This window comes from Haloplanus rubicundus (assembly GCF_003342675.1).
In the GTDB taxonomy this organism is placed as follows: Archaea; Halobacteriota; Halobacteria; order Halobacteriales; family Haloferacaceae; genus Haloplanus; species Haloplanus rubicundus.
Window position 1 is genome coordinate 57,672 of record NZ_CP031147.1, and the last position, 115,343, is coordinate 173,014.

Annotated in this window: 88 protein-coding genes and 8 pseudogenes (2 of these 96 cut by a window edge); 44 read left to right on the forward strand and 52 right to left on the reverse strand. The window is 56.3% G+C overall.

Annotated features, from left to right (window positions below; translation table 11 throughout):
- From DU484_RS00220 to DU484_RS00230, 3 genes are all read left to right on the forward strand, one after another.
- On the forward strand, positions 1–643 hold the 3' portion of the coding sequence (locus DU484_RS00220) for a universal stress protein (protein ID WP_114604725.1). The gene continues 215 nt to the left of window position 1, outside the view; the window shows 643 of its 858 coding nt (coding positions 216–858); the start codon falls outside the window, past its left edge; the stop codon is at positions 641–643.
- A 278-nt stretch (positions 644–921) separates the two neighbouring features.
- The gene (locus DU484_RS00225) at positions 922–2,250 is read left to right on the forward strand and encodes a TIGR00341 family protein (protein WP_157969435.1); all 1,329 of its coding nucleotides are present in this window, start codon (positions 922–924) and stop codon (positions 2,248–2,250) included.
- Between the two features lie 18 nt (positions 2,251–2,268).
- Positions 2,269–3,483: a cation:proton antiporter gene (locus DU484_RS00230; RefSeq protein ID WP_114604727.1), complete on the forward strand. Its 1,215-nt coding sequence runs from the start codon at positions 2,269–2,271 to the stop codon at positions 3,481–3,483.
- A 378-nt stretch (positions 3,484–3,861) separates the two neighbouring features.
- On the opposite strand, the gene DU484_RS20180 is transcribed toward DU484_RS00230, so the two are convergent.
- From DU484_RS20180 to DU484_RS00255, 5 genes are all read right to left on the reverse strand, one after another.
- The gene (locus tag DU484_RS20180; RefSeq protein WP_262342762.1) at positions 3,862–3,999 is read right to left on the reverse strand and encodes a hypothetical protein; all 138 of its coding nucleotides are present in this window, start codon (positions 3,997–3,999) and stop codon (positions 3,862–3,864) included.
- A gap of 196 nt (positions 4,000–4,195) precedes the next feature.
- Positions 4,196–4,615: a universal stress protein gene (locus DU484_RS00240; protein WP_114604728.1), complete on the reverse strand. Its 420-nt coding sequence runs from the start codon at positions 4,613–4,615 to the stop codon at positions 4,196–4,198.
- Between the two features lie 75 nt (positions 4,616–4,690).
- The gene (locus DU484_RS00245; RefSeq protein WP_114604729.1) at positions 4,691–5,557 is read right to left on the reverse strand and encodes a universal stress protein; all 867 of its coding nucleotides are present in this window, start codon (positions 5,555–5,557) and stop codon (positions 4,691–4,693) included.
- A 202-nt stretch (positions 5,558–5,759) separates the two neighbouring features.
- Positions 5,760–8,396 (reverse strand): calcium-translocating P-type ATPase, PMCA-type, encoded by a 2,637-nt coding sequence (locus DU484_RS00250; protein ID WP_114604730.1) that lies wholly within the window; start codon positions 8,394–8,396, stop codon positions 5,760–5,762.
- 424 nt (positions 8,397–8,820) lie between these two features.
- Positions 8,821–9,837: an AI-2E family transporter gene (locus tag DU484_RS00255; protein ID WP_187347681.1), complete on the reverse strand. Its 1,017-nt coding sequence runs from the start codon at positions 9,835–9,837 to the stop codon at positions 8,821–8,823.
- Between the two features lie 155 nt (positions 9,838–9,992).
- On the opposite strand from DU484_RS00255, the gene DU484_RS00260 reads away from it, so the two are divergent.
- The gene (locus DU484_RS00260; protein ID WP_114604732.1) at positions 9,993–10,283 is read left to right on the forward strand and encodes an amphi-Trp domain-containing protein; all 291 of its coding nucleotides are present in this window, start codon (positions 9,993–9,995) and stop codon (positions 10,281–10,283) included.
- 205 nt (positions 10,284–10,488) lie between these two features.
- Here the strand turns inward: DU484_RS00260 and DU484_RS00265 are convergent, their stop codons facing one another.
- The 9 genes and pseudogenes from DU484_RS00265 to DU484_RS00300 all read right to left on the reverse strand — a co-directional run bounded on the left by DU484_RS00265 (position 10,489) and on the right by DU484_RS00300 (position 17,464).
- Complete coding sequence (locus DU484_RS00265; RefSeq protein ID WP_114604733.1) at positions 10,489–10,758, reverse strand: hypothetical protein; 270 nt, start codon at positions 10,756–10,758, stop codon at positions 10,489–10,491.
- Between the two features lie 147 nt (positions 10,759–10,905).
- Positions 10,906–11,334, reverse strand: coding sequence for a universal stress protein (locus DU484_RS00270; RefSeq protein WP_114604734.1), 429 nt, complete (start codon positions 11,332–11,334; stop codon positions 10,906–10,908).
- A 118-nt stretch (positions 11,335–11,452) separates the two neighbouring features.
- Complete coding sequence (locus DU484_RS00275; protein WP_187347682.1) at positions 11,453–12,538, reverse strand: sodium:phosphate symporter; 1,086 nt, start codon at positions 12,536–12,538, stop codon at positions 11,453–11,455.
- Positions 12,539–13,015: 477 nt separating this feature from the next.
- Positions 13,016–14,227, reverse strand: a complete 1,212-nt coding sequence (locus DU484_RS00280; protein WP_157969436.1) for an APC family permease — start codon at positions 14,225–14,227, stop codon at positions 13,016–13,018.
- A gap of 75 nt (positions 14,228–14,302) precedes the next feature.
- Positions 14,303–14,506, reverse strand: coding sequence for a CBS domain-containing protein (locus DU484_RS20575; RefSeq protein WP_316043087.1), 204 nt, complete (start codon positions 14,504–14,506; stop codon positions 14,303–14,305).
- Between the two features lie 414 nt (positions 14,507–14,920).
- Positions 14,921–15,085 carry a hypothetical protein gene (locus DU484_RS19820; RefSeq protein ID WP_187347683.1) on the reverse strand — a complete coding sequence of 55 codons (165 nt, stop codon included), beginning with the start codon at positions 15,083–15,085 and terminating at the stop codon, positions 14,921–14,923.
- 93 nt (positions 15,086–15,178) lie between these two features.
- Positions 15,179–15,625, reverse strand: coding sequence for a universal stress protein (locus tag DU484_RS00290; RefSeq protein WP_114604736.1), 447 nt, complete (start codon positions 15,623–15,625; stop codon positions 15,179–15,181).
- A 107-nt stretch (positions 15,626–15,732) separates the two neighbouring features.
- Positions 15,733–16,483: pseudogene (locus tag DU484_RS00295) on the reverse strand (transposase).
- 156 nt (positions 16,484–16,639) lie between these two features.
- On the reverse strand, positions 16,640–17,464 hold the full coding sequence (locus DU484_RS00300; RefSeq protein WP_114604737.1) for a YihY/virulence factor BrkB family protein: 825 nt from the start codon (positions 17,462–17,464) through the stop codon (positions 16,640–16,642).
- A gap of 91 nt (positions 17,465–17,555) precedes the next feature.
- Between DU484_RS00300 and DU484_RS20185 the strand changes: the two are divergent.
- Positions 17,556–17,672: pseudogene (locus DU484_RS20185) on the forward strand (IS5/IS1182 family transposase); the annotation flags it as partial.
- A gap of 55 nt (positions 17,673–17,727) precedes the next feature.
- Here the strand turns inward: DU484_RS20185 and DU484_RS00310 are convergent.
- The 3 genes and pseudogenes from DU484_RS00310 to DU484_RS00320 form a co-directional block, all read right to left on the reverse strand.
- The gene (locus tag DU484_RS00310; RefSeq protein ID WP_114604738.1) at positions 17,728–18,096 is read right to left on the reverse strand and encodes a UPF0175 family protein; all 369 of its coding nucleotides are present in this window, start codon (positions 18,094–18,096) and stop codon (positions 17,728–17,730) included.
- Positions 18,097–18,249: 153 nt separating this feature from the next.
- Positions 18,250–18,600 (reverse strand): annotated as a pseudogene (locus DU484_RS00315) (type II toxin-antitoxin system PemK/MazF family toxin).
- A complete protein-coding gene (locus DU484_RS00320) occupies positions 18,600–18,968 on the reverse strand; it encodes a MarR family transcriptional regulator (protein WP_114604838.1) in 369 nt (122 codons plus the stop codon). The pseudogene DU484_RS00315 and the gene DU484_RS00320 overlap by 1 nt, the downstream one beginning before the upstream one ends.
- 237 nt (positions 18,969–19,205) lie before the next feature.
- Between DU484_RS00320 and DU484_RS20190 the strand changes: the two genes are divergently transcribed.
- Entirely contained in the window at positions 19,206–19,697 is a 492-nt protein-coding gene (locus tag DU484_RS20190) for a hypothetical protein (protein WP_394338741.1), read from the forward strand.
- Between the two features lie 57 nt (positions 19,698–19,754).
- Here DU484_RS20190 and DU484_RS19255 read toward each other — a convergent pair whose 3' ends face one another.
- Together DU484_RS19255 and DU484_RS00335 are read right to left on the reverse strand one after the other, a co-directional pair.
- Positions 19,755–20,162: a hypothetical protein gene (locus DU484_RS19255; RefSeq protein ID WP_157969440.1), complete on the reverse strand. Its 408-nt coding sequence runs from the start codon at positions 20,160–20,162 to the stop codon at positions 19,755–19,757.
- Positions 20,159–20,998, reverse strand: coding sequence for a ParA family protein (locus tag DU484_RS00335; RefSeq protein ID WP_114604740.1), 840 nt, complete (start codon positions 20,996–20,998; stop codon positions 20,159–20,161). Before DU484_RS00335 ends, DU484_RS19255 begins: the two co-directional genes overlap by 4 nt.
- A 486-nt stretch (positions 20,999–21,484) precedes the next feature.
- Between DU484_RS00335 and DU484_RS00340 the strand changes: the two genes are divergently transcribed.
- The 5 genes from DU484_RS00340 (at position 21,485) to DU484_RS00360 (ending at position 27,651) form a co-directional block, all read left to right on the forward strand.
- A complete protein-coding gene (locus tag DU484_RS00340) occupies positions 21,485–21,892 on the forward strand; it encodes a hypothetical protein (protein ID WP_114604741.1) in 408 nt (135 codons plus the stop codon).
- Between the two features lie 305 nt (positions 21,893–22,197).
- Positions 22,198–23,373: a hypothetical protein gene (locus DU484_RS00345; protein ID WP_114604742.1), complete on the forward strand. Its 1,176-nt coding sequence runs from the start codon at positions 22,198–22,200 to the stop codon at positions 23,371–23,373.
- Between the two features lie 346 nt (positions 23,374–23,719).
- Positions 23,720–25,147 (forward strand): hypothetical protein, encoded by a 1,428-nt coding sequence (locus tag DU484_RS00350; protein WP_157969441.1) that lies wholly within the window; start codon positions 23,720–23,722, stop codon positions 25,145–25,147.
- The gene (locus DU484_RS00355) at positions 25,140–26,897 is read left to right on the forward strand and encodes an AAA family ATPase (protein ID WP_187347684.1); all 1,758 of its coding nucleotides are present in this window, start codon (positions 25,140–25,142) and stop codon (positions 26,895–26,897) included. Before DU484_RS00350 ends, DU484_RS00355 begins: the two co-directional genes overlap by 8 nt.
- Before the next feature lie 94 nt (positions 26,898–26,991).
- Positions 26,992–27,651, forward strand: a complete 660-nt coding sequence (locus DU484_RS00360; RefSeq protein ID WP_114604745.1) for a metallophosphoesterase family protein — start codon at positions 26,992–26,994, stop codon at positions 27,649–27,651.
- A 927-nt stretch (positions 27,652–28,578) separates the two neighbouring features.
- Here DU484_RS00360 and DU484_RS00365 read toward each other — a convergent pair.
- The 3 genes from DU484_RS00365 to DU484_RS00370 form a co-directional block, all read right to left on the reverse strand.
- Positions 28,579–29,346 carry a hypothetical protein gene (locus DU484_RS00365; RefSeq protein ID WP_157969442.1) on the reverse strand — a complete coding sequence of 256 codons (768 nt, stop codon included), beginning with the start codon at positions 29,344–29,346 and terminating at the stop codon, positions 28,579–28,581.
- A gap of 127 nt (positions 29,347–29,473) precedes the next feature.
- Complete coding sequence (locus DU484_RS19260) at positions 29,474–30,169, reverse strand: hypothetical protein (protein ID WP_157969443.1); 696 nt, start codon at positions 30,167–30,169, stop codon at positions 29,474–29,476.
- Entirely contained in the window at positions 30,166–30,783 is a 618-nt protein-coding gene (locus DU484_RS00370; RefSeq protein WP_114604747.1) for a hypothetical protein, read from the reverse strand. The genes DU484_RS19260 and DU484_RS00370 overlap by 4 nt, the downstream gene beginning before the upstream one ends.
- A gap of 337 nt (positions 30,784–31,120) precedes the next feature.
- Between DU484_RS00370 and DU484_RS00375 the strand changes: the two genes are divergently transcribed.
- From DU484_RS00375 to DU484_RS00390, 4 genes are all read left to right on the forward strand, one after another.
- The gene (locus tag DU484_RS00375) at positions 31,121–31,573 is read left to right on the forward strand and encodes a hypothetical protein (RefSeq protein ID WP_114604748.1); all 453 of its coding nucleotides are present in this window, start codon (positions 31,121–31,123) and stop codon (positions 31,571–31,573) included.
- A 187-nt stretch (positions 31,574–31,760) separates the two neighbouring features.
- A complete protein-coding gene (locus DU484_RS00380; RefSeq protein WP_114604749.1) occupies positions 31,761–32,204 on the forward strand; it encodes a hypothetical protein in 444 nt (147 codons plus the stop codon).
- 565 nt (positions 32,205–32,769) lie between these two features.
- Complete coding sequence (locus tag DU484_RS00385; protein WP_114604750.1) at positions 32,770–35,109, forward strand: McrB family protein; 2,340 nt, start codon at positions 32,770–32,772, stop codon at positions 35,107–35,109.
- Positions 35,106–36,308, forward strand: coding sequence for an McrC family protein (locus tag DU484_RS00390; protein WP_114604751.1), 1,203 nt, complete (start codon positions 35,106–35,108; stop codon positions 36,306–36,308). The genes DU484_RS00385 and DU484_RS00390 overlap by 4 nt, the downstream gene beginning before the upstream one ends.
- A 352-nt stretch (positions 36,309–36,660) precedes the next feature.
- On the opposite strand, the gene DU484_RS00395 is transcribed toward DU484_RS00390, so the two are convergent.
- Positions 36,661–39,564, reverse strand: a complete 2,904-nt coding sequence (locus DU484_RS00395; protein WP_114604752.1) for a helicase-related protein — start codon at positions 39,562–39,564, stop codon at positions 36,661–36,663.
- A 3-nt stretch (positions 39,565–39,567) separates the two neighbouring features.
- Positions 39,568–43,785, reverse strand: coding sequence for a BREX-5 system adenine-specific DNA-methyltransferase PglX (pglX, locus tag DU484_RS00400; protein ID WP_114604753.1), 4,218 nt, complete (start codon positions 43,783–43,785; stop codon positions 39,568–39,570).
- Between the two features lie 124 nt (positions 43,786–43,909).
- Between pglX and DU484_RS00405 the strand changes: the two genes are divergently transcribed.
- From DU484_RS00405 to pglZ, 5 genes are read left to right on the forward strand one after another with little or no spacing between them, the layout of a single operon-like run.
- A complete protein-coding gene (locus tag DU484_RS00405) occupies positions 43,910–44,743 on the forward strand; it encodes a BrxA family protein (protein ID WP_114604754.1) in 834 nt (277 codons plus the stop codon).
- Positions 44,740–48,492, forward strand: a complete 3,753-nt coding sequence (locus DU484_RS00410) for a hypothetical protein (protein ID WP_114604755.1) — start codon at positions 44,740–44,742, stop codon at positions 48,490–48,492. The genes DU484_RS00405 and DU484_RS00410 overlap by 4 nt, the downstream gene beginning before the upstream one ends.
- Positions 48,489–49,127, forward strand: a complete 639-nt coding sequence (locus DU484_RS00415; RefSeq protein ID WP_114604756.1) for a BREX protein BrxB domain-containing protein — start codon at positions 48,489–48,491, stop codon at positions 49,125–49,127. Before DU484_RS00410 ends, DU484_RS00415 begins: the two co-directional genes overlap by 4 nt.
- Positions 49,120–52,791, forward strand: a complete 3,672-nt coding sequence (locus DU484_RS00420; protein WP_114604757.1) for a hypothetical protein — start codon at positions 49,120–49,122, stop codon at positions 52,789–52,791. The genes DU484_RS00415 and DU484_RS00420 overlap by 8 nt, the downstream gene beginning before the upstream one ends.
- Complete coding sequence (gene pglZ, locus DU484_RS00425; RefSeq protein WP_114604758.1) at positions 52,788–54,896, forward strand: BREX-5 system phosphatase PglZ; 2,109 nt, start codon at positions 52,788–52,790, stop codon at positions 54,894–54,896. Before DU484_RS00420 ends, pglZ begins: the two co-directional genes overlap by 4 nt.
- A 31-nt stretch (positions 54,897–54,927) precedes the next feature.
- On the opposite strand, the gene DU484_RS00430 is transcribed toward pglZ, so the two are convergent.
- Together DU484_RS00430 and DU484_RS20195 are read right to left on the reverse strand one after the other, a co-directional pair.
- Positions 54,928–55,923, reverse strand: coding sequence for a site-specific DNA-methyltransferase (locus DU484_RS00430; RefSeq protein WP_316043088.1), 996 nt, complete (start codon positions 55,921–55,923; stop codon positions 54,928–54,930).
- Positions 55,806–56,138: a hypothetical protein gene (locus DU484_RS20195; RefSeq protein WP_157969444.1), complete on the reverse strand. Its 333-nt coding sequence runs from the start codon at positions 56,136–56,138 to the stop codon at positions 55,806–55,808. The genes DU484_RS00430 and DU484_RS20195 overlap by 118 nt, the downstream gene beginning before the upstream one ends.
- Before the next feature lie 188 nt (positions 56,139–56,326).
- On the opposite strand from DU484_RS20195, the gene DU484_RS00440 reads away from it, so the two are divergent.
- Both DU484_RS00440 and DU484_RS00445 read left to right on the forward strand, forming a co-directional pair.
- The gene (locus tag DU484_RS00440; RefSeq protein ID WP_114604761.1) at positions 56,327–57,853 is read left to right on the forward strand and encodes a restriction endonuclease; all 1,527 of its coding nucleotides are present in this window, start codon (positions 56,327–56,329) and stop codon (positions 57,851–57,853) included.
- Positions 57,854–57,944: 91 nt separating this feature from the next.
- Positions 57,945–59,021 carry a DNA-methyltransferase gene (locus DU484_RS00445; protein WP_114604762.1) on the forward strand — a complete coding sequence of 359 codons (1,077 nt, stop codon included), beginning with the start codon at positions 57,945–57,947 and terminating at the stop codon, positions 59,019–59,021.
- A 6-nt stretch (positions 59,022–59,027) separates the two neighbouring features.
- Here DU484_RS00445 and DU484_RS00450 read toward each other — a convergent pair whose 3' ends face one another.
- On the reverse strand, positions 59,028–60,236 hold the full coding sequence (locus tag DU484_RS00450) for a DNA-methyltransferase (protein ID WP_114604763.1): 1,209 nt from the start codon (positions 60,234–60,236) through the stop codon (positions 59,028–59,030).
- Positions 60,237–61,130: 894 nt separating this feature from the next.
- Positions 61,131–62,054 carry a metallophosphoesterase family protein gene (locus DU484_RS00455; RefSeq protein ID WP_114604764.1) on the reverse strand — a complete coding sequence of 308 codons (924 nt, stop codon included), beginning with the start codon at positions 62,052–62,054 and terminating at the stop codon, positions 61,131–61,133.
- 114 nt (positions 62,055–62,168) lie between these two features.
- Here DU484_RS00455 and DU484_RS00460 point away from each other — a divergent pair, with 114 nt between their 5' ends.
- From DU484_RS00460 to DU484_RS00470, 3 genes are read left to right on the forward strand one after another with little or no spacing between them, the layout of a single operon-like run.
- Entirely contained in the window at positions 62,169–64,292 is a 2,124-nt protein-coding gene (locus DU484_RS00460) for a PD-(D/E)XK nuclease family protein (protein ID WP_114604765.1), read from the forward strand.
- Positions 64,270–65,211, forward strand: coding sequence for a PD-(D/E)XK nuclease family protein (locus DU484_RS00465; protein ID WP_157969445.1), 942 nt, complete (start codon positions 64,270–64,272; stop codon positions 65,209–65,211). The genes DU484_RS00460 and DU484_RS00465 overlap by 23 nt, the downstream gene beginning before the upstream one ends.
- The gene (locus DU484_RS00470; protein ID WP_114604767.1) at positions 65,208–68,723 is read left to right on the forward strand and encodes an ATP-dependent helicase; all 3,516 of its coding nucleotides are present in this window, start codon (positions 65,208–65,210) and stop codon (positions 68,721–68,723) included. The genes DU484_RS00465 and DU484_RS00470 overlap by 4 nt, the downstream gene beginning before the upstream one ends.
- A 180-nt stretch (positions 68,724–68,903) precedes the next feature.
- On the opposite strand, the gene DU484_RS00475 is transcribed toward DU484_RS00470, so the two are convergent.
- Positions 68,904–69,317 carry a hypothetical protein gene (locus DU484_RS00475; RefSeq protein ID WP_114604768.1) on the reverse strand — a complete coding sequence of 138 codons (414 nt, stop codon included), beginning with the start codon at positions 69,315–69,317 and terminating at the stop codon, positions 68,904–68,906.
- 277 nt (positions 69,318–69,594) lie between these two features.
- Here DU484_RS00475 and DU484_RS19265 point away from each other — a divergent pair, with 277 nt between their 5' ends.
- Together DU484_RS19265 and DU484_RS00480 are read left to right on the forward strand one after the other, a co-directional pair.
- Positions 69,595–69,939, forward strand: coding sequence for a hypothetical protein (locus DU484_RS19265; RefSeq protein WP_157969446.1), 345 nt, complete (start codon positions 69,595–69,597; stop codon positions 69,937–69,939).
- A 75-nt stretch (positions 69,940–70,014) separates the two neighbouring features.
- Positions 70,015–72,270: a DEAD/DEAH box helicase gene (locus DU484_RS00480; protein ID WP_114604769.1), complete on the forward strand. Its 2,256-nt coding sequence runs from the start codon at positions 70,015–70,017 to the stop codon at positions 72,268–72,270.
- Between the two features lie 181 nt (positions 72,271–72,451).
- Here DU484_RS00480 and DU484_RS00485 read toward each other — a convergent pair whose 3' ends face one another.
- From DU484_RS00485 to DU484_RS00525, 9 genes are all read right to left on the reverse strand, one after another.
- The gene (locus tag DU484_RS00485; RefSeq protein ID WP_114604770.1) at positions 72,452–74,395 is read right to left on the reverse strand and encodes a hypothetical protein; all 1,944 of its coding nucleotides are present in this window, start codon (positions 74,393–74,395) and stop codon (positions 72,452–72,454) included.
- 1 nt (position 74,396) lies between these two features.
- Positions 74,397–77,828 carry a DEAD/DEAH box helicase family protein gene (locus DU484_RS00490; protein ID WP_114604771.1) on the reverse strand — a complete coding sequence of 1,144 codons (3,432 nt, stop codon included), beginning with the start codon at positions 77,826–77,828 and terminating at the stop codon, positions 74,397–74,399.
- Entirely contained in the window at positions 77,825–80,065 is a 2,241-nt protein-coding gene (locus DU484_RS00495) for a DrmE family protein (protein ID WP_114604772.1), read from the reverse strand. Before DU484_RS00495 ends, DU484_RS00490 begins: the two co-directional genes overlap by 4 nt.
- Before the next feature lie 585 nt (positions 80,066–80,650).
- Positions 80,651–81,694, reverse strand: a complete 1,044-nt coding sequence (locus DU484_RS00500) for a hypothetical protein (RefSeq protein ID WP_114604773.1) — start codon at positions 81,692–81,694, stop codon at positions 80,651–80,653.
- Positions 81,694–82,167: a hypothetical protein gene (locus DU484_RS00505; protein ID WP_262342752.1), complete on the reverse strand. Its 474-nt coding sequence runs from the start codon at positions 82,165–82,167 to the stop codon at positions 81,694–81,696. The genes DU484_RS00500 and DU484_RS00505 overlap by 1 nt, the downstream gene beginning before the upstream one ends.
- A 3-nt stretch (positions 82,168–82,170) precedes the next feature.
- Positions 82,171–82,557 (reverse strand): ADP-ribosylglycohydrolase family protein, encoded by a 387-nt coding sequence (locus tag DU484_RS20580; RefSeq protein ID WP_316043082.1) that lies wholly within the window; start codon positions 82,555–82,557, stop codon positions 82,171–82,173.
- Positions 82,550–82,876: a DUF7344 domain-containing protein gene (locus DU484_RS00515; RefSeq protein ID WP_262342753.1), complete on the reverse strand. Its 327-nt coding sequence runs from the start codon at positions 82,874–82,876 to the stop codon at positions 82,550–82,552. Before DU484_RS00515 ends, DU484_RS20580 begins: the two co-directional genes overlap by 8 nt.
- On the reverse strand, positions 82,869–84,662 hold the full coding sequence (locus DU484_RS00520) for a HEAT repeat domain-containing protein (RefSeq protein ID WP_114604775.1): 1,794 nt from the start codon (positions 84,660–84,662) through the stop codon (positions 82,869–82,871). Before DU484_RS00520 ends, DU484_RS00515 begins: the two co-directional genes overlap by 8 nt.
- Entirely contained in the window at positions 84,662–86,755 is a 2,094-nt protein-coding gene (locus tag DU484_RS00525; RefSeq protein WP_262342754.1) for a vWA domain-containing protein, read from the reverse strand. Before DU484_RS00525 ends, DU484_RS00520 begins: the two co-directional genes overlap by 1 nt.
- 338 nt (positions 86,756–87,093) lie before the next feature.
- Between DU484_RS00525 and DU484_RS00530 the strand changes: the two genes are divergently transcribed.
- A complete protein-coding gene (locus DU484_RS00530) occupies positions 87,094–88,659 on the forward strand; it encodes an ATP-binding protein (protein WP_114604776.1) in 1,566 nt (521 codons plus the stop codon).
- Here the strand turns inward: DU484_RS00530 and DU484_RS00535 are convergent.
- Positions 88,595–89,041, reverse strand: a complete 447-nt coding sequence (locus tag DU484_RS00535; RefSeq protein WP_114604777.1) for a zinc ribbon domain-containing protein — start codon at positions 89,039–89,041, stop codon at positions 88,595–88,597. The genes DU484_RS00530 and DU484_RS00535 overlap by 65 nt on opposite strands.
- On the opposite strand from DU484_RS00535, the gene DU484_RS20640 reads away from it, so the two are divergent.
- The 5 genes and pseudogenes from DU484_RS20640 (at position 88,997) to DU484_RS19825 (ending at position 93,771) form a co-directional block, all read left to right on the forward strand.
- Entirely contained in the window at positions 88,997–89,305 is a 309-nt protein-coding gene (locus DU484_RS20640) for a hypothetical protein (RefSeq protein WP_394338742.1), read from the forward strand. The two genes, DU484_RS00535 and DU484_RS20640, sit on opposite strands and share 45 nt — an antisense overlap.
- Positions 89,306–89,762: 457 nt before the next feature.
- Positions 89,763–91,109, forward strand: coding sequence for a DUF5797 family protein (locus DU484_RS19270; protein ID WP_157969448.1), 1,347 nt, complete (start codon positions 89,763–89,765; stop codon positions 91,107–91,109).
- 209 nt (positions 91,110–91,318) lie between these two features.
- A pseudogene (locus DU484_RS00550) lies at positions 91,319–92,138 on the forward strand (IS5 family transposase).
- A gap of 496 nt (positions 92,139–92,634) precedes the next feature.
- Positions 92,635–93,108, forward strand: coding sequence for a hypothetical protein (locus tag DU484_RS19275; protein WP_157969449.1), 474 nt, complete (start codon positions 92,635–92,637; stop codon positions 93,106–93,108).
- Positions 93,109–93,633: 525 nt separating this feature from the next.
- Entirely contained in the window at positions 93,634–93,771 is a 138-nt protein-coding gene (locus DU484_RS19825; RefSeq protein WP_187347677.1) for a hypothetical protein, read from the forward strand.
- A 228-nt stretch (positions 93,772–93,999) separates the two neighbouring features.
- Here DU484_RS19825 and DU484_RS00560 read toward each other — a convergent pair whose 3' ends face one another.
- Entirely contained in the window at positions 94,000–94,833 is an 834-nt protein-coding gene (locus DU484_RS00560; RefSeq protein WP_114604780.1) for a CBS domain-containing protein, read from the reverse strand.
- A 111-nt stretch (positions 94,834–94,944) separates the two neighbouring features.
- Between DU484_RS00560 and DU484_RS00565 the strand changes: the two genes are divergently transcribed.
- The 3 genes and pseudogenes from DU484_RS00565 to DU484_RS00575 all read left to right on the forward strand — a co-directional run bounded on the left by DU484_RS00565 (position 94,945) and on the right by DU484_RS00575 (position 96,572).
- Complete coding sequence (locus DU484_RS00565; RefSeq protein WP_114604781.1) at positions 94,945–95,301, forward strand: hypothetical protein; 357 nt, start codon at positions 94,945–94,947, stop codon at positions 95,299–95,301.
- A 50-nt stretch (positions 95,302–95,351) separates the two neighbouring features.
- Positions 95,352–95,621 (forward strand): hypothetical protein, encoded by a 270-nt coding sequence (locus tag DU484_RS00570; RefSeq protein WP_114604782.1) that lies wholly within the window; start codon positions 95,352–95,354, stop codon positions 95,619–95,621.
- A 43-nt stretch (positions 95,622–95,664) separates the two neighbouring features.
- A pseudogene (locus tag DU484_RS00575) lies at positions 95,665–96,572 on the forward strand (ADP-ribosylglycohydrolase family protein).
- 39 nt (positions 96,573–96,611) lie between these two features.
- Here the strand turns inward: DU484_RS00575 and DU484_RS00580 are convergent.
- From DU484_RS00580 to DU484_RS00605, 5 genes are all read right to left on the reverse strand, one after another.
- Complete coding sequence (locus tag DU484_RS00580; RefSeq protein ID WP_114604783.1) at positions 96,612–97,370, reverse strand: hypothetical protein; 759 nt, start codon at positions 97,368–97,370, stop codon at positions 96,612–96,614.
- Positions 97,371–97,410: 40 nt separating this feature from the next.
- Positions 97,411–98,454: an HNH endonuclease gene (locus tag DU484_RS00585; RefSeq protein ID WP_114604784.1), complete on the reverse strand. Its 1,044-nt coding sequence runs from the start codon at positions 98,452–98,454 to the stop codon at positions 97,411–97,413.
- A gap of 50 nt (positions 98,455–98,504) precedes the next feature.
- On the reverse strand, positions 98,505–98,774 hold the full coding sequence (locus tag DU484_RS00590; RefSeq protein WP_114604785.1) for a hypothetical protein: 270 nt from the start codon (positions 98,772–98,774) through the stop codon (positions 98,505–98,507).
- 539 nt (positions 98,775–99,313) lie between these two features.
- The gene (locus DU484_RS00600) at positions 99,314–99,751 is read right to left on the reverse strand and encodes a hypothetical protein (RefSeq protein WP_114604786.1); all 438 of its coding nucleotides are present in this window, start codon (positions 99,749–99,751) and stop codon (positions 99,314–99,316) included.
- Entirely contained in the window at positions 99,744–100,313 is a 570-nt protein-coding gene (locus DU484_RS00605; RefSeq protein ID WP_114604787.1) for a DUF7342 family protein, read from the reverse strand. The genes DU484_RS00600 and DU484_RS00605 overlap by 8 nt, the downstream gene beginning before the upstream one ends.
- A 383-nt stretch (positions 100,314–100,696) precedes the next feature.
- Here DU484_RS00605 and DU484_RS00610 point away from each other — a divergent pair.
- Together DU484_RS00610 and DU484_RS00615 are read left to right on the forward strand one after the other, a co-directional pair.
- A pseudogene (locus tag DU484_RS00610) lies at positions 100,697–102,607 on the forward strand (type B DNA-directed DNA polymerase); the annotation flags it as partial.
- Positions 102,608–103,539: 932 nt separating this feature from the next.
- Entirely contained in the window at positions 103,540–104,994 is a 1,455-nt protein-coding gene (locus DU484_RS00615; protein WP_114604788.1) for an orc1/cdc6 family replication initiation protein, read from the forward strand.
- A gap of 408 nt (positions 104,995–105,402) precedes the next feature.
- Here DU484_RS00615 and DU484_RS00620 read toward each other — a convergent pair whose 3' ends face one another.
- Both DU484_RS00620 and DU484_RS20200 read right to left on the reverse strand, forming a co-directional pair.
- Complete coding sequence (locus tag DU484_RS00620) at positions 105,403–105,792, reverse strand: hypothetical protein (RefSeq protein WP_114604789.1); 390 nt, start codon at positions 105,790–105,792, stop codon at positions 105,403–105,405.
- Positions 105,793–106,594: 802 nt separating this feature from the next.
- Positions 106,595–106,675, reverse strand: a pseudogene (locus tag DU484_RS20200) (amphi-Trp domain-containing protein); the annotation flags it as partial.
- A gap of 345 nt (positions 106,676–107,020) precedes the next feature.
- On the opposite strand from DU484_RS20200, the gene DU484_RS00630 reads away from it, so the two are divergent.
- Positions 107,021–107,677, forward strand: a complete 657-nt coding sequence (locus tag DU484_RS00630; protein ID WP_114604790.1) for a metallophosphoesterase family protein — start codon at positions 107,021–107,023, stop codon at positions 107,675–107,677.
- Positions 107,678–107,887: 210 nt separating this feature from the next.
- Here DU484_RS00630 and DU484_RS00635 read toward each other — a convergent pair whose 3' ends face one another.
- The 5 genes from DU484_RS00635 to DU484_RS00655 form a co-directional block, all read right to left on the reverse strand.
- A complete protein-coding gene (locus DU484_RS00635) occupies positions 107,888–108,244 on the reverse strand; it encodes a hypothetical protein (RefSeq protein ID WP_157969450.1) in 357 nt (118 codons plus the stop codon).
- A gap of 99 nt (positions 108,245–108,343) precedes the next feature.
- Entirely contained in the window at positions 108,344–109,990 is a 1,647-nt protein-coding gene (locus tag DU484_RS00640) for a hypothetical protein (protein WP_114604792.1), read from the reverse strand.
- Complete coding sequence (locus tag DU484_RS00645) at positions 109,987–110,757, reverse strand: hypothetical protein (protein WP_114604793.1); 771 nt, start codon at positions 110,755–110,757, stop codon at positions 109,987–109,989. The genes DU484_RS00640 and DU484_RS00645 overlap by 4 nt, the downstream gene beginning before the upstream one ends.
- Complete coding sequence (locus DU484_RS00650; protein WP_157969451.1) at positions 110,754–111,449, reverse strand: hypothetical protein; 696 nt, start codon at positions 111,447–111,449, stop codon at positions 110,754–110,756. The genes DU484_RS00645 and DU484_RS00650 overlap by 4 nt, the downstream gene beginning before the upstream one ends.
- Complete coding sequence (locus DU484_RS00655; protein ID WP_157969452.1) at positions 111,446–111,958, reverse strand: hypothetical protein; 513 nt, start codon at positions 111,956–111,958, stop codon at positions 111,446–111,448. Before DU484_RS00655 ends, DU484_RS00650 begins: the two co-directional genes overlap by 4 nt.
- A gap of 397 nt (positions 111,959–112,355) precedes the next feature.
- Here DU484_RS00655 and DU484_RS00660 point away from each other — a divergent pair, with 397 nt between their 5' ends.
- The 5 genes and pseudogenes from DU484_RS00660 to DU484_RS00680 form a co-directional block, all read left to right on the forward strand.
- Positions 112,356–112,808, forward strand: coding sequence for a hypothetical protein (locus tag DU484_RS00660; RefSeq protein ID WP_114604796.1), 453 nt, complete (start codon positions 112,356–112,358; stop codon positions 112,806–112,808).
- 59 nt (positions 112,809–112,867) lie between these two features.
- Positions 112,868–113,425, forward strand: coding sequence for a PEP-utilizing enzyme (locus DU484_RS00665; protein WP_114604797.1), 558 nt, complete (start codon positions 112,868–112,870; stop codon positions 113,423–113,425).
- Positions 113,418–114,152, forward strand: coding sequence for a hypothetical protein (locus DU484_RS00670; RefSeq protein ID WP_114604798.1), 735 nt, complete (start codon positions 113,418–113,420; stop codon positions 114,150–114,152). Before DU484_RS00665 ends, DU484_RS00670 begins: the two co-directional genes overlap by 8 nt.
- A gap of 240 nt (positions 114,153–114,392) precedes the next feature.
- A pseudogene (locus DU484_RS20645) lies at positions 114,393–114,482 on the forward strand (transcriptional regulator); the annotation flags it as partial.
- Between the two features lie 91 nt (positions 114,483–114,573).
- Positions 114,574–115,343, forward strand: the 5' portion of a protein-coding gene (locus DU484_RS00680) for a restriction endonuclease (RefSeq protein WP_114604799.1). The gene runs 595 nt beyond the window's last position; the window shows 770 of its 1,365 coding nt (coding positions 1–770); its start codon is at positions 114,574–114,576; its stop codon lies beyond the right edge, outside the window.

Consider the following 115,343-nt stretch of genomic DNA (forward strand, 5'->3'; position numbering starts at 1 on the left):
TAGTGTCGAGGCTACGAGGAGGATCATTGAAAAGGAGAAGTCGATTCATCAAGAGATTCTCACCTACACAGCCGAACACAGTATCGACTGTATCGTGATGGGAATCCGGGGCAGGAGTGAACTCAGCCTCAGCCAGGCTGTCCTCGGGAGCGTCGCAGAACTAACCCTACGCGAGTCTCCCGTACCAGTCATGACTGTCCACGAGGAGACGGTTATCGATCCAGATATCGGTTCGGTACTCGTCCCAACTGATGGGAGCGAGTGTGCACATACTGCCGTTGACCATGCGGAGGAACTGGCGAGATCCGTCGACGCGAAACTGTATATCATCTACGTCGTTGAGATAGGACAGGTACTCAACGGCGATAGAGTCCGGAGACTACGAGAAGCGCTTGAAGAAATCGGTGAGAAGGCGCTAGATCTCGCCCTCGAGAAGGTCCAATCGTCGACGTACTTACCGACTGAAACCTCGCTATTGACTGGCCCGCCCTATCTTGAAATTGTCAAATATGCGGAGGAGCACGATGTCGATTGTATCGTAATGGGGACTCACGGTCGAAAGGGAATACGTCGGTTCCTCCTGGGTAGTGTTACCGAACGTGTAGTTCGCCGTGCTGATGTACCTGTCATCTCGGTGAAATAGGTTTGTCAACAAAACTTCTACCAATGCCACAAGCACCTGAACGCCCGTACTAAAGCCACGCACCAAATTGCGATGCTAGCAGTCGTAACGGTAGCCAGTATCAGTTGTAACGGTGCGCTGACGCGTACGAAATCAGTGAACTTGTGCCCGCCTGGGCCGTAGACTATGCGGTCAAAGACAAAGTAATTGTAGCGGCGTTGTGATGGTTCGCCTATACTGGAATGCGTCTTGTTCGAATTCTCGTTCGATACGAGGACCAATACAAACTTACGTCGGTCTTGGAGGAGAAGAACGTAGACTTCGTGTTAACCCCCGCCGAGAGCCCTCAAAACTACTGTGTCGTCGAATTTCCCCTGCCCGTCGGCGCTGTCGAAGATATTCTTAACGAGGTGCGGGACCAGGGGATTGACGTCGGAAAATATACCGTTGTTACATCTCTCGAGACAGCAACGACGCAGAACTTGGCCGAACTGGAAGAAGAGTACGTTGAGGATTCATCGGATATCAAGCGGATTTCCCATGCGGAATTGCGTGTCGAAGCCCAAGAGCATAAACCCCACATCCGGACGTTCATCATCCTCTCCGCGTTGAGTGCGATGGTCGCTGCTGCCGGTCTCCTTCTCAACTCTGCTGTTGTCATCACTGGCGCGATGGTCCTCGCACCATTCCTTAGTACGATTGTATCAGGGAGTGTTGGACTCACTATCGACGACCGGTCGCTCATCGTCGATAGTATGACCCATCAACCGATGGGGCTCGGAACAGCAATCGTCGGCGCGGGAGTTGCAGGCTTTCTTTTCAGGATATTGAATATCATACCCGCCAATCTGTATCTTCGCTCAATCGATCAGATCCACAATTTCAGCACCCCGAACGCGTTGATCGTGACGATCGCGGTTATTGCCGGGGTGGCAGTTGCGCTCACGGTCGCAGCCGACATCTCCTCCGCCTTTGCCGGGATAGCCGTTGCGGCGGCCATCGTTCCGTCAGCGGCTACAATCGGGCTCGGCCTAGTTTGGCAATCTCCATCTGTCGCATTTGGGGCGCTGGTACTCCTCCTCATCAACGTCGCGACTATCAACGTCGTCTCGTTCCTCACGTTTTTCGCTCTCGGATATCGATCTGAAGTCCTCCGATATATTCAACCAGGATTGACGTTATCCCTCCGGACAACCGGGACTGTTGTAGTCATTCTCATCACGATTCTAGTCCTCGGATTTACGACGATTACAACGTACCAGTACGTTGCGTTCGATCAGACCGTCAATCACGAGGTCGAAGAAGCCCTCGATCGGCCCACGTATACAGAATTGAGTCTCGTCGAAATCCGGACGGAAAACCAGTTAGGTTTGTTTAATCAGGAGCCACGGGTCACGATTGTCGTTGCCAGTAACTCCAACCATCGGTATCCAGCGTTACCGTCCGTGCTACAACAGGAAATCGAATCGAACCTAGAGCAGAGTGTGCAGATCCGTGTCCAGATAATCAATTACCGGACCCCGGGAGTAGTGACGAACTCTTCGACACAAGCGAATTCGATAGATCAGCAGGTCATCTTAGGCAGGAATATCATATTGCCTACTGCTGAAACCAAAGCGACTCCCTGATAGCACTGCGTCGCTACTATGGCTGAATTCACCTTCCATTTCGTACTCATTCTGGCTGTCGTTTACGGGACCAGCTATAGCCTTCGGTTCCTCGAAAGCTACGGGATTCCAGTCGTCGCAATCGAAATTCTGGCTGGAATCCTCTTTGGGTCAATTCTCGGCATCGTTGGGCCAGCATCACCGGGGTTCGACTTCCTCGTTACGCTTGCAGCGTTTGGTCTCTTACTGATTATGTTCCAGGCGGGCTTCGAACTCGATCCAGGTCTCATCAAACGCGAACCGTGGCGGGTAGGGTTAGTGAGCGTTCTCACGTTCTTTGTCCCGTTCCTGTCAGGGGTGGGTCTCGCTCTCTACCTCGGGTTCACGCCCTTTGCAGCGTACCTCGTCGGTGTCGTCATCTCGACTACCTCTCTCGGACTTGTCCATCCGCTACTGTCCGATCTCGATATTCTCCAGTACGAGCAAGGGCAACTGATACTCTCCATCACAGGTCTGAACGATATTTTCTCTATCATTGCCCTTGCATACGGGATTGCTCTGACCGGTGGGAATCCCATCTTTGCTGGATTAGCTGTCACCGGGGCTCTACTGCTGTTTTTCGTAGTCATCCCGTTGTTTTTCTTGGATTGGCTCAAAGACGTCGCGCCAACGAGGCTCGCTGAAGATCCGGTAACGACCAGTATTCTGATCACGGTCGCGCTTGCACTTATCACCGAACGTCTGGGTATTCATGCAGTTCTCGGTGGCTTCTTTGCGGGACTGTTGCTTGATGAAATCACGATCGATGGTCCAGAGATAGAGGCCCCAATGCGACCAGTCGTGACGCTCGCCGCCTCCGCATTTTTCTTCTATGTTGGAATGAATTTCGACGTCAGCGCGCTCTATTCTGCAGGTCTCACCCTCATCCTCCTCGTCGTCGTGATCGGCATCGGTTCGAAGTTCGTGAGTGGACTGGTTGGGGGATATGCGATGAATATCGGGGGTAAGACGACCATGCTTCTCGCATCCTTGATGCCTGGTCGGTTGAGTATTAGTGTGGCTGCCGCTGAGATCGGGAGAAGTCGAGGGATAATTTCCGCAGAGCTATACAACGCGTTCATTATCCTCTCGACGCTCTCTGTGTTTATCTCAACTGGAGCATTTCAGTACTTCATCCGATACTATCCCCCCGATAAGAGTGAAGAAGAGATGTCTGACGAAGCCAAAGAGCAAATTTCTTCGGAGGGCGAGTAATTCTCACGTCGTCTTCGGAATGGTAACCTAATGGTGAGACAGTACTGAGATATCGCTATCGACGGAACGTCATCCAAACCCTTCAAACTGGGTGTGCTCAGGTGGGATGCCGAGTTGTTCGGCCGCCTTGACGAGGCAGGATACCGTTGCGTTGAGACCACACGCATGGACTTCGAGTGTCGCGACGGGTCAAGACGGGTATCGATCGGATAGCGAGGAGGTTCGCTCCGATAGCGCTCGAATTCTGGGGGAGAGACTGATCATCGATCGTGCCGTCTTCGAGGTATTTTGCGAGTCTGTACTGGATGTAGAAAGTCCATCGACCGCGGGTCCCCGCAGTCCGAACAGTCACAGTTCGGCCCGTGGTCGTGTTCGACGTTACTCATCGGCGACTTCCGGCTTTCGGGCGATAATAGTCGCGGAGACGAGGAACTCGCTCACGTGGTAGTCGTCATCCCAGTCACGGATGTCGACATGGGAGGCGTCAGCATCGAGTTCGAGCGTCGAACAGCCCATCGTGGCGCTCTGGGTGATTACGCCGACAATCTCAGTCGTGGGAGCCTACCTCCTGTTTTCACTCCTCGTCTAAGAGAGCGCCCCAACCGCTGAGACCGAGCTGGATCGAGGTGATCCAGATAGTAGTCGTACTGATCGGTCCCACACCGGTAACCGTGCCCGAGCCCGTCTTTCCGGCGATCTTCGTGAAAGCCACTCACCGAACAACAATTACAGGAACGGGCGAGTTGCGGAACACTTTCTGGGCGACGTTCCCGACGACCAGTCGATCGACCAACGAGCCGCCGTGAGTTCCGATGACGACCGCATCGAAGTCGTCGGCTCTGTTCAAAATCGCCCGAGCCGGGTGGCCCAGTTGAACCTCGGTCGTGATCTCGACATCGTACTCGGCGGCGAGGTTCCGGGCGCCATTGAATACGTCCTCCGCACGCTCTTCGGCAGCCTCTTCGAGATCTTCCTCGAGAGCGAGTGACGTGGCTGTTCCCCCCCACGGTGACGGTTCGCCCACGACGTGCATGACAGTAATCTCCGCGTCGGGGTGGTTCTCGAGGGCGTACTCAAGCGCTCGCTGGGCCATTTCCGAGTCGTCCATCGGAACGAGAATTCGTGAGAGCATGAGATAGCTACGGACGCGGAGTGATTAAAACGGTGGGGCGCTCGCTCGAATATGCACTCGGCCGCAGTGAACGTGTTAGGTCTCGCGAGCGACGGTAATGGCGGGGACGGGCGCAGTTCGCACGGTTTGTTCGGCGACGCTCCCGAGGAGAATCCGATCAATGCCGCTGCGACCCGTCGTCCCCATGACGATAGCGTGGATCTCGTTTGGCTGGATGCTATCGAGGATGATATCCGCAGGTGATCCCCGTTCGACGTGTCCGATAGCGTCAAGCCCGCGAGCAGTGGCGTCAGCCACGATGTCATCAACTGCTGCAGTGGCTGCCTCTTCGAGTTCATCTCCCGACATCGCAGAACGAACGTCGAGGCGGAGTGACGACTCCTCTACGACCGACAGGGCATGGACAGTCGCGTCGAGCGACTCCGCCAGCGCAAGCCCCTGCTGGGCGGCGTACGTTGCCCCGGCACTCCCGTCCGTGGGAATGAGAATATTCTCGTAGGGGAACACCAACTGCTCGTCGGGTTGCATCCGTGCCGTAAGGACCGGCACGGACGATAGGCGGACGACCTTCTCACTCACACTTCCACGGAGATATCGCGATAGCCCCTCCCGACCGTGGGTGGACATCACGACCAGATCGTGATCGTATCGCTTCGCGTACTCGACGATCGTCGGGGCTGGAGACCCTTGAACGACATCAGTCTCATACTCCGCACCGAGTGTGGCCAGCGTTTCCCCGGCGTCGGCGACGATATCCTCGCCCTCTTGAACGAGTGCGTCAACCACCGTGTTTTCGACGACGGTGACGCTATCACGGGTGGTGTCAGCCACGAAGAGAACGTGGATAGTAGCGTCCATCTGGCGTGCGATTTCGCTCGTATGATGGAGGATATCAGAACTTTCTTCGCTCCCATCGACCGGGAGAAGGATATTCTTGTACATACCTGATACGACGTGCCCCGGGGAATAGTTTCTATGGTGATCCATTGAGACTGCTACCGGTGTTGCCACTCGACAAAGCAGTGGTCACCCAGACTGAGCGGCCTACTATCCAATTTCCGTCTCCTTCTTCGCACCCGAATGGGACTTGCCGGTTTCGTCGTCGCCCTGCTCAACGTTGTCCTTCCCGGTGACTTCGGGTATCTCAGTCAGCCGTCGTCCTCTGATTCGCGTCGCCTCGGCCGGGGTCGAATCGCCTGACGAACGCCGCGACTGCGAGGTAGAGCGGCAGACAGATGGCGACGACGCCGGCGAGCACGCCCCAATCCACCAGCGAGAGCGGGACCGTCTCGAAGTACTGGTTGAGCGGCGTGTAGATAACCGCCAGTTGCAGGGCGAGTGACGTCCCGACCGCCAGCCCGAGCCAGCGGTTCGAGAACGTGGGCGTCTCTCGCAGCCAGCGGATGACGTAGAGTTTCACGAATTCGAGCAGGACGAACCCGGTGAACACCATGGTCATCACGTACGGCGTGACACTCGCCGCGCCCGCGAGCGTGAAAAACATCAGGCCGAGCATCACGGCTGTCGTCACGGCACCAGTACCCCCCATCACGCCGAGCATTTCCCTGTCGATGATGCCCTGGTCTGGATCGCGTGGTGGCCTGTCGAGGATGTCCTCACTTGTGGGGTCGGTTCCCAGCGCTAGCGCCGGGAGGCCGTCGGTCAGCAGGTTGATCCACAGAAGCTGGACGGCCGGCAAGACGAGGTAGCCAAAGAGGGAGGCCAGAAAGACGATGGCCACCTCCGCGACGTTGGCTGACAGCAGGTAGGCGACGAACTTCCAGATGTTATCGAAGATAGCCCGTCCGCGTTCGACCGCCCGCTCGATGGTGGCGTAGTTGTCGTCGAGCAGGATGACGTCGCTGGCCTGTTTCGCGACATCGGTCCCGCGGATCCCCATCGCGATGCCCACGTCCGCGTTCTTGAGTGCAGGTGCGTCGTTGACGCCGTCGCCGGTCATCGCGACGATGTGGCCTCTGGCCTGAAGTGCCCGCAGGATGCGTACCTTGTGTTCCGGGGAGGTCCGCGCGAAAACGTCGACAGTCTCGACCACGTTGGTGAGTTCGTCGTCGCTCATCGACTCGACCTCCCGACCCTCCATGACCTCGCTGCCCATGCCGAGCGACTCGGCGATTGCCGCCGCAGTGCGGACGTTGTCGCCAGTGATCATCTTCACATTGATGCCAGCTCGCCGGGTTGCGGCGATGGCGTCCGCGACCTCCTCGCGGGCCGGGTCGATCATCCCGACCAGCCCGAGAAACGTCAGGTCGTCACCGTTCATCGCGTCGGCATCCTCGGCTTCCGCGATTGCGAGCACGCGGAGCGCGTCGTCGGCGAAGGCCGTCGTCTGCTTGCTGATGCGGCCTGCGAGTTCGTCGGTGAGTTCGACTATGCCGTCTTCGGTGCGCACCCGTGAGGACTTCTCGAGGACGACCTGCGGTGCACCCTTGACGTACGCCCCCTCGTCGTGGACGGTCCCCATCCACTTGCGTTCCGAGGAGAACGGAACCTCGTCGGTTCGGGGACAGTCCGCACGGAGTTGGTCGACATCGAACCCGTATTCGGTGGCCGCGGCGACGAGTGCCTGCTCGGTCGGGTCACCGGAGTCGACCGTCGCGTCGTTGCAGAGCGCGCCCGCACGGAGGAGGGTCGCGACCCGGGCCGGCGGTGACTCGCCCACGTCGTCGATATCGATGACGTTGTCGGGCAGCCACAGGCGACTGACCGTCATCTGCCCTCTGGTGAGCGTACCGGTCTTGTCCGTACAGATGGTGTCGACAGAGCCGAGGGCTTCGACCGCCGGGAGTCGGCGGACGAGCGCGTTCTCGTCTGCCATCCGTCGCACGCCGAGCGCGAGCGTCAGGGTCACCACAGCGGGCAGCCCTTCGGGCACTGCGGCGACTGCCAGTGACACGGCCGTCAGTCCCGTCTGAACCAGTGGCGTGTCTCGCAGGAGCAAGAGGGGGATGACGAGGGCGGCCAACCCCACCACACCAATCCCGAGATTCCGCCCGACTGTGTTCAGTTCCGCCTGTAGTGGCGTGTCGGTCTCCTCGGTCGCCGCGAGTTCGCTGGCGATCGTCCCCATCTCCGTGTCGTCACCGGTCGCTGTCACGACTACCACACCGCGGCCTCGCGTGACGTTTGTCCCCTTGTACACCATGCTCTCGCGTTCGGCCAGCGGCGTGTCCGTGTCGACCGGGTCGGGTGATTTCGAGACGGGCATGCTCTCACCAGTCAGGGACGCCTCGTCGACCTCCAGACTCGTCGCCTCGAGGGTTCGGGCGTCGGCAGGAACGACGTCACCGGCCTCGATCTCGACGACGTCGCCGGGAACGATCTCGGTGGCCTCGATCTCCATCACCTCGCCATCCCGACGAACGGTTGCGGTCGGCGCGGTGAGTTCCCTGAGCGATTCGAGGCTCTGCTCGGCCCGGTAGTCTTGGACGAAGCCGAACACGCCGTTGGCGACGACGATGACGACGATGAGGACGGCGTCTACGGTGTGGCCCGCCCACACCGAGAGGATGGCTGCTCCGATTAGCACCCAGATGAGCGCGCTGTCGAACTGTGCGAGGAATATCCGGAGCGTGGACCGCCCCGCACTGCGCGTGAATTCGTTTGGTCCGAACTCCTCGCGTCTGCGGGCTGCCTCGTCGCTTGCCAGTCCTGCCGGATCGCTCTCGTGGGCGTCGAGGACACGGTCGATCGACTGGCTGTGGACCGGGCCGGTCCCTGGTTCGTGGTCATCGGCCACGGTGGCTGACTGCGGATCGGTCATGAGTCGTTGACCCGTCGACTCGGCTCCGGACGGGCCCTCCGATCGGTCGGGGGGCCGGTTCGTCGCTGTTGATCCACCCACCCCCTCACGTTATAGTCAGACGAGACTAGCGTCGACTGGCACATAGAGCAGGGTTGTAGGAGCATAGGGAAAAACCGGGCTGGTAGTTCTTGCCCGGACGAGAGGGACGAGTCAGATGGGGACGATGATCACAGTACGTGTGACGGCAGCCAGGCCGAGTACCGTCGTGCAGCTTCCTCAACTGTCGAGTTCTCGGACGACAGTAACCGGATCTGATGCACGCTGGACGACCGCTTGGGCGACGTTCCCGAGCAGTCGAGATGGCTACTGACGGCCGCCTCTCTGTTCGCGACTCTGTCAGAAATCTCGGAGATATATTGTTCGACTGATTAGGAACCGTCGGTCAGCCGATGTCTCTCTCGTCGAGCCGGGACCAGTTTTCCAAGCCGACTCGGAGAGCGGCTTTGAGTGCCCCGAGGACGACGGGACCGAAGAACAGTCCCATAATCCCGAATGCGTACGCCCCGCCGAGGATACCGAGGAGGATGACGGCAGGATTGAGCTTCGCGTACCTGTCGACGGCGAATGGACGGAGATAGTCGTCGGTGAGCCCAACTACGATGACGCTGTAGACGAATAATCCGACGGCGAGTAGCGGTTCGTTCGTGAGATACAGGTAGACCACCGCCCCACCCCAGACGGGGATCGCACCGACGATCGGAACCATCGCGAGAACGATCATAACGGCCGTCCAGAACACCGCATTGGGAACGCCAGTAACGACGAGCCCGGCTCCAGCGACGACCCCCTGGACGATGGCGACGAAGACGTGTCCGAAGAGAACGCCCCACATCACGTCGTTAATCTCGGTGTAGAGCGCGCGCTGGCTGTCCATTGGGAGGGGGACCGTTCGGTGGAGCCAGTTAACCAAGTCGTCGCGGTCTTTGAGAAGGTAGTAGACGAGAAAGAGTGCTAACGCGATCCCGATGAGGTGGAAGGTGATCGTCCCGAACGCTTGGGTCGACCGTTCGAATACGATCGTCCCGATTTCCCGCCCTGAGCTGACGAGTTCGCCTGTGATATCGACCTCTTGTCCGGTGAGTTCCTCGAGCCGGGATTCGATCACCTCGATCTGCACTGGGTCAGTGTCGAAGTTCTGGAGGATCCGGTCGGCACTATCCACGACAGTCGCGAGGACGACTACGAACGGTGCGACGAATCCGGCAACTGCCAGGACCACGAGCGAGAGGGCGGCTACCATCGGCGATACGTACGCTTCGAGACGGATCTGCAGTGGATAGAGCACGTAGGCGAGGAGGACGGCACCGAGAACGTACTGGAGAAACGGCTGGATCAGCATGGTCGATAGAACGAGGAGGGTGGCGACGAGGGCGAGGAGAAACCCCTTGCTGAGGTTCACAACTGTGAGTTCGTCAAGCGATGACAAAAAGATTCGAGATCATCACAGCTGTAGACCACTTTGACTGCCATCGACTGTCAGGGATATCCGGACCCGGGCCGAAGCCAGTCGGCCACAGCCCCACTTATCCGTCTGTGTGTCCAACCAGATACCGTATGCCTGAAGAAGTCCTCTTTCAGTCAGAGGGATCCCAAAGTCGATCGGAGATCGCGTCGTATCTTCGTCGAGTCGCAAACAAACTCGATGCCGGTGACGATATCACCCTGACCGCTGGCGAACAGTCAGTGACAATGACACCCCCTGCCCAACCGACGTTCGAGGTGAAAGCCGAGCGCGAGGGACCGACCGATAGTCCTGGTGAGCTGAGTATCGAGTTCGAGATCGAGTGGGCTGAAGATGGAGAAGACGGGAACGCCGAAAGCGGTGGCGAGTTAGAAATCGAGTGAAGGCGGTCCTCTATAGCGAATCAGTACTTTGTGGAGGCACCCGGCGAGATTAGAGATGTCCTGTCTTGTATGTAGCATTGTCCTGTTTCCGATTCCGAGGTAGCATCTCCGCTTGGTGGTATTTCTGTGCGATCTCAACCCGGCAGAAATGTTCTGACTGGATCTCCCAGTCGGCTTCAACAACCACGACTGACGAAGCACCCGATCACGACTCGATCTCTCTGATAATTTCGTCGGCTTGTTCACGGGCTTTTTCTTCACCCACGTGCTTCTTGATCAACACGGACTGGACAACCCACTCATCGGCGTCTTTCCGCTTTCCCATCCGCACCTCACTCCCCTCCGAGACTGAATCAGAGGTACGGTCAGCCCAGTCTGGAGTCCGAATTTGATCGAACTGGTCAGGGTCCCGATACCGAACGTGGATGTACTCGTCCTCTGTTGTAATCGACTTGGCCTCTGGAATTCGTGCCATGGCTGTTCGTAGGACAAGGAAATGCAAAAATCAGCGGGTCAATTCGAAACTGAAGGGTTATGAGAAGTACTCGGCAGCTATCCAGATCGAGAGCGTTTTCCTCTGTGGTTCACCGTTTCAGGGCGAATCTGGAGGCACAGTTTGCGGTCACCTGACGACAGTCACAGGCACTGATGCACGCTTCATCACCGTTTCAGCGACCGAACCCATGAGCATTCGAGCAATACCCGAGCGTCCGTGGCTTCCGATGACGATCACGTCGATGCCGTGTGTGTCCGCGTACTCGAGGATCTCGTCTGCGGACTTGCCAATCTCGCTTTCCGTCTTAACTACCCGGTCGTGCTCGTCTGCCTTCGCCTCGGCCTCGGCGAGCAGTTCTGCCGATCGTTCCTGGGCCCGTTTCCGGAGCGTTTCGTCCCCGACCAGTGCTTTCGCGGTGTAGCTCTCTTCGATGTAGTCGATAACGTGGAGGACAGTGATCGACGCATCCGAGTACACGTCGAGCGCGTGCGCCAGCGCCTTCTCCGAGAGCGGGGTCCCATCGTACGCAACGAGCACCTCGTCGACGGAGGCCATACTCAAGAGATGCGTGTCAAAGCTACATATAGGCGCGGGAGCACACGAGTCTGGAGAAAGGGGCGCCACCTGTATTGGCAGATCTCTCTCGATAGAACAGACTGTCCCGGCCGCAGAACTAGATCGGAAGCAGGAGCAGAAGTATCGGGAGGACAACCAAGGAGATGAGAAACCCAGTCAGGTACCGACGGTTGGTAACGAGTCGGTTTTGGATTGTCTCGATAGCTAGGAAGTACGTCGAGAATCGAACCAGTGTTCCGACCGTTATGATCGTTCCGACGGCCACGAGTGAGAGCACGATAGCCACGCCCTGTGGGGATTCCAGCAGTACGGCGATCGCAACCGTGTCGAAGAAGGTGCCGATATTCGCCCCCAGAACGTAGGGAACGATCTCCTGCCGTTTGATGTAGTTACGATTGTAGAGGGGGACGACCACCCCCAGCGAGAACGCAACGCTGGTCGTCACACCGGTAATGAGGACACCGAGTCCGAACGAGGTCCACTTGTGCTGAAATCGACGAAAGAACCGCTTTCGGAGCCATTCGGTGTCGATCCGTTTGAGCACCCGGTCGAAGAGCGTGAGGCTGCCGAACAGCACGAGAACGGCCACCACGAGTGCCAGACCCACGCCGACGGTATCGACAACGGCTCCCGTCACCGGATTGAATACCTCCAGTGGATCAAACGAGAGTTCGATCCGGTCACTGACGCCCCCGAATCCCGTCTGGAGTCTCGGCAACAGGAGATACCCGAAGACGGTCGCCGGCACATAAATCGAGTGGGACAGGAGGAACGTCAGTATCCCCAACTCAGTCGCCTCGCTGAACGAATAGCGCCGCTTCTGGAAGTAGTCCAGAGCCCCTATCAGGAGTACGATAGCCGCGCCCCCGAGGCGTGAGCCAGCGAGCATCAGGAACAACTGTGAGGCCGTGAGGATCCCGGTCTTGAACAGCGAGACGGACAGGGCCGCTACTACTGATCCGTTGGTGAGCACGTACGTGGCGAGCCAGCTTGCACCCAGAGCTTGGCCACCCCCGGCGACGTATCGCCTGAAGAACCGTTCGAGCGGAGCGGCCGCGGCCGCTGTGGACGCACCAAGCAACTGAACCGCGAACAGGAACAGGAGCAAAGAGACGAAAGCGCCAACGACTAACGGGCCGGATTCACGCCCTCGTGTCAGTATCTCGTCGACGTTCGAATCCACAGTATTCTATCTCGACAGCCTCATCGCAGGCGCACAAAGGTTACGCCGTGAGAGGGAGATTTCCCGTCATGAAGGGGTATTCGATCCTGTTATACAGCTCCAGATTCGGCTCAGAACAGCTACCACCCTTCGATATTGGAGGGAGGTACCACCGGACGGGAGACCATTTATCCGGTACGGGTGAGTTGTAGCACCCATGGCTCGGCTCGTCTTTGTGACGGTCCCAGCAGGGAAGCGGGACGCTGTTCTCGACGTTTTGGACGGCGAAGGAATCAAGGCGACTCTGTAGCAGCTATTGCCCAGTACTGGACCGCGTCTACTGTTGAAGATGCGTTTATGGTCGCGGGGTAATCTACCCCTGTGACTCGGCCGATTCGCGGGTTGATGGGGAGCGCGTCATGCATTCGTGACCATCAAGCACTACTGTACTTCCCGTAGACGGGGTCTCCGGAGAGGCCGTTTGAATCAAGAGTCACGTTACCACGTGAGTACGTAGAACGCGATCAGCCCGAGAGACGAAAGAAGCCCTGCAACCGCCGTGATCGACAGTTGGCCGACGTTAAGCGGCGTTCGAAACCCCCGTTCCAGATCTGGCCGTGAATACCGGAGTTTCAGCAACGCGGCATTCACCAGCACGAAGACGATCAATAGCATGAGGTTGGCCAATCCTGCCACGAGTCCGATATCGCCGAGGAAAATGAATGGAATCGTGAGGAGTCCGATTACCACCACTGCATAGTGGGGTGTTTGACGGGACGAGTGCACGCGAGAGAACATCTCCGGGAACACGTGGTACTCCGATTTCGACACGCCGTAGAACAGACGCGAGGTCGAGATCTGGAGGATGAGTACAGTGTTTGTCGTCGAGAAGAGAGCGATTGCGCCGAGCACTGTTGACCCGAGTGGTCCCCAGCCGACCCGGGCAACCTCTGCCAGCGGCGACGCCGAACGGCCCAAGACGCGCCAGTCAACCAGCGCGACCGCCGATAACCCAACGAGTACGTACAGGAGTGTCGTGATACCGATAGAGAAGATAATCGCACGTGGGATCGTCACAGTCGCATCCTCGGTCTCTTCGGACAGGTTTACGATCGATCCGAAGCCGAGATAGGCGAAGAAAATCAGAAACCCCGCGTGGATGACGCCGAATGCGCCGTTCGGAGCGTGGAGGATCTCGGCGTTCCCCCATGAACCACTCGCAATCCAGATGATTATCACCAGTCCGGCGACCTCGATCCCGGTGAAGAGGACGTTTATTTTGGTGGAGAGGTCGATGCCCCAGAAGTTGATACCAGTCATAACGACGACGAGGAGAATGGCGATTGGGATCGATGGAACATCAACGAAGGCAGAGAGATAGCCCGAGAAGGCCAATGCCACCGCTGCGGACGAGATGACGCCCATGAACAGGCGGCCGAGCGCTGTCATGTCTGAAATGAGTTTGCGGTCGAACGCCTCGTGAACGTAGATATAATCACCTTCCGCTTTCGGGAACAGCGAGGCGAGCTCGGCATAGCTCAGTCCCGTTAATGACGCGATCAGGGCGGCCAGCAGAAACGAAATCACGATCGAGCCGCCGGTCACGCCAGTTGCCTCGCCGAGAATCGCGTAAATGCCAGCCCCGAGAATCAGGCCAACGCCGTAGACGACGGCTTCGAGGAGTCCGAGTTCGCGACGTAATTCTGACATCATCCACCCTATCTCGTAGTTGACATAAAAATACGATGTTCGAGCACGACATAGATTTGTAGCCCCGTCTTCGGTTCAAGGCTGAATGTAGTATGCGGGCCGTTGCGCTCGGATGACCGACGCCGGCTGCTGGTTTTCGTCGGCGAGTAGTCCGGTCAGGTCGTCGGCGGTGATTATCCCGACAAGTTCGTCGCTTTCGTCGCAGACGGGTAGGCGACGTACGCCATTCTCGCTCATCACCTGTGCCGCCTCGTAAAAGCCAACCTCGGGACCAAGCACACAGGTCCATCGACATGCGTCGTCGGCAGTCTGGTCGGTTGAAGAAGTCTCTTCGGCGAGTACGCGTGTCGTCAGGTAGCGATCCGTGACGACCCAGTCGGATATTGTCGTTCGTGACGACAACGCTCCCCACGTTTTCGTCTCGTATTTGTTGGGCAAGTTCTGGAATCGAGGTTTCTGGGTAGCACGGACGAGGTCTTTCGGGCAAGATCTTCGATTGGCACTGCTGTTGCCTCCGTGTAATTCCTCGACGAGTGATCACACACCGGGAGAAAACTTCCTAATCGTCTGGAATCTCCCGGACACCGTCGATAAGACGAGTTGTCAGTTGCTGGATTCGGGATTCTACTGGGAGATTCTTCCGATCAAGTAGTCGGGGGATCTCTGAAAATCCCCCGCCCATTAAGCGATCGATTACTCCTCACTACGGAGGGATTCGATCCGCTGTTCGAGGTCGTCAATCGCATCCTCAACGCTCTCGCGCGCCTGGTCGCTCAGTTCCTCGGCCTCGTTCACTGCCTCGTCAAAACTGTCACGTACTCGCTGGACAGCAGTATCGATGTCGTCGGATTCGCTCATGCCTGTCGTTTCTACTCTCGTTGACCGGTTAGACGTGACGACTGTTCCTAAGCACTGAGAATGATCGTCAATTTTCATTTTTCCTCTATCTGATTACGAAGAATCATCAGCGGATTCAGCGGGCATACGAACCGTCAATACCGGAGCATCGGAGAGCCGGACGACCTTTTCCGTGACGCTACCGAGGAGATATCGATCCAGACCCGTGCGGCCATGCGTCCCCATCACGACGAGATCGATGTCGTGTTCGTCGACGTAATCGAGAATGGCTTGGTGGGGCGCTCCCTGTGCCACCACACCTTCGATCGTGTCCACACCAGCTGCCTCTGCTTGCTGGATCACCTCATCAATCGCGTTCTCACCCGCCTCTTCGAGAGCGTCAAACGTTCCGGGAATCGAGGCATCAGTACCGACGGTCGTGTCGACGACATAGATCGTATGGAGTGCGGCGTCATAGGTAGTTGCAAGATCAATTGCGTGCTCAACTGCGCCACGCGTCCCGTCACTTCCATCCGTCGGGACCAATATCTGGTCATACATACTGAAGCTTCGGTGCTGGAGGGACAAAGAAGGAACCATTGAGATGAGAGATTGGGAAGTCCTCAGCCATCTTTCAGGTATCGTATTGAATAGCTTCTGAGTCATGGTTAAAGCGTCTCACTGAGTGTTTCTATGTTAGCAATGGTGAACATGAGAACAATCTCACGGAACTGTCGGTCCCAGCCAAGTGCTCACACGGCAGCGCCGAGCGTGCGCTTTGTTGTCGAGTACGATGTTTCGGCCATCCAGCGCTGAGAGTAGCCTTTTGCTCAGATGAGCGTGGTGTGTCCCACGGTGAGTGGCTTCGATGCACGTTGTAGGATGATGGATCGACACCGAGTGCGTAGAACTCGAACTTGGTTGCTAGTTGTGGAACGTTTTGTCAGCTACCATGGACTGTAGGTTGTCCGCCGGAACGCGGACGACCTGCGGTCCTCTCTTCGTACCGTGTTTCTACTGTGCTGAGATGTGAACGTCAAGAACAGCGAGAGCCTCTACATCGGTTAGTGTCGTCACTTTCAGTGTCTGGACACTGCTTCCCGATCGTTGGCGGGAATAGCATGAGACTGAGCGGCAGCACAGACCCGTGCAGCAACGCCCGCTACATCCACATCTTGAATCGGTCGAACGACTTGTAGACCTACTGTATTCGGGGAAATGGTACCGATCGAGGCCGAGTACATCACGAATCACGGCATGTACTCCAGCCGATTCACCGTCTCTCGGTGGCGATGGTCCTCTTCAAACGAAACAGTACAGGACGACGTGGATCCAGCGGACGAACCCGCCGCTGGCGGACTCGCCTGCGTGCTTTTCCAACGCTCGCTCTTGTGTAGAACATTGTTGGTAGAGAGCCATCTAGCGATTTTACTGTAGTCAGACTCCGTAACATGACGCTCCAGAACGGGAGAAAAGTCAGCCGAACGAGGGAGTCTATCGATCCGACGCAAACTACAGGAGCGGCACCAACAGTCTACTTCACAAGAGCGCGCATAAAACTGATCAGTCCGACGTTTACGGGACTCTGTCCGATGAAGTGTTGGAACTGATCGCTGAGGTCGGTGAACGGACAGACGCCACGACGGCGTTGACAACCGCTCCGACGAGCAGAAGGAAACTGCCGAGATACAACCATAAGAGCAGGAGCAGAATCGCCCCAAGGAGGCTTGCAGTATCGAGTCGGCCGACAAACACGACATACGTCTCGAAAACCGCCTGAAGGATGGCCCACCCGACCGCGGCGACGAACACTCCGGGAACTGTCTCCCCTATCGATATGTCTGTATTCGGGAACCGCCAGTACATCGGAAAGAACGCGATTAGCAACCCTGCAAAAAGCAGGAGCGGCGTTACGACACCGATATACGGAACGTTCAGTGCCACAAATATCGTCGTGGCGAGCGTCATGGCGAACAGCGCACCGATGAGGGAAATTAACGCGACAGCTCCGTCCAGAATCTGACTAATCAACGTGGTCTCTTGTTGGGTACCATAGATTTCCGAAAACGCCATATCGAGTCCGCGAAACACACGGAACGATCCCCACAGCAGGGTGATCATGCCAACAATAGAGGTGCCGGCGGTCGGATTTAACTGAAATGCCGCCGAGACGATCGGCGCCACATTCGGAGCAAGTGCCGCATCAAGGGTGGTAGTGAGCCGAGCAGCGAACTGCTCTTTCCCGACCACCGAGAGGACGAAAAGAGTGAGAACCAGTAACGGAACGAGCGAAATGAACGCTTGGTAGGCGATACTACCAGCCATGAACGTCACGTTCTCTTCACGTATCCGCCGCCAGACAACTCGAACAAACATGATAGATTCTCGAAAACGGTCCATTACGGCCAGTTACGGTCTGGAAATCGTTAGGAATTTGGATCGCGTTGGACCACGGTACCGCCAACGAGCATATGCGAAACCGTTTTTGTTCATGATCAAGCGCATGCTCGGCACTGCCGTGCGTGTACGGATCTGGTGGCTGGAGTTCCGTGAAATGATCCTCAAGGCCACCGTCCACAACCTCTGCCGGAGCGTCCGGGACCGGTGAAATCCAGCGTCGTATACCGAAACTACAGAGCCGCCCGTTGGAATTTCGTCAGTCGTCATTGCGAGCGCGACGCCTCGTCACCAGCAGACTCGACATCAAAATCGAATTCCGTCGCCGCCTCCGCCTCGTAATCCGCATCTTCCTCATCTGCGACCCCGAGCTGGAGTTCGACACCGTGCTCACGGAGGATATCACGCATCGTCCAACGGTCGGCATCAGCGAGTCTCGCAGCATCACCGAGCGTGATCCGCTCGCGTTCGTAGAGGGCGACCGCAGCTGCAATGGACTCGTTTTCGTGTTCCTCGAAGTATTCACGCACGAACTCCCGCAACGCATCGCTCTTGCCCCCGAACACACAAGCCTCGACAGCATCCTCGATGAGGAGGTCAAGGTCGTCTGGATACGATCCAGTGATTCGTGCCATCGTTCTATGGCCGACTACGCCTCCATACTATTCATGAACTACGCCAGAATACCATATGCATTGAGAAGACGAGTCTCAACTATTGCGGATTCTGAGAGTTGAGACTTTGTTCAGAAGAAGATGTAACGCGCAGAGACGTGAGTGCTCGAAAGGCTACCGGAATTCTTTGACGAAAGCAGTAGTCGCGTTATCGACGATATCATCCGCCAGACGACCCTGCCAGAAATCGATGTCCTCGTGGCCGATCGATTGCACACCCCATGGAACGATCCGGCTCTAGTCTGGCGTACCGCCACGAAGCCAACTTTCCTCGGGAATGTCGATGAGTCCATCCATCCATGATTTCGACGTCAGCGTGAGCGCGATATACTGCTCGCCGTGGAACGGACGACCTTCGTGGTTCGAGAGAATGAGCCAAGGCCGAGCGTCCTCGTCACCTTTGAACGGATCATCGCCGTAGACGACATCGCCACGTTCGAAAATCGGTGTCTCTTCGTTGGTCACTATTCATCCTCAACACTCGGATGTGACTCGCTGGGCGCGTGTTCGCGCCAAGACTCCTTGTCTTCGGTGCCGAGTTGCTTGTTGAACAGAGCAGTCGCCCGTTCGTAGCCGCTGTATCCTTCGAGTCGCTCGGTGTCGTCGGTGATCGCCCAGTACGTTGCCTTGTGTTCGACGAGATCACGATCCTTCAATCGCGAGAGAGCAGTGCTGACCGCGCCCTCGTCAATGCCAATCTGAGAGGCGATTTCGCGGGCCTTGAACGCCCGATTCTCATTGGCGACGAGAAATCCAAGGACTTGATCAGGCACGGAGAGCTCTTCAAGTTCCTCCTCGCTCGTGTTCTCGAACGTGTCTCGGTCGATAGACATCGTTGAATGGAGGTACGTCATCCGCTGTAAAGAGAGTTAAGAGTGAAAGCGACGAAAATACCGAAATCACTGTGGACCACGGAGCGAGTTGCGGACCGTATGCATTGAGACGATTAGTCTCAACTTCAGGCGCACAAAATCAGAGTTCGAAGGGAGAGAGTCAATCACACGGAACCGTGCTGGGATGCGACAGATCGAACCACCCCCCAATTTAAAAATCCGGACGCAGAGAACCCCGTGAGCATGAAGTTTTGCGACGAATGTGGTGCCCTCCTGCCAGCTAACGAGGCCAGTGGCGAGTGTGATCAGTGTGGAGCATCGTTCGAGCGGGCGAACAGGGAATTAGAAAAACCGGAAGAGAACACAGAGCAGTCACCGAACACAGAACTCGAACAGTTGCCTACGACGGGGTCTGGTAGTGTGAAGAAAGCCGACGCGATGGAATGGCTCGAGGATCTCGATCGCCCATCTGCAAGCGAACTCAGACGAGCGACGATCGAAAAACCGAGTGACTTCACGGGAAGTACGTTCCCCACCGATATCTCGACGATTCGTCTCACGGGTCATGCAGAATTTATTGAAACAGTCGCCGGACTCTTCAGTTGGATCGTGGAGATGGAAGACTACAGTCGGCGTGTGGAAATCAATCTGAAGGAAACTGAGGATAAGGAGACGGGAGAGCAGACCGGAAACTACGCACTCTATTTGAGTGTTGCCGAGAGAGGGTAAGAGGTCGCTTTACAAGGCCGAGTTAGGGCTTGACGCCCAGCGTCCGAAGAGGATGCATCACCGATTTTTCATCCCATAACCCCATCGCTGTAGCACGGCCTCGGGCGTCGTTCCTTCACCCCCGGCTACCAACATCGCCTCGACGACATCGGTCTTGTAGATATTCTCGTCGAAGCGCTCCTCAATACGATCGATGGTCTCCTCGATCAGTTCTTCAGTCTCAGACTGTAGGAAGACCGGTTGCTGATTCCGCCCCTGTTTCACCGAATCGCGTCTGTATTTGTAAGGGAGAGACTGAGTTTGTGCCTGACCGCTTGGACCAGTGAGAGACGACGAACTCGATCCCGAATCCGATTGCGTTTCCTCTGACACCACGTCGTCCTGGTCGGTATCTGCGTCCGGGGGCGTATCTTCTGCCTCCGAACTATCCTCAGCGAATGGATCGTCGCCAGCGCCGGATTTCATGCCGGAGCCTCCACGGTCTTCCGCAGGTGATCGGCGAGTTGTTCGATCCGTTCGAGGGTCTCTAGTTCGTAATCACGCTTCCGGGATCGATGTTCTTCGATGTATTTGAACGCCGAACACTGCTGTCGCCAGCAGCCCTCGAATAGTGATCCGCGTTCATTCAGCACAACCGGAATGTCGTACTCCCGTTTCTTGATGTCGTCGAGCATATCCTGCTGGTCGTTCGTTCCCTTGAAGCGGTTAGGGACGATTGCGAGAACACCGACGCTGATATTGAGGTTCTCTTCGAGACCGGGGACGAGATCCTCAAGTCCGTCGACGGATTTCCGGCCCTTCCCTGATGGTTCGAACGGCACGAGGAGCGAGCGCGTGGCGTGGATGGCGTTGTATAATTTGACATCGGCCGTCGCCGGCGGATCGACGATGAGGGTGTCGTATTTCTCGTGGATGTCGTTCTCTCGGAGAACGCGCAATAACTGGACGTTCCGATTCCAGTTCTCACCGAAGTCGTTCGCCTCCTCTTCTCGTCGACTCAAATGCCGGTCGAGCTGTTCAAGGCTATTGTGTGCCGGAATGACATCGACGCCTTCGCTGGTTTCAATGAGATCTTCGAACGGGCCTCGCTCGCGTTCGACCATGTGTCGAACGAGGGAATCGGCCTGCGCGTCGCTCCGGCGTTCGCCCACATCAAGGAGGTACGAAACTGACGCTTCTTGGGGATCCAAGTCGACGACCAGTACGTCTCGACCCGCGCGTGCGTCCACGACAGCAAGGTTCGCCGCGAGTGTGGACTTACCGACGCCGCCCGCTTCCGAGTACGTCGTATAGGCCAGCATGGCTCTACAACGACAGGGAGTATCCATAAAACTAAGTCAGACGGTATAGCTGGATAGTATAGCTATACTTTCTAGCTATCCAATCTAGCTGAAATTGATAGCCATCCTAATGAGCTGAATAGATTGGATGATCGAATTAGCTATACAGTCTAATGGGCAAATCCAGCGAGCTATTCTAACGAGACGAACTATTCGCAACATAGTGAAGGCGCAAGAATCTGATTCAGAGAGTACTGCAATCCATCAGTTCTGAGGGGGACTTCCGCTCATAGGGGCTCAAGTTTGGAGTCAATCGGCGCAGGAGAGCTGAAGGAAATGTAACACGGGTGATCCAGCTTAGGAAGTCACTGGGCGTGCCGAGAACACCACGCCGGCAGAGACCACGTGGATAAATCTCATGTCACTATATCTTTTTTAGAGCCGCAAGAGAATGGTTTTCGAGTTAGTACGAATACTCAACTGTGATGCCATCCTACGAGACAGTTGATGGATTCGTTCCATCGGGAAGGGGACGAACCAGTGAACGTCTTCGAGGTCGATGAGATGTATCTGTTCAAACACTATTTCGACGGTGAAGACGTGTTCGACCGATTGAAATCCTACTACAACAACCAACAATACCGGTTCGAAGTCCCACGAAACGACTTCGGGACGGTCCGATCCTTTCTATCCAATTATGGCTACGGTCTCACTGTCGTCGACGCCACAGAGGAATTCGCAGTTGTCGTAAAAAAGTACACGAGCCACCCGGAGAACATTTTCAAGGAATCGGTCATTCGGCGGAACGTGAACGGGTATAACTGCTTTCTTATGAAGGATCAGGACGCGGTCGAACAAGCAGTGAGCGAGGGAGCAATACCACTGACCAAGACGAAGTTCGAGAATCCGTTCTGAATCATCGGAAGAGTGGACCAGTAGCCTGGACTAATCGACCACGATGACCGGCTTATCAACATCGATATTCCAAACCGAGTATTGATGAACCGTAATATGGTGTTTCAAACGCATGGGTGAAACGGCTAGTATAGACGATATTGTGATGAGTGCCGTGGGGAACTCGATCACACCGTCTCGACTGCAACAACGAACGAATCCAAGTGTAGTTCGGCGATTATTGGGTACTGAAGCGGTATCGGAACCTCTTGCGGTGTGCAAGTCGACCACCGCGATCTTGTATCGACACGGCTGTCACGAGGCTCATGACTACTGAACATCCGATTGAGGACGCGTTCTCGTCCGGGAATATCAAAGAGACAATTAAAGAGGTTCAACGACGAATCTGGGAAGATGAGGCCGGTGAGGCAACCGATCGGATCGGTCAACACATATCGGACCGATTCTGGGGAACCATCACCGGCGATGAAGATCCCAGTGAGGGAAGCGTCTCCTACAACTCACTCGCACCTGGAGCAAAAGCACAGATCGGCTACGTCGAGGGGGAAGAGGACGGGGAAGAACTCCCGTGGTGGTTGGAACAATTTGAGTGGACGTTCGATGCCACTGGTGGTGGCCAGATCACGGGTCCGGCTGACGACCTCGACAGACTGGAGTCGTTCGATCCGAGCACAACCAACGTAAGCAAACCCCAGTTCAGCGGTGGCTCCAATCGACACGATCTCTTCGCACTGGTTGAGGGGCTCGTGACGGTTCGGGATAAACTGGTTGAGCATACCGACATCGACGACCCGAGCGAACTGATTACGGGCGATCAGAAGGTCGGCATCCCGGAGCAAACGTTCGACGACCTTGAGAGTGAACACGACAGAATCGAGACTACGGGGGAGTTCTCTACATGGCTTGAAGGACTCGTGAGCTTGTGCCCTCCGTTTGGCGAAACGACTACAGCACTCCTCCGGTACAACGTTGGCCTCCCCACTCATGCGGTGGAGGATCTGGGGATCGATACCGAGATACTCGATCGCGTCGGTCTTGTTGACGACGATCACGTGTACAGCAACGCATACCGCGACGCGCTTACCGATATCATGCGGTTCCAGGGGATTTTCGATCGGACAATCGATATCGGAACGACTGATACGCCGATGGGTAGTGGACTCGAAGCGGCGTACATTCACGTGTGGGCACAGGGCGCCGAGCGCCTGAGCGATGAGGAGCAGGATACCATCCGGAGATGTAGCGAAGACTACGGTAGTTCGATGACTGACGATGATCGATATAAACGCTCCGCGCACTGTCTGGAGCTCCCCATCTGGTATGAATCCCCGGAGGATTACTATCCAACGTTCGATACGCAGGGCAGAATTTATAAATCATATTTGAGAAAATTCCATGAGACACAACCCGACAGAGCCGAAGCGATAGTTGCAGCACTCGAATCAAACTACGGACTTCTTGATCCCGAAGACGATGAGTAGAGAACAGGATCGAGGGCGTCTTGCAGACGTTGAGGAAGATTTGGAGCCCCCCCGTCAAACTGGTAGTTCCTCCTCGAATACGGGAAACGGCGATTCTTCCGATGAAGATAAAGAGCGAGAAGACGACGAAACTGAAGATGAAGGCCCAGAGCCGGAGGTACAAACCGAGACGGAGACTACCGAGCCTCCGAAGCCCGATTGGGGCCTCACCCCCCTCCCAGATACGGCGTTTCAGTTCCAGACGGGTTCCGTAGCGATAACGCAAACGGACGGACACGAGATCGATACTCAACGGCCTTCGGGGCACCTTGCAGGTGTCGAACACACGGCCGTCAGGACGACTGCTGTGTCGCTTCAACAGAACCATACGGGGACGGTCTCCGACACCGTCCGTCCGTTAAACAGCATTCAAAACGAACGCCTTGACCGATTTCGGACCGAGACGGTCGAGTTGACCCGCATGCCGACGGAGCTTTCACGAACGGTTCGTGCGGGGGAAGGAGAACTCGTGATAGAGGACCCCTTCTACTCGTGGGGGGGTGCTACTCCATACGATAGCGGTCGGCCATCGGTGATCCTTCATATCGCCCCCGAGAACCGTCGCGGCGACTCACTTGCCTTTCTCGAACGCCGACTCCGAGACGAGTACACACAACGTCAGGGTGGCGAACCTCTGGCAAAACGCGTTCGAATGGTTGCGGGGAAACCGAAGATACCGGACATCTCCGGTGCCGTTGCGACGTTCGATCTCACCGGGGACGAGTGGGAACTCGAATTCAGGGCGGATTCGGTTCGTGTCGAGCGGGATGGCAAGGACGCCCTCGAGTACGTGGAAGCGATTGTCGAGACAGGGTTCGCCGGCGATTTGGGGTATCTCGTCGTCAATATCCCAAGCGATTGGGCCGACCCCATCCGTGGTGATGTCTTCGAACGCATCCACGAGCGAATCGCCCCAACTCCCGGCACGGATGCGTCTTCTACGATTGGGTCCGAAAACGCGACGACCGATCTCCCTCTCGTGACTCGATGCCACCCCGACGAGAACATCCAACTCCCGGCCGATGCATCGGTCTACTGGTTCGGACAGCGAATGGATCTCGACGACGAGTCAGTCTGGCCGGACACCATCGAAGGATGGGAAGATCGCTTCGACCGTTCTCTCCGCAACCTCGACTGGCTTCCGACCGTTCTGACCGAAGAACACGAGGGCAACGAGAGCACCGAACACTATCTCATCAAAGGCGCTACCGCCGGGTTACTCGTGCGAGCGGCCCACGACGATGCCGAGTCGGAGACTCTTGAGGAGTACGTCTTCGAGACTGTTTTACGAAACGATGAACTCGAGACGGAGAGTGGTGAAGACCCCTGTGTCGACGTTCATGCATCGTTTGACGATGCACTCGATTCATGCATCCCGTGGCCCGACGAAGTTGATGACTCAGCTGACCTAGTCATCGAAGTGGAGACTGGCCGGGGTGAGGGGAGCACGCAGTTCCGAAAATTCTGGCATACAATCGACCGACTTGCCGATGACGAGTACGCCGACGACTTCGTATGTGTGGTCGTCCCTCCCCGCTTGCTCGCTAAAACGAAAAAACAGGCGGAGTACCTCTGTAAATTGGTGAAGTTGTGGAATCGGCGAGTCGACCTCACCGAGTCGGATATCGAGGGCCCGTATGCTCGTCTCGCAGTCCCCGTGTTCGATGAGAGCGGTTCGTGTCAGTCACTTCGGGAAGCCGAGGCGTTCGTTGAGGAGGTGTACGATCGTGAATGAGGGGTCGACGCTGAACGAGTGGCTAACCGAGGTTGGTGGAGAGTTCTCGAAGCTCGACGTACGGATTGAGCTCCGTGATGAGAACGGCAACCGTCGACTCCACGATCTCTTGAATCGCATGGATGGAACAAATACGTACGAGGATAAAGACCCGGTACTGCGGTTCTCCCTCGGCGACCCTGACCACGAAGTCCGGTATCGCTACAGCACGAAGCCGTCGGAGGTTGTCGGTGAGCGAGTCCGGCGGTACGATCGATACGTATTCGACGTAGTGTCGATCCGCGGCGAGAAGGCACTCAGAGGCCTTTCGTTCGAACTCGAATTCGAGGAGGCTACCAACGAGCCTACACTACCGTCTGGCGACCCGTCGACGGTCGGAGTATCGCTCTCGACGGTATGCAACTACGACAAGACGAGGGAATTCCGGGTTGCGGGGCTCGACAGCGAGCGCAACGCGGTAATGGCATTTCTTGATGACGACGGCGACCGATGGGGACTCTCGTCGGAACATGGGATGTTACTCGAGGGACCACCGGGTACCGGGAAGACGGAAGTCGTCATGGAGGTCTGCCGCGAGCTGTTTGGCTCCGTGCCGGTCAAGATATCCGGACCAGAGATTCTGAGTCGATGGGTTGGAGAGTCCGAGCGTATCCTTCGAGAGAGGTTCGAGACTGCGCGGGATGACCCTTCGAACGTGCTCTACATCGATGAGATTGATTCGATAGCGCGTTCCCGGGGGAAATCAACACAGGAATACAGCGCACAGATTGTGGCCCAGTTGTTGGTTCTACTCGATGGAATCGACACAAAACGCGACGAAGACCCGGTCAAGGTGGTGGCGTCGACGAATATGGCGGGGGTGGTTGATGAGGCTCTCCGCCGTCCCGGTCGACTTGGACGGACCCAATCTTTCGACACTCTTGACGAAACGGACGCGACCGCAGTGCTTCACCACTACCTCGATGAAATTCGACGCCACGCCGGGCAGGGAGGTGCCGGGGAACTCTCTGAACCACTCCGGAAATTCGTAGAGACAGGTATCTCCAAGGAACTCTCCGGTGAGGGCCGGCGAGAGGAACTCCCCTCGCTTCTCTCGGGAAAGACGGGAGCAGACATCGAACAGATCGTCCAGCAGGCGACTCGGATTGCCGACGAGAAGAGCCGATCGGTCAGTGAAGCCGACGAATCAGGGACTGTTCGTCTCGGTGTCGAAGATCTCTACCAGGCAGCGACCGATTCAGTCCCGTCAAGTCGGATGGTGGATCCTGCAACACACACGACTGAAGGTGAAATTCCGACATTCGCTCCTACGGCGCCTGTGGTCCGTATTGATCCCGAAGAAGGGAAGGAGAAAGTGAGAGCTGCGTTCGCCCGGTTTCTCGATACGTATGATCATGAACGGGGTGAATTCAGGGAATTCGTCCTCACCGAGGATGACGCACTGAGCGATCCGGCGGTCCTTCGGACCCGGCTCTGGGAGCAGTTCACCCCGGATGACCGATATCCAGTTTGTGTCTATATCCACGAGTTTCTGAAAATCGACAGAGCGGCGGCTCGCTCTCAGGTCGCGGAGACTGTGGTCGAAACGGTTTGTGACCGCCTCGTCGCACCACCTCCTCTCAACAATGACGCCGAACCAGTACTCTTCGGCTATAGAGCGAACTCCAATACCGAACTCCCAAGACTTGACCGCATCGCCGTCGATCCCCGAGGGTCTGAACGGCGAAGCAACGACGCGGTAGACAAGTAGCACACTTCTGCTTCCCAGGCTACTGGATCAAATCGACCCGACCGTCTCCAATGCGTACCCCTCTCATATATACTGCAGACACGATTGAAACTGCATGACCGACTCAGTACCAACCACTGTCGGTCTGATTGCTGATGTTCATGCGAATCTCCCGGCACTCGATGGGGTCCTGAATGACATGCCGGATCTCGATGCGCTCGTTCACGCGGGTGATATCATTGGCTATGGTCCGTGGCCCAACGCATGTGTCGAAAGACTCCGGAAACACGACGCCGTCAGCGTCCGTGGGAACCACGATCAGACGGTTATCGAGGGGCGCGCGTATGAATCGAGCGATCGATACGCACAAGACAACCTCACCGATGAAAACCTCTCGTGGATCGAAGCGTGTCCTGACAAGCGGGCACTCTTTGAGGACCGAGTCGTTGTCGTCCATGGCCACCCGGACGATCGGTTTCGATACACTGAAGCCTCCAATTTCTCGGCGGATCTTCTGGGCGAGGAAGACGTCCTTGTCCTCGGACATACACATCAACAGGCGAAAGCGGAATACGACAACGGTATCGTCGTTAATCCTGGAAGCATCGGACAACCCCGAGATGGCGACGAAAGGGCTGCATACGCCGTTCTCGACTTGACGGCTCGAACGGTCGAATTACGACGCGTCCCCTACGATATCGACAGACTCGTGGAAAAAATCGAGGAGAGTAGCATCTCCGCTTACCATACGGAGCGATACCGCCACGCAGAGTGAAACAAATTGGCCGATTACCCGGGTGACCGTAACCAGCCAGATAGGGTTCTATTCGTAAGATAGTCAGGATGTTGAGCCCGGCAAACACACTTTAACCAACAAATGGAGCAAACGAACTGATTGTTGGTTAAGAATGGCTTAGATCATCGCAACGGGGCGATCCCAACGAGCAAGCCTGCAAATTACGTACCACCCTGAATGGAATCAGTAAGAATGGACATCTAACGAGTACACGAGGACTGTATCTGTGGAAACGTTTCCGGTGAATTCGCGTTCAGCGTGGAGAGAATGAACTCGTTGTGTCGTAATGCCGATCCGGCCACTGAACTCCCGTTCGACGTATTCCGTTCCCCTCAGTGCGTTCGTGATCTCTTCCCAGGTCGAGGCAAGAATCCTGTAGGCTACTGTCGTTTCATTCCGATAGAGCTCCGCGCATTCGGAACGCCCACATCTTTGATATTCACGAATTTCGCAGCGAACCCAGTCCATGTGCTGATCGATAGTTGTCAACGCACGATGGATGTCCATCGGTGTATCTTCCCGCGGTTCATACGCATCCATGATCAGTTCGTGGTCGAATGGGTGAGGCCAGTCAGTCCGCCACATATCGACCATGGATTCACCCATGCCGGTCCGAACTGATACTCTTCGATCCGGTTCCAATCATCTAACGACGTAGCTTGTGGTCATGGGCAACGTATTCGGCCAGCACGATTCGGCCCGGTGCTTCCTGAGAACGTACCTCGTTTTCATCAACGTCGAACCATTCCGCTCCGAGTTCGTCGTACGACATTCGTTTGTCTGACCGCGCGCGTTTCAATTCGATTTCCTCCACTCTGGAGCACGGCCACTCCTAGCGGGATAGACAGGTCGCTACATCGCTCGCATCTGACAGGGGGTCGTCCGGATCTTGTGGGAATGTCGGCATCATTCTCCACTCCCTCCCCTGCGTGGTCTCTCCTCGTCCGACCGCTGTCGGGTGTGAGTTTCGTCATCCAGTGCTTCCTCGAGGAGATACGCGAGGACAGTTTCGGTTCGTCGAGTGGTCTCGCCGCGTTCGGCGACTGGCGTGTCGCTGTGCTCTATAGCGACGAATCCACGCGGAGTTAGTTGGAGTGCTGACACACGCTCGCCAAGCAATTCTTCGGTATCCGCCTCGGCGAAGTATTCAGCCTGCTCTTCGGGGAGGTCATCCCCTCGAAAATAGTCCCAATATCTCACCAAAGAGCGGCGATGCCCGTTTACCCTCGAGACAGAGTTGTCCCCGTCGGTTAGACTCAGAATGACCTCGTGGGCCACACCGTTCGCATGATCGTCGATCATGGCTTTGCCCAAGGTGCGGCGTCGGTCATCGTCGGCGAGTAACTCCCACTTATCGCCACGTTCGATGGCCACGGGGCTCCCCGTTTCCACGAGTAGCTGCGACTCGCGTGGGTGGGCCTCGGGAAGAGCGAACACACGACTGGTCGTTTCGAAGAGAACGAGACCGTACTCACCGATCGACCCGACCGTTCGCTGGCGGGGTCTATGGTGCGTCCGTTCGTCTCCGTCGGGTAGGCTAGTGGAGAGACCCGGACTAGCATCCGTCGGTCTCAGAAAAGGATCAGTGGTCACCTTATCGGGGTCGAACTCCCCGAGCGAGGAGGCCGAGAGCAGCGTGCTCCCCACTACGCCAAGATAGTCGCGTCGGTTCATCCGCTGAGCTTCCCCCTTGCCCCACCGTCGGCCCGAGGCGACAGTGTCCACCCACCAGATAGTCGGGCACGAGGGCCGCTGATCCTCGTGAACGCTTCTGCCATCGCAGTCAGTCCGGTTCGCTGGCTCATCGATCAGTCCTCCGCAAGACATCTGTCCTCGCCCGATCAAGGAGTGTCCGGGGACTCCACGGCCCCTGTCGAGAGCCGAAAACGACCGTAAAGATCGCCCGCCGGTCGGTCGTATCCAGTACCCAGTGTTCACCACACTGTGTCGATGAGCTGGGGTAGAGCCACTCGATGTCAGCTGTTGCGGGCGCGTCAAAATGGATTGCAGCATGTCGATGAGCGTCCGCCTCATCATACCCACTCAGGTCGACTTGCGTCCATTCGACACCTGCCCGGCAGTAGAGTCGATCCATGTACTCGTCGAACATCTCAGATATCAGTGTACGAACGGCCGACGCGTCACTCGGATCATGTAGATCTACACTGGCGGTATTCACGACGTATCTTGGGCCGACATCATCCGTGATTTCGGCGAAACCACGAACCGAGAACTGATGCGCCGCGAACCGGCCGTCGCGGTTTATCAGTCTGCTGGCGAATGGGGTAGGTCGATTCGTCTCGATCGGCGTGAACGAATCCGGCAAGGCCGTTTCTGTGACGAGTGGCTTCTCCGTAGATGCGGTATCCTCTCCAGTTTCGGGAAGAGCCAGTGGGGCCGGAGCGACCGCTATCGACTGGAGATACGTTCGCCTCGATACCTTGGACAGACGAGTCTGCTGTTCGTCATCCTCTGAATGGGGGATGTCGTCAGTCATCGGTTGAGGTGGTCCACGTTCACGATCGCTGTTTGTGGAAACCGTTCCAGAGAGGTACCTGTGCGGCCGTCTTGGACTTGATCGGGTGTGGCGTCGATCCCGAGGCTCTCGGCGGCGGTCGCCATTTGCTCGGCATCCGCCTCCGATCGGAACAAGAGTCGATCGAACAGCGCCAAGTTCTCAGGTGTCATCCCTTCTCTGTCAAAACGACCGAGACAGTATTCGACTGTTGGGAATGGGCCACGGCGAATGTCGATATCGACCGAGACATCTTCCCCGTAATCCAGTGTCGCATTTCGGATCGCTTCTGAGAGTCGCCATTCTAAGTGGTCGTCGTTGTAGAGCATCCCAAGGACGAACAGAGCCAGTGCATCCTGAGTCGCAACGCGAATCTCTGCGGGGTCTTGATCGTCCGGTCCAGTGAATACCGACTCGATATCCGATTCTCGGAGAGTCGGGTAGAGTACTCGGATGTCTTCGAGTGTGGCTTCGAGCCGGTCGCGTACACGCTCTCGGACATCATTTCGCGTGGTCCGTGAGGTTTCGCTATCCTGCAACTGCTCGCGCTCGGTGTATGTCAGTAACCCCTCCGGCGTGGACGTATGATCTGTCATTCACCGACTCCCGTCCACGCCTCTGCGGATACTGAATGGTCGGGGTTCCGTATCGGTCGACAGCCTTGATGATAAGAACGTCGACGAGGAAGTTCGTGATGACGGTCGTTGGACACCTTTCTTTCACTCATGAGTGAACGAGCTGGGTGCAACGGTTGGTCAAAGACAACTTCGGTTTGACCCCCAGTAAAGAGGCCAACAGCCTTCCGAAGAGGTGATATCCATCCGATGAATTTGAAGTACTTTTGGATAATCATATGTACTTGTGTGCATTACTGAATGACAATAAACCTTGTGTACGGGAGTATTTTTATGCCCAGGGTGTGTTGAGAGAGGTATGCCACGGCCATCTATCGATGAAAGTCTCGCAGAGGAAATCAGGCGGATTCATCGGGAGACACAGGAAGAATCCGCTGGAAGCTTTCAGGAAGCTCTGGACACCGTCGTCCAGTTGGCTCTGAAACAGGCGAAGTTAGAAGGGCGACCGACCAAGGATTCCCAGGGATGGTATCCGGGCAAATACGCTGGAAAGGTGGTTGGAAAACTCGTCGATGCAGCTGGCGCTGAGCAGTCGTCATCGGGCATGTCGATCGGTTCGGGGCATGATGCCGATTCGAGCATTCTTCCCAGTCGATCACCGGAGGATACCGCGATTTTCAAAGCACGACTGGAGGAGGAACGGATGATCGCATTCCCAGAAGCGGAAGCGGCTGTCCTTGGACTTGAGAAAGGCGATATTCTCCAGATTTACGCGTATGGAATTGACAACGAAATCGACGAGGATCGATAATCGAAGGGACAGTCACTCGCGGGCTGTCCCATCGTATGTAGTAAATTCTACTACTCAATCTTCGAATTGTCGGGGATTTCCAAAGACACCTCTAGCTCCATCAAGAAACTGCTGTCCGTGTAGTCGAAATGACCGACAGTGAGTGGGGAGACAAGGTACTCGCCGAATTCAGTTTTTATGCATTTCCATGATCGAGATGATGGGAACCGTCTTCAGATTAGTCGTGACGAGGGAGATCAGTCACGACCGGGCCAACAGCAGTATCCTTATCGACGGATCCATCACTTTCGTCATAGTCCGGATCCCTCTCCCGTTGCTCACGGTAAGGTTCATCGCCGTGGGCAAGCCCGACCACCTCGCCGATGAACATGAACCCGTCACCGGGACCGAACTCTGGAGCCTGGGCATCGTAGTCGTTGCGGAGCCACGCCATGTGCGTGTCGACATAGACATAGACTCGCCATCCCGGCGGACCATATTTCTCGATAGTGCGCCCTTCTCAAGTCCCGGTACCGACGAACGGACCCGTGTAATCGAGTTCATCGTCAACGATAGAGATACTATCAGCCTCTGCTGGCGCTTTCGAGAATACCGTTTCATTCTCGATCCGAATAGAGACCGTCGTTATTGATCCGACTGAATCGGCCGACAGACGCTCGATCACACTTCAGTAATGCGTTTCATGAATCAAAAAATTGTCGAGCATAAGGATACATCCGCCCACACCACCCCCTCTGCAGACCGTCGTGGCCACTGACGTGGTAACCCATTCGTCGTCCTGTACGTCTCGAAGTGGGAGAGCGAACCCCACGGGTCGAACAATTCAATGACTACGCGACCTTGGTGACCGCCTGCGATTGCCGTTCGGGTTTCCTAACGGCGTCTGACAATTAAACGTCTCCTGAAGCCGTCCCCCGCTCTCCGACACCAACATCGTCGAACAGATCCTGCCACTCATCTTCTCAGTACTCAATCAGATCAAAGTACGTTCGATAGCCAGTCAGCGTGAGCACCTCGAATACGACCCTCAATAAAGGTCTCACACATTAAACTACAAGCTGAAAGTTCTCTTCCCACCGAATTAAACGACAGCATGAGAGCAACCACACTCTGAAGATTGGGGTGTCTGCTGTTGTGAGTTGAGCGTTCCCTCACCGGGACAAGGTTATTTTGTCCGTTCTGTCAATACCGGAGGTATGGTTAATCTGGTTTCAGTAGGGGAATTCGATCTCGACGAAGGGGCCCTCCAAGCGGCTGTCGATACGTACCTCGATTTCAAATCGACTGATGAGGACCAGAGAAATTGGAACCGAGAGGTTCTGAATAGCGGCCATTCGTGGCTCAATCAACGGGACCTGACTGCGGACACGGTATCGGAATATATGTCGGAACTGAGAGAAGCAACGGGAGATGATCACCCAATTCTGTCCGAGGAAGACTTCGACGACCTGGAGGCGAAGGTAGCTGACGACGCTGGAAATTTCGTCAAGAACCTGGTAGCGCTATTCGAAGATGAGAGTTCACTCGAAGATCGCATTGAGCGATTCAGGACGAATCAGGATATAGATCTCACGGTCATTAGTGCTCTCTTGACGACTTCCGACCCCGACCGATATGTACTGTACGACGAGGAAGGCTTTGAGACGCTTATTCGTTACTTCACTGGGTTGCACAGTCCCGATCTCGGCGATCTCTCTGTCGGGAAAAGATACGAGCTCTATCGGGACTACTGTTCAACAATCCAGACGGACGTTTTGAGCGAGAAACTCGCTGACGCCACGCTGCAAGACGCTCAAGAGTTCGTAGGTACTGTAACGCACTCAGCAGAATGTAGATACAACTTCATTCTCAGATACCTCTTCAGACACACTAGCCGGTTAGAGGAATTCGAGGATCAAACCTCTGTGTTCCTCGACGAAATTCGCACGCTACCACAGGCATTTCTCAGAGAACAGCTTGAGGCGTACGAAGGACGCCAGAAAATAGCCAAAATCCGGTACGATGTGCTCGATGCCATCCTTGACGGCGCATCCGTAGATATCGACGAAATCGCCGCACGAGAGAATGCAAACCACGAGAAGAACATCATGAACTCGTGGGACGACTACAAGATCCTCGCTCAGATTTACTACAACTATGCCAAAGACCGTGTAGAGGCGTATATCGAGGATTTGCTCGATTATCTACGAAACGAGATAGACGCTGACCAACTGTCTACTCACTACGTCACCTACCAGGGCGCAACCAACATCCCGAGTACTCGCTCGTGGGCTGTTCTGTATCCGAGCGTTCTCGGAGATCACAAATCGGCATATCAACTGTACATCTATTTCTATCCCAACGAGATTGAATACGGGATCGATAACGGAAGCGACGTCCCTCGAAAGGAATACGATGACGAGTCGTTCGAGTCTGAAGACGAAATATCGATCCAGAACGTGGTCGAAGCGTACAGAGAACGGTTGGACACGTTCTGGAGGTGGAACGAAGAACTGATCGAAGAACCGGACTCCGCAGAGTACGACGAGTTACCGTGGTTCGAGACCGTCGAAAAACATCTCCAGCGCAAGAAACAGATCGTTTTCCACGGTCCGCCAGGAACCGGGAAGACCTATGGAGCACTCAACTTCGCCAAGTGGTGGATAGACAGGGGACTGGACGAGGAAGACCACTTCGACGACGCTGTCGAGGACCGCCTTCGGATGGTAACGTTCCATCCGACGTTTTCGTATGAAGACTTCATCGAGGGGATAACGGCGAAGACCCGTGACGGCGACCTCGTATACGAACCCAAGGCTGGCGTGTTCAAGGAGATGGCTGAGGACGCCGTCGAGGCCTACGAAGACGCCGACTCGAAAGCAGATGCCCCCAGATACATCCTTATCATCGACGAAGTGAACCGGGGAAACATCCCAAAGATCTTCGGTGAGACGATCACCCTCATCGAGAACGACAAGCGGCTCGGTGAGCCGAATGAGATGAGAGACGAGCTGCCACATTCAGAGGATCGGCTCGTAGTGCCCCCGAATCTCTACATCATCGGGACGATGAACACGGCCGATCGGTCAATCGCACTCGTCGATGCCGCGATACGTCGGCGATTCCGATTTCGACACTTCCCGCCGAACTACGAAGTTCTCTACGACCAACTTGGCTTCGATGGCGAGCAGGACGTCAAAACCAAGGCTTCAGTCGAAGAGGGAGAGGACCTCGGTGCCCTCTCCATTCTCGCACTCAGTGCTATCAACGAACGTATTCGGGACAGTGGGAACCTCGGGAAAGGCAAACAGGTCGGTCACTCCTATCTCATCGGTGGGACCACGGACGAGCGTCTCGTAGAGTCCTGGAAGAACGAGATACTCCCTCTGCTCGATGAGTACTACTTCGGAGACATGGAGCGGCTCAAAGAGCACATATTCGATGGAGGGGGTGAGAGCCTATTCAACTGGAAGGAACAGCGGATCGCCGATTTCGATTCCGACGCTCTCCGTGCCGCGCTTTCCGAACTCGTTGGCGAGGATGGTGAAGTGGAGTGACAACTGCTGACCTGATAGAACTGTCCGAGTACGACGAATCAGACCCAATCGACCTGTCCGATGACGATATCGAGATGATCGAATCACAGGTCGATGGATTGCGAGTGGAGTACAGACGAGGCAAACAGGTCGTACTGCACACGGATCATCGAGTCGGAGTCGTTGCCCTCCCCGATGGACCCACTATTGAGATACAACCGAAAATCGGGGAGCCAAACCTAGTCACACTGCTACGATACGCAAACGGGACAGAACCAACCTATCTCTCACACGAAACGGAACTCGAAAGCGGGACGAATTTTGTGGACACGGTAGCAGCCCTGTTTCTCGAAGAACTGGAAGCAGTTCTGTCTCAGGGCCTTAGGAGAGAGTACGTCGATGTAGAAGGAACAGAAGAGTATCTCCGGGGCAGATTGAACGTCCAGAGACAGCTCGCAGGAGGTCCCGGTAAGACGGATTTCGAGTGCGATTACGACGAATTCACCTACGATACCACGCTAAACCAGACGATTCTCTGCGTTGCGAACACGCTGTCGTCGCTGGTAGATAGCTCCGAGATCGCTGGCGAACTACGCGAATACGAATCGCGGCTCAGACGACGAGTGACGCTCCGAGAAGTTTCGATCGAGGAAGCCGAACGGATCGAACTGACTCGCCTTACTGATTACTATGAGAAGGTTCTGGCCTTGTCTCGCCTCGTGCTGAAACACATCTACATCGAAGACATCGTCGCCGGTGAGGGTGCATCGTACTCCCTGTTGATCGGAATGAACGACGTGTTCGAAAAGGTAGTCGAGAGAACAGCACGAGAAACCGTGGACGAACGAGATGGCTGGAGCGTGGAAGGACAGGCTCGAACCGACAATCTACTCAGAGGAAATCCGTCGATTCGTATGCGACCTGACTTCGTAGTCAAACGCCACGGTGAGCCAGTACTGGTCGGGGACGCCAAGTGGAAGACCAAAGTCAAGAATAACGACGTCTATCAGGTCGTAGCGTACCAGACAGCCTATGATGCGCCAGGTGTGCTGGTCTATCCAGACAACGATGGTGCTGTCGAGAATGACTACTCCGTGAAGAACGGGTATAGTTTAGCGATGTTGGAGCTACCGACAGGGGTGAATACTGCAGACGTTGGTAAATTTGGTCGAAAAAACGTTGAGCGATTTTTCGATTTTCTTTCTGGGACTGTAGGTTGACAACACGGAGGAAGGGAATCATGAGCTCTCGAACCGGATCCCTCTCAGTATTTCTTTATTTTCAGCTTTGTTCTGCGGTTTGTGGTAGAACATTCTCTGCATAATGCTTAATCGTCCGTTCAGAAGTGTAGCTATCATTATGGGATTTTGGCGAAGATTCGGCACACTCAGTTTTCACAGGGTACTAGTTAACCAACTACTGTCTCGCTAGAATTGGTTAATAATGTGGGTGTCTCCTATGTATCCCCCACTGGTTGTGGTACGTCTGCAGCCCGGGCTATTCCACATCCGAGACTCGAATGGAGCTATAACGTGAATATCGTGCTAACCCAGATTAGAACACCCTCAGACATCACTGAATCGGCAGCGCCAGACAGTACCCCTCTACCTCCGGTGCAAGTGAGATTACTTGCCGGCGGCGTTCGAGCTCAGCCTTCCGTTCATCCACCCGCTCATCCAACCGGTCCAATCGACGTCGCTGTCCTCGGATCGAAATCTCCATATCTTCTCCAGCGGCAGCCTGCTGCTGGTACTCCGAAATAAAAGCCTGAATCCGCTCACGCTCTGCCTCGGCATACGCTTCCAAATTCGCCCGTTCCTGCTCAACCTCAGTGGCTCGGTCGGCGGAAATGTCGCTCTGGACTGTCCCCAAGACGTTCGCGACGTACTCCTCGGCAGCGGCTTCGAGCTCGTCGCGATTGACCAGCAGCTCCCGAACGGCTCCCGAATCGGGGCTAGCTCGAATCGTCTCAGCCTCAAGTACCTGCTCGCCGACCGGCCGCCGCGGACTCTTTGTCTCCAGATCGACGAAGACCGGAACCAACTCCTCCTGAATCATCTCGCCAGTTCCGTCCTCGAAGCCGACCCTGTAGACGAACGTAATCCCGGGGTTCTCAATGAATGGCAAGAGCTTCAACCCGACAACTCCATCGTCACCGGCCAACAACTGCTCGCGCAGCCCCAACACGAGCGAATCGTCAGGGGAGAGATACTCGATTCCCTGATGATCCATCGCGAACTCTCGGGAGAAGGTTACGGGCCCACGCTGGGTTTCGGCACCAGTCTCTGAGAGCGACGCTGGCAAGAAGACATCATACAGCTGGTTGCCACGCTTCTCAAGGCGTCCACCGAAAGCTTCCAATCCCCGATCGACAAAGGCCCGGATATCGGCTTCCGTCCCAAACACGTCGGCCGATTCATCGATTACGGCCTCAATTCGCTCCCGACTCTCAGCGTCGAACGTGCTTGGGTCGATCAGACTGCGGTCGTACCACTCAAGCAGGGTTTGCTCACGCTCCTCCATGAGCTCCTCTAACTCCGCCGCGGTCGCTTCGGGGGGCTCCTCGCTCTGGACCGACCGCATAATCAGGTCGTCGATGTTGATATCGTCAAGCATCCCCAGCACGTCCGCGGTCGACCCAACTTGGGAGCGAATATTTTCGACCTTTTCCTGCAACAACTCGAAAATCTCGCCCTCCCGTGTCCCCTCGAACTGGAAGTTCCAGACCTTGACTTCCTTGTCCTGTCCATAGCGGTGAATCCGACCGATCCGCTGTTCAAGGCGGTTGGGGTTCCAGGGGAGTTCGTAGTTCACCATGATGTGGCAGCTGTGCTGGAGGTCGATCCCCTCACTGGCTGCATCAGTCGCAAACAAAAGCCGAGGCTCGCCGTGGTTGAACTGATCCTCGATCTGCTGTCGGTCGTCCTTATCGACGTCGCCGTGGATCACCAGAATCTCCTCCGCCCAGGGCTGGTCCGATACTTCCTCCAACAGATAATCGAGCGTATCCCGGTATTCTGTGAACAGTAACAGCTTCTCGTTGGGGCTTTCTTCCAACAGCTGCTGGATGTAGCGCTTGACCTGCTGAGCTTTCGTGTCGACCGGAATCGATTCAGCCTGATTCACCAGGTCCTGGAGCATCTGGATTTCTGTCTGCAGGGCGTCATCGCCGTTGACCACCGTCAGGGTCTCCAGTTCCTGCTCGGCGGCCTCCCGATCGTTCTCCTCTAAGTCCTCGCCGTCGAGATACGCTTCGGCATCCTCGGATAGCTCCCGATTGGCGCCGCCCTCCTCCAACAACCCCTGCAGTCGTCGACGCAGCGTCTCCCGAATCGCACCCACGCTGGAGACCAGGCGCTTCTGCATCAGCGCCATCGCAAAGCCCACAGCGGGCTCGTTGAGCTGCTCCGAGCGGTTGTACACCTCCTGCACATAGGTCGTCACACCCTCGTACAGTTGCTCCTCAGCGGGCGTCATCGACACCGTCATCGTCCGGACCTCTCGGTTGGGGAAGATCCGCTCGCCGTTGTCGTCGTAGATGGTCTGTTTCCCCCGCCGAATCATCATCTGCTCGACGGTCTCCCGACTCAACTCTTGGTCCTCTGCGACAAGCAATGGGTCGAGATAGCTGATCAGCGACCGGAACCCTTGTCCCTTCCCGTCATGGGGCGTTGCACTCAACAGCAACAGCGATTCGGAATTATGTGCCACTCGTTCGGCCATCTGTGAGGTAACTGAGGGGCTGTCCCCACGCTGGGCGGCCTTGTGGGCTTCATCAATGACGACGGCGTCCCAGAACGCCTCCTCTAAGGCGGGCTGGAACTCGTCCTGCCGGAGGAAGGCCATGCTCGTGATCAGCTGGACGCCGTCCTGGTCCCAGATGTTGGCCGCGTCGCCCAGCCGTCGCCGCTCGCCCTCGACCCACGCTCGGTCGGCGACGGTCAGATCGATGTCGAAAAACCGGTCCATGTCCCGGACCCACTTCTTCTGGAGGTGGGCCGGAACGACGAACAGCACGCTGTCGGCACGATTCCGTGCTTGCAGCTCTTTCAAGATGAGCCCTGCCTCAATGGTCTTGCCCAGCCCGACGTCATCAGCGATGAGCGCCCGCTGTCGAAGCGACTCCATGACCTGGTTCACACACGCCAGTTGGTAGGGCTCCAGTCGCACCAGCGAGTTCGAAATCGAGAGCAGTTGGCCCTGTTCGTGGGCGATGGTCAGATTGAGTGCCTCCATCCGGAGGTCAAATCGCTCGGCGTCGACGGCCTCATGGGCCGGGTGGAACTGCTCAAAGTTCTCCGGGAGGTCGTCCAGTTGGCTCCCAATCGGCTTGATCTCGACGTCTGCGACGGAGATCGTCTTCGCGCCGACACCCTCGATGTAGGCCCGGAGATACTCGATATCGCCGACGCTGTCGGTGCGAATGACTTCCGCCGGTTGGTCGTTGATCCGAACGCGGTCTCCTGGCTCGTACATCAGTTAGAGGACATCGTCCTCGACAGTACGCGGGACGATATTTTGTTCGGCAAGCGGCGTGATGTTGATGGCGACGCCGTGTTTGTGGTTGGGTCTGTAGCCGGCAGTCGTGATCTCTGAGAGGGCCCGGTCGGACCACTCATCGGAGATCTCGCTGGAGAGAGCGCCACAGGAGTGAGCGATGTTCTCCCCGAGACCGATGTACTCATCCACGTCGTTCGCCAGTTGAGAGATCAGCCGTTGTTCCTCAGAGACGCCCTTCTCATCGAGACTGGTCTGATCAACGTCCTCCAGCTTGTCGAAGTAGTACGTCATGTAGAGAATCCCGTTGCTCGCGAAGTGCGAGCTACCGAGTAGGTCATCAGCGAAGTAGTTGAACAGGTCATACAGATGGGCTTCGACAGGCTCACTTGTATCTCCAGCGTAAGCCTCGAAGGCCGTTTCGAGGTCCGCCAGCGCGTCAAGCCACTCCTCGCGGTGCTCGTTGACCTTCTCGTAGAAGTTCCCTGTGAACAACTCGGCGAGATCGACGTCCTCCATCTCGGTGAGCTCGTCGACGATGGCGAGCCGCTGTTCGGTTCGTTCCCGGAATTCGGCGACGCGTTCAGCAGCTTCAGCGGCCGTCTCCCGGTTGGTCTCTGAGAACTGACGGGGCGTAGGCTGTGCCAAATCGGCTACGGCGTCTTCGAACTCCTGGATTTGGGTGAGCTCGTTGTCGTAGCGAGCGTACTCCTGTGCAGCTTCCGACTGTTCGGTGGTGGAGAGTGAATCGTTATTCCGCCGGCGGTTTGCGGCTCGGCGGCGATCACGGAGCCGGTCTTTCCGTGGGTCGAGGTAGTTGTTCTGCAACCGGTCGAATACTCCTGCGTCCAGCTGGTGATAGTCAATCAGGCAGCCGAACCCTTCACTCTCGACGTCGGAGACGAGCCGCTCGGTGGTGAAGCGCCACAGGATTGGCGTTCGGTCGAACTTCTGGATGTGGTAATTGAACAGTTCCTCCTGAAGCCAGGTGCGAAGGTTGGGGTAGGCTTCTTCGGCAGCGCTTTCGGTCCCGAGCATGGCATCGACCTCCGCGAGGCGCTCGTCCGCGTGCTCGCCCCACACGCGCTCAAACTCGCCCTCGATATGGGTTAGCAAGTCATCCTTCCCCTCGATATTGGAGAGCTGTATAATGCCGTCGGAGGCGTCGCTGGTGGCTTTGACCGCGAAGTGAAGGAGGAGATCCTTGACCTGCTGTGTGAAGTCCTCCGAGGGTTCGGTGATAGTGTCTGGATTGTACTCCTCCTGTTCGCGCGGGTCCTCAATTGTACGGAGTGCAATTTCTTGGAGGATGGTTTCGCGTTGTCCATCGGTGAGGTCGAAGCAGTCGAAGACAGCTTCATCAATCCCGTTGGCGCAGGACTGGAGGTTCTGTTCGACGCGTTCAAGATGTTTCGCAGCTGAAACACCGACTTCGCGGAGTGGGTCGGATGAGGTTGCTGTCTCATGGGGTGCGTCGAGATCGAGTTTCCCCCGGAGTTCGCGGTGTGGATGGTCGTACTGTTCCAGCGGGTCGTCGACGCCGAGTGTGTCTAGGAGGACAGGGCCATTGTAGTGCGGCGAGACGAAATCGTACTGTCGTTTGGAAACAAGGTGACCAACGGCCTCTTTTGAGAGCCTCTTAAGTGCCTCTATTCGTCCAATCTCCTCACGCCAGGGGACTTTCGAGATTAACCCCACCTCCCAATTGCGCTCAGAAGTTTGAGCGAGCATAAGATAAGTGAATATATGGCTATTAGTGTAGGAAAGAACAGACCAGATATCTGAATCAGGAATATAGACCGACCCCATATGAGCGAAGATCGAGGAGTCATGCAGATATCCAAATCTTCTCCCACTTCTTTTCGACATTGTATAGGTGAGGGCCTCGTTAAAGTACCAATCCTCATTACGGGGATAAGAACCTGGGTATCGTTTTACTTCTTGTCCGTTTTCTTCCCACAGTAATTCCCGTGTAACTCTGGGGAGTATCCAAGCATCTTCCCCGCCTTTAGAGAAGGGTTTCCAATTATTGTTCGGAGTCTCCCAGAACCGTCGAATGAACCGTCCGTCGTTACCTGTCTGCAGACCGACTTTAGCCCCCCCGAGGCTCTCTCGATCAACTCGGCCGTTCTCGGCGTCAAGAACCACCTCTGCAGAATAGAGCGAGCGCAAGTCCTTTGGGACCCAATAGGAGAGCGGAGCACCCGGAATTATCCCAAACTCCGACAGCTCCCTCACGTAATAACGCTGGATGTCTGATTGCTGTTTCCGAGTGAACGAAGCGTCAAGAAACTTACTTTCTTTATTGGATTTATCCACATCGGGGAGTCGGATGAAACTCCCCAACTGATTACTTTTTGTTGAGGAACGGACCACTGTTCCAACGGTGCCAACTGTTGCGTTGTCCAAAATATCGTATCCGAACTCCGTGAAGAAGTCGAACGCTCCCTTGTCGCCGACAAAATCCTGACGGAAAGCCTCGAAGGATCTACTGAACATGAACGACCAGGGGACCAACATCCCCGTCCGGCCATCTGCTTTCGCAAGCCGGTCACACACCTCAAAGAAATTGATGTAGTACTCCGTCGTGTACTCGTAGTGCTCTTCCACGTACTCCTGTACAGCATCAGGCATCCGCCCACCCGAACCATACGGCGGGTTCATCAACGCCGTATCGTACTCCTGTGTAAGCACAACAAGCAGATTCAGGAAACTTCGGAGATTCTGCTCACCGAATGAATCACTGGTCCGCTCCTCCACGGCCCGCCGAAGCGCCTTGAGGAACGAATTGAGTGACTGGTGATCGCCTTGGTGGAAGTCTCCCAGCTCACTCTGGGTTTTCGTCGAATCGAACACCTCCTCCAGGGTCCCACTCACGTCAAGCAGACTCCCTAGGGCCTCCGTATGGCGGAACGTCTCGATAATCTCGTTCAGCGCTTCTCGCAGATCGCTCCCCTCGCCAGTGATCTCGTCAAGCACCGATGCTCCCTCTTCGATCTCTGCCACCCGAGCATCAGCACAGACAATCCCAACGTTAGGCATGTCGAACTCGCCGTCTTTCTCCTCAGCACGCGTTCGAGCCTTCAGATAGAGGTTGAACGCTGAGAGCTGGCAGGACCGCAGGTCGATGTCGACGCCATACAGATTATGCTCCAGTACCTTTGCCGGGATCTCTGCGCGATCCAAATCCGTCTCCTCCCACCAAATGCGCTCCAGGATATCGAAGGCATAGAGGAGGAAATGTCCGCTTCCACAGGCAGGGTCGATGACGCGCAGCTCCCGCGGGTGGTCGAACTCGGGAGCCTCCCCAGCCTCCTCGTCAGGAATGAGGTACGTACAGAGTTCCGGAACACTGGGTGAGTCCTCCGGCGTCACTAACCGCTCTTTGCGCTCCTCGGGCGACAACGACTCCGGCGCCGGAATCGCGTCCTCCTGCCCCGTCGATTCGAGATAGAGTTTCCCCAGGGAATTGTCGGTAAGCATCCGAACGACCCAGTGGGGCGTGTAGAACTGGTTCGCCGGCCCGACATCCTCTGGGTCAAGCGAGTTCTTGGCGTCGAGCGATTCGACGACCGGGCGGTTGTAGTATTCATACACCCAGCCCAGCACGTCATCAGCGCGCCACACTTCCGCGGGAATCTCGTCTAACTGCTCGACTGCATCCTCGAACAGCCCGGCGTCGACATCCAGCACCGAATAGGGCGAGTTCGTATCGAAGAGAATCTCGATCTCGTCGTCAAACCGCTCACATGCTTGCTCATACGCCGTAATAACCGCCTCGTCGGGTCTCAAATCAATTCGATTGGCAACCACCTGCTCGGCCGCAGGCGTCATCCCTGATTCCCCGATCTGGGTTACAGGCTGGTCGATGAAGCCCCGTACCTCCAAACAGCGCAGCGCCGCGAGCCGATTGACGAACGTATAGCCAACGCCACTCAGATACTGCTCGTAGGCCCACTCCCAGGATTTGTCGCCGGGATTCTCCTGTTCCACAGCGGCAACCAGGTCCTCGCGCACCGCCTGCTCCTCATCGGAAAGCTCCCCTCCACTCTCTCGCTCATCCAGATCGTACTGCTGTTCGAGTTCGTACTCTACCTCACGCTCGACCAACGCGCGCAATTCCTCGACAACGTCCTCAAGATGTTCACGTTCTGCCTTGTCGAGTTGAGCTTTCCGGGGAGATGAATCGGACCCAGACACAATTGTATTCCAACCTTTCCCGAATCTACATCAACCTTGGCATGGCAAGACGGTAGCCGACTGTCGATTGTCAAAATGATTCAGGACAAGAACATCTAAGTGGGAACCTATCCCCTTACAGCGTATGCCAGACGGCCGGCCATCGGGAAATTTCGAGATCAACTCCCTGAACGGCCAGTTCGGTCCGGACGAGACACATATCGGGCTCGTCGCCGCGAGCCTGGATTTAGAACAGACCCGGGCCATCGTCGAACTGTATAACGAATGTGGAGACTGGGAGACGACCAACGACGAGTGGCTCGAACAGCGGAAGGCAGGCCGACTCACTGTCGAGGGCTCCCGCCGCGCATATAATGCGATCAAACCACGACTGCAGGAAGCCGGCGGAGGTCTCCCACCACTCAGTCAGCTCCCTACAGTGCTGGATGCGTGCCGAAAAGAACGGGACAAACACCAGGTCCTGTTCTGTTACCTCGTCGCCGAGGACGCCGTCGTCCGCTATGTCCTGCATGAATACATCCAGCAGCTCCAGCGAAAGAGCGTCAGCAGCCTTGACTTCTCCAACGAGCAAATCATCGCGTTCCTGGACCAGTTCCGCCATACCGACGACTCGCCACTGGATTTCTCCGACTCAACGAAAGACCGGTGGGGGACGAACTTCCGGAGCGCCCTGCGTTCAATCGGCGTAATCCAGTCCAAGCAGGGAACCGACGGCGATGTCCCAAACATTGGCGACACCCCCCTGGAGACAGCGGCCTACTGGTCGTGGCAACAGCTGGACGATGAGTGGTTACAGAACCCGCTTGGATGGCGATATCTCTTCCAGCCCGAGCCGTTCTGGAGCCCCCAGAGCGACCGGCTCGCCAAATCGACCCGATGGAGCACCCATGAGTCCCACGGCCGCCTCTGGTACGAACCGGTCGAGGACTTCTACGCGAACTTCGGGAAAACAGCATGATCGACGACGAACAGCTGTTTGACAACCCTGACCCACAGTTCGAGGAATCGATCCGAATCGATCGGGACCTGGAAGTCGAGGACGACGCCGAGGAGCGTGAACTCCTCTACCAACGCTACCTCGACGACTATCACCTCACGGACGCAACTGTAGACTTCCTAAAGGACCTGTTCACCCACTTCGAGGAGGACACCCCCGATGCCGACGAGCGAAACCACTGGTTGTATGGCTACTACGGCAGCGGGAAGAGCCACCTGCTTACTGCCCTAGACCTCCTGCTTGATACGTCACAGGTTGAAGCCCACGACGGCCAATCTGCCTGGGAGCGCTTCGACGACAAGCACGCCGAGCCCGAGCTCGGCGAGCAATGGCGCGGCCTCCATGACGACACGATCATCGTCCCTCTGTCGATCAACCTACTCCAGTACCAGGGCGTTCGCGAACAGAGCTTCAGCGAGATCGTCCTCCAAGAGGTCTACAACCAACGCGGGCTCGGCGAGCGCCTCGATGTCTCCTTCTTTGAGGAGGAGTTCAAGCGCACGGGCGGACTGTTCGACACCCGCGAGGTCTGGGAAAAACGCGAGCAACTCCTCAACGACATCCTCGCTGGAGAGGGCGTTCACAATCCCGACTATAGCTGGACGGACGTTCGACAGTATCAACTCCTCTCGGACATCGTCCTGCCAGACCTGACCAAGCGAGCCACCGGGATGGTCGACAACCTCGCCGACATTCAGAACAAGAAAATCGGCCAGGAACTCGCCGTCCGAAAAATTGAGTCCTACCGCCAAGAGCTCGAAGAGCAGTATGATCGACCGGTGAAAATCGCCCTCCTGATGGACGAAGTCACCCTATTCATCGGTGGGAACTACCAGCGCCTCTCCGAACTCAATGCCCTCGCGGAGGGAATCAAGGACGTCGGAGATGGCAACATCATCTCGGTTGTCACCGCCCAATCCGAAATTGAGGACGTCCAACCCGGGCTTGCCGTCAAGCAGCTCAACTTCGGGATTCTCAAAGACCGGTTCCCACAGCAGTACGAACTCCCGAGTCGCCATGCCGGAGAAATCGTCCAACAACGCCTCCTCGCCAAATCCGACCAAGGCACCCAATGGATCGAAAATAACGCCCTTACAGCAAAAGTCGATCCGAAGGTCATGTTCAGTTATCGGGACGTCAAGCAGAACACGGCGCCGCCGCTCAACGATATCGACGAAGAGCAGTTCATCCAGTATTACCCGCTGCTCCCCTACCAGCCGGCGCTGTTCATGGAGATTCTCTCGAACCTGAGAGAACTACTTCCCGATGCAACCAAATCGATTTTCTCGGGGACCGCCCGCGCCGTCCTCGCGCTCGTCGCCGGGCTGCGGGCCGAATGGGCGAAAAAAGACGGCGAGATTCCGATCATCAGCCTAGTTGATTTCTACAACCTCGTCCAGTACGAGCTCCAAGACATCATTCAGGAAAAGACGGAGGTCATCAAGGACATCGAAAACGACCCAGAAACCAATGCATTCGACCTGAAAGTCGCAAAGGTGGTCCTCTTGCTGTCGTACGTTCCCGAGATGATTCCCCAGACGGAACCGAATTACTCCAATATCGCGACTGCTGTCATGGACGATCTCGAAGGTGAGATCCGCTCGAACGTCCAGACCAGAGTTCGAAACTCCCTAGAGGGGAGTCTCGAGAAGTACATCCGCCCAGACACCAGTACGGACGGCGCGGATCTTCGATTGACCGATCGCGAAGAACAGCGTCTCATCTCCGACGCCCGGGAGTACGAGACGGAGCCGGAGTGGGACGAGATCATCGAATCGCTGGACGATCACCTCTGGGAGGATATCGTCGCCGATCTGAGCCTCCCGACGGGCTACGAATGGGAGGCTGATGACGACGACACGGCCTACCCGGTCGGCTATTCGTTCCATATCGACGGATCGGCGCTCGAAACAGGCTACAGCGATAGTGAGTCAGCCGTCTTCGACGTGGACGTCGTTATCCGCGGGCTGCGGCCGGACGTCGACAACGACAAAATCGCTCAAGACAAGCTCTACTGGACGCTCGAATCGGAAGGAATGGATGAGCTCCGCTCACAACTCACTGAGTGGTGGGCGCTGGAAAAGGCGACGAATAAAACGAACCCACCGGAATCGGTTGTTCGGGATCGGAGTGACGCAGCAAACCGCGTCAGGGAGAAACTCCAAGCAGCGCTTTCGAATGGCGACTTCACCGTCCAAGCTGACGACTTTACGACCATCGATAATGCGCTATCGGAGTACGTCAACGAGACGTATCCGGACTACTTCCACCCCGAACTCGCCCGGATTAGCGACTCACACTTAGATGAGCTCCGCCAGCTCGACGACGAGGACCCGCTCCCGAGTTGGGCCGATACCATCGGTGTTCCAGCACAATCAACCGGCGATATCGCAACGTTCAGCGATATCGCCTTTGAAGTGCGGAAGCTCATCGGGACCAAAATCCAAGATAGCGGTGACGGCGTCGACGTCGCCACCATCCTAAACCGGGCAATCGAAGAAGAGCCACTCTTCACCGTGGAGGCACCCACCGGGAAGGACCCATCGCCGGCGATGCTTGCGGTCCTGTGGGGCCTATGTCGAGCGGGCGTGTTCAGAGTTACCACCGTCGACGGCGAGCCAGTCGAACTCGACGCCCTCCTCACCCCGCGTCGACACACAACAATCACCCTCTCGACGGTCCCAGTAGGGCCACGAGCCAAGGACGTCTTCGTCGACCACGACATCATCGAACCGACCGAAAGCGAGAATCAGGGCTATATCAACTTCGTCGAGCAGCTCGAAAGCATCGAAACCCGGGCCAACGGTCTCAAAAACGACGCCAGCGTCAAAGCAGAGACCACCTTCGAGACGGCAGCGGTGAACACGCTAGTTCATCGGATTGCTACAACGGCTCGGGACATCGAAGATGCCGCCGCTGAGCGACAGGACGACGCCACCACCGTCGGAACGGACGAACTTCGAGAGATGGTCGAAGCAATGGAGACAGACAGGGAGATACTGACCATGGCCGAGACGCACTGGGAGGAACGCCTCCCGTTCCTCCTCCAGCTTGAAGCTCTCACCCGACCGGAACTTCGTGGAGTAGAGTGGCTCGGCGAGGACGTCCATGAGAACCTCCAAACACTCTCCGACCAGGTCGGCGCCGCCACGGACACGGACTGGTGGACTGCCGATGGCTGGAGTACCTTCGTCGGCGAGCTTGATGCACGAACTGACGCCATTGACAACCTCACCGACGCGTGGGCGGACCAGCAGGCAAAGACTGGAATTGAATCACTCCAGACTGATCTCGAGGACCACGCCTGGCTGATAGAGCCGATGGATCTCCCGCCAACAGTCAGAGACGGCTTCAGAGTCACATACGTGGACCCACTTCGTACGTTCCGGAAAACTGTTGAGCGAATCACAACCACTCTTGAGGGCCTCACCGATCCGGAGCCAGGAACCAGAGACACGAGCACCTTAACGAGCATCCTGGGCCGGCTCGATGGTTCTCTAGAGTGGGACTGTCTGACTACAGCGACCGTCGAGGATCGCCGAGAGACACTCACCACGCTTGATCGCGTTGTCGACGGCAAGGCACCCGAGGAGTTGACCGGAGTTGGCCTGCTACACGCTGACGATGACGCACTCAGAGCACACATCAAGTCCCTCGACACCGAGGGCTTGGAACTCATTGACGTCGATGGCGGGGTGATCGTTCGATGAGTCAGCAAAACACGAACCCGCTCGTCAAGTTCACCACAGAACTCGTCGACTTCGCTCGCGGAGAGCGCCGAGGGATTCGCAATCCTTTCGTCATGGTGCCTGTCGAGCCAAAAATCGAACACCGGCTCACGAAACGCCTCGAAACGTGGGCAAGCGCCCCCGACGGGGATCTCAAAAACTGGGAGGATGTCAGCGACACCAGGGGCGCTGATGTGACGATCACAAGCGTCCGGCTCGATGCACTCATGCCGGAGACGAGGGCCTTCGAGACCACCATCGATCTTGGCGCTCTCGATCGCGTCGAGACGGACGCCGTTGAGGACACCCTCGAACGGAACCTCGCCGCCGAACTGGTCGACGCACTCATCGAGAAACACATCAAGAACGGCGCGGTCAAGAACGACCGCTCTTCGGTGTTGGTCCTGCTGAACTTGGGGAGTCTCTACCCCTTTACCCGAGCTTCGGAACTGCTAGATGAACTCGACCGGAAAAACGTCAACACGACCGTCGGCATTCCCTTCCCGGGTTCAGTCGTCGGCGGCCGACTCAGCTTCTTCAACGAACAGGCACGCCACTACTATCCGGCCCACCGAATCGGCAAGAAAGTGATTGCGGGGTACATGGAAGATGTCTGAATACGACACTCTCGCCGACCTGTTTCCGCCGGACCGCCAGCCAACTCGCGGACTCGAACCGATTCAGAAGGTCGACAAGACTGACCAAATCGAGACGGACATCGACGAGTTCTACGAAACCGACAGCGCAAAGCGCGTTCTCAAAGAGACTGCTGCAATCGTCGAAAACCACGACATCGACCACCGATTCCGCTATGTCCATGCGACCTTCGGTTCAGGGAAGTCACACCTGCTGAAACTCATCGGCGTCGCCACCGGCGAGTTGGAGGGCTTAGAATCATACGCTCATGAACTCGCAAACACCACGTCGGGTTTCAAAGAGTTCCGCGAGGCGATCGCTGACTCCCACATCGATCACCTCCAGCCGCTGTTCCTCAATCTGCTCGACCGGGATCGGGACGACACGAAACTCCCGCTGATCCTGTATGAAGAGCTCGGACGTCGTCGTGGCTATCACACCGACTTGCCATGGCTGCTTGAGTTTTGCTGGCAACTCGACATCGAACACGGCCTCTGGGAGCAACTCCAAACGCTCGAGCACGAGTCACTACAGCTTGCCGACGTCGTTGACCGGCCGGCGTCCCTACGCCCGTGGCTTCAGCAGGCTATCCCCGAGCTCGACGGCGCCGCTGCCGCCGGCCTAGACTCCCAAACAGCCGTTGACGCCCGAATCGAGGCCGCAGCCGCAGCGATCGATCCCGACGCGTTCGGCCCTGACGACCTCGTGGAACGCCTCCACCGCACCAAGCGCCACCTCGAAGGAGACGGGGACACCTACGAATACCTCATTGGTCTAGACGAAATCGCGATCTACGTCGGCGATCAGCAGCGACGGTACCAAGAGGTCGTCGACACCGTAACCGCCCTCATCGAAGGGCTCAATCCCCCCATTCTGGGCACCGGTCAATGGCCAATGCGGGACATGCAGCAGAACTTCCTCGGCGACGTCGACGGCGATGCGTGGTACGCCCAGGAGGTCAAACTCGAAGGCGCAGACACTGAGACCATCGTCCGGAAGCGCTGGCTACAGAAATCGAAAGAGGGCGCCGAACACATCGACTCACAACTCCTGACCGACGCTCCCAAGCTCGAACCGACACTCAGCGAGGACGCCGAACCGCCCACCCACAACGACCCAGTCGAAGCCTATCCGTTCCGCGATCTGGACCTCTGGCTCCTCAGAGACGCCATGCAGGGGCTCATCGAGGGCGATCGGGACACCGACAGGGAGTACATCCAGGGGCGAGCACTCCTTGCCCGCGTTCGGTCGCTGTTCGTCAACCATGGCTGGGCAAGCGACCCGCCGGGCGTCATCGTCCCCTGGAACGAGCTCTTCGACATCATCGACGACGACACCGAGCTCATCTCGGCGTGGGCCACCGACCTGATCAGTCGCGTCGAGAGCACCTTGGATGAAGCGACCGCCGAAACCGCCAAGGCACTGTTCCTGTTGAGTCAGGTCGACACCGTCCCTCGAACCGCCGAAAACCTCACCCGGCTCTTGATTGACGACGTCGAGACCGACATCAGCACACTAACAGAGACCGTTGAGGGTCATCTCGAGGACTTAGTCAGGAAGAACCTGATTCGAGAGAGCACGGAGACGGAACCTTCGACCTACACTATCCTCTCCGAAGAAGAAATCCAGTTCTGGCAAGAAGTCCAGCAGGAGGCAACCGACCTCCCCGAACACCAAGTCCAGAACAACATTCAGGAGTTCATCCAAGAGGCCGACCAAACGCGTCTTCCAGCGCATGAAGGCACCCAAACGGGATCTTTCGGCGATCTTGAAGGAATCACATACACCGTCAGATATGCGATCGACCGGTCGATCCCTGGCTCAGTCACAGAGGAGTACGACAAACTCGTCTTCCGGGTGCTGGTCCACGATGAAGACACGATTAGCGACGAACGAAAACAGTGGCAAGAAGCCCATAGTGGACCGGCCGGCCGTGAAGATGTCCTGATCACCATCAAAATCACCGAAACAACCCGCCGACAAGTTCGGGAGCTGATCGGGATGCAACAAGTCCTGCGGGGGATGGCCGACCCAAGCCCGGACCACCGACTCGACCAACAGTCGATGCAAGAAGAGGTCGAAGACGATCTCCACGATCGGCTCAACGATGCCGCCGTTTACCGGCCCCAGCGGGAAGCGGCCTATGGGACATACCTCCAGAACCTCGATGACGCTGTCAAAAATGCTGTCAAGGAGAAATTCCCGGATCGAAAGTACATCGATCACACGCTCCAGATGGAGGACCTAGAGGCGTTTGTCGACTTCTTCAAGAACGGTGGGCCATGCCCGCTGAGCAGCGACGACGCTGACGAGCTTGGCGTCAATCCCGTTCCCAGGACAATCAGTAGTGGCTGGGCGATGGAGTTTCTCGAACTGGACCGATTCGACACCGATGAACGCGTCAGCGGCGATCGGGTGTTAGAGACCATCAACGGCCGGGGTGGGGAGTTCCTCGGAACTCCCGTCGAAGCCCTGCAGACACTTCTCTTTGTCCTCGTCGCCGACGACCGGATCGCAATCCGAGCCGATGGCGAGCGACTAACTGATACGCGGGAAATCGCCCGCACCATCACCAGTACCACCCGTTTTGAAGACGCAATCGTCGTCTTCGATCCCTCGCCGCCACCGGAGGAGCTGAGCGACGTCTATGCAGCCCTCGTCGGCAAAGACCCAGACACCGACGACACACAGGACCTGCTTTCAGGAATCGAAACCTGGGCAACCGACCACGCCCAAGAGTTCAACACCGTCGTCTCACGGACGGATTTGGAGTTCAACAGCCACCTGACACTGGCAAGTCTGAACAACGCACTCAAGCCAGCCTTCGGCGACGCAGAGTTGGACCCAACGCTCCTCACCAACGAGGAGGTCGTTGAGCAAGCCGACCGCTACGCTTCGACCGCCCCACTGTTCATCGCCGATGACGGCGAAACCCCGCTGTGGGACCAACTCACCACGGTCAGTACGTGGCTCACCAAGCACTATCCCACCGCCTCGGTCACTGGGTCGGTAAGCGCCGCCACGAGTGGATCACAGATTCCAAGCGCCGACAGAGTGGAGTCGCTGCTCGACGACGCCGCGGCGTTTAGAGTCGAGACCCTCCAAGAGCTGTCCCAAGACCTCACCGGTAGCCCTGCTACCGCCGAAGATGTCGACGCCCTCAGAGAATCACTCACAGAAACCCTGCGAAGTAAAACTCTCGCGGAGGATATCGAAGCTGTCACCGACGCGTATCCAACCGTCGAGCTCGACACGTTACAAGCGACCATTGACAACGCGAACGCAGTCGAGGAACCTCCTGCCGAGGAGGCCTTCGCCAAGAAAGCGCTCCGGACTGACGCCGAGACACTCGCAAACGGACGCGCCCTGCTCGAAATGAAAGAGGACGGCAAGTCCCTCCACGCACAGCTCCAAGAACTCTCTGACAAACTGCCCGACGACGCTACGGGATTCGTCCCCACGCAGATCCAGAACTCAGTGAGTGGGAAATCGATCCCGAACCCGGACCGCGCCCAGCAATTGCTCACACAAGGGCGGGCCATCATTGATGGGAGCAAGACAACGACAGATGATGACCTCTGGCAACGGCTCTCGAACTACGATGATGGCACTATCGTTGTCATCGACGGAGAGGACAACAAATGAACCAGCCCCAACACACCCTGACCGACGAAGCAGAACAGCGCCTTCAGCAGGCCTTCCCGGACAGCCACACGACTGAGGTGCGAGTAGTCTGGTGGGACGACGGCGGCCACCTCGAAGAGATCGTCAAGGCAGCCGCCGAGCAGCTGGGCGTCGGCTTCCGCGCCGCGGAGGGGTTTCCCCTCAGCCTCCGAACGGACGCACTCAAAGAGGAACATGAGACCGACCGACCCATTGTGTGGTACGTCGGCGAGGGCAAACAGGGTCGGGACTGGTTCCGCGATATCCGTGAGACCGGCGGGGAAGTTACCAAGAGCATCGAAGAGCTCACCGGCGACCTCTATGGCGTAAATCCCTGGGACATCTTCGACGTTGAAATGAACGACGCCGCCACCAGAACACAAATAGCCGGGATCATCAAAGCCGAGTTCCAGACACCAGGAATCCCTACATACGGAAGTCTCAGAGAGGAGATCTACACCCGCGGCGATGGCAAGATCATCGATCACCTCCTGCGTGAGGGATGGCCCGATATCAGCAGAGATCCCGAAACCGTCGCCGAGATTCGGACCAAACTCGACGACGACATCCCCATCCCAGATGGCGCCGATCCCGAGGAGATCACCAACACCGTTCGGCGGTGGGCCGTCGCCCAGACACTCCACCGCAGCGGCGTCGACGGCTCACACTTCCCCGCAGGCTACGGTGAGTCCAGCCACAGCCCCCTGACAACCCTGCTCAACATGGGTGGATCCAGAGCCCGCGCCGAAGAGTACCTAGGCGAAGAGTTCTGGGCGGAGGTGATTCGGAGCTTGGATGATGTCTGGGCATACGCTGATTGTCCGGTCGACCGAGCGCTCGATGACGCACTCTGGGAGTCCTGGTACGAGACCTTCGAGGCAGGAGACCTCTCCACCTGTATCGAGCAGGCACAGATCAGGCAGGATGCCCTGACGGTCTACCCTGACCACACGGGATGGCGCGATCTCTGGGCCCAGTGTGAGCACCTCGCCCGCCTCCAGCAGCAATTCATTGCCTGGGAGGACCGAGACGGACAGTCAGAGCCCTTCTCGGCCTATGCCGATATCGACGAAGGGAGCTGGCAGATCGACAATGAAGTCCTGCACCTCCAACTGACGGGCACCCCCGAAACGGACGTTCCAGCCGATCACCCAGCGACCGGGGCGCTCCCCCAGCTTCGCAACGAGCTGCTCACAAGCCGCTATCGCGAGTATCTTGGAACGCTCGCCGATGAGGTCGAGGCGGCAATGCAGGTCGGCCAACCATTGCTCAACAAGGAGTCGGCACATGAGTGGTGGAGCGACCACGAAGAGGAGTTCGAGAAAGCTGGGACCGTCGCCGTCCTGCTCATAGACGCGCTCCGTTATGATCTCGCACAGCAGCTTGCAGCGGAGCTCAACGACTCTTTTGATGTCTCCCGTGAGACCAGGCTCTCGATACTCCCCTCCGAAACCAAATTCGGGATGGCCGCACTCACACCCGGCCGCTCATTCCGGTTCTCGCTCGAAATGTACAACGGGGCGCTCACTCCCTTCCAAGGCGACCGCTCACTCTCGAACAAGCAGCGCCGGAAAGATTTCCTTAGTGATGAAGGCTGGAGCGTCCCCGATGACCGGGAGGACGGCTGGGGAGAGAATCGAATCGCCTACTACGACAAGGAAATCGACGAGGTCGGGGAAGGCGAAATCGGCGAGATGGTCCATCACTTCGACAACTACGTCACCGAGCTCGCGGCAATGATTCGCGATAAGCTCGACAACAAGAACTGGGACCGAATCTACGTCGTTACTGACCACGGGTTCGTGCTCCTCCCCGAGGGGACGACCACGGAAGCCGTTCCCTCAAGCGCCCCAGATAGCGAAGTGAAGTATCGCCGAGTCGCAGGGGATGACCTGAGTGGACTGACCAACGGTGTGTCAGTCTCTGGAAGCACGCCTGGGCTCAACGACTATCTCAAAACGGATCTCCAGCTCCTCGTTGATCCGCGCCAACACTTCAGCAAGCAGGGCTATAGCGGCGATCGCTACTACCACGGTGGATTGCTCCCGCAGGAGTGTATGCTGTCGTTCCTCGAGATTCAGAAGTGAGGGGATGCACCGAAGGTGATTGTCCAGGGGGTTAATCCGAATTCGCAACCGTCTCGGATGGCATTGTCGAAGAGATTTCTTCAGGTTCCTGGAACCGATATTTGGAGCCCTCAAGATAGCGTTCCTCAGCATCAAACGCGAGCCACTTCCGTCCGGTTTGTTGGGCCATCTGTCCGGTGGTGTTACTCCCAGCAAAGATATCCAACACAGTATCACCCGGTTCAGTCAGGAACTGGATGAAGAATTTCGGGAGCTCACGTGGGAATCGCGCTGGATGAATATCGGTGTCCGTCTCTTTGCAGGCCTGGAGGTACGGCGTCTGTGAACGTGTGTTCGCAATCTCGAGGACGTTATCCTCGGTATAGGCAGCCCCGAGTGTTTGAACTAACTCCTCGGTCAACCCCTCTTCGAGAATGACCTCCAAGAGGTTCTCCGGCACATCGAGTTTTTCGAGCAGTTCCGACGGGTCCTCCTTGACCGTTTTATCGTCGATCGCGTTTCGGAAGTTGGGTCGGATCGCCCCATCTTCGGCCGGTTTGTCGAAGGTGTCGCTAATCTTGTGCTCGCTCGGCCGCGTTTTGGCGTCGTAGCCGTTCTCGATGAGCTGCTTCTGAGCGTCGCTGTACTCTTTGAGCACCCGCCGATTATCCGGTTTCTCACGAGCGTCACCCTTCGAGAGCCACCACACATGGTTCACCGCGTCCTTGACCCGAATCCGCTCGATAGTTACCCACTGGGCGGGCGTTGGGAGCTTGGCCGGATTGTACCAGTAGAAGTCCTGAGCAAGATTGAAGCTCTCATCGATGCGGTCTGCGAGGTGCCCGTCGTCGTCGGTAAGCGCCGAGAGGAGTTTGAAGTGATAGTGTGACCGAAGCGGCTTTCCCTTCTGCCACCCGCCGCCGATGTCTATCACGAGCGAGCCATTCTCTGCAAGGGCGTCGTAGATCCCTTCCGCGAAGTCGAGGAACCATTCAACGTATTCCTCGGGGACTTGTTCCCGTATTCCTTCTTCCGTTGGAGCGCGAATGGTGGGGACGTAACGACGAGATCGATCGAGGCGTCCTCCACCGCGTCAATCAGATCTCTACTGTCGCCGGAGAATGCAGCTCCCTGGATTGGGTCTTCACCAACAGCCTCGGCAGACGGACGAACCTCGACAGTCTCGTTCCCGGCCGTTGTAACGTACTGTGGCCGCTCAGTACCCATGAGATCCGTTACTTGGCTCGGATCCGTCGTCTCCATCAGGTCAGTAGAGCAGGTCGGCCGGTCGCAATTATCTCGCTTCATTGAGCTGTCCTACTTATTCAGCTCTTTGTATAAAAATGTCCGTAGCCTGAGCTGAAGCGCGCGCGTTCTCAGCAGCCTATCTTCGCTCCTACCCTCGACGATAGTACTAATATCTCGGTTATGAAACAATATGTAATTACAACATGGTGGGGAATGAGTCCGACCTCCCCTTCGGAGATGCGTTCAGCCCGGCGCAGCTCGATACTGATTCCGGGGAGTACACGAAGCTCGCTGCAGTCCTTGATCTGGTCGCAGAACACAAGGGCGAGGAAGCGGAGTTCAAGTCCGTCGTGGCTGAGCGCTTCTTCGAAGACTCCGGAACCCCCGATGAGCGAGCGCGACTCGTCGTGCTCGGACTCAAAGATCGAGGGTACCAGCTCGTTACGGATGACTTCTACTTCACCGAGCTCGGCGAGCGGCTGTACGACCTCAGGGACGACGAAGACCAACTGTATCGCGAATTCGCCCGGCATATTCTGCTGAACCTCCACGGGCGGCAAGTGATCGACATAATTCGGGACCTCCAATCGGCCGGGCAAGATACGACAGCAGACGAGATCAAGGACGCTCTCGGTCGCTATTACGACATCAAGATCGGAGAAACTTCGAACCACTGGAGCCAGATGCGTGGCTGGCTCGCTGAAGCGGAGATTCTCAACACTGGAAGTCCGTACTACGAGATCAACACAAGCAGACTCAACGAGATACTGGGACTCACCGCAGAGGAGCTCGACGCACTCGAAGGGCTCACCGACGAACAGCGGGCGTTTCTCCGTGCCTTCGCGATAATCGATCCCGACGAAGCGATCGAGAATACGGATGTCAGAACACTAGCAACGAATCACCATGACCGAAACATCCCGCAAGGGAAGATCACGGAGAACATCCTTAACCCGCTCGCAGGGGCCGGATATCTCGAGATTACGTCCCAACGTGGCTCACCGAACCTCATCGAGCCGACGGAAGCGTTCGATGCTGAGGTTCTTGAGCCGATACTAGAGCAGTACGCCGAACGAACAGGAATTCCTCGAGAGGCGCTTCGGCTCAGCTTCACCGAGCTCGAAAACGCACTCGATGGGGGAAGCTCATCCGAACGGGAAACCGGACTCATCGCGCTTGCTGTCCGGCTCGGGCGGCAGCTGGGACTGGAGTATGTCGGGCGCCGAACCGACGATAGTGGTACGAGCGAAGCCACCACGGACGTCATCATGGACGATGCAAACCTGACGTTGACGCGGTGGTTGATTCACTGCTCAGCCTCACGGTCGAAGGTCACGCCGACACAGATTGCAAGCGTCACGACAACCGCGCGACTCACGAACGCCAACACGATCCTCTATGTTGCCCGCTCCGGGTTCCGTGAGGACGCAACGCAGATGGCCGCCCGTATTATGCAAAACGAGCCCTACACGATTTTGACGCTCAACGAACAGCCAGATCCGGCATACGATGAGAACCCAGCAGCGCTCAGCGAGGCGTTGGAAGAGCAACTCCATTCAATTCGTCGAACCAAAGAGATACCCGATGACGGACCGTTCCGCGGTCGTTCGTTCGGAATCGAGGAGGACAGTGAAGGATCTCAAAGCATGATTCAAGGGTTTGAGGATGACTTCGAACGGTTTCAGGAATCAGAATCCGAAAAGCGGGATTTGACCGATTTTACCGGATAACAAATCACGATAGAGGGCAGAAACAGTTCGTTCACAAACAAGAAATGACGAGAGTCGCTCCACTTACTACAGTCGAAAGAGACTTCTCAATATGACTTCGTCGTCGCCGGTAACGGATCTCCTCTCCCACTCCGCGGCATATTCGACTGACAACGGAGCGGCATACCTCGGGGACAGCCGTGATCTTCTCGATGATTTGCCGTCAAACTCGATTGACCTCGTCGTTACGTCGCCACCCTTCGAGCTGGCACACCAGAAAGAGTACGGCGACGATTGGGACGATGAGGACAAAAAGTATCAAGCGTGGTTCCTCGAATTCGCCGAGGAAGTCAAGCGCGTCCTCTGTGAGCACGGGAGTTTCGTCATCGAAATCGGCGGCGCCTTCAACTCAGGGACGCCATCGCGGTCGACCTACCAGTTCGAGCTCCTCACCAAACTCACGAGCGACCACGTCGGCTTCAAACTCGCACAGGATTTCTACTGGCATAACCCAGCAAAACTCCCCTCCCCCGCAGAATGGGTCAATCGACGGCGAATCAGGGTGAGTGATGCAGTAACACACATCTGGTGGCTCGCTCCGAACATCTCCGCCGATAGTGCGACGGAGCCGGACGAGCAACCGGTCCCAGAAGCGGATAATCGCCGGGTATTGACGGAATACAGTCAAAGCCAGCAGGACCTCATGGAGAAGGGGGAGTACAATGCTGGAGAGCGTCCGTCGGGCCACAACATTAGCGAAGAGGGCTTCTTTACCGATTCCGGGGGCGCGATCCCTGATAACCTTATTTCCGCGACGAATACGGGTAGCCAGACCCACTACGACAAGATGTGCAGTCGAGCAGGGCTCGATAAGCATCCAGCACGCTTCCCTGATGAGATTCCGGAGTTCTTCGTGAAGTTCCTCACGCCAAATCCACCCTACGATGACTGGAACCGTGGGTATCTCGACCGACCGGTGGTGTTGGATATCTTCGGCGGATCGAACATCACGGGCAAGATTGCCGAAGAGCTGGGTCGGTATTGGCTGGCATTCGAGAAAGACGAAGAGTATCTCGAAGCCTCCGAGGTACGATTCCTCTCACCGATGCAAGTTGAGCGGAAATTCAACGACACTCAGCACGGGCTGGATGATTTCACCGATTGCGGGGAATCCGAACCAGAGCCGTAGCGTTTCCTAATCGTTCCCGACTTCAGCGAACTCGCCGAAGTCACTCGTTTCATCGTTCAACGAGTCTCGAATCTCGTCTTCGTCCATAAACCGGAACTGCGAGGTCTGCACGTACTGTTCCTCTCGCTCAAAGCCGAGCCAATAGCGCCCCTTCGATTCTGCGACCTTCCCAGTCAAGTTACTCCCGGCGAAGATGTCTAGGACGATCGGCCGGTCCAACGTACCGCGGTCCCAGTCGTCATACGGCGGATCGGGCGTGAGGAAGCTGATGAAGAACTCCGGGATCTGTCGGGGAAACCGAGCTGGATGATGGTCAAATCCGAACTCACGGCACATCCGAAGGTAATGCGTGTTGCTCGCAGTGTTTGAGGCCTCCACCAAATTATCGGGGTTTGGACCACCCATCCCCAAAGTCCGAAGCAGGTCCCCTGCCGACAGATCTTCTGGGCCTTCATCCGAAATCAGCTCAAGGAATTTAAGCGCGGAGATCTCGTCCCAGCGATCAAGAACGCCCTGGGCTGAATGGCCCTCGATCAAGTTGTCTGGAATCGAGCCTTCATTCTTGTTGGCAAAGGATTCCGGGTCGATATCCCATCCTGAGCCTCGCTTGCCGTCATTGTACTCCGCAGTCTCTAACAGGTTCTTGTGGCTCTCACTGTACTCCTGTAACACCCGCTGGTTGCTCGCCTCCGGCTGCGGGTGTTCACCATCCTTGACCGCAGAGTCCTTGTTGAGGTCCTTCGAGAGCCACCAGATGTGGGTGACAGCGTCGGTGACGCGGATCTTTCGAACATTCACCCACTCGATCGGGTTGGGAAGCTTAGCAGGATTGTACCAGTAGAAATCCTGTGCAAGGTCGAAATCCCCCTCCTCAACGAGACGGGTGAGGAGTTGGAACTGATAGATAGAGCGCTTGGGCCAGCCCTTTTCGAACGCACCGCCGATCTCGATGACGAAGCTTCCATGGGGAGCAAGAACGCGATGTACCTCCTCGGCAAACTCCATGAACCAGTCGTTGTACCCTTCCTGGTCTTCGTTTCCATACTCCTTCTTGTGTTGGAGTGCAAAGGGAGGCGACGTAACGACTAGGTCGATACAGCCATCGGGGAGCTGTTTCAGGGACTCTCGACTATCTTCCTGAAACAGCCCACCGGACTCGGAGGAATAAGCGGGTTCTGAATCCATCAAGTCGAGAACCACCGGGTCATCCGTCATTGCGTATCCAGAAGTCAACGAAAGAACTTGAATGTACAATACTTGGCCTCGGGTTAGAACCCTCGCTGAAGCGTAGCAGATCTACTCCTAGACACCTGTCCGACAATTGGGGCGACAATTGCTCGCCACCCCAAGCAGATAGACGAGAACCCGACACTGGGTGTTGATACAGGCGCCAAACAAGCGCTATGGACATACATAGTTTGATTTGAACTTCGTCCGAGAACATCTCAACGCCTCTGACTCAATCCCTATCGAAGCGCGACAACGCATCACTCGAAGCCTCTATCGCCACCCCCAGCAGTCGCCGTCTACCAGTGACGTCAATGCGGCTGGGTTGGGTCTGACGCTCTCCGAACCAGAAACCGTCCCCGATGAGACCCGAACCGCCGCTCAAGATGTCCGGAGTCGGATATCGACAGGAACACCGACCGACGATATCGGCGTCGTCCTCGCGAGCCCAGTTCAGTATGCCGATCAAGTGCGGGAAGTCTTCGAAACGTACGATTTACCATACAGTCTACAAACCGAGATCCCTCTCTCCGAGACAGCATTGGGCGATGTGATCCAGACGATCTGCCAACTCGCACGGGAACCCCGTACTATCGAGACACTGCTTGACCTACTCACGAGTCCGTTGGGGCAGTCTACCACGGGAGCGATTACGTCACCAGTGCGGATGCAGCTGTGCGTAACTCACCAGATAGTCCCATTCGAATAACCCGAACGACTTCCAGAATCTGCCTGCGGCTGAATTAATGTCGTCTTTACTCGACCTTCCCCAGACTGAATATATGAAAAAATTTTCGACACTAACATCATAGCGACAATCGTAGATCGGGATTCACTTCATGTATCGGACTGTCAAAAACCTACTCACCCCGTCGCTGGTGGCTACACATCCAATGAGATCTTTCGGTGAGATAATCCGTCGGCATCGGCGGTGAATACGCGAACGAATGGCTCGAACGATCGTTTGCTGATTCGCTCTGTTGCCCCGCCACAGAGGACCTTACAGCCCTGGACCACATCCCTTGCGTCCTTATGATGTTGTCCATCGATGATCGCATCGAACGCGAAGTTTCGCAGCCGGGCCCGTCTAAGGACCTCCCTAGCATCGCATTCAGCTTGATCTGGATTCACGAATTGGTAGAGCGACTGATGAAGGGCTAAAACGGCCGTTCGTTCCCGTGGCGGTGGTTCAGGATCGAAATGGCCGCTCGTCCACCATGAAATCGGCCGATGGTCTAAACCGTACAGCGCAAAATGGTCGTCCACTAATATCGGCGCCGTATCGAGTGGCTGGGCCAATTCCAAGTCGACCAATTTATCGCGTGCCCGTTTCCCGTCCTCTCTCTCGTGGTCACCAAGGATGTAGAAAAAAGAAATATCCGATTCAAGTAATTTCGCCAGTTCGCGGATACAGATTCCGAGATGCTTGTTGGTTATTCCGGTCGTGGAATCGTTATGAAATAGATCACCTGTGTGAACGACTGCATCCGCGTCGACCGAGATAGCGGCGTCGACAGCCTTTCTGAATCCAGTAGCGCAATCAATTTCCCACCCCTTTCCATGATGACCACCTTTCTCTCGACCGATGTGGCTATCCGTCATATGGACAAGCACCGACTGCGAGGAACTCGGGGCGGTTCTCTGCTCTCGGATATATTGGTAATAAGTGTCGTATCCTAACGCCTGCCAGTCGTGCTTGGAGTCTTTCTTACCGCTCACGTGTGCCGCTACCGATTCCACGGCGTCGGTGTAGCGGCAGCCGTCGACCGGGCACACGACGTTATCTTCGTTCCCGCTCGCCGGCATATGGAGACGTTTTACTCAATGATACTTATACTCTGACCAGTTCTGTAGTAGTGTATATTCAAACCACCGACGCCACTAGCATTATGTCGGCGGCTTCTGACACTACGTATCATAATGGGGACGGCTTCTGGAATATCGCTATCTGGCGATCTCCACGTATATCCATTCGGTTGCCCAGCACGATCCGATCTTGTCGCTCGGCGATACGAGCACCTACTCGACGAGAACAACCTCGAAGAGATCCTCTGTCTAACCCGCCTCTGTAGTGAACAGACACTCACAGAGGAGCTAGCGACGACACTCGATGTCGTCGGGCGTCCCACGGTAAAAACGCTCACGTCACTTGCCACCGAAATCCTGCGGACACTCATTCCCAGTATTGAAATCCTCTCGGATCACGAGCGGATCGAGCTACTTGCTGAACATCTCTCAGAGCATGAATGGGGAACGGACTATTTGGCGAATGCTGCTCAACAGGGATCCTTTCAGCAAGACGTTGGTCGGTTGCTCATCGAGATGGAGTCTCGTGACGCGCTCTCACCGGAGATCTATGAGTCGACCGCATTGCAGGAGATCGCCGCTGTGGGACAAGAATTCCAAACGCTTCTGGAGACGAACGAGTACGTTGATGAGCCGTCGCTAGTTCCACTCGCGACGGCCGCGCTCCGTACTGCGATTGAGGAAGACGAGACACCGGATGCCATCGCAGAGCGAGAGGTACTAGTTATCGCCGACTTTGAGGAGTTCGCACAGACTGAACGACAGTTCCTGGAAATGATAGCTGAGGCCGCTGACGCAACCGTCTGTGCGCTCGCTGAACGCCGGAGTCGCCTCCTCAGTAGCTGGCGGGAAGCGGGCTCCGTCGAAGAGATGGCGGATGGGCTGGAGATCATCCCGGAGGAAGACACCACTGAATCGCCGGCACTGCCACAGACCATCGGGCGGTATTTGGTGACTGGTGATCGCCCCGAAACGACGACTGCGGATGGTGCCGTCCGAGTCATCGAGGCACCGACATTCAAACAACAGCTCACGCTCATCGCGGATGAAATCGAGCGGCTTTGCCGAACATCGGAATACACGTACTCGGATATCACCATCGGTTATCAGGATTCGAGCGCGCCGATAGAGCGAACGATACGGCTGCTCCGGCGACACGGGATTCCGACCACCGCGGTTACGCTCTCCCGATTAGGCGACGATCCGGCGGTTAGAGAACTCCACGACGTAATTACAGTCTGTGCAGAATCGACCGACGAGGAGACATCAAATGCATGTCGCGAGCGGTTGCTCGAAATCGAGGGCGCAACCGAAGATATTCTTACAGACATCCGCGACGTGTCCTCGGCTATAGACGGCCTCTGGATGTGGATTGGGGCAACGGATCTCAAAGACCGAATCGGGACCAACTGGGAAGAAATCGAGACCAGAGATCAGTTTCGGCAGCTCCGTAAGGTTCTCGAGTTAGCCGAATTTCTGGAGTCGGAACCACGGCTTGATTCGACGTGGGATGCCTGTCATACGGCAGTGGAGCGCGCGTTCAAGTACTCCTCAACGCGTCTGGAAAATATCGAAACCGACCGAGCCGATGGGGGTGTGCAGGTTCGGACGATCTACGGACTCAAGCACACCACCTCGAAGGCAGTCTTCCTCCCGAACGTCACTGATCAGGACTATCCGTTCACCCCGGACCTCACAGCTCTGATCCCGACAAGCCGTCTTCGGACGGAGTCGGCTTTCCCGACACTCACGACACAATCCGTGAGGGATGTCGCCGAAACCTTCGAGACAGCGACCGAGACAGTTGACGACCCGTTCTACGCATACTTCACCCAGGTGAGTCGACGGCTACTCGGGATCGGTGCGTGTGCCGCCTCCGATCAGTTGTACTTCGGTGTGCCTCGCGAAAATGCTGATTCGCTGGGTACGTATCATCAACCCTCGAGATTTCTGACCGAGCTCGTGGATACGTTCGATGCCATCGAACCACTCGCCAGCGACGGGGAGACACCAATAGCGAGTCACGGTGGGGCGAGTGAATTCGTCGTCGAGCACGTCGACGAGACACTCGAAGAGGTACGACGGGCAGCTGTCGGCGGCGACTCGGTCGATCTCGACGCATACGAACAGGAGTTGCGTGCCATTGAAACACTCCTAGAGAAGCCTGAGGCAGCGACCGTTCGGGATGCGATCGAGGCTCGGATCGACTTCCGACATGGGAGGGTTCGACGTGACTGACCGTATGTCCCCATCCCGGGTGGCGACGTATCTGACCTGCCCCCGGCAGTTCGAATTCAACTATGAACACCAACTGGAGACCGAGGATCGAACTGACATGGAGCGGTACTTCAATCGCGGGAATGTCCTCGATACGTCACTGCAGGAAACGGCAGATGCTGTCTCACCCGCTACAGACACGGAATCAGTTAGAGCCCTTGCTCGTGAAGAGTTCGATAAACAGTGGGCCGAAGAGACGAGCGTCGACTGTTATCCCTCGGCGGCCTCCTACGAATACGACCGGCAGATTTCGAAGGCTGCGATCGAGGACTACCTCAATCCCGAAACCAGCGGGGAGGGTGTCGAGCATCTTCGGCGTTCAGTAGGGACCGAAGTTCATCTCGAATGGGTCGATCCGGAGTTAGGGCCGATGCACGGGTATGCCGACAACATCGTCGAAACCCGAGACGGCCTGCTCATCATCGATTACAAGGCGAGTTACAGCGGGCGACGATTCCCGAATAAGAGTGGGTCCGACCTTCAGAACCAGATAGAAGGGACGAAGCACTACCCAAAACGACTCAAAAAGTGGCTCCAGATCGAGATGTACTGTGCCGGCATTGAAGAACACGAGAGCTACTCTGCAGGCGATGAGATTCGATTCATGTTTTACGGACTGATCAGCTCCAAGACACGCGAAGCGACTGAAGAGGGGTACAGTATCAGCGTCTCCGGGAAGGAGTGGGACATGACGGACCTGTATCGGTCACACGAAGAGGAATTACAGTCCCTACTCAGCTGGGGTGTCGACGGCATTCGAGACGAGGTATTCGATCCGACCGAGCAATCGTGGTCGTTGATCCAAGAGGAGGCCTGTGAGGGTTGTGACTATCGCCGGGGCTGTGGCGATTATCTCGCCGAAGAGGTTCGGTTCTCATGAGCGGTGTGTTCGAAGAGGACGACGACGTCGATGAGGGACCAAAGGGCAATCAGGGAGAGATCATCGAGACGGATGACTTTCCGATGCGAGTGTTAGCCGGCGCCGGGACCGGAAAGACGTTCACCATGGTCCGGAAGGTCGAGCACTTGCTGCGAACGGAGCAGACCTCACCACAGAACGTCCTCGCGCTCACGTTCACAAACAAAGCCGCGGATTCGATGCGGAGGAAGCTCAACGCTCGACTTGACACCGCAGGCTACGATATTGACGCCTACACGTACCATTCCATCTGCCACTCGATTCTCAAGGAGTATCCGTACTATGCAGACCTTCCATCCGGATTCACGGTCGCCAGCGACGCGGATAAATTCGAACTCGCGGAGAATGCGGTAGAGGAGATCGAGTATCAGTTCGTGAATCCCGACGGCAGCTATCGGCACTCACCGCCGGAGGCCTTGTTGAATTTCATCTCTTCGATGAAACAGGAGGGTGTACGCCCCGCAGACCTCGAAACGTATCTCCCCTCTGGGGAAGTTCTCGTCGAATTGAACGAGATGGCGGATCGAATCGAAACCGCCGCTCGAAATCACCTTCGGCGGCAATCGCTGCGAGACGGCGCCGACGCGTTCTGTGACGATCTTGAGACATTCGCACTCGAATTACAGCTCGAACAGAAGAGCCTGGGCACGTCACCGCTCGAAGAGGATATCGGGGCGTATCTTCAGCAACTAATCGAAACCACAGAAACGATTCAGGCACGAATCCGGACCGATTCCGACGCGATCGATCACGGGGCGAAACAGGCGGCTGTTCGGATTCCAGCAGTTCTTTTCAGCGGCTACGGAAGCGAAGGGAATCGAATGACTCGAAAGAGTGATTTCCCCACCGGCATCCCGAAACTCCCCTTCACGCTTATCGACCGGCTGCGAACGTACCTCGAGGACTGCCAGCGTGCCGCTGATTTCGTAACCGGATATCGGGCGTATGAGACCCAGCGCCTCGATTCGGAACTCGTCGACTTTGACGACCTCATTCACAAAGCGGTCGAGCTCTTGCGGGATGACGACCTGGCAGCCGAAATCGCTGGCCAGTGGGACTACGTGTTCTGTGACGAATTCCAAGACACAGACTCGATTCAGTTCGAACTCGTCGAGGCGCTGGCCAAGCACAATCGCCTGTTTGTCGTCGGCGATGATGATCAGGCCATCTACGAGTGGCGTGGGGCAAACAGCGAAAACATCGGGTCGAAGCTGACTGCCACGTACCAACCGAATTTGATTGATAAGGAGTTGGACCTGAATTTCCGCTCGAAGCAGCCGATACTGAATCTGGCCAACGACGCGATCACAGCGCTGGAGGACCGCCGGAGTGACAAACAACTCACGGCGTTTGGCAAGAAACGCGACGCGACGGACGGAGTGGCCTATATCGATACCTCACCACCGGATGGGGAGGATGCGTTGGATGATGACGAGTATCAGGCGAATCAGATCACGACAGCTATCGCCGGCCTACTGCGTGGGGATTTCGACCCGGTCGAGGAATCGTATGACCTAGAAGATATTGCGATTCTGGTTCGGAAGAACAGGCATGCCGAACCGCTAATCCAGTCGTTCGGTGAAGCGGGGATTCCCTTCGAATTGGTCGGCGATCTCGCAACCGAATCCGTCGGCGTCGAAACCGTGCTCGCGTACTTGCGAGCAATCGCGGCACCGTCAGATGATGTCAGCGTCAGGCGCGTTCTTCTTATGCGATATCGCTTGAGTGAGGCGGATCTTCGACTGTTGGCCGACTCAGCTGATCGGCTTATTGATGCCGTCTTTTCGGCCAATCCGTCCGAGCTGTCGGAACCGGAGCGATTCGTCACGGCCCGTGATCACTTCCATCATTTGTTCTCGCGACGGCATCTGCTCTCGGTGCAGCAACTCTATCACGAACTGTTGCACACGACGGACATCGAGTGGTTCCTGACACACACTGAACGTCGTGAACTCAAAGGACTCGAGGAGTTGATCGCTGAGTACGGTGATGGCACCTCTCAACCCCCGCTTGATGCAGACTTTCTCGACTATCTCGATCACCACGACTCGATTACGGACGTGACGGATTCAGCGCCGAACGAGCAAGGTGAGAGCGCGAGTGACGCCGTCTCTATTATGACGATCCACAAGGCGAAAGGGCTGGATTTTCCGGTGGTAGTGATGCCGGAATTGACGGCAGATCAGTGGGCACCCCGAGCACGTTCGTATGCGGATCTGGTCGAAGCAGTGAATGGGTGTGGCTTCTGGGAAGCTGATCAGATCAAACGCGACCAACAAGAAGCACGTCGACTACTCCACGTGGGGATCACGCGTGCCGAAGAACAACTGATCCTATGCGGCCATGGTGAGGCCCCTGAGACGCCTGATGAGGGCGTGACATTGGACTATATCCAACGGTGGATTGGGGATGGCATTCGCTGGGACGTTTCAGCCAGTTCGTTTCCAGTGTGGGAGCAGATTCAAGAGAGCCTCCCCGCCTCTGCTCAAGACTGGACCGAACTCGTGAGCGAGGCCTCGCCACGCCAGACGGAGGCCGTCGCGACGTATGACGGGGGGGAGTTAACGTACCAAGCGGCGGTCGAGACGGTGCTTGATCAGGCTGATCGGCTTCTGAATGGGACGTTATCCGACGGGGAGCCTGCATCGATCAATATTCAATCGGATGCGTTCACGACGATTGAGACCCCTTCGATCCGTCGCAGCCACAGTTACACCTCACTCGGCACCGTCGAGGACTGTGCTCGCAAGCATTATCTGGATCACGTGGTGTACGCGCCGGAGCTGCCGCGGCGGTTGCGACCGTCGGTGGACAGCGATGGCAGTGAGACTGATACCAACGATGCACCGTCTGTCACGGCGACGGATACCGGAGCATCGAACCGGGAGATTGGGGTACTCTTCCATGAGACGGCGGAAGCAGCGATCGACCGAAACCGAACCGAGCGTTCCGAGTGGCGGGAAATCTGCGAACAACTCGCCGTTGAGCGCGGGTTAGAGCAGGCACTCGAGGATGCACTCGACTGTGTCGATCGCTTCTTCCAGACGCCAGTTGCGGACTGGACCCTTCTCAGTGCCGAACACTCCTTTGGGATCGAGATCGAGGACTACTATGTCGTAGGGGAAATCGACTGTCTCGCCCGACGACCCGACGGTGAACTGGTCGTCCTAGACTACAAGGCGACCGAGTCAGCGAAAGGTGAAACGAATCGGCAGCTCCCGCTGTACATCCTAGCCTGCGAGGAGTTGTTCGAGGAGTCGATCACGACTGCCGGCTACGTTTATGTTGGCGATGTGGGGCCCGATATCGATCTTCGAACGTACGACGATGACCGTCTCGAGGATGCGAGAACGCGGATTCTCGGTGGTCTCCAGAAAGCGAATACGAGCTCTTATGCGGACTATACCACTGGCGAGCACTGCAAGTGGTGTCCGCATAACGAACTCCCGTGTAGCGGGTTGCATGGCGAGTAGTTGATCGCGGGTCTAAGCTAGAATCGCAATTCGAGAACAAAGCCCACAATTAGTGGGAGACGTGAAGGGCACAGCAAATGCTGAAAAATAGATTTATTCGGCTCGAAACCCTCGATCGAAGATATGCTTCAGTGGCGGTGCTGAATAAACAGTGCGCACATACGGCAAATATAGTCAGGATTAGTAGTGTTCTTGATACTCTTGCCACCAGATGTCGTTTATTTCGTCATAGCTTGCCTGCTCCAAATGAAGCTCAATAAAGCTTTTCAGCGAATGCATTGTCCCCTCTACTTTGACAATACCCCAGTCCCAACTTCCCCAGCTTGACTCCCACCCACGAGAGGAGAACTGCTCACCATTAAAATAGAACTCGCGCTTCTCTTCAAGCTCTTGATCTTTGACCCTCAATTTCCAATCCATTCTCCTATCACCGGCCCACATCCGAACTAAACCTATATATTCGCCGTTCTCGATTTTCTTTCCGAAAATCCCACTTTCCACTTCACTACCTCCCGGAACGAAGTTCATTATACTCCCTCCTGGAATGAATTCTGTCGAGATCTCGGATTCCGAGTAGTACTCTAAATCTTCCATTTCAGTAAATTAATAGTCAGAATGCATTGATAATACTTCCCATCGGCATAATTTATAGCTCTATTGATATGTATACTTAACGAGTGGCTTCTGACTTATTGGGTATACGCCGATCAATATGGCGTCGGTGTACGGACTCTGCTCAACACATCCTCTGTATCGGTTGCGCCAGTTCTGTCAAATATATCCTATAAAAAGGGGTAGGTAGAAGGCATCTCTGGGCTTCTTATTTTGAATCACCCCGAAGTATTTGTGTGAGTATAATCAACAAAACGATATGAATGAGCGGCGGCGGAAAGACAAAGCGCATGATGTCGGAGACTCAATGCCGGGGACAGTTGGTGACAGTCAAGGGACAATTCATGACCGGCGAGGTGGGCCGTCATTTGACCCAGACGATGACGTGATTGTGCCTAGTGAGAGTAACAACCAGTCCAATAAGCAGCATGAAGACGGCCATAGCTCGAATCTGAACGCCCGTAACGAGGAGAACAAGGGCCAAACTAAGCGAATGAAATACGCGAAAAAGTATGGTAATTCGTGGCCCGAGGACCGCCAACGGCGATTCCTACGTGAGCATGATGTGTCGGCAACAGAGATGGGCTGGAAGCTCACCGAATAAGCACGATACTAGTGGAACTCCTATTCAACAGTCGCCGTTTGCACTGCTTGAGTGATTACTCCGTGCTGGCGACTGATGCAACGCTTCACGATCCCATTCATGAAAGATAACCCATTCAAAAACTGGTCCCGTGACGACGGACGGCTTCTGAGTACCTCTTTCGCACATGATCATTATTCGTCGGTTTCTGTCGCCGAAGCCTACGATCATGCTGTTGAGACAGCCGATCTTGAAGCCACCTCAAGAGGAACGTACGTACTCCCACTGTTTGAACCAGATGTGCCTGAGCCGACTCATGAGTACGTTTTTTACGATCATGAGACACAAGAGGTGAAATACTACGACACTGAAAAGCGCCGGATTAACTGGCTGTCGCCAGATGAAGTCGCGACGATACGGCTCGGCCAAAGACTCCGCTGGTGGCACCCTGATCAAAGACAGCAGCTTGAGACGCTTGACGACGATCAGGTGCCTCCAGAAACGGTTGTTCCTGTTACCACGCTTAGTGACCGAGAGACATCCGAATTCTTTGATGAAATGCGAGAGCTGGTCAAAGAAGAGCGGAGGGCGGATAAGAAGAAAAATCAAGAGCGATATGACGAGCTGGGCCTTGAGACAGCTCTGCGTCGGGAACTGATGGCAGGTCCACTTATTCCGATCGGCACAGCCCGCTATGAAGACGGTCAAGCGTACAAGTTTCAACTCTCAGCCGAAGAAGATGCTGACAATGAAACGGAACCCAACCTCCGCGATGATGCCGGTGTCTTCACCGACAATCAGTATATCGCAGCGGTACGTGGACACAAGAGTCAAACCTCGACCGAAATGGAAGCAGTCTACGTCGGAGATACAGAAGTATGGCTCCGTCCAGTAAATACAACAATTTCAACGAATTCATCTCGTCATAACGCACTTACTGACGACGAAGCAACGGTATGGCTCCACGATCTGCTCAACCCCCTCCCGTATGACCGTCGAATAGACGCAATCAGAGAGGTAAAAAATAGTCGACAAAAGCAGCAGCTGCTCAGCGGGGACAGAAATGTTACCTTCGAATCAAACAAGTATGCCGTCCCAGAGCCAGCGATTACGCTCAACGACTCGCAAAAGAAGGCTCTCGTCTGGGCCAAGGCTGCGAACGATTGTCTCTGTATTCATGGTCCACCAGGGACTGGAAAGACACGTACTCTAACGGCCTATATTCGGGATCTCGTCGCTCGGGACAATCGAGTGTTAGTCACTGCTCACTCAAACCAGGCCGTCGACAACCTTCTTGTCGGAGATAGTACTGTCGACGAACCCGAAAAGGCGACACTCCACGCGATGGCTCAAGACGACGATACTGACCTCAGCATTGCACGTTCTGGAAATAACTCTGAAAATCAGGTCGTCAGGAGTTATTACCAAGGTGTCTCACCGGGAGAAGCAGATATCGTTGCAGCAACCACCAGTGGGGCCGCAAATTTCTCATCCGACAACTTCGATGTTGGCATAATTGATGAGGCGACGCAGGCTAGTCGCGCTGCGACTGCTATCGCGTTCAGCGTTTCTGAGAAACTTATCCTTGCTGGGGACCACAAGCAACTCCCCCCATTCGCGGCGTCTGATGATAAGCTCGGTGACGAACAGCGACTTTCACTATTTGAGACATTAATGAACCGGTATGGCGACGATATCGCAGTCATGCTGCAGACCCAATACCGGATGAACGAAACCATCGCATCCTTTCCTAACCGAGCCTTCTATGACGAGAAATTGAAAACGGCAGATCAAAATCAAGACTGGACTGTTGATGGCCTCTCCCCCTTGATGGGGATCCACATCAAAGGATCTGAGCAGAAGCGAGCGGCAAGCCACTCTTATTATAATCCTGACGAAGCGGAGGCTGCCGCGAAGCAGGTGAAGTTACTCACTAACAGTGATCTTTCGCCAAGCGATATCGGGGTGATTGCAGCGTATAGGGGGCAAGTCAAAGAAATCAAACAGCAGCTTCGACAACTGGACATTCCGCGTGCTCATCAAGTATCGGTGGATACGGTTGATGCTTTCCAAGGGAGCGAGCGTGAGGCAATTATCGTCTCGTTAGTTCGAAGCAATAGTAGGGGAGCAAGTGGATTCCTGACGATGCCTGATGAGGGCCCTCGGCGACTCAACGTCGCACTCACTCGTAGCCGCAAGCGCTTGGTCATCATCGGGGATTGGGATACACTCAGTGAATACGCGGCTCATCGTGATCATGACGAGAGTTGTAGTGAATTATATGCCGAATTAGAAGGCTTCATTCGGGAGATCGACAAAATGCTTGATGTAGAGGCACAATCAGCCCAGTAATAGATTATGTTATTCAGGACGGCTATCGTATAGTCACTGGATACGCACATATATTGGACTCTTCTGTGCATTCACTTTCTATTCAGCAACTGGTTTGTGCCAACCTCCGAGGGATTCAACAAATCCTGTTATTCCGGTTTGGCCATCTAAGGTATGGCTTCGTAGAGAGAGAGATTTGACGCTAAATTTGGGTGAACCCAACAGTATCGACGCCATCGAAGTGGCCGCCGAAATAGACCGACCGACTGAGATTCCGATTCGAGTTCTGGCAGGTCACGTTCGACAGGAACAGACAGTCTTCACACGCCGAGTTATGATCCCGACGGCACACCGTGTCGTACGTACAGTAATCGGTTTCCTCGAGTTGATCGACGACGTCGGGAAAGCGCTCCTCGAAGAGGGTGAAAATCGAGCCCAAGCTGAAGTCCGTATCCGAACGCTTGTAGATGATCACCGACATCGTTCGGGGGAGAAGGTGCTCGACAAGGCTATCACGACCGTACCCCGAGAGCGTCCCGATCGACTGGATGACACTATGTGAGAAGGTATGCAGAAGGGAGTAGACGTGCCGAGAGACAGGATCGGACTCGGGATCGAGCTCTTCGAACCGCGACGGCCGAGCGACATTCGACAGGAACCAACGGTCCAAGTTTTCTATGTGGTCATCCTCGACGAGGTCATTCTCGACGAGCCAGTCGACCACGGCCTGTTTATCCATCGTGAGCATGACCGCTTCGGCGTCGGTCGTCTGTGCGAAGACTTCCGTATCTCCCCACTGCCCACTCGAGAATAGATTCAACAGGGGCGACGGATCGCCCCCCTCCTCACCTTCTGGAGGCTGAGATGTGGTTCCGCCATCAGTTTCGGCTGTCTCGCCATCCGAATCATCATCTGCCCGGCTGCCAGCAGATTGCTGAGCCCGATGGCCGCCCGGTGACGGTTCGATACGTGAATAGCCGTACGAGACGGTCGTGATCGGGAAATTCTTGATCAGTCGAACTTCCTCGAGGTTGAGTTGGTCGCGGAGCTCGCAGTACCGCTGTACTGAATCGGCCTCCAGGTGGGTCTCCGGGCCCTCTTCCGAGGCAAGATCGGCGAACGTGTACGAGGTGATGCGGTCGCCTTCGTCATAGTCTGGATTGACTACCGAGAGGTATTCGAACAGTTCCTCACTCAATTTGATCTGATCAACGCCCGAAAGACGGTCGGAGAGAAGGTGTTTTGTCTCGTCGCGATGGGCCTGAATATCGACAGTCAGCCGCTGTTCGGCCATCGTCAGTGCCTCGTCACGGCTCTCGGCTTCACCCGTCTCAATAAGTTCCATGGCCTTGCTGAGCTTCTCCTGTTCACTGGGGCCCGTATTCCCAGCTCGTTCCAAGAGATAATCGCTGACGATCTGAATCTGGTACTGGTCGTTGCTCACCAGCGTATCCAGATCCTTGCGGACGTTGATGAGCCGCTCCGTCTGGGGGTAGAACGTCTGTGAGGCGGAATGGGGTAGCAATTTCCGTGCCTGCTGATCGTACTCACACTCGGGGTTGAAACATTTCCCGCTCGGGCGGAACTCCTGTTTTGCATTACATCCCGCTGCCGTACACACCCAGTAGGCACTCTCGAAGCTCACGCCGGGGTTCCGAAAGGACATGCCAGCGCCACAGTGTTCAGGGGCGTACATCTCCTGTATTTGACCGCACCGACACACTACCACGAACTGCATCTGGTGATGGTCCCGCAGGCGCTCTCCGCAACGCTCACAATCGAGGCTACGGGTACCCTTCGAGGAGAAATCGCGAATTTCTTCGGGGCGAAACTGGTTGACGCACCCACAGTTTCCACAGGCAAACGTCCGTGGGAAGACCTCGAAATTCGCCGCTCCAGGGGTGACGATAGACGCATTTTCCGGGGCGAGGGAGAGCCGGTCCCAGTTCGGCCAATCGATTGCGTGCCGACTGATACGCCGGAGGATGTACGCATCCGGCAGATCCGAGGCTTTCGACCGGCCGGATTCGTCTCGATCCTCATGAATCCGTGTGACGATACCGCTCAGGTCACTTTCGGCGTGATTGAACGTGTTATCTGGGAGATAGTCGAAGAGAAATTTCGACTTTTTCCGTTCCATCGTCATGCTAGTCACCTCCGGAGGTTAGTTCGTCGACGAAGTCCTGATTGTTGTACTGCGGTGTCAGGGATCCCTGATCACCGATATCCCTGAGACTGATCATCGGTTCCTTACCCTCCGGAAATTGCGGATACGACATACTCGGTAGATCCTGAATCCAGAATTGCCACACGTTGTTGGTTTTTCGGCGAACTTCATCGTAGAAGTATGGGTTGGTGTAGTGATCGTTCTCCAGCCCGTACGCTCGCTCAACTAAGGACTGCAGTCGCTCTTTGGTGAGTTCTCCGTATCGATCGTTCGTCATCAGCTCGTACAGGTGATTGGCCTTCTGGACGTTAGCGGGCTCCGGACCGTTATCATCGAGTGCCAGCTCGTACTGTCGGTACATTTCGGGTCGGTAGTACTGGATGAGCAGTGAATTGAGGATCCCAGTGAACGTCCGGTCGATGCCGAATTTCGCCCATCGGTCGATCGGAACCGGCTCTACCGTCCGGTCAAGGTATTCGTGTAGTTTCTCGAAATATCGATAGCGATGATCGTCGCGTTCTTTTAATGGGTCGAAGACGTCGAGAACGAATCCGACAACCCCGGATTGACGGCCGACACGGCTGCTGGATTGAATGTACTGGAACGTCCGTCGCGGATAGCCGTAGAACAACATCATATTGAACCGATCAACGTCGATCCCGTGTCCGATAAAGCTCGTCGACGGGACCGTGTCGATTCGCTCGCCGAACGGTGTCTCGCCGGGATCTTCGAGCTGAGCCAAGAGTTCGGGATTTTCCGTGTCTGCTGTGAGTTGTCGCTCTCTGATCGGGTGTTCATACCCCTCTCGCTTCATTTTCCGAACCGCATACTTCGCGATGTTCTCTCGATAGCGATCCTTCCGGCGCTTGTTATTGAAGTAGACGACGCTGGTCTCGTAGAGGTCGAGAATATCGGCCTTTTCAGCTTCCGACAGCTCATCGATCCCAGCCTGTGCTGCAAGTTCCGCTGCAGGCGTGTCGTATGCATCCCGGATCAGCTGGTGGTAATCGATGACGGTATCCAATACAGCGTACAGATGCGAGCGATTGGCCGGGGTGAACCCAAGATACTCGCGCTCGATCGTCTCCGTCAGTTCCCCATAGAACGTCTCGCCACGAACCGGTCCGTCCGCTGGGAACCGTGTGGCGTCTTTCTGGAACAGGTGTTCGATCTGTCGTTCGTATTCGGCAATCGTCGCTGTCGACGTGAGAATTTTGGGCTGCTTACCGTGGATCTCCTCGCATAACGTCTGATACAGGGTCTCGTAATGTGCGGCGAAGGTTCCCAATTCCTCATTAAGCAGGTGGACTTCATCGACGAGATGAAGTGTTGGCACCGGATCGTACGCCTCGTCTGGATCGACCTGTTCCAGTTCTTCGGGGTCTCGGTCACAGAGCTGATGTTCGGAGCATTTCCCCGAGTATCCGTAGCCGTGATCCGGACACCATGTCGTGTAATTGCCGAGGAGATTCGCAAATCGGGGTTGTTGCCCGGTGATTGCGATCTTATCCAGCGACCCCAGCAGAATCGACGGGACGTACCGATAGATATCTCGATCGATAACGTACAGCGGGAGCCGTCCTAAGCAGTCATCTCCGGTACAGGTGTGGAAGACACTGTTTGCTTCGGAATCGTATTCGACGGAGATAGAGCTATGACAGAGCGGGCATGAATCAATCACCTGACAGCGGTCTTCGAGCTGTTCTTGGCTCTCCTGAAACATCTCGCGGAACGTGTCTCGGTTAGTGCCGATGGAGTTGGGAGTGTCATAACTTCCGGCGAAAAATCCGAGCGAAAACGGCTCACCGGCGCCGCTCAATCCCAGTTCGGACTCGCTTCTGCGAATCTGTTCCGCATGAAGCATGCTCTCCAAAAATCGACTCTTTTGCTGACGGCTCAGTAGTCGCAACGGGAATCGAATCCACGCGGTAACTCCCTGGTCTTTGCCTCGGAGCCGATCATAAAAGAGATTGAAAACGATCAGGCCGAGATATGCCTCGGTTTTCCCACCGCCGGTGGGGAACCACAGTACGTCAGCCAATTCGTCGTAATCTGTCGCTAATTCGGGATGCTCACGCCGCGCGATAGCGGAGAGATTGCTCACGATGAACACCAGCTGGAACAGCCGCCAGCCGGGGAACTCGTGTTGCCGGGCGTTGACTTCATTCATCAACTGGAAGGCTCTGAGCGCCTGTGGGTCCTCCTCTAACACCGTGAGACCGTGTTTGAACCGTTCGATCTCGGTGGCGAAATCCTCAGCGTCCGCATCGAATTCAGCTAACTCGGCTGCATCAAGATCGAGTTCTGCAGCCACCTCGGTTCGCCGAGGGCCCGTCCAAGCATCGTGGTATGCCTCCATCCCATCGGCAATATCCCGAAGCACCCCAAGTGTCTCCCCACGGGCCAGTTCCGCAAACTCCGTGTTGTACTCCGTATTGAACTCGAATTCGTAAACCGGCGCCGTCGGGACAGGCGTTGTTTTGACTGTTTTTGGCGATGTGGTCTTGTCCACAGTCGTTGAACAGTTCCTCCCCTTTGCCCACATAGTCTGATCGTACCGGTAATCTTCCGGGATCAGTTCGAATGTATACGGCTTGAGCGGTGCTGTGAGGGTGATCTGGGGATTGAACAAATACCGTTCACCGGGTCCGTCGTTGGGATCCGACGACTCGGCGGTCGGGGGGTGATTCGAGAGGGTCAGCTCAAGCTCGCCGTCTGACATCGACGCTCTAAATCGGACATCCCAGTCGAGGGCATCCGGACTCAGGCGTTGGAGATCGCTTTTGTGCCCGTCGAATTCGCTTTCCGATAGATCTACAAGATCTTCTGCCGAGGATGTCGGCGGGTCGATTGAGTGGTCGACGATCGCGTGTGCTTCAGCGAGAGAAGCAACCTCCTCTCTCAACGTCTTGTTCAGTTCGGTGGTGATATCTCCAGCTTGCTGTTGAAGTTCAGCAACCGTGAGATCCCGCTCGACGGCCACGGAACCGCGTCGGAAGAACGGCTCGTCGAACCCATAGAGGATGTCATCGTCGATCTGGCTCCGATCGACCTCTTCCCACGTATCCACATCATCGGCCCCCTCGGCAATACTGATTTTCCCAGCACGAATCCGACGCTCTTGGATCGACTGATACTCCTCAAAAGTGGGCGCACTGGGCACGTAGAACTCGAATCCAACATGAAGCGAGATGGTTGCTTCTCGCTCGGGTTGACATTCGAGGCTAATACTGCTGGGTCTGGTTTTCGCGTCGAACTCTTCGCGATCAGCGCTTCCGTACTCCGGTGAGAGATTTGCGATGTAGTATTTGTCGCTGGGTTGATCACCGACGCAGAAGGGCTTGTCCCGCCCCCTGGCACGCTTGATTGTCTCTGCTATTAGATACTGGCCGACATGGTGTGTTTTATTCATTCGTCGTTGAGGATGGTGATGGATTCGACCGTCGCTTTGCGGATATCTTGTGAGAACTGGTCGACGTCATCGGGGAGATCCGTCTGGAGGTCGCTACTGATGCTGCCGCTCATCTGCGATTCTATTGCACGCCTCGCACGACGGCCGATGTTTCGGTGCTCCGTCCGAATCCGTTTCATCGCTTCCGCCGTCGCTTCATACGTCGGCTCCATCTCCGGTTCAAGAACGGCTAACACGCGTCGGACGTCCGCCGGATCTTGTGGGCCAATTGCCTCGCCTGTATGCCAGTTCGAGATCGTCGACTGGTCGGAGATATCAGAGCCATGCTCTTGAATCGCCGCAAGGAGTTCTTCGCCCGACCACTCTCCGGACAGACCTTCATTCAGAATCGTCCGCCACCGGTCGACGATCGATTCCGCCTTTCGCAGTCTGTCTTTCTGGTGGGCGGATTCGACGAACAGGTCGTAGATGTCGTCTGCGACTGCGTCGAGCAGCAAGAGTGTATCCCCCACAACAAGGTCTGCTGCTTGCTTACGCGCGATATCCCCGTTATCCTTGAGAACACTCACACGGGCTTGTTTTGACAGGTGTTTCGTTTCGCCATTTGAGAGTTCGACTTCGAAATCAGGGTTCGCTGACGATGTCCCGCCGCCCCCTCCAGAACCGGAGGTGACGGTCGTCCCACCGCCTTCGAAATCCTCTCTCAATGTTTCGGTTGGATCCGCTTCCTCGTCGGCCCGTGGTTCGTACTCGGCGGCCGATTCTCTGGACTCCGTTTCCTGTTTTTTACGGCCGCCCATTTGACCGATTTCCTGCCGTTCGATAGGGATGCCGATCTGTCCCATTCCCTCTTCCAGTCGATTTTCGACGAGCGGGGCCCACGGTTCAAATTGCAGAAACGCGATTCGCCCAGCTGTCGGGAAGTCATACAGATACGAATCGGCATCCAGTGGTCGAGCGACGATGATTTCACCATCTGGAGCCGGTTCGATATCGTCGACCGTGCGAATGGATACTTTGTCCGCGAGTTGTCGGTCTTCTAGTGTGAGTGCCCGCAGGATCGCTTTCCGTTCGAAATCATTCCTGACGACAACGATCCGGGACCTGTCCAGGTCCCCGTTCGTTTCCGTCGTAATCAGTCTCAAAAGTTGCTCTTGGACCGGGTGATTAGTATTGAGACGGCCGTGAAGCGCATTCGCTGCTTCGCAGTAGTTGATCAGCACACTTCCTGTCCTCCCATCGAGCCGTTGTGCCTTCCCGCGGAGGTTCTCCAGTAGTTCTCGAACCCCTTGTTGGTAGTAATTTTCCGCGACGACGGCATCCCAGTATTCTGGCTTGACTGGGAGCCGCGTGAGGAGGTTGAACAGCCACCCGACTTCCATCTTGATGACGCCCTGAACGTCTTGGTTCGCCTGAATATCGTCCCGCATCGCGCTGAGATCGGTGACGATATCGTACATCTCCGGATCGCCAACAACGATCTGTTCAACCGTGGTCTCTTCCGTGTTGATGAGACGTTCGAACTGCGTCGTAAGACTTGGATTCTCCGGAAGCGATGTCGGCTCAGCTGTCGTGAGCAGCTCGTTTGAGACGTGGAGGGTGTTCATTTGCTCTTTCAGGGCCTCCGTCGCGGGCGTCAGTTCGTCCGTATAAAAGATGAAAGGGCATTCACTAGCTTCATACAGGGCCATGATGGCGTCGAATCGCCTCGCGACGTTCCCCCACTCGGGCTTTCGAAGATCGACAAACACCATACCGACAGTATTGCCTGATCGCTCCCAATCGAATTCGAAGTTGTTTTTCGCCGTATGCATATCGGCCTCCAGCTGTATCTGTGAGAGTCGATCGATCGGCTCTCGGTCGATCAACCTAGGACAGCGGCCGATGCCATCCTCCCGGAGATCATCGATTTTCGAGACATACCCCTGATGAAGCGCCGGGAATGCGAGCAAGGACTTGCCACCGCCAACGATGCCTTTCTCAGGGAACCGCGGGTCCTGAGTGCGGACGTAAGCGATACTGAGGCCTATCGGAATCCGATTTGACGGGATTGGATCGTGGATTAACAGGGATCGGCCCCGCTCGAGACTGCGGAGCGTTTCCTCAATTACCGCCAGTTCAGTCTCACCAAACGGATACGACTCCCCGTCCAGTTTGATGTTCGCGGGGAACCAACGGGTCAGATAATCCCGTCCGCGACAGGCATGTGCATGTGAGGCAATCGAATTTATAGTCATATTTTACTTGAAGGGCTCACTGGGCCGGCGAGGAGGATGTCACCACGAGGATAGTGGGGACATCCCCCATCGCTCGGATGATCTACATTGCGAATTGTTACTCGATCACAACCACATTTAAGAACTTTCCTGAGGGTATCAATTATGAATCTGCTGGGGGAGGGTGATTTTGGTCTGTCATAGTGGCTAGCTGTTGAACTCTTTTGAGGTATCCCAGTGGCCCATTCATCCAGAGCGAAACGGATTCGTTTGGAGATCTGCCCGGCCCGGTCGATATCGCTCTGGCTCAAGCTTGGGTAGGCTATGATCGGACAACCAAGATGATCATCTCGTGGTTTCCTGCGAGGGTCGCGGAGAGCCGCATCTGTTACGTCACCGTATCTTGAATCGATACGTTCCGCAATTGCGAATTCATCCGATTGATCAATGGTGTCACCACGGGTCAATCCGCTATGCTTACTTTGTGATTTGTCTGTCATAATCACGGTTGGGGAGCCATTCATCGGTGAGACCATCATCATTCGTTGACTTGGGCTAGGGCCCACGATTCCCGGGGGTTCAGTTCCAGCAATTCTGGGATGAAGTTCATTTCGTCGCCTCGTATTCGGTTGTTACCGCACGATCACGCCGAAGTTTCTTACGAACGTTCTCGCTTCTACAATCGACATCCAGACGACGTCGTTGCCAGTCCTCCCCAGATTTGCCGTTCCACACCCCGTACAGGGTTACTTTTGGGAGTCGCAGAACGCCGAACAGCACCGAAAGCGTGTAGAGCGCATCCTGCAGTTCGTCCCATGTGACGGTTACCTTTCGTGGAATGTCAACCGGAAAACTCACATGTTGTGCAAGTACCCTTGCCTCACGAGCCATCTCGACGAACCCGTGGTCGTTGCTGAGAAGAATGACTCGCTTCCGGCTATTTTGGTCGTACTCCGCGTAGGCGTCCACGATGGCTTCGTCGCCCGTCTCACTCTCGATCGTATCCGCGTACCGATGGTCGCGGAGGCGACGATATTCGTAGAGTCCGAGGAATCCTTCACGATTCGCCCCGGCCGGCTGATTGTCCAGCCGTGCGAACTCGGACCCGAACGCATCCTCAAGGGCTCGCGTCTCGTAGTGGTTGTAATGCCAGTTGAGTTCCTCGTAGATACCCGTCGCGAGGGCAAAGCCATTGACTGGACTCCGACCGTTGTCGTCACTGTATCGCTCCGGATCCAATTGGAGTACATCCGGCATCCGCCAGGCGAGGAGGTTCGTATCGATACCCAGTGCCACGGGTTGATGGCCGGCGTCAAGGTCGGGATACCCCTGTCGGCGGAAGAACGTCTCCACGTCCTCGCGATTTTCGATGTCGACGAGGCCACCAGCAACGAGCGCTCGGATGTAGGTATCCTTGTCAGGCAGGTCATCGTAGGCCTGTTCGCCGTATGTCGTGTGGAGTTCCTCGCGGGAATCCTGGTACGTGAGCGCACCCTGTGTGAATCGGACCGTGGTTGCGACGGGATCAGAAAGGTCGATCTCAAGGAGTTCTCCGATCTCTTCACACGGGTGCCGAACACTAACCGACGTAATCCCCTCGGTGTACAGCGCGTTGAGGAGATGCGTGATGTGGTGGCGGGCAAGTTTCATTAGAAGACCTCCTGGAAGTCGACGAGTTCGACCACTGGTCTGGGGACATCGGGATACAACCGGCCGTAGAAGCGGTTGTTCGAGACGTAGAGATAGAAGACGTGGTCGGCCTCAAACTGAATCCCCGCCTGGAACGCGATCGCCGACATGAACTTTCGACCGGGAGTGACATCGACCGCCGCCGTACCCCCGTCGGCCTGTATCTGGGCAATCGGTTCACGAAAGTGCTCGACGATCCCGTGGAAATCTGTCTCCGTATCGAGCTGCGTCACGGAGAGGTCAGGATCCTCACCGCCGTATTCGACGACCACACGCTCCATCATGGACGTGATATCATCGAACTGGTCACCGACGCCAGGATTATCCAGCACGTACAGTTCGTCGGGGAGGAATCCCTCTTCACAGGCCGCGATGAGAGGATTAATGACCGCCTCCAGGTTCGTGCTCATGGTTGTGAGCCACGCATCGACCATTACTCATCGACCCCCCGACTGAGCGGCGTTGGCTTTCCATTGCTCGTGCTCGATCTCCGGATGCCGGACTGCTACGCGTTGAAGTGATTCGTACATGACGTGGAGTTCTACGATCATCGTGTGGGCCTTCTCACGGAGGTCTGTAAGTTGGTCCTCTGGACTGGTGTCCGTCAACGTCCGTTGCTGCTGCGGGAGGCGAAGCTGTGTGAGGTAATCCAGAATAGCACCCGTACCGCTGGCTAACTGTGGGAAGATCTCGGCAACCTCGTAGACTGCGCGTGGGTGGTCAGCAATGATCTCCTCGGCGCTCTTGAATTCGACCGGTCGACCTAGTGCGTCACCACAGGCAAGGCCGAGTAAACAGCCCTGTGCGTTCGCTGTCTCATTCATCGTCAGTCACCAAGACTTCGTCAGCATGGTTCTCGATCAGCGTGAGGAAGGTCTCAACCTCGTCGTACTGAGGGCCCTTCATAACCGCTCCAGTTTCCCGATTCCAGTCGATATATCCTGCCGCCTCTAACTTTGGGAGGTGGACGTGATACAGTTCAATCTCCGAGCTGTCCAGAGCGTCTGGCCCCTGGAATGGCTCCAGCCTATCGTCTCGCTTCAGCCTGTAAAGTATCTCCCGCCGCTGTTGCTTCGATAGGACTTCCATGATACGATCCACCTTCGAAGACGCGAACACGTCGGGCGGTCCCTTGTCAGTCATCGCGTTGGTCCCCTTTGTTGATCTGGACGAGCGCCCACGATGCCCTCGTGCGGACATCGGCGTTGTCATCAGCCTGTGCTCGATCTTCCAGGGGCGATACCGCTACAGAGGCGGAGAGGTGTCCGAGCGCCCAGCAAGCGTTCTCACGGACGAGCGGATTCTCGTCCGACAGCAGCTCCACGAACGTCGGCGTGACGTGTTCGACCGACTCCGGGAAGTCCTCGGCTACGCGGCTAAGGGCACCGCTCGCATTGATTCGCGTGTAGGTGTCCTCAACCGTCAGTAATGCGGTGATCTCCTCGGTGTACGGCTCGACCACGTCGGTGTGAACGATCGCCACGTCGCCGATTAGTCCGATTGCGTTGTTCCGGAGCTTGGGGTTATCGGCGTCGAACAGAGTTGCGACATCGTCGACGATATCGACGGCGATGCTCGGGTACTCGCCCACGATCCGTCCAAGCCCAGCGGTCGCGTTCAACCGAACGCTGTCGGACAACGAGTCACGGAGGGTGACTTCTCCAAGTGTCTCGGCGACCGGTTTGACTTCCTCCGGATACTCGCGCGTGATCCGCGAGAGTGCGTACACCGCGTACTGGAGTCCGTCGGCGTCGTCCTCAATGATCGTTGCAAGCGACGGTACGGCGTCCACAGCATCCTCGGGGTTTTCCTCAGCAATCGCGGCGATACATCTGGTCGCTTCACGCCTGACGGAGACAATGTTCGACTGCAGATACGGTACGAGTTCGTCGGTGAGCGGAGCGATCGCCCTCGGATCGGCATCACCAATGGCGCGGAGAGTGGCCAGCATGTCGGCCCGAGCGGGTAGCTCGTCACGTGTCAATAGTGACCGAAGGATTGGAATCGCCGGCGTACAGTCCTCTGGGCGCACTGCCGCCACCCGACGGAGTGCCTGGGCTGCGTCCTTTTCCCGGAACAGATCAACGTCTTCGCGATCCAGAAGAGCGAGGATCGATGAGATACGGACCGCCTCTGGATTCACATCCGCGAGTCGGCGGAGCCCAGTTGCCTCCTCGGCAGGCGTCTCTGCGCTCGCCGTGTAGAGATTCGGTGGGGGATCGACCACGGAGAGCAACTCGATTGCGTCGACGGGAACGGTGAATTGGTCACTATCTGGGGCGAGCGGCGTGCACTGGAGCGCCGGCGCTGCCGAGGGGCGTTCGAGTGTCACCGCGTGAAGGGAGACGTCGTGGCACAGCTGCGTTCGTTCGGCCCCATCGTCGATGTACGTGAGTTCGAATCCGGGCGCATCGGTGTGGTCGTCGAGAAACGACGATAGCATCGACGCGTTCGCAGGCATGATTCCGGCAGACGTCGGGAGTCCACCGTCGGTCATTATGTCACGAACCCATGGGAGGTCGGGATGGATGTCTCCCCGTTCGACCGCGGGAACGAACTCCCAAGCGTGGTAGTGCTCCCACGCGTCGACATCACTCAGATCGAGGTCGTCGACAACGACGTAGCCGTCCGCGTCCGGGTGCAGGTCGGCGATGAGTGATAGCTGCTCGCGCCGGAGTGGGAACTGCTCGTACCGACCATCGGGCTGTTTCTCGCCGAGCCACTCGTCCCAGTCGTCGGGGTGGCGGCCGACGATGTCGACGACACCCGGAATTGCGTCCTCCTCGGCCAGCGTCTGATTGCCGATGGCGTAGACCGCGTGTGGCGTCTCATGGGCGAGATGACGCACCCACTCCAGCGGGACTGCGTCGTGGCGGGGATGTGGATTCACGTCGACGGTCCAGTCACGGTCGAACGCGAATACGAACATCAGTCACTCACCTCGCGCGGCGTCGCGGGCGCCTGCTGACACAGTGTTTCCAGGAGTTCCACCTCCTGCTGCATCGACTCATCATCCACAGCCGCCATCTCATCTGCGAGGTAGCTGCGAAGCTGGTCGAATCGCTCGGTATATCGATCAGGAACGACCAGCGGTACGGACTCGCGCTCGTGCTGGCCACGCTGGTCGGGGAGCAACCAGTCGTCGACGCCAGTCGCAGCGTCAGCGCGATCGTGGAGGTCAGCCGCCCACGTCCGGAGTTCGCGAGCGTATCTAGCCAGCGCGACGGCCTTCCGGACGCCCTCATGGGCATATGTACCGGACTCGTTGGAAACGTCGACGGTGACGCGCTCGGTGTACTCGCCACCGTCCCGTTCCGTCCACGAGGCGACCAGATCCAGATCGGCATCCTGGCTCGTCTGCTCGAGGCGGACGAGGACGACGCCGCCCCGAGCTTCGCCATCCTGCTTTGCGGAGGGGAACAGCGTCCCGACGTGCATCAAGCGGTCGGTCGCGGCGTCCGCGGACGGCGATCCGTGGACTGCCTCGATCTCGTAGCCGTCCGCGTCGAGATCGAGGTTCAGGTCGTACACCAGCGGGGTGACCATGTAGTCGAACTCCTCGCCCAGCCGACGCTCGAACTCCGCGGTCGAGTGGACGAAGTAGTGATTCGCCCCGCGGATGCCCGACAGGGTGTCCGCCAGCTCCGCATTCGCATCCAGCCCCATGCCGATGAACGTCGTGTGGACACCCTCGGCGGCCGCGTCCGCGAACAGCTGCGTGAGTTCGCTGTCCCCCGTCGTCCCCGTGTTCGGCATCATGTCGGTCATAAAGACGACACGGCGCTCGACGTCAGGACTGGGCGTCCCGTCGACCAACATGTCGACGGCCGCCTCGAATCCGTCCGCGAGGTTCGTACTGCCGCCAGCAGCGATCTCGCGGATGTGGCGACGGATCGCCGGCATGTCAGTCGTTCCGACGTCACGGAGCGGCTTCGCGACGTGGGCGCGGTGGTTGTAGAGGACGACGCCCAAGCGGTCCTCGGCGTGGAGCTGCTCGGTGAGCGCGCACAGCGACTGAGTTGCCGCTTCGAGTTTCGTCGCCGCATCGTCCTCGGCCTCGCGCTTGCGCCCGTGTTCGTCGTAGTAGTACGCGTCGAAGGAGCTGTCCATCGACCCAGAGACATCAAGGACGGCGACGAGATCCAGCCGCGGCCGCTCGAACTCGTCGACCGAGAGCGTCGAATTCAGCCCGACCGACAGGTAGCGCTCGGTCTCCCCACTGATCGGGTGGTCGCTCACGGCGGCCGCGTAGCGCGGTGCGAACAGGGCCTCGGACTCGGTCCGCGTGCCCGTCTCGAAGTGATAGTCGTAGAACAGCCCCTCGTCGCTGATCGCCTCCGGCTGTGGCGTATACCCGTTCGCGACGTTTTCCCGAAAGTTGGCCACGTCTTTCGCCCCGCCAGCGGCGAGTCCGACTGTCTCCGGGCTCGCCATGTCCGCACTTGCTGGCGCCGGTGATGCACTCTCCATCACCTGGTTTTCGAGCATCTGATCGGCCTCGGCGGTCTCCCGAAGTTCGTACGCGTCGACGTGGTGCCCACAGGACTCACAGACGTAGTCGGGTGGGGTGACCGACCTGTCGTCGTCCATCGGCATCCAGTCGTCGACGAGCGAGCGGTCCTCCCGAACGCGACGAACAGTCGCTCTGGCATCGATTATTCCGAACGGTTCGTCGAGAGAGAGCTGTGACGCGGCTTGCGTGACGGCTGCTCCAGCTGCATCGACGACCTGTCCTGGTCGAAGCCGTCCTCCGCAATCAGGGCACTCTGGACCGATGTCGTCTCCTGAGGAGACGGGAACCGCGCCCAGCAGCCCCGAGATGCAGTGGGTTGCCCCGATTTTCAGGCTCTGGAGTGCCTCGCTGTCAGGTGTGGCAAGTACCGTGAACTGCCGCCCCGATTGATCGGCGACCAGCAAGCGGTGGACGTGTTCTCCGTCGCAGTCGATGGCTTCCCGGGTGATGAATTCGACTGCGATATCGTGACGCTTCCCATCCTCTATGTCCGCGTACGTCGTATCCATAGTGTCTGTTTGGCCTGCCATTCCCCGGGCAGCCAGCGGGTAATTGACGACGGTGTGTTCGTTCATCCCGGAAACGAGAGGGAGTAACCACCATCACGATGCGTCTTTTTCCACCTTCACACTCACCAGTGTGCGCCAAGATGGGATAAATCCTTCGCCAATAAGCAAGATAGAGCAGATGTTAGATGATAAAGGCCCATCATAGTGTTCTTTGTAGGGTGTTTGGTGGAATACTATACTCTGGAGGATGGATTATTAGTATGTAACCGCCTCTATACTGTTGAGTATTGAGTCGAAACAATCATTGCGAAGGACCCCGAGGATTAGTCAACAAACCCATGCCTATCGACGCTGGTGACGCTCTCGTCCGGGCGCTTCACGACCATAATCCGTGGTGGGAACACGGGACAGAAGCATTCTCACTCCCGGCACGGCAAAAGAGCGATTTCTATCATCTCGCCCGTCCCGACGAGTCCGGCAGCCAGTTCGAGGACCAACCGCTTCTCGCCCTCGTTGGACGGCGGGGCGTCGGGAAAACCACGCTCCTCAACCAGTTCATTCACCATCGCATCGAGGCTGGCGACGATCCGGAACGATTCCTCTATCTTCCCTTCGACGCCGACCCGCTCTACCAACTCCAATCGGACGAACAGCTGCGACGCGCAGTTCGGTACTACGAGAGCAGGGTTCTCGGCCGCATCGAAGCAGACCACCCACACTTCATCCTCATCGACGACGTCCACCAGATCGAGCATCCGAACAAGCCGACCATCGACGGGTGGGGCGTCCCCGTCGCAGAATTGCTCGAGGACGTCCCGGGACGACACGTCGTCGTGACTGCTAGCGCCGGCATCCAGATCGAACGGGAACTCGAAAGCGTCGCGATGCCGGCCGAAGACTACGATGTTCAGCCCATTCTCCCCGAGAAGTTCCGGGACTACCTCTTCACGCTATATCCAGATCTTGAGGAAGAAGACACTCGCGTGAGCCCCACCTCGCTGCGAACCGGAGAGAACAGCCTGCCAGCGGCTCTCCAGAGTGGCGAGATCGAGTCACTCGTCGCAGAGCTTCGACAGAAGTACGAGAAGGTTGCAGACGTCGAACGACGCATCCAGTCACAGGTCGTCGACTATCTCGCGATGGGTGGGACCATCAGCTACGACCTTGACGGCGCCGCCGAGTCGGCAGCGGACCTGACGGCAGATGACTACGTGCAGCTGCGCGAGGACGTTCGCGATGCCCTCTACCAGGAGGTCCCCGGCTTCGAATCGATTCAGACGATCGCGGATCTCGAACGCCTCTGCGCGCTCGCCGCCCGGAACCGAGGAACTGAGCCGTTCCGGTATCAGGACCTCGTCGAACTGTTCGACGTCGACCGGCGGACGATCGCCGATAGCTACCTTCCCGCGCTGGCAGAGCTGTACCTGTTAACCGGCGTTACCGAGTACGACAACAGCCGCCCCCGGTCGGTGCAACTCTACCTCCGTGACACAGGGCTAGTGACCGCGCTCGCCGACGGCGACGCCTCAACCGTCCGAAACGATTTTGACCGCGAGGCCGACCTGGCCCGCGTCGCGGCGTTCGACCACACGATGCGGTTCGCCTACGGGATCAACGCCATCCAGGGCAATGACGAGACGCCCGCCGTCCAGTACTGGCGCGGGCGAGAGGGTGAGGTCGACTTCGTCTTCGAGGTGGACGGAACCCCCGTCCCGATCGGCCTAGCGTATCGGTCACGCGAGCGGGAGGAGTCACTCGAAGCCGTTCGAGAATTCAAAGAAGCGTACGATGTGCCACTTGGATTCCTCCTCGCTGGTGATACGGTTCGAGGCAGACAACCTATTGAAGATCTCGGTGATGGAATCGTCCAACTTCCGTACTGGTTGTACTTGCTCCTATGTTAGCTTCTCCCTGATATCCTCCCACGGCTAGCCGTGGAGTTCCCCCACTGGGGGTTGAATCCACGGACACGAAGAGGTTCGCAGGTTCGTCGTCACGCTGGACGATGAACCGCGTTTCGGGCCGTGCCAGTACGGCCCCCGCCTCAGACAGCGGTTTCAAGAACTTGCCCAAGGCTCGTTTACCGATATTCAGCGCATCGGTCTTGTCCGCAGTGCCGTCCAGCCCACACTCAGGATACTCGACCCGCCCCTGCGACTTTCGGACACCTTCAGCGGCACAGCGGTTGCACGTTTTCGACATGTCGTACTCCTCAATCAACTGTACGTTGATGCCCGTGTCGTGGGCCTTGTACCCGATGTAGTTGAGCAGGCGGGCGAACGGCATCTTGTGGGTCTTGTCGTTGCCTTACCGTCCTTTGTCGTTGTCCTTGCGAATCCCGCCGAGGTCATCGAGACGTACTCGGTCGGCAACCTCGACTACCTGCGGGCCTCCGTCGAGGACATCGGCGCCAAGACCGTCTGCATCGACGACGTGGAGATCGAGCGAAAGCAGGACCCACTCGACGCGCTCGAACCGGCAACGGCCACCCTCTTCTCGGTACCCACTGGATCGAATAGTATCCGGATGGACGGATTCGCGGCAAAATAGTCCGATCCGGAACAGCGCTCGTGTCTCCACTCAGCCGGCTTTCCCTATCGGGTGGTTGCCTATACGGAGCCAGTGACTGAGCGTGTCACCGGATCGGCGTCGACTGAACGAGGCCGTGTTCCGGCTGTCAGTAGCGGTCTCGGCGCGAAAAATTGCGTGATCCCGTCGCGTCTCTTCCCGGATCGGAGCGATTCACTGGGGGTATACGCGATGTTTGAGTAGTCCCGGGCAGCGGTGACTCTCCGAGGTTCGAATCTTAGGCTCAATCAGAAGTCACTTTAAGAATCTCTGATTCGCTTTGGCAGAGAATTCATCCAGTCTGTTTGAAGATTAAAGAAGTGAGATGATATGTATTCCACTTATATAGACAGCACAACGTTTGCCGCGGCCGCTGAACGGTACTATAGATATATTGGATATAGCAACGTTGAAACAGCTGTTAGCGTAAGACACATCGATGGAATCGGCGCTCTGGAAACTAGAGGAGAATGCGATTCGCTCGCACACTACGGAGAAATTACGAGACTTTACAGTAGATTCTGAAGGTGATTTCTTTGTTTATGTCTTAGAATGCGAATCAGAAGTCAATCTACAGCGGGAAATAGAAGACTACGATGGCCAGAAAATTGAGGAAACCCTGGAAGATGGAGAGAATGCATGGATAAATTATCCTGCCACAATCCGCCCTCCAATCGGTGATCACCACTCTAACTTCCCGAAATGGGTCGAACAAGCTGTAGAAGCAGACGAAGTTTACTACGTCGGTCAAACATCGGATCCGGTAGATAGAATTGCTGCGCACGCAACGGCTAGCGACCGCTCGGCTTATGCGAGCCGCTTATTCCCGCCGGTTTCAATCACGCACATAGAACGAGTTCAAAGCAGGAATAGGGCCCAAGCCTTGGAGGATACCATCGCTCAGTTCATCAGCTTCGGCTGTGAAATCGAAAGTGAAAATTACTCCGGTTACGGGAAAGTACCGGAAGAAATCCATAGTAGGCTAAAACGATTCGCTAACCCAGACGGCCCGAATTTGGAGATAGCCAACGGGCGAAATTTGGCTGCATTTCATTCAGCACCAGACAACCGCTGGACTACCGCACTCCTTTACAAGCTTACTGAAATTCCGGATCCGATAGCACCTTGGGACACACACAAAGAATATGATGGCTTCCCGATCGAAAAATCGATCGTAGTGGATTGGTATCTGAAATCTCTGGAATTCATCGCAGAGCATGCTACATCCTTCCAATACCAAGAGGATCTTCTTTTATCTCAAATTGTCGAATTTGAGGAGTGGCTAGAAGCCTCAGAAAGCTATCCACAGCGTGGCGATCCAGAAGAAGAGTATTGGAATGCCGACGAAGGAATTGAATCGATCGAAGAGGGGAAAGAGTATTTCGAGCAGCTAAAAGAAATCGGTCAGAAACTAGTCGTAGAACCGTTTCTAATCGAATATCGTAAGAAAACTCGGGAATTGCATTCAGAGCCGCTACGATTTGCTTACAGCGAGAAGACACCCAATATCGAAGCGAATTCTGGTTCGGATAGTGCCCCCAACCAGAGTCCTTCAACAAAGCCAACACCGAATCAGGAATCAGTTTCGCTATCTGGAGAAGAACGGAAGCGTCTGAAAGACGTGATCCAAATGTCACCCACATCAAACGGCGAACTTCAGGACCACTGGAACCTTCAGGAGAGTGCAGATGTATATTATTATTTGGAGGACCACTTTTCAGAGTGGTATTATCGTGACTCAGATAGCATGATCCGAGCGGCTGACGACGCAGAGGATCAAATATAGAGTTCTGGTGGCTATTCCACAGGGGCGATAAAACACGGAATAACCGGTTAATTGGGATTCGTAACAAAATGGGGATAGTCTCGGGTAACAGTGAAATTCGGAGGTTTGAATCTTACAGAGACACCGAACTGCATTTGTTCTCCGATTTAGAACCATGTGGCCCTGTTGAAATCCTCAGAGAGTTACGGTTTGCCCGGTAGTCTGACCGGATGGAAGCCCTTCCGAAGTCTCGGTTACTCCAATTCGTCGAGCAACCAATACAGTTGGCTCGGCGAACTGTCTCTCGTTACTCCTCGAAGTTCTCAAAATGGCGGTACACGCTTCATCAACATATCGTCCTCCTTTGCCTCAAGATTCAAAAGAATACGCCGTACCGGACGCTTTGTGACGAACTTATCGAGATGCCACGGATTCGGAGCGCCCTTGATCGTGAGGAAATCCCGTCTCCTTCGACGTTGTGTAAAGCGTTCAACCGCCTTGACATGGCAATTTGGCGGGTTCTTCTCAATCTCTCAGTCACGCTTCTCCCGACCAACGGTGTCGTCGAGATCGATGCCTCTGGTTTTGATCGCAGTCATGCCTCGAAGTACTACACGAAGCGAACGAAGCTGACGATCCAGTAGTTGAAAGTTACACTTCTCGTGGACACAAGAGCGAATGCTATCCTTGATATCCACGTGACGACCACCAGAAAACACGATTCAAAGATCGTGCCGTCGCTCATCAAGCGAAACACCGGTTCGGTAGCAATTCTCTTCGGTGACAAGGGGTACGATGACCAGACAATTCGAGAGTTAGCCCGTGAAGATGATGTTCGTTCGTCATCAAGCATCGAAAATTCACGTCGCTCCACAAGACGTGGAACTTCCGGTTGGACGCCGACCTCTACGGGCAACGTAGTCAGAATGAGATGGTGAATTCTCGTATTAAACGGAATATGGCGCATTCGTCCGTTCACGACGCTGGTGGAAGCAGTTCCGTGAACTTGTGGTCGCCTGTATTATTCACAACGTTGACAAGGTACTCTGAACGTTAGATATAGACGGACAATATTTCGGATTGTCAGGCGGCTGATATTCAACTGTTTGTCATTCGACGCGGTGACGTTGTCCGCGGAGAATCAGTATTGCACCAGCAATTCCGAGCAGCCACTGGGGTCCGACGACTGTTAGGCTCCGCTCTGTTCCCTGATGTTCCTGCACCACGGTTGGATAGACGATGTAGTAAGATCAACTCGTGCCCGGCGTGCGGGGCGACAGACTTCTGTTGCTACGAGATACCCGAATAGGGAGTTCTGTCGAAATTCTCGGCAACTGAGACGATCCCTTGCTGAATATAGAGGATGAAGTCAACGTAATAACTCGGAGCCATGGCCGTCTTCATAAGATCACTCTGATTGTTTGATTATATAGCCAAGAATCATATCATATATTATAAGAAATATTTATGTATAGTAATGTCTGCTGGTTGTAATAATACGAGACGGCGCCCCAACCTATATGTCAAACCTTCTCATGCGTGTAATATGGCCAACAGCCAATCTTGGCGGACAGCAGAGTCACGGGAGGAATTTATACATGATCTCACGGAGGGTGCTCTCCACATATTGGAAAACGACTATGACTTTGCAGGTATATTCGAAGGAACTGAATATAAAAATCTGTCAGACTTATATGATAGAAGTGCCTTGTATGGTAACCCACTAACCGATATAACTCATACCTCGCTTGAAGACAAGCCCGTGCCCAAAAATACTGTCGAATATCTCAAACAAGAGGATACTCTCTATGCGGGAGTGGCTAAAGCAACAAAATCGGGCGTGAAGCAGATGGCAACCAAAGTGGACCAATCTATAAGCGAATTTGGACCTGAACGCCTTTTCCAATATATGGCCGGAATTGCACGAACAATCTCCGATCATATCGAAGTAAAACCGTGGATGAATAAGACTGACGCGATATTTTTTAATGACCCCACATACATTACTTCCGTGAATTAGGATATCTTGTAGGCCGCTCTGTCCGGACTTGTGCTGCATATGCGCTCTGTATTCAGCACGACCACCGAAACCTATCACTAGTTGAGGGTTTCAACAAAATAGAATAGTTCTATGACATCCTCGTCGATATTCTATGTAGATCCGAATACAGCGACCAAGACAAGAATTGTACCGACGATTCCGAGTACGAACGCGACGATATCATAGGGCGGCACCTCTCCGAACAATGTCTCGAGAAGCAAGCCGATAAGAGTGACCTGAAGACTTTCTGTATGGTATCCACGTGCGATACTTACTCTGAAGACCAATCAAACAAGGGTACGAGACTTGTTCTATGACAACCTCAAGGATCTACTGGGATATATCGAGAGAGGTTGTCAGCTGTTGCTGTGTTTCCAGCCCTGATTGGAAGCGGTTGAGGACTTCTGTTTGGTGCTGTGGGCAGGCCATGAGGGCGACTGCTCCGGTTTGGATCGGGATTACTGGTTGATATAGATTGTAGTGTGCGAGCTGACAACTAGGGCAATGGATACCTCCAGCCGGTCGATGCTCTATGATGTCTGCTCTATCGGTGGTAGTGAGTTCGCAGATAGAAACGAACTGGTCGACATGGTCTCCGCAACCGATGACAGGGATAGTAAGCTGATCCAAAAGCAGAAATGAAACACTGTCGTCGTCATGGCTATGAAGAGCGGACTCACAGTCCTCGCACTGGATCGGTGGATGGCCTTGGATGTCGTCAGGAGCCGACCGAGTAGCATCTACTGGAGGCATACTGAGATGTATACAAATAGATTGAATCGCCAGACAGGTAAGTTATGGGAACAGTGGGGTGCCTCTATCGCGTCCTCTGCGCCCAACCAATCCAAACCAAGCGCGATTCGGACCGGGTTACACCGTGCGGTGTGCCTCTACTGTTTCTGGGGCGTATCCGGCCTCCTGCAGGTTCGTGAGGACTTGGTTGATGGTTTCGAGAGTGTCATACAGGTTTTCTGTGGTGCGGCCGCTGCTGAGGAACTCGTTGCTGTCAGTGTTCTCGACGAGGAGGTTGGCGTGGGCGTCGTCGTTGCGCAGGTCAGTGACGTCGTGAAGTCGGGAGTCTGCACCGCCTTTCGTCGAGAAGCCGCACGCTTGCCAGCAGGCTTCGACGCTGGTGACGATGGTTTCGAGCGTGGAAAATTGTGCGTAGTGGAGTTCGGCTAACGCGACGTTGGCGGCTTGTGCGTCTTCGTACCGGCCTTCGATCTCGTCGAGTTCGTCTGCGGTGACAGGCGTGGTTTTCCAGTCCGATTTCTTGTCGAGGATGAGTTCGCGGAGGTGTTCTTCGAGGTAGGTGATGCGGTCGAAGAGGTAGATGCGTGCTGGGGCGGTGTTGAGATCGGCGCGGGTGAGGATACCGGTGACGTGGTTGTGGCCGCCGAGAAAGTAGACTGGGTTCTCAATGAGTGCGGACAGGACGTCGGTGAACGAGGTGTCTCCACTGATCATGTAGCCGATGGTCAGTGGGGTGAGGTGGTCCTCAAGGGTATCGCCGTCGTCGTCGGTTGTGACGTCGTCTTTGTGGATAAATCCGATTGGGTCGTCGTCCGCGTAGACCGGGGCGGCGTCGTAGCCGTTGTCAGCGAGCCACTCGGCAGCGGTGCTTGGTGGCGTATCACGTTGGAGGTATTCGACAGAGCGAGTGGCGAGTTCGGCTGCGGTGCAGTCGTAGAGGTCGCGGGGCATATCGCTCGGTGGGGGGCCGAGGGTAGTCAAAATGAGGGTGAAGAAGTGAAGGGGAGCAGTGCCAACCCGCCACAAAATTAATGTCCATAGGACATATATTTCTATTTGATTATGCTCAAAGGGCATTTTGAATCGGCGGGGGAGAGTATCGAATACGGTGCTGCTGGCTGCCTCTTCCCCGTCGATGAACTGGATGCGACAGTCCTCCAGTACCGAGATGCCCAGATCACGCTCGACGATGTCAATGGATCAGATGTCATCGTCGTCGCCCCGACGAGTCTTGCAACCAGTTACTTCCTCACCCAGTACGCACTCACCGCAATCCCGGTCGACAGTCTCTCCACTGCGGTTCAGACCCAGCTCGCTAACGAACTTAACGACCCCGTAGACACGTTCGAGCTCATCCAGATCGGCAAGTGGAACCGAGACAGTCCAAACCACTCGCTCACTGAATTCACGAGCGTCTGAACCCGGTCTGTAGACGCACAGAACCCAAAAGCCCCACCAAACGACTTCGAATGACTGAGACACTCGCCGATGAGTATCCGGAAGCCGCCCCGTACATCCAGCAAGCTGTCGACGAACACGGCGAAGAGTGGGTGCTGGAGAATTACTACCAGCAACTCTACCCGCTTAGGAGACTCATAAAGATGCCCGAAAAGGACGAACTCCCGTTCTACGACGCGGACAAGCACGACACGATGACGGAGAAGGAACGGATCGAAATGTATCAAGCATGGGCCGAATATCGAGAAAACCTCCGTACCGGAACGAAACCTAACGAGTGACTCCCACCCTACATTTTTCTCAGCGGTAGTTCTTGAGTGACGTATGGATTTGGATCGGGCGCGTGGTGTCCTCCTTGGGCTAGCGTGTGGGGATGCGCTTGGCCGGCCAGTCGAGTTTACGTCTGCGTCGGAGATCAGTGCTGAACATGGACGGCTCGACGAGATGGTCGGGCATGGCACGTGGAACCAGCCAGCCGGGACGATCACAGACGACACCGAACAAGCGCTGTGCATCGCCCGAAGTCTGGTAGAACACCAAACGTTCGATCCGACGGATATCGCAGAGCGGTTCGTCGCGTGGTACGACAGCAGGCCGTTCGATATCGGGCGCATGACGATGCGGTCGCTCAGCCGCCTCAAACACGGCGACCAATGGGACGAGGCAGGCCAGCACGTTGGGAGCAGAGCCGAGAAGGCCAGAACGCAGGCAACGGGAGCGTGATGCGGTGTCCACCACTCGCCATCCCATACGCGAATGACTGGGGCCGACTCGTCGAGGTAAGTCGGCAGTCCTCACAGATCACGCACGCTGACTCACGATGTACTGATGGCTGTGCGATCCTGAATCTCACAGTGGCTGGCCTCCTTGACGATGCGGATACGCCGTTGCAGGACGCGCTTGACTACGTCGGTGCGGACGTGCCTGATGAGCTTGTGACGGCACTCCAACCGCTCGCTCATGGTGACTCTCCCAGCAAGCTGGAGACGTCGGGATACGTCGTACATTCGCTGCAGATGGCACTTCACGACGGGTTATTCGCAGACAGTGCTGAGGAAGCGATTGTGACAGCCGTGAACCGCGGCGGTGATACGGACACGATTGGCGCGATTACGGGTGCAGTCGCTGGGGCGCGGTTTGGAGCGTCAAAGCTTCCGGAACAATGGCTGAATGGTATCGACGAGGTCGATGAACTCGAATCATTAACGGAGCAACTCATTAAGATAGCGTGAGCCTCGTTCTCACGCTCAAGCGGATTCCCAGTTCGGTATTCACGACGACCACCATGTCTTCCCACCAGGGTGTGCATAGAGAATTTCTGTCGAACCAGACTCCGCTTCGGCCGAGAGCCACGTGTCGACAGCCCATCCAATCTTCCGGTTCTTCTTGTACGTATGGGTATTTAGGTCGAGGAAGTCAGGTTGAAAAAGGTAGTTGTAGTGAGAAAAGACGATGAGATAGGTATCATCGGTTGGCAGGTCGTTGAGTCGGTTGAGATCGTGTTCGAGTTTTCGGTTTGTCGTGTGGAGTTTTTCGACGGCGTCGTCCCGACGCATTTCCGCTTTCGATGCTGAGCGGAGGGTTGCTGTGGTCAACTCGTTTGAGAGGACGTTCTGGTTAGTGATGAACTTCAGTTCGAAGGCAGCTGTGACATCGCGCTCATCGTAGCGCTTCGATCCCCCATTCCACGAAACCGGATACGATAGTTCGTCGTCAAAGACGACGACGTCAATTTGTTCGTTTGGCCCATCTGGGTCAGAGAGATTCACTTCCGGATGCACACGGGACAAGGATCCATCGTTCCGACCACTTTCTGCAATCCGGTCGATGTACGGTCGCTTGTACTCAGCGTAATTCCCATCTGTTGTGAGTGCTGGGTTGTGACAGGTGGTATAGAGTGCGTCTTCGTTTTGAAGGATATCTCGAAGTCGTTCGACGAGCCGGCACTGCATATCGGCTTCCATACTAACGTCAAGTGGGGTTTCGAGGAACCAATCTGCAAGCTCGTCAGCCACAGTGCGATACTCCATACGTCTGAAAGAACATCCGTGTCCTAATGTGTACGGTGCGTTATAGCCACGAGAGGCCAGTGTTGAGTTCTTCGAGGAAGGATGGACGGATCTCCACAGTGGGTGGGAGGGAGAGTTGTTCGCCTTCCCGGTCAAGAATCGTTTCGCGGAGGAACGGGTGGGCTGGGTCGAATGCGGGACTTGCTTGGATGCGGTAGTCGCTGTCAATGGTGAACAGCGCGGCGTCGAACGCGCGGTGGTGCAGTGAGTTCAATACGAGAACGTTTTCCGGATGTTCGGCGAGTTCTGGGTGTTGACTTCGTGGGAGGATGTGTGCGAGATCAAGCAGCTCATCTTCTCGAATATCGGTCAGGGTACACGCGTGGTCGTAGCGGTCGAGTATGTCTGCCCGGAAGGCGTCGCTTACGGTGATTTCGGATGTTTCGTAGCGGCGAATCCGGCCACTCGAATCGAGGGGTTCTCCGGTCGGCCACTGGGCCACCTCTCCGGTCTGGATCCACTGCTGCCAGACGGCCGGTGCCTCGCTGTCGTCGTTCTGCCGGGCGCGGTCGTGCAGCCACGTGACGGGGACGGCGTTGGTGTTGAGGATCGAGAAGTGAAACTGGTAATTCGGGACCTGGGTCCCGTCATCGGCCTGGTATGCGTGGACTTCGAAGTGGTCGGGAACGCAGAGCCCACAGAACTCCACGACGCCTGATTCGGGTTTGCGGAACACGAGGACGGGCGGGACATCCTCGCGCCGACCGGCTGCAGCGCTGTCGAAGGCGGCCTTGATTTTCTGGTTCTGCGCGGATTTATCGTAGGGGTTTGAGGTCTTTGCGTCGCCCCAGTAACTGATGTAGCCGGCGTTGACGGCGAGCGTGTCCTCCCACGGGTCGTCGTGCTGAGAGATGCCGCTGTCGTTGGAGACGAGCACGAGCGCAGCAGGGGTATCGGACCGGTCCGCACCGAGATCACGGATTCCACCTGTGTTTTTGATGCCGGTGTCGAGCGGGCCACGGATCCATCGCAGGAACTGATCCTCCGGGTTGCGGTAACTGCCAGTGTCACGGTATTGCTGCCCGACCCGAAAGGCGTGTTGCATGATACCGCGGCATTACGTCTGTCAGTCAATAAATGCCTGCGTGATACGCGCTACTCGTCCGTTTCAGCCTGCGGTTCAAGTGGTTCGAACGTTCTGAGCTGGTCACCCAGCTGCTCTCGGAAGTCGTCGGTTGACGTTACTTGGATGCTTCCCGGCATCGATCCGTAGTCGTCCCAGTTCGAGGTGTATCGGACGACGCGTGAGTGAAGCTCCTCACTTCCGGTTTCGAAGTCGTACTGGTCGAAGACGTGGTGAACGTCGAGAACGAGCACCGCTCCGTGTTCGTCGTGTTCGTAGATCGTGTTGCCGGTGACTCTCATCCTTTCTTTTGTTCAGATTGGTGCGCTGGACTATGTATTCGGGGGCGGATCGACAATTATGCTATCGCGCCGGTGTCTTCCGCAACTACCGTTCCAGTCTCACAGACCGGGCATTGTTCGTCGACGAGTTCATCGATGGTCTTGACCGCGTTCGACCCACTCCGGACACGCTTTCTCCTCCCGATCCAAGTTCAGGTCTACCTGGGTTTCACAGTGGATACAGAAGCAGTGCGTATTGAATCCGGTGCGACGGTCAATCTCCTCTTGCGATGCGTCCTCGCCAATCACTTCTCGCGCTCGCCCCATCTCTCCGGGATGTGGGCAGTGGGCGCGTTCGCAGCCGCCCGCAATCGGGTACATGAGTACCCCCAGCCGGACGGCATTTCTAACTCACAGTCCGGGTTCGTACAGTAGAAATTGAATATCTGGGGCATTGGTTCGGCGATCATCAGGATACCAGCAATCAGTTTCCCTGAACCGAGTCGTATTCGGCCTAGTAGCGTCGGTGAAACCGCACACTACCTTGCTGTGCTGGACCGTTACTCAGTCCAGAATGCTTCGATTCGTTCGTCGAGACGAGTAAGAACGGTGGCGAGTACGTCCCGCCATTCGTCCGGATGGTCCTCGTCCTCGCCTAGTGTCGGTGCATCTGGGGGCGGGTGGAAGTGCTCACGGGTGTTGTGGTCGTTCGGGTGGCGGTCCCACCGGCACTCCCAGGATTCCCCCGTGTTGTATTGCTCAGCGTAATGGATGTTGAAGTCGTCCGTCTCGAACCACCGAATGCGGAGATACGCACGCGTGACTCCGCCGGGGAAGTACCCGAGGTCGTAGTCTGCGACGACAGAATTCGGTGCATAAGCGGGGCGTGCTTGGATATCGTCGAAGCGAGCGCTTCGAGTGAGGTGTGCGGCAATCCGGTCGAGAAGTTCTGCATCGATAGGGCCGGTACGGGGCGGATCGGCCGGGTTGTCAGGCATCGATGTGACCGGAGGAACTCCCAGCGGCTGGCTGGTCACGCCGCGCAGCGTCGAGGAGGGCCGCTCTGCGTTCGAGTGTTTCCCACTCGGAGAGTGCCTCCCACACGTCTTCGGTTGCCATATTCCGGCTGGCTTCGACGAGGGAGACGTCATCGGGGTCGTCTGCGTCGAATTGGTCTCTGTAGTCTTCGATCTGGTCGACGGCGTCCGAAAGCGCCTCAACGATCTCTTGTTCGGAGTAGTCCTCGCGGATGTGGTCGATGCGTCGCCACTGGAAGTACGCGTCGTTGCGCTCGTATCGGACCGGGCGGCCGTCGTGGCGGTGGACCAGTCCCATCTCGTCGAACCACTCCAGATAGTCTCGAGCCGTCTCGGTATCGCAGTCAGCGAGGTCAGCGATAGCGGATACCTTGGTGGGGGTCCGAAGCCCAGTAACGACGTCAAGAAGTCGCTCGCGGATCGGTCCGCCCTTGAGCAGCGATTCGGGTGACTCCAATTCGTCGATGTCTGGCGGTGATTCGTCGCCAGAGTACGCGTCGTCTGGAATGTCAGTGATGTCCATTCGTGAGCCCCTCTTAGCGTGGCTTAACACCTGAAGCGACAAATATCTATTGTAAACTGAATTATTTCTGCTTCAGATAATTATAGAAACGCGCATCTCGTTTCCGCACCGGCAGGTCTGGTTCGATCCCCAGCGGTTACACCTTCAGCATGTGGTCGTAGATACGTTCGGTGGTTTGGATACTCCGGTGACGAAGACGGATTGCTCGTACGAGCACACAAGGGCTTGGCTGTATCGAGGAGGCAGATGAGTTGGACGATAACGCCCTCGGCGCGGCACTGACGGCCTTTGGGGAGGCCGGGAAGCTCGAAATCCGACATATGCAGCTTCCAGCGCAAGTTCGTGGGATATTCCTCGGGAATTACCGCTCTCGCGAGGAGATCATCGCCCACATCGACCGCTTCACCCCACTCGCCCGGCAAGCACGCCAGCTGTCGGACTATCCAGTCGGGGATCTCGCCTGTTTCAACGTGGACTTCTCGCGAGAGTTCTGATACTGTCTAGAGACCGGCACCGATCCGACACCGGCGAGCGAGCTGTCGACGCTCCGGCTCAGCGTCCCGGTGACCGAAACGAGCAACGATGTTTATGGAGAGCTGTCCGTCGCCGGCGACACCGTCACTGGCTCGCCCTCAGAGCTCTTGACCGCCGTCCAAGCGGCACTCGACGCACACAATCCGGACGTCCTGATCTGCTCGACGAGCGAGATCGTCCCGACCCTCCACGAGATGGCGGCGGACGCCGGCGTCGACGACTTCTCGTTGAGTCGGTGGCCGGATGTGGACTACCAGCAGATCGCGAGCCGGTCGACGTACTCGAGCTACGGTCGAATCGGCCACTCCCCGGCGCGGTACAACGTACCCGGGCGGGCGATCATCGACGAGTCGAACACGTTCTTCTACGGGGAGACGAACCTCGACGGCGTCCTCGACCTCGTGTCGCGCTCGAAAAAGCCCGTCCAGGAGCTCGCGTGGGCGTCGATCGGGAACGTCCTCACTGCCATACAGATCTGTGAGGCTCACGACCGGAGCGTCCTTGTCCCGTGGAACTCCTGGTGCCACGAATTCCACAAGCCTATGCGGACGCTCCACGACGCCGACCGCGGCGGGTTCATCTTCGCGCCCGAGGTCGGCTTCCACGAGAACGTCCACGAACTCGACTTCTTCTCGTTGTACCCGAACATCATCTGTACCCGGAACGTCTCACCGGACGTCATCCGGTGTGACTGCCACCCCAACCGTGAGGATGTCCCCGGCCTCGGGTACTCGATCTGCGACGACCGGAGCTACCTCGTCGACGTGCTACAGCCGATCATCGACGCTCGCGACGAGATCAAGGCGGCCATCCGTCGCAAGAAGGATCGAGACAACCCCGACAAGGACTGCCTGGCGGAACTCGAGGGACGGTCCGGAGCGCTGAAGTGGATACTCGTTGCCTGCTTCGGCTATCAGGGGTTCAGCCACGCGAAGTTCGACCGCATCGAGTGCCACGAGGCAATCAACGCGTTCGCTCGGGAGATTCTGCTGACGGCGAAACAACGGCTGGAAGCGGGCGGCTGGCGCGTCGTCCACGGTATCGTCGACTTCAGATGGGTGACGCCGGACCCCGACGTCGACGACGAGGACCGCGAGGACCTCGAGGCGCTCGCGACGAAGATCACGGAATGCGTCGAGATTCGGCTCGAACACGAGGCTCACTACGGCTGGGTGGCGTTCGTCCCGCAGCGCGAGAGCGACGCCGGCGCGCTGATGAAGTACTTCGGGAAGGTCGCCGGCGACGACGATTTCAAGATCAGAGGCATCGAAGCTCGACAGCGCTCGACGCCGCCGTTCATCGAGGACGTCCAGCGGGACTGTCTCGAACGGCTCGACGCGACCCGGTCGCCGGACGTAGTGCTTGATTGTCTCCAGGACGCCATCAAGCGGCTCCACGCTGGAACGGTGCCTGTTGCGGAACTCGTCGAACGGAATCGCGTCTCCAAGCCACTCGAAGGGTACACGCAGAACACGCAAAACGTGGCGGCGCTGAAGCGGGCTCGCGAGCAAGACCTCGCCGTCCACCCCGGACAGGACATTGAGTATGTGGTCGTCGACGACGAGAAAACCTCGCGAGAACGGGTCGCGTTGGCTCACGAGGAGGTAGAGTCGTACGATCCGTCGTACTACGAGACGCACCTCGTCAGAGCTGTCGAAAGTCTGTTATCGCCGTTGGGCTGGGATCGGTCGAGGATTCGTCGAAAGTTCGCGAAGACACGAGTAACGAAGCTTTCGGCGTTTATTGATACCGATGTTTGAGAGACGTCGACTATAGTTACCCCACAGACCAAAATATTCTGTTTTGTGGGGTAACCACGGAATCAATCCAATCACACCCCTCTATCGATGTGTTCGATCTGACCGCCACTCTGGGCTTAATCAATCAGAAAATCCGTGTCTCAACATCATTCGTGAAATCGCCTCGTGTTCAACTAATGCGGTAGCACGGGATCGCCCTCCTCAAACGCGAGTAAGGCGAGCGGCAACGCATAGTCGGTGACATTCAGCAATCTACGTAGTCAATTCGATAGAAATCGGAATACTGAGACGGATTTCGTCGGAGATAGGAGTATGAGTGGCACGCGCGAGTACTTCGCGCCAGATGTCGAGAAGACAGACACCCCTCTATCGATGTGTTCGACCTCCATGCTGACAAGGTGAGATAGAAGCTCTCGAGGATGGTCCCGTGATCATTGACAAGAAAACCGTCGTTACAAGGCTCGTAGGGTGCGATACCGGCAGAACACGGCACCACTCATACACCACGATTTCTGACGTGAGAGATGGACAGAATCACGAGGGAACTCAACACATCGAACACATCGATAGAGGGGTGTGTGAGTGGCTAGTCTAGAAAGCTAGAAGAAGAAGGCGAGGCCACGCTCTCGTCAACGGCGTTTGTCGGTGTTTTCCACCGTGATTTGCGGGAAATCGTGTCGTAGCTGGCCTCGCGTTGGTCCCGACAGTGCCTTCTCCCCCCACCCTCTCGAACTCGTGAACACATCGATAGAGGGGTGTGTCTGTCCCACGATTCCCATCAACGTCGTGGAACACTTCGTCAGCCGTTCCCGTTGTCATCGCCAATTTCCAGTCGAAGCCGCGATATTTTTGAGAACAATCGACTGATTCCCCGGATCACACTTCGATAGGGGTGGGGAAGATTTTTGTCGTCGGACTGTATGGTTCCCGCCATGGGTGCCGAGGACTCCGAGAATTCTCCATCTGATCTCGAGGCGAGGGGGGACGACTCGTCAACAGATGACGAGACGACACAGGTCGATCTCGCGTCGAGTTCCTCAGATTCTGAGCGGGATTCTGTCCCCTCTTCGACTACGGAATCCGACGAAAATACGTCGCAGTCGATCGAGGACATGCTACTCGAATTCGACGAGCAAGAAGGATTGATCCGTGACCGTTCACTCCTCGACCCGAATTACGTAGTTGAAGAGGACCGAATCGTCGGTCGCGACGAACAGCTCCAGGAAGTGACGAAGATGCTGCGCGTGGCGCTCGGCGATAACCGCCCTCCGAATCTCTTTCTCTACGGACCGTCCGGGACGGGAAAGTCGCTTATTACGAAGGCTGTTTGCCACAACATCAGTCGTATCTGCGAGTCACGGGATATTCAGTTCGGGACGATCGAGGTTAATTGCCAAGATCTCGACACACTAGGTGTTGCTGTCTACGAACTAGCGAGTCAAGCCGCGGACGAAGCAGGTGTCGACATCGACGTTCCGAAACATGGTGTCGCGACCAAGGAAAAATGGGACGAACTATATCGCATCGTCAACGAGAATTTCGACTCCGTCGTATTCGTCCTCGACGAACTCGATATGCTGGTGGGTCGCCGTGATAAACAGGATCCGGCATTTTCGCGACTGCTCTACCAACTGTCCCGGGCCGGGGCCAACGACGAACTAACCGCGTACATCTCTGTCGTTGCCATTTCGAACGACGCGAGGATGATGGAATCCGTCGGGAGCCGTGCGTTGAGTTCGTTCACCCCGGAAGACGTTCACTTCGATGACTACGACGCGAATCAACTCCAGGCCATTCTGCGTCGACGGCAGGATGCGTTCCACGACGATGTCTTGGATGGCGACGTGATTCCACTTGCCGCCGCGTTCGCCGCACAAACACACGGTGATGCGAGAAAGGCGATCGACTTGATGCGCGTCGCCGGCGAACTTGCCGAACGAGAAGGTGACGACCGCGTTCGCGAGGAACACGTGCGGGAAGCCCAGGACAAAGTCGAGAAAAACCGTGTTCTGGAAGTCGTCCGCGGCATCAGCACGCAGAAAAAACTCTGTCTATACGCGACGGCAGCCGTCGCTGCACAGACCGACGACGGGTCGGCTCGCAGTACGACCGGCTACCGTGTCTATCAGTTCCTCACTGACTCGATCGACGCCGATCAGTACCACCAGGAGACCTACGTCAACAAAATGAAGGAGTTGACGACGTACTCCCTCGTCGACTTCGAGCGCCGGAGTCACGGTCCCAGCTCCGGAATGTTCCTCGAATTCCAGTTCGGCGAACGCCCCGAGACGATTCTCGAGACGCTTCGCGAAGACTCTCGGATCGATATGGTCTCGCCCGAGGAAGTCGAATCGGTCGTGAAAGCGCAGATTCGAAACGAAACCTGAGCGTGGACTGTTCCTCAACCGACTACGAAGGGGACACCCCTCTATCGATGTGTATCAGGCGGGTGTTACCGCGTCTCACTCAGATACCTACCTCAAGTGCTGAGTTCGTAGAGCCAGCTTGCGTCAGACGCGCGTCACACACCTCTATCGATGTGTATTCGAACTCAATATCGACTCTATCGGTAGAAATCGGCGATCTTGGATTGACCGCTTCTGCGAACTGGCCCGTTGACTGACGGCATATCACCGTTCGTCTCGATACGTTTCGAACTCGATCAAACTCCGTCTGCTTTGCAGAACACGCACCGCTATCGATGTGTTCGCCAGATTGCTTTGCTTCTACACACCCCTCTATCGATGTGTATTCACGAAATTCGCGCCGTGACCGAACTCGAGGTTGTGAGAACACTACTCTCGCGGATTGACTGGCGCAATATACTCGTTCTTCCAGGAATCGCCTTCGCGCCACTGCCAGTAGAAGTATCGGTACGATTTATCGCCGGTTTCCTTCGTCGTTTTCACCGTGATGTACGCGCTACCCGTCGGGACATCTTCGTAATCCTCTGGATCCGTCGAGATCTCGCGCTCGTCTAGCTCCTCGAGCTCTTCTTCATCGACTTCTTCCTCGGCTCGTCGACGCTCGAGTTCTTCCTCCCGTTGTCGACGTTTCCATTCCGCCAAATCAGCCGCGTACGCCGCGACTGCTTCCAACCGTTCCGGGGATTGGTTCTCGAGTGGCTCACGCAGATACTTCGGTAACTCAGGTGCGGGCGGTTTCTCCGGACCGTCCTCGACCATAGTTACCCCACAACGGCGTGTCATATCACTCTGTGGGGTAACTTCGAGATTCGACGACGTACACTCCCCGTTATCGATGTGTAAACTACTGCGTTACCCCGTGTTCCGGCTGATTTCTCGATTTTCGACCTTCGACAAACGCGGGTGAACTCCCGAATCGCCAATAACACTCATCGGGCTATCCGAGGATATCGCTCGGCGTGAACAACGAGAGGTCGTCTCGTTCGGCAGCGGTGCTGCGGATCCTGTCGGAGAACCCCGAGACGTACTTGTTGAGAATGGGGTCCAAAAAGAGAAAAAGCTCCCACGGGACTGCTCCGAGAGGAGCGCAAGCGAGAAATGCGGAAAACCGAGATTCATGGTTGTATCGATTATATGATTTATTCCTTGAATATTCAGCGGGACAGTAGCTTCTTGTGAGCGCATAACAGGATTACCAGATATGAGCGATGATCTCGAACTCACACAAGGCCAACGAAAGATAGTAGAATTTCTCCAAGGAGGCGGTCCTCGGTCGTTTGACGCAATCAAATCTGCTGTTGGATGGGGGACTGAATCGACAGAAACAGCAATCAAAAATCTCCTTAGCAAGGAAGTTATCCGCGAAGCCAAGTCGCCACTTTCTAACTTTGCTAGCGATTCGCCATCGAGCAACTCGTGGATTCGGTCCCATTCGTTCGAGGTAAGGGACGAATTCGAGCAGGACAGATCCACGGACATGAGATCATATTGGTAACATTGGAAAGTCCGGCCTCGTTGGAGATAGGTTCCAACAGTCGTGCTGAGCGGGGGAACTAATTCATCACTCGATCTCTAGCTGGCCGCTCCCGCTATCTCCCCCACTACCGTTCTCGTCCCATTCGAGCTCAAACTCGATACTCAATCGTGTTTGGATTAATGGCCTTCCGAACGCTAATGACACAACTACTGCTGGAGGCGGAGTCAAACGTCATCGTAGAGTGTCGCAGATGTGGAACGGGCGTTTCACCGAAGACCGAGGAGTGCCCGAACTGCGAGAGTGGAGAGTTCTCTCAATACGAAGTTCTGGACTAGATGCCACATACACGACGGAAGGTTTGTAGAGAGGGGATCATTTCCGACGTACCACGCTGATACAGACTGAGGCGGAGCCGCACGGTTGTAGTAGAGATGAGTTCCGGATTCGAAATTCGGAGTGATAGGCGTCTTGCGTTTGCTCTTTATAATCTCGGGTGTCAATAACAATCACGTGACCGACGCTCCGCGTACGATCGGTCTGATAGCTGACGTGCATGTGAACCTTCCGGCTCTGGAAGCGGTCCTGACGGACATGCCTGACACCGATGCCCTCGTCCACGCTGGCGATGTGGCCGGATACGGACCGTGGCCGAACGAGTGTGTGGCCATGCTTCGGGACCGTGATACCATCAGCGTCCGCGGTAATTACGATCAGACGGTTATCGACGGGGAGGCGTACGAATCGAGTGACCGATACGCCCAGAACAATCTCACCGACGACAACATGGCGTGGCTCAGAGGGTGTCCGGACAAACAGTCACTCTTCGACGACCGAGTCGTGGTGGTTCACGGACATCCAGACGAGCGATTTCGATATACGGAGGCGGAGAAGTTCTCATCTGGGCTTCTCGGTCATGAAGACGTCCTCGTTCTCGGACACACTCACCAGCAGGCCACGGCCGAATTCGATGAGGGGATCGTCGTCAATCCAGGGAGCGTGGGTGACCCCCGAGATGGCGACGAACGGGCGGCGTACGCCATCCTCGACCTTTCGACTTGGTCGGTGGATCTGCGACGCGTCGCCTACGATATCGACCGCGTCGTGGCGGCGGTCGAGGAGAGTAGCATCTCGGCCTATCACACGAACCGATTCCGTAATGAAGGGTGAGACGAATCAACTGCTCCGAATCGCCCTTCTCCACAGTTGTCCTTCTGAGAGATTCGACGTTCTTGCTCGAGATTGCCCTCTCATTGCGAGTATTAACCAACAATCGAGGGGTACAGCGGCGTCTGTTGGTTAAGAATTTCCCCAATAGTTTCGTGCCCCGACGAACTGAGCGCTTGACCTCGAAGTCCGTTGCGCGATACTAAAAAAGGATCAACCGAGTCGGGGGTCGAGCGAGTACACGAGAATGGTATCTGCCACGACGTTCCCGGTGAGTGTGCGCTCCGCGTAGAGACGATGGACGTGTTGCGTGGTAATCCCGATCCGGCCACTAAACTCACGATCGACGTATTCTGGGCCTCTCAATGCATTCGTAATCTCCTCCCACATCCGGTCTGCGATCTGGCAGATCGCCACCGTGTCGTTCCGTTGTAGTTCGGAGTAGCCGGTACAATCCTGAGTGAGTGAGTCACGAAGGTCACGACGGAGCCAGTCAATCTGCTGATCGATGACTGTCAGTGCTCGATGGATATCCATCGGTGAGTCGCCCCCGGGTTCATAGACTTCCATGATTAGCCCATGCTCGAACGGATGTGGCCAGTTCGTCCGCCAGACATCAACCACGGATTCTCTCACTTCGGTTCGGACTGCTGACCTCGATCGGCTCCATTATCTTGCCACCAACTCGAACGCTGTCTCGTAGTCAGCGAGAGTCAAATTGCGGTGGTTGAGTCGGGCGATGGTGTATGCAACGGTCATAATCGAAACTCCTTCCCGTACGTTTCCCACCGCCTCGATCCGTTCTTGTTTGAAACGTTTGATGTTGCGCAACTCCGGCTCGGGGATCGCTGGATCGAACTTCCGGATCCAAGCGATGTACTTCTTGAGCTCGCCCGTTTGTTCGGGGGCTTTCGGCTGCCTGAAGTGATCGTACTGCCAGTCGATAGCTGCGTCACGCTCGCTATCGGTCAGTCGGTCGAATTGGAGGACAAACTCGAATCGATCGAACACGGCTTCGGAGTGAGCGGCGATGATCTCTTCCCGAGAGCGATAGTTCCCGAGGAGTATCCCACGAACCTGCGCCGGGAGTTGCATATCTCGAATTTCGATCCGACCGGCCTCGCCAAAGGCCGTCAGTGCCGCGCCGAGGGCGTTGTCGTCTAACTCGTCGGCCTCCTCGATCACGGCCAGGCCCTTGTGTGCTCGTACGAGCAATCCGTCTTCGTTACTGTTCTTGTTGTACGTGAGATCGGCTCTCGATACGCGAGCCCCGTCGATACTGAATGCGCCGAACTCCTCGACCAGGAAGTTCTTGAACGCGGATTTACCGGTTCCGGGCGGGCCGAACAGGATCGCGTTCGTTCGACCCTTGGTGTCGTGAGCATCTTCGGGCGAAGCCAACACACAGAGAATCGCTCGTTTCGCCCGGTCGCGAAACTTCACCGCCGGTGCGACGTAGTCCGCCCAGTAGTCGAGAGCGTCGTGATCGTCGAGGATGGCCTCGAAGCGCTCGATGTCAGCCTCTGTGACGGACTCCTCCTCGAGGACTTCTTGGAACTTCGGTACTCGCCGATCGAGTTCGTCGGGTACTGTCTGGTCAGGCGTCGAGATTGGACCGTTCGCCCCCTCGTCGAGTTGCTCCAGCGTCGCCGTGATCACGGGCACGAGTTCTGCAGCGACGGTGTACGTGCGGCCGCTACTGGACCCTTTCCGAGTCGAGATGCCGGTGACCTGTCCCGGTAGTTCCGCGCCGTTCGATACCCACAGTTTACCGCCGTAGTGTGTACTGCCTCTGGCGCTGGCATCAGAGAAATCGGTCAATATGCGACCGCGGAACGTCCGGTCGTTCTCGACGATCCCGCGTAGAAACGCTCGCATCCTCTCGTTGTCCCCCACGAGTTGTTGCACTTCGGTAGCGATGGCTTCCCACTGCTCGGTCGACGGTCCAGATCGTACGACGAGATCCTCGTCGTTCATCAACAGCGTGTAATGATATCCAAAGAACTTGCCGAAGCCACTGGTATCCGGTTCGGCTACCTCGAAGATTCGGTGCAGGTTGTCGCGAGTCGCGACGTATTCGGCGAGCGCCGTTCGAGCGGCTTCTTCGTCCGAACGTGCATCGTTCCCATCCGTATCGAACCACTCCACACCCAAGGTTACCCCGAGTTCGTCGTACGTCCCGCCTCTGTAGTACCGCGCGAGAATCAATTCGACTTCCTCGGCCTTTGAGAACGGCCAGTCCCCTCCAGAGAGACGCGAAGCTACGTCACTCGCCAGTGGTGCTGAGTCGTCCGAACCGATAGGCGATCCGTTCATCCCTGATCCCCTCTGTTCCGGAAGTCCTGCTTATCTTCCCCCCGCTGGTTAAGCCGTGTCTCTCCGGCAATCGACTCGTTGAGGAGGTACTCGAGGATCTGTTCTGTTCGCCGCGTGGTCGCTCCCCGGTCGGCGACTGGCGTGTCGCTGTGCTCGATCGCGACGAATCCGCGTGGGGTCAGTTGAAGCGCTGAAACACGCTCGCCGAGTAGTTCATCCGTATCCGGGCCGTCGAACTGTTCAGCTACCTCATCAGGGATGTCTTCCACTAGGAAGTGTTCCCAGTATCTCACCACAGAGCGCTGATAGCCGTTCACTGTCGAGACGGTACTGTCCCCATCAGCTAAACTCAGTATGACTTCGTGAGCCATCCCGTTCGCGTGATCACTGATCATGGTTTCCCGCAGGGTGCGGCGTCGATCATCGTCCGTAAGCGGGATCCACTCCTCGTCGCGTTCGACAGCGATGGGCCACCCCGTTTCCACGAGGAGACGAGATTCGCGCGCCTGGGTCTCCGGTAGCGCAAACGTTCGACTGGTCGTTTCGAAGAGGACCATTTCCTCTTTACCGACCGGTCCGACCGTTCGCTGGCGTGACCGGTTCAGCTGCTGTTCGTACGCTTCGGGTAACTGTGGGGTGAGATCCGAACTGACCTCGGGCCATCGCGAAGACTGCTCGGTGGGTTTCCCGTCTGCGTCGAACGCTCCGAGTGAGGCTGTCGAGAGTAACGTGCTCCCGACGGCACCGAGATACTCACGTCGGTTCATCGATCAGCCCCCCGCAAAGCATCTGCCCGCGCCCGATCGAGTAACGTTCGTGGTCTCCACGGTCCCTGTCGAGAGCCGAACACGACGGTAAGGATCGCCTCTCGATCGGTCGTATCCAGCACCCAGTGTTCGCTGCACTGTGTCGAGGTATCTGGATCGAGCCAATCGATGCCGGCTGTCGATATCGCGTCGAAGTGGATGGCTGCGTTTCGATGTACGTCCGCCGCATCGTAGTCGGCGGAAGAGGCGTCTGTCCACTCGACACCTGATCGATCGTAGAGTCGATCCATGTACTCCTCGAACAACTCCGACATCAGCTTTCGAACGACCGACGCATCACTTGGATCGTGAAGGGTCACGCATCCCGTGCTCATGACATACCGCGGATTAGCATCATCGAGGCCTTCGACGAACCCGCGTGCCGAGAACTGATGCTCCTTGAAACGATCCTCGCGAGCCATCAGTCTACGCGCGAACGGCGTCGGATCGTCGACATCGTAGGAGGTGAACGCTTCCGGTACGGCTGCGGCTGTGGCGAGAGGTTCGTTCCGGCTTGGAGTTTCTTTTCGGTCATCCAGTAGTGTCAGTGTGCCCGGCGCGACTGCCATCGACCGGAGATACTCTCGTCTTGACGCCTCCGACAGGCCCATCGACTGTTCATCATCCGCAGTGTCGGGTATATCGTCAGTCATCGGTCGGGAGACTCCTGGTTGGCTGCCGGGTCGCAGTCGAGGTCCGGTTCGACGTCAACGCTCACGATCGCTGTCTGTGGAAGCCGTTCGAAGGTGGTCCGTTCGAGTTCGCCTTGAACCATGTCTGGTGTCGCTTCGATTCCGAGACTCTCAGCGGCGGCCGCCAGTTGCCCGGGATCTGCCTCCGAGCAAAACAACAGGCGATCGAACAGTGCTAGGTTCTCGGGGGTCATTCCTTCTCGATCGAAGCGCTGGAGACAGCGTTCGACGGTTGGGAACGGACCTCGACGGATCTCAAGTTCGACGGAGACGTCCTCTCCGTAATCGAGCGTCGCATTTCGGATGGCTTCGGACAGCCGCCACTCGAGGTCGTCGCCGTTGTGGAGCATCCCGTGAACGAACAGCGCCAGCGCATCTTGCGTCGCGACGCGGATATCCGCGAGGTCACGGTCTTCTCCTTCGGTGAACACCGATTCGATATCCGAGTCACGAAGCGTCGGGTAGAGCACTCGGATATCTTCGAGCGTGGTTTCGAGTCGATCACAGGCGCGCTCTCGGAGCTCGTTTCGCTTCTTCTGTGATGTTTCGCTGTCGTGTAACCGCTCACGCTCAGTCGGTGTCAACAACCCACTCGGTGCCGTGGAGTGTTCGGTCATTTGCGGCCCCCTATCCAGGATACTCGGTACTCCGAAGGATCGAACCTCTGTATGGGTCTGCAAACTCGGTGACCGAGATGTCCGTGGATACCAGTCGTGAGCACGCTACGCCGAATATCGGAAAGCGACGCTCGGTTGGGATGATTTGGATATGAGATGTCTGAGTACATATACCAAAACTCAGTACATATGCACGAAAAATAAATCCATCGATCCAAAAGTTCATTACCATCGGTGCATTATGACGGCTATGCCGCGACCATCGATTGACGAGAGCCTCGCCGAGGAGATCAGACGGATCCATCGGGAAACACAACAAGAAGCTGCTGGGAGTTTTCAGGAGGCCTTGGACACGGTCGTTCAGTTGGCTTTACAACAGACAGAGTTGGAGGAGCGAACCTCTGAGGACTCTACGGGGTGGTACCCAGGGAAATACGCTGGGAGGGTCGTCAGTAAACTCGTTGACGGTGCTGGTGATGACCAATCTACGTCGTCGGTGTCTGGCGCTTCTGGAGGCGAGGCAGATCCGAGTTTGCTTCCCACCCGTTCGCCTGAAGAGATGGCGATCTTCAAAACGCGACTAGAGGATGGTCACACAGTCACGTTCCCGGAAGCGGAAGCAGTCGCCCTCGGGATTGAGGAAGGAGACATCCTCCAAGTCTACGCGTACGGGCTTGATGTCCGAATGGACGAGGATAAATAACGAAACTGTACCGATGATCGATTCCATACGAGTATCCCGCGGTCACGACTACGACTGACATGCACCACGACGAATTCAGTACGGCGCTTCGAACCCTTATCGACGACTCGCTCGCCAACGGTTGCCCTCCGGCAGTTCTCGTTCAGGAACTGCGTTCGGTGGCACAACAACTTGAACAGGAGCAGCGTCGCGGACAGGAGAGCGAGCAGTATCCGTGGCCGATGATCGCTCCCGGACGTGGGGCCAGTCCTGGGTGGACCGCAGGCCCGGCAAAGCGAGTGACGATTGACGATCACTCCCAGTATCATCCGCCACCGGAGTGTGTCTCAGATCTATCGGACATTGGGAGCGACGACATCGTCGTCACACCAGCGTTCGCACCGTGGATGTGGGACGAGATGGTACATCCAACAGGACTGCTCATCTACGACGAAGCGCAGTTGACTGGAGTCGGAGCGGTTGGCGCTCGTGAATACGGGATACCCACAGTGATCGGTTGTCCCGAAGTGTCGTCACGGATCGCGACAGGCGATGCACTCGCGCTTAATGGCACGACTGGCGAAGTCTTTCGGCTGATGCTTCAGCAACAACGCGAGGAGATGCCGCAGTATGACTGACGATTCGAACGGATCCGAGACTGACGAGGAGCTACCCAAACCGTTCGAGGACTACCTCCTCGACTGGACCGACGTTGATGGCCTTCCCATACCACTGGGTGCCTACGTGAGAGCGAAGGGGGGAGAGAAAGACGGAGACAGAAACAGCTGTATCGACCCTAAGCTGTTCGTGCTTGATGGTGACTGGATAGTCCATGCCGAGACGGGCGCGAATTTCCCAGTCGCGATGGTCACGGCGGACTCGCAATCCGGTGCCGCTGTTTCACTTTCTACGGTCGGAGATCATTGGGCACGGAATGCGGCCCTCGGTTACGATCCCGCTTTCGGGACGTTCGCTGTCGTCGGCTCTACCCGAGACGCGGTGAACCATCAGTTCGGTGGAATCGAGTTCTACAGTCCGAAGACACTCAACGAGTTCGAAGAAGTGGTCGATACTGCCGACCATCCGGTTGGGATTCTCATTCCCAGTACCGACACGACTGCGCGCCGTCCCAATATCTACGTCTGTGATACTGTCGACGGACATCAACCATGGTCGGTTCTGCATCGATGTGCTCTCGACGGCTTCTCAGCGCTTCGCGAACGATACAAATTGGTCGCTGACGAACTGGGCGAGTCGTTCAATCCGACACCACCTTCGGAGCGAACGGACGGGAGTCGTGATCGCGGCGGGAACCCCGAGAGAGCAAAGGACTTACACCAGATATATTGCGATAAATTCAGTTAGATTCAGCCCCGATTACCTTCCAGGCGCATTATCCCAATCACCCAACTGTTCTCCGATCCCAAAACCCCGGTTCGTTGATAAGTAGTAAACAGTACAGTAAGGTCGTGGCTGCGCGCGCAGCGACCAGCGGGAGCGAGCACGGAGCGGAGGGTGGGGCGGTGGGGTCTGGGTCGGTCTGGCGTTCAGTAAAAAAAGAGACTGTATTGGGCTATTCGTCCCACCACCGCCCACGATCCGGGCGCACAGGAGACCCTCCAAGAGATCTACGACTGGGTTGAGAAGACCGCTGAGATCGAGCGCTACGAGTCAGCCCCGCGTCCCGAACGGTGAGTGATTCAGCGATATAGCGTTGATGATGTCTCTTGGGTCATAAATTCGGTAACGTATTTGTTAGTCGCCACTTATTCTTCACCCATCTCGGATGGCTGTCTTGGACGACCTCTCTGGATTCGAGTTCGAGGATTTGATGGAGGACGTGTTCCGCAACCTCGGCTACGAGAACGTCCGCCAGGCTGAACGAACGGCTGACGAGGGTCGAGACGTACTGATGGAGGAGGTCGTCGACGGCACCCGTCGGGCGGTTGTCGTTGAGTGTAAGCACACGGGAACCGTCGGGCGACCGGTCGTCCAGAAGCTCCACTCGGCCATCGCTACGTTCGATTTCGACGGTCCCAAACGCGGGATGGTCGTCACGACCGGCCGGTTCACGGGGCCTGCCGAGGAGTACGCTGCACGCCTCCAGCAGAACGACGATCCTTATCCCATCGAACTGATCGACGGCGCAGATCTCCGGGAAATAGCCGACGAGATTGGCCTCGATCTCTACAACGGCCGGATCGAGATTCTCTGTGACGAAACACTCCGACCGTACGATCCGGCAGCCACTGTCGACGCGCCCGTTCAGGAGGCGTTCCGCGACATCGAAAACATCGAGGCCGCCGGTCTTCCGGCGCCACACTCGCAGGTGACGTTTCGGCCGGTGGTCGCGATCACCGCCGATACGAACGCTGTCTTCGAGACGTCGGTGGGCGTCATCCACCGGATCAACGACCGCACACAATTCGTCGTCCACGCTGAACGCGGACATCCACGGGTGGCCGACGACGACATCGCGACGCTGGTGACCGAGAGCTTCCACACGACGGTTGACCTCGACGCCGATCGATTCGAAGACGTGTTCGACGAGATTTC

Bases quoted from the DNA above. Each gene is read 5' to 3' on its own strand.
- DU484_RS00670 (WP_114604798.1), top strand. From the start codon at position 113,418: ATGACTGACGATTCGAACGGATCCGAGACTGACGAGGAGCTACCCAAA.
- DU484_RS00460 (WP_114604765.1), top strand. From the start codon at position 62,169: ATGGGGACGGCTTCTGGAATATCGCTATCTGGCGATCTCCACGTATAT.
- DU484_RS20180 (WP_262342762.1), bottom strand. From the start codon at position 3,999: ATGGGCTGTTCGACGCTCGAACTCGATGCTGACGCCTCCCATGTCGAC.
- DU484_RS00420 (WP_114604757.1), top strand. From the start codon at position 49,120: ATGTCTGAATACGACACTCTCGCCGACCTGTTTCCGCCGGACCGCCAG.
- DU484_RS00290 (WP_114604736.1), bottom strand. From the start codon at position 15,625: ATGTATGACCAGATATTGGTCCCGACGGATGGAAGTGACGGGACGCGT.
- DU484_RS00385 (WP_114604750.1), top strand. From the start codon at position 32,770: ATGGTTAATCTGGTTTCAGTAGGGGAATTCGATCTCGACGAAGGGGCC.
- DU484_RS19260 (WP_157969443.1), bottom strand. From the start codon at position 30,169: ATGACTGACGACATCCCCCATTCAGAGGATGACGAACAGCAGACTCGT.
- DU484_RS00640 (WP_114604792.1), bottom strand. From the start codon at position 109,990: ATGAACGGATCGCCTATCGGTTCGGACGACTCAGCACCACTGGCGAGT.
- DU484_RS19820 (WP_187347683.1), bottom strand. From the start codon at position 15,085: ATGAGCGAATCCGACGACATCGATACTGCTGTCCAGCGAGTACGTGAC.
- DU484_RS00445 (WP_114604762.1), top strand. From the start codon at position 57,945: ATGACTTCGTCGTCGCCGGTAACGGATCTCCTCTCCCACTCCGCGGCA.
- DU484_RS19825 (WP_187347677.1), top strand. From the start codon at position 93,634: ATGGATACCTCCAGCCGGTCGATGCTCTATGATGTCTGCTCTATCGGT.
- DU484_RS00310 (WP_114604738.1), bottom strand. From the start codon at position 18,096: ATGGCACGAATCACTGGATCGTATCCAGACGACCTTGACCTCCTCATC.
- DU484_RS00410 (WP_114604755.1), top strand. From the start codon at position 44,740: ATGATCGACGACGAACAGCTGTTTGACAACCCTGACCCACAGTTCGAG.
- DU484_RS00260 (WP_114604732.1), top strand. From the start codon at position 9,993: ATGCCTGAAGAAGTCCTCTTTCAGTCAGAGGGATCCCAAAGTCGATCG.
- DU484_RS00535 (WP_114604777.1), bottom strand. From the start codon at position 89,041: ATGCCGTTCGCCCGCCTGCTCAACTACATCGGGTACAAGGCCCACGAC.
- DU484_RS00320 (WP_114604838.1), bottom strand. From the start codon at position 18,968: ATGTCTATCGACCGAGACACGTTCGAGAACACGAGCGAGGAGGAACTT.
- DU484_RS00660 (WP_114604796.1), top strand. From the start codon at position 112,356: ATGCCGCGACCATCGATTGACGAGAGCCTCGCCGAGGAGATCAGACGG.
- DU484_RS00515 (WP_262342753.1), bottom strand. From the start codon at position 82,876: ATGACTGACAAGGGACCGCCCGACGTGTTCGCGTCTTCGAAGGTGGAT.
- DU484_RS00395 (WP_114604752.1), bottom strand. From the start codon at position 39,564: ATGTACGAGCCAGGAGACCGCGTTCGGATCAACGACCAACCGGCGGAA.
- DU484_RS19265 (WP_157969446.1), top strand. From the start codon at position 69,595: ATGAATGAGCGGCGGCGGAAAGACAAAGCGCATGATGTCGGAGACTCA.
- DU484_RS00580 (WP_114604783.1), bottom strand. From the start codon at position 97,370: ATGGAGTATCGCACTGTGGCTGACGAGCTTGCAGATTGGTTCCTCGAA.
- DU484_RS00590 (WP_114604785.1), bottom strand. From the start codon at position 98,774: ATGAGAGTCACCGGCAACACGATCTACGAACACGACGAACACGGAGCG.
- DU484_RS00520 (WP_114604775.1), bottom strand. From the start codon at position 84,662: ATGTTCGTATTCGCGTTCGACCGTGACTGGACCGTCGACGTGAATCCA.
- DU484_RS00560 (WP_114604780.1), bottom strand. From the start codon at position 94,833: ATGCCCCGCGACCTCTACGACTGCACCGCAGCCGAACTCGCCACTCGC.
- DU484_RS00480 (WP_114604769.1), top strand. From the start codon at position 70,015: ATGCAACGCTTCACGATCCCATTCATGAAAGATAACCCATTCAAAAAC.
- DU484_RS00485 (WP_114604770.1), bottom strand. From the start codon at position 74,395: ATGACGATGGAACGGAAAAAGTCGAAATTTCTCTTCGACTATCTCCCA.
- DU484_RS00620 (WP_114604789.1), bottom strand. From the start codon at position 105,792: ATGGTCGAGGACGGTCCGGAGAAACCGCCCGCACCTGAGTTACCGAAG.
- DU484_RS00405 (WP_114604754.1), top strand. From the start codon at position 43,910: ATGCCAGACGGCCGGCCATCGGGAAATTTCGAGATCAACTCCCTGAAC.
- pglZ (WP_114604758.1), top strand. From the start codon at position 52,788: ATGAACCAGCCCCAACACACCCTGACCGACGAAGCAGAACAGCGCCTT.
- DU484_RS00605 (WP_114604787.1), bottom strand. From the start codon at position 100,313: ATGGACATCACTGACATTCCAGACGACGCGTACTCTGGCGACGAATCA.
- DU484_RS00490 (WP_114604771.1), bottom strand. From the start codon at position 77,828: ATGAATAAAACACACCATGTCGGCCAGTATCTAATAGCAGAGACAATC.
- DU484_RS19255 (WP_157969440.1), bottom strand. From the start codon at position 20,162: ATGAAATCCGGCGCTGGCGACGATCCATTCGCTGAGGATAGTTCGGAG.
- DU484_RS00465 (WP_157969445.1), top strand. From the start codon at position 64,270: ATGGGAGGGTTCGACGTGACTGACCGTATGTCCCCATCCCGGGTGGCG.
- DU484_RS00645 (WP_114604793.1), bottom strand. From the start codon at position 110,757: ATGAACCGACGTGAGTATCTCGGTGCCGTCGGGAGCACGTTACTCTCG.
- DU484_RS00665 (WP_114604797.1), top strand. From the start codon at position 112,868: ATGCACCACGACGAATTCAGTACGGCGCTTCGAACCCTTATCGACGAC.
- DU484_RS00495 (WP_114604772.1), bottom strand. From the start codon at position 80,065: ATGACTATAAATTCGATTGCCTCACATGCACATGCCTGTCGCGGACGG.
- DU484_RS00600 (WP_114604786.1), bottom strand. From the start codon at position 99,751: ATGCCTGACAACCCGGCCGATCCGCCCCGTACCGGCCCTATCGATGCA.
- DU484_RS00505 (WP_262342752.1), bottom strand. From the start codon at position 82,167: ATGGTCGATGCGTGGCTCACAACCATGAGCACGAACCTGGAGGCGGTC.
- DU484_RS19275 (WP_157969449.1), top strand. From the start codon at position 92,635: ATGGCCAACAGCCAATCTTGGCGGACAGCAGAGTCACGGGAGGAATTT.
- DU484_RS00455 (WP_114604764.1), bottom strand. From the start codon at position 62,054: ATGCCGGCGAGCGGGAACGAAGATAACGTCGTGTGCCCGGTCGACGGC.
- DU484_RS00470 (WP_114604767.1), top strand. From the start codon at position 65,208: ATGAGCGGTGTGTTCGAAGAGGACGACGACGTCGATGAGGGACCAAAG.
- DU484_RS00380 (WP_114604749.1), top strand. From the start codon at position 31,761: ATGATCGAGATGATGGGAACCGTCTTCAGATTAGTCGTGACGAGGGAG.
- DU484_RS20580 (WP_316043082.1), bottom strand. From the start codon at position 82,557: ATGAATGAGACAGCGAACGCACAGGGCTGTTTACTCGGCCTTGCCTGT.
- DU484_RS00250 (WP_114604730.1), bottom strand. From the start codon at position 8,396: ATGACCGATCCGCAGTCAGCCACCGTGGCCGATGACCACGAACCAGGG.
- DU484_RS00525 (WP_262342754.1), bottom strand. From the start codon at position 86,755: ATGGATACGACGTACGCGGACATAGAGGATGGGAAGCGTCACGATATC.
- DU484_RS00635 (WP_157969450.1), bottom strand. From the start codon at position 108,244: ATGGAAGTCTATGAACCCGGGGGCGACTCACCGATGGATATCCATCGA.
- DU484_RS00360 (WP_114604745.1), top strand. From the start codon at position 26,992: ATGACCGACTCAGTACCAACCACTGTCGGTCTGATTGCTGATGTTCAT.
- DU484_RS00245 (WP_114604729.1), bottom strand. From the start codon at position 5,557: ATGTACAAGAATATCCTTCTCCCGGTCGATGGGAGCGAAGAAAGTTCT.
- DU484_RS00240 (WP_114604728.1), bottom strand. From the start codon at position 4,615: ATGCTCTCACGAATTCTCGTTCCGATGGACGACTCGGAAATGGCCCAG.
- DU484_RS00585 (WP_114604784.1), bottom strand. From the start codon at position 98,454: ATGCAACACGCCTTTCGGGTCGGGCAGCAATACCGTGACACTGGCAGT.
- DU484_RS00475 (WP_114604768.1), bottom strand. From the start codon at position 69,317: ATGGAAGATTTAGAGTACTACTCGGAATCCGAGATCTCGACAGAATTC.
- DU484_RS00530 (WP_114604776.1), top strand. From the start codon at position 87,094: ATGCCTATCGACGCTGGTGACGCTCTCGTCCGGGCGCTTCACGACCAT.
- DU484_RS00500 (WP_114604773.1), bottom strand. From the start codon at position 81,694: ATGAAACTTGCCCGCCACCACATCACGCATCTCCTCAACGCGCTGTAC.
- DU484_RS00340 (WP_114604741.1), top strand. From the start codon at position 21,485: ATGGATTCGTTCCATCGGGAAGGGGACGAACCAGTGAACGTCTTCGAG.
- DU484_RS20195 (WP_157969444.1), bottom strand. From the start codon at position 56,138: ATGGAGACGACGGATCCGAGCCAAGTAACGGATCTCATGGGTACTGAG.
- DU484_RS00650 (WP_157969451.1), bottom strand. From the start codon at position 111,449: ATGACTGACGATATACCCGACACTGCGGATGATGAACAGTCGATGGGC.
- DU484_RS00615 (WP_114604788.1), top strand. From the start codon at position 103,540: ATGGGTGCCGAGGACTCCGAGAATTCTCCATCTGATCTCGAGGCGAGG.
- DU484_RS19270 (WP_157969448.1), top strand. From the start codon at position 89,763: ATGGAATCGGCGCTCTGGAAACTAGAGGAGAATGCGATTCGCTCGCAC.
- DU484_RS00440 (WP_114604761.1), top strand. From the start codon at position 56,327: ATGGTGGGGAATGAGTCCGACCTCCCCTTCGGAGATGCGTTCAGCCCG.
- DU484_RS00300 (WP_114604737.1), bottom strand. From the start codon at position 17,464: ATGGACCGTTTTCGAGAATCTATCATGTTTGTTCGAGTTGTCTGGCGG.
- DU484_RS00345 (WP_114604742.1), top strand. From the start codon at position 22,198: ATGACTACTGAACATCCGATTGAGGACGCGTTCTCGTCCGGGAATATC.
- DU484_RS00570 (WP_114604782.1), top strand. From the start codon at position 95,352: ATGACTGAGACACTCGCCGATGAGTATCCGGAAGCCGCCCCGTACATC.
- DU484_RS00565 (WP_114604781.1), top strand. From the start codon at position 94,945: ATGCTCAAAGGGCATTTTGAATCGGCGGGGGAGAGTATCGAATACGGT.
- DU484_RS00370 (WP_114604747.1), bottom strand. From the start codon at position 30,783: ATGACAGATCATACGTCCACGCCGGAGGGGTTACTGACATACACCGAG.
- DU484_RS00375 (WP_114604748.1), top strand. From the start codon at position 31,121: ATGCCACGGCCATCTATCGATGAAAGTCTCGCAGAGGAAATCAGGCGG.
- DU484_RS00365 (WP_157969442.1), bottom strand. From the start codon at position 29,346: ATGAACCGACGCGACTATCTTGGCGTAGTGGGGAGCACGCTGCTCTCG.
- DU484_RS00265 (WP_114604733.1), bottom strand. From the start codon at position 10,758: ATGGCACGAATTCCAGAGGCCAAGTCGATTACAACAGAGGACGAGTAC.
- DU484_RS00270 (WP_114604734.1), bottom strand. From the start codon at position 11,334: ATGGCCTCCGTCGACGAGGTGCTCGTTGCGTACGATGGGACCCCGCTC.
- DU484_RS00450 (WP_114604763.1), bottom strand. From the start codon at position 60,236: ATGACGGATGACCCGGTGGTTCTCGACTTGATGGATTCAGAACCCGCT.
- DU484_RS00415 (WP_114604756.1), top strand. From the start codon at position 48,489: ATGAGTCAGCAAAACACGAACCCGCTCGTCAAGTTCACCACAGAACTC.
- DU484_RS00280 (WP_157969436.1), bottom strand. From the start codon at position 14,227: ATGTCAGAATTACGTCGCGAACTCGGACTCCTCGAAGCCGTCGTCTAC.
- DU484_RS00230 (WP_114604727.1), top strand. From the start codon at position 2,269: ATGGCTGAATTCACCTTCCATTTCGTACTCATTCTGGCTGTCGTTTAC.
- DU484_RS00335 (WP_114604740.1), bottom strand. From the start codon at position 20,998: ATGCTGGCCTATACGACGTACTCGGAAGCGGGCGGCGTCGGTAAGTCC.